114 protein-coding genes and 4 tRNA genes (1 of these 118 only partly in view) are annotated in these 111,304 nt (G+C 61.9%); 85 read left to right on the top strand and 33 right to left on the bottom strand.

The features are described from left to right. Positions 1 to 166: the start of a M48 family metalloprotease gene (locus FJ943_RS07640; protein WP_015318035.1), read on the bottom strand. It extends 1,229 nt beyond the left edge of the window; 166 of the gene's 1,395 nt are visible here — the first part of the coding sequence; the start codon lies at positions 164 to 166; the stop codon falls past the left edge of the window. Between the two features lie 147 nt (positions 167 to 313). Here FJ943_RS07640 and FJ943_RS07635 point away from each other — a divergent pair, with 147 nt between their 5' ends. Together FJ943_RS07635 and FJ943_RS07630 are read left to right on the top strand one after the other, a co-directional pair. After that, positions 314 to 1,462, top strand: a complete 1,149-nt coding sequence (locus FJ943_RS07635; RefSeq protein WP_140720561.1) for an aminotransferase class I/II-fold pyridoxal phosphate-dependent enzyme — start codon at positions 314 to 316, stop codon at positions 1,460 to 1,462. 4 nt (positions 1,463 to 1,466) lie between these two features. Continuing rightward, a complete protein-coding gene (locus FJ943_RS07630; protein ID WP_015318033.1) occupies positions 1,467 to 2,414 on the top strand; it encodes a glutaminase in 948 nt (315 codons plus the stop codon). 93 nt (positions 2,415 to 2,507) lie between these two features. On the opposite strand, the gene FJ943_RS07625 is transcribed toward FJ943_RS07630, so the two are convergent. Next, positions 2,508 to 5,462: a ribonuclease E/G gene (locus FJ943_RS07625; RefSeq protein ID WP_140720559.1), complete on the bottom strand. Its 2,955-nt coding sequence runs from the start codon at positions 5,460 to 5,462 to the stop codon at positions 2,508 to 2,510. A gap of 650 nt (positions 5,463 to 6,112) precedes the next feature. On the opposite strand from FJ943_RS07625, the gene FJ943_RS07620 reads away from it, so the two are divergent. From FJ943_RS07620 to FJ943_RS07590, 7 genes are all read left to right on the top strand, one after another. Next, complete coding sequence (locus tag FJ943_RS07620; RefSeq protein WP_140720557.1) at positions 6,113 to 7,390, top strand: N-acetylmuramoyl-L-alanine amidase; 1,278 nt, start codon at positions 6,113 to 6,115, stop codon at positions 7,388 to 7,390. Positions 7,391 to 7,604: 214 nt separating this feature from the next. After that, positions 7,605 to 10,049 (top strand): penicillin-binding protein 1A, encoded by a 2,445-nt coding sequence (locus FJ943_RS07615; RefSeq protein WP_140720555.1) that lies wholly within the window; start codon positions 7,605 to 7,607, stop codon positions 10,047 to 10,049. A 124-nt stretch (positions 10,050 to 10,173) separates the two neighbouring features. Further along, positions 10,174 to 11,305, top strand: a protein-coding gene (prfB, locus tag FJ943_RS07610) for a peptide chain release factor 2 (RefSeq protein ID WP_015318029.1) whose coding sequence is annotated in 2 segments (ribosomal slippage) — positions 10,174 to 10,239 and positions 10,241 to 11,305 — 1,131 coding nt in all. Because the reading frame shifts where the segments join, the coding sequence is not laid out codon by codon here. A 585-nt stretch (positions 11,306 to 11,890) separates the two neighbouring features. Further along, on the top strand, positions 11,891 to 12,259 hold the full coding sequence (locus FJ943_RS07605; RefSeq protein WP_015318027.1) for a hypothetical protein: 369 nt from the start codon (positions 11,891 to 11,893) through the stop codon (positions 12,257 to 12,259). Positions 12,260 to 12,373: 114 nt separating this feature from the next. Beyond that, positions 12,374 to 12,742: a GFA family protein gene (locus FJ943_RS07600; RefSeq protein ID WP_140720553.1), complete on the top strand. Its 369-nt coding sequence runs from the start codon at positions 12,374 to 12,376 to the stop codon at positions 12,740 to 12,742. 133 nt (positions 12,743 to 12,875) lie between these two features. Next, positions 12,876 to 13,526 carry an OmpA family protein gene (locus FJ943_RS07595; protein WP_015318025.1) on the top strand — a complete coding sequence of 217 codons (651 nt, stop codon included), beginning with the start codon at positions 12,876 to 12,878 and terminating at the stop codon, positions 13,524 to 13,526. Positions 13,527 to 13,779: 253 nt separating this feature from the next. Beyond that, positions 13,780 to 14,385 carry a hypothetical protein gene (locus tag FJ943_RS07590; RefSeq protein ID WP_015318024.1) on the top strand — a complete coding sequence of 202 codons (606 nt, stop codon included), beginning with the start codon at positions 13,780 to 13,782 and terminating at the stop codon, positions 14,383 to 14,385. A gap of 153 nt (positions 14,386 to 14,538) precedes the next feature. Here the strand turns inward: FJ943_RS07590 and FJ943_RS07585 are convergent, their stop codons facing one another. The 5 genes from FJ943_RS07585 to FJ943_RS07565 form a co-directional block, all read right to left on the bottom strand. After that, positions 14,539 to 16,122 carry a DEAD/DEAH box helicase gene (locus FJ943_RS07585; RefSeq protein WP_181173048.1) on the bottom strand — a complete coding sequence of 528 codons (1,584 nt, stop codon included), beginning with the start codon at positions 16,120 to 16,122 and terminating at the stop codon, positions 14,539 to 14,541. A gap of 192 nt (positions 16,123 to 16,314) precedes the next feature. Then, positions 16,315 to 17,088, bottom strand: coding sequence for an NAD kinase (locus tag FJ943_RS07580; RefSeq protein ID WP_041163462.1), 774 nt, complete (start codon positions 17,086 to 17,088; stop codon positions 16,315 to 16,317). A 257-nt stretch (positions 17,089 to 17,345) separates the two neighbouring features. After that, entirely contained in the window at positions 17,346 to 17,636 is a 291-nt protein-coding gene (locus FJ943_RS29560) for a hypothetical protein (RefSeq protein WP_181173047.1), read from the bottom strand. 108 nt (positions 17,637 to 17,744) lie between these two features. After that, positions 17,745 to 18,929 carry a UDP-galactopyranose mutase gene (glf, locus tag FJ943_RS07570; protein WP_181174513.1) on the bottom strand — a complete coding sequence of 395 codons (1,185 nt, stop codon included), beginning with the start codon at positions 18,927 to 18,929 and terminating at the stop codon, positions 17,745 to 17,747. Between the two features lie 15 nt (positions 18,930 to 18,944). After that, a complete protein-coding gene (locus FJ943_RS07565) occupies positions 18,945 to 19,829 on the bottom strand; it encodes a hypothetical protein (protein WP_140720551.1) in 885 nt (294 codons plus the stop codon). 284 nt (positions 19,830 to 20,113) lie between these two features. On the opposite strand from FJ943_RS07565, the gene FJ943_RS07560 reads away from it, so the two are divergent. Further along, on the top strand, positions 20,114 to 21,037 hold the full coding sequence (locus tag FJ943_RS07560; RefSeq protein WP_140717315.1) for a hypothetical protein: 924 nt from the start codon (positions 20,114 to 20,116) through the stop codon (positions 21,035 to 21,037). 135 nt (positions 21,038 to 21,172) lie between these two features. Here the strand turns inward: FJ943_RS07560 and FJ943_RS07555 are convergent, their stop codons facing one another. From FJ943_RS07555 to FJ943_RS07535, 5 genes are read right to left on the bottom strand one after another with little or no spacing between them, the layout of a single operon-like run. Further along, a complete protein-coding gene (locus tag FJ943_RS07555) occupies positions 21,173 to 21,934 on the bottom strand; it encodes an MBL fold metallo-hydrolase (protein ID WP_140720550.1) in 762 nt (253 codons plus the stop codon). Between the two features lie 2 nt (positions 21,935 to 21,936). Continuing rightward, positions 21,937 to 23,001 (bottom strand): ABC transporter ATP-binding protein, encoded by a 1,065-nt coding sequence (locus FJ943_RS07550; RefSeq protein WP_140720548.1) that lies wholly within the window; start codon positions 22,999 to 23,001, stop codon positions 21,937 to 21,939. Then, positions 22,998 to 23,780 (bottom strand): ABC transporter permease, encoded by a 783-nt coding sequence (locus FJ943_RS07545; protein ID WP_015318015.1) that lies wholly within the window; start codon positions 23,778 to 23,780, stop codon positions 22,998 to 23,000. The genes FJ943_RS07550 and FJ943_RS07545 overlap by 4 nt, the downstream gene beginning before the upstream one ends. Positions 23,781 to 23,782: 2 nt before the next feature. Continuing rightward, positions 23,783 to 24,643 (bottom strand): ABC transporter permease, encoded by an 861-nt coding sequence (locus tag FJ943_RS07540; RefSeq protein ID WP_140616913.1) that lies wholly within the window; start codon positions 24,641 to 24,643, stop codon positions 23,783 to 23,785. A 12-nt stretch (positions 24,644 to 24,655) separates the two neighbouring features. After that, the gene (locus FJ943_RS07535; RefSeq protein WP_140720546.1) at positions 24,656 to 25,741 is read right to left on the bottom strand and encodes a spermidine/putrescine ABC transporter substrate-binding protein; all 1,086 of its coding nucleotides are present in this window, start codon (positions 25,739 to 25,741) and stop codon (positions 24,656 to 24,658) included. Positions 25,742 to 25,832: 91 nt separating this feature from the next. Here FJ943_RS07535 and FJ943_RS07530 point away from each other — a divergent pair, with 91 nt between their 5' ends. Both FJ943_RS07530 and FJ943_RS07525 read left to right on the top strand, forming a co-directional pair. Then, positions 25,833 to 26,447 carry a TetR/AcrR family transcriptional regulator gene (locus tag FJ943_RS07530; RefSeq protein WP_140616911.1) on the top strand — a complete coding sequence of 205 codons (615 nt, stop codon included), beginning with the start codon at positions 25,833 to 25,835 and terminating at the stop codon, positions 26,445 to 26,447. Positions 26,448 to 26,574: 127 nt separating this feature from the next. Further along, a complete protein-coding gene (locus FJ943_RS07525; protein WP_015318011.1) occupies positions 26,575 to 27,144 on the top strand; it encodes a DUF2569 family protein in 570 nt (189 codons plus the stop codon). Between the two features lie 100 nt (positions 27,145 to 27,244). Here FJ943_RS07525 and FJ943_RS07520 read toward each other — a convergent pair. Next, positions 27,245 to 27,320, bottom strand: a tRNA-Thr gene (locus FJ943_RS07520). Between the two features lie 156 nt (positions 27,321 to 27,476). Between FJ943_RS07520 and FJ943_RS07515 the strand changes: the two genes are divergently transcribed. The 3 genes from FJ943_RS07515 (at position 27,477) to FJ943_RS07505 (ending at position 28,658) form a co-directional block, all read left to right on the top strand. Then, positions 27,477 to 27,644 (top strand): hypothetical protein, encoded by a 168-nt coding sequence (locus FJ943_RS07515; protein WP_015318010.1) that lies wholly within the window; start codon positions 27,477 to 27,479, stop codon positions 27,642 to 27,644. A gap of 193 nt (positions 27,645 to 27,837) precedes the next feature. Then, positions 27,838 to 28,062 (top strand): hypothetical protein, encoded by a 225-nt coding sequence (locus tag FJ943_RS07510; protein WP_015318009.1) that lies wholly within the window; start codon positions 27,838 to 27,840, stop codon positions 28,060 to 28,062. Positions 28,063 to 28,352: 290 nt separating this feature from the next. Continuing rightward, positions 28,353 to 28,658 (top strand): BA14K family protein, encoded by a 306-nt coding sequence (locus FJ943_RS07505; RefSeq protein ID WP_140720544.1) that lies wholly within the window; start codon positions 28,353 to 28,355, stop codon positions 28,656 to 28,658. A 67-nt stretch (positions 28,659 to 28,725) separates the two neighbouring features. Here the strand turns inward: FJ943_RS07505 and FJ943_RS07500 are convergent, their stop codons facing one another. Further along, on the bottom strand, positions 28,726 to 29,148 hold the full coding sequence (locus FJ943_RS07500; RefSeq protein WP_140720542.1) for a hypothetical protein: 423 nt from the start codon (positions 29,146 to 29,148) through the stop codon (positions 28,726 to 28,728). A gap of 101 nt (positions 29,149 to 29,249) precedes the next feature. Further along, entirely contained in the window at positions 29,250 to 30,071 is an 822-nt protein-coding gene (bhcR, locus tag FJ943_RS07495; RefSeq protein ID WP_023773060.1) for an HTH-type transcriptional regulator BhcR, read from the bottom strand. Between the two features lie 208 nt (positions 30,072 to 30,279). On the opposite strand from bhcR, the gene gcl reads away from it, so the two are divergent. From gcl to FJ943_RS07480, 3 genes are all read left to right on the top strand, one after another. Then, positions 30,280 to 32,061, top strand: coding sequence for a glyoxylate carboligase (gcl, locus tag FJ943_RS07490; protein WP_140720540.1), 1,782 nt, complete (start codon positions 30,280 to 30,282; stop codon positions 32,059 to 32,061). A gap of 172 nt (positions 32,062 to 32,233) precedes the next feature. Beyond that, complete coding sequence (gene otnI / locus FJ943_RS07485; RefSeq protein ID WP_140717293.1) at positions 32,234 to 33,031, top strand: 2-oxo-tetronate isomerase; 798 nt, start codon at positions 32,234 to 32,236, stop codon at positions 33,029 to 33,031. Between the two features lie 89 nt (positions 33,032 to 33,120). Next, a complete protein-coding gene (locus FJ943_RS07480) occupies positions 33,121 to 34,032 on the top strand; it encodes a 2-hydroxy-3-oxopropionate reductase (protein WP_140616907.1) in 912 nt (303 codons plus the stop codon). A gap of 120 nt (positions 34,033 to 34,152) precedes the next feature. Here FJ943_RS07480 and FJ943_RS07475 read toward each other — a convergent pair whose 3' ends face one another. After that, positions 34,153 to 35,001, bottom strand: coding sequence for an RNA methyltransferase (locus tag FJ943_RS07475; RefSeq protein WP_140720538.1), 849 nt, complete (start codon positions 34,999 to 35,001; stop codon positions 34,153 to 34,155). A gap of 200 nt (positions 35,002 to 35,201) precedes the next feature. Here FJ943_RS07475 and FJ943_RS07470 point away from each other — a divergent pair. Continuing rightward, positions 35,202 to 35,286, top strand: a tRNA-Tyr gene (locus tag FJ943_RS07470). Positions 35,287 to 35,375: 89 nt separating this feature from the next. Then, a tRNA-Gly gene (locus tag FJ943_RS07465) sits at positions 35,376 to 35,449 on the top strand. A gap of 78 nt (positions 35,450 to 35,527) precedes the next feature. Here the strand turns inward: FJ943_RS07465 and FJ943_RS07460 are convergent. Beyond that, positions 35,528 to 35,992: a YidB family protein gene (locus FJ943_RS07460; RefSeq protein ID WP_015318001.1), complete on the bottom strand. Its 465-nt coding sequence runs from the start codon at positions 35,990 to 35,992 to the stop codon at positions 35,528 to 35,530. A gap of 131 nt (positions 35,993 to 36,123) precedes the next feature. Between FJ943_RS07460 and FJ943_RS07455 the strand changes: the two genes are divergently transcribed. After that, positions 36,124 to 36,381, top strand: coding sequence for a GlsB/YeaQ/YmgE family stress response membrane protein (locus tag FJ943_RS07455; protein ID WP_015318000.1), 258 nt, complete (start codon positions 36,124 to 36,126; stop codon positions 36,379 to 36,381). A gap of 109 nt (positions 36,382 to 36,490) precedes the next feature. Here the strand turns inward: FJ943_RS07455 and FJ943_RS07450 are convergent, their stop codons facing one another. Next, positions 36,491 to 37,378 (bottom strand): DMT family transporter, encoded by an 888-nt coding sequence (locus FJ943_RS07450; RefSeq protein WP_023773054.1) that lies wholly within the window; start codon positions 37,376 to 37,378, stop codon positions 36,491 to 36,493. A 292-nt stretch (positions 37,379 to 37,670) separates the two neighbouring features. On the opposite strand from FJ943_RS07450, the gene tuf (FJ943_RS07445) reads away from it, so the two are divergent. The 13 genes from tuf (FJ943_RS07445) to FJ943_RS07385 all read left to right on the top strand — a co-directional run bounded on the left by tuf (FJ943_RS07445) (position 37,671) and on the right by FJ943_RS07385 (position 54,786). After that, positions 37,671 to 38,846 (top strand): elongation factor Tu, encoded by a 1,176-nt coding sequence (gene tuf, locus FJ943_RS07445; RefSeq protein WP_015317986.1) that lies wholly within the window; start codon positions 37,671 to 37,673, stop codon positions 38,844 to 38,846. A 163-nt stretch (positions 38,847 to 39,009) separates the two neighbouring features. After that, positions 39,010 to 40,656 (top strand): hypothetical protein, encoded by a 1,647-nt coding sequence (locus tag FJ943_RS07440; RefSeq protein WP_140720980.1) that lies wholly within the window; start codon positions 39,010 to 39,012, stop codon positions 40,654 to 40,656. 97 nt (positions 40,657 to 40,753) lie between these two features. After that, positions 40,754 to 41,236, top strand: coding sequence for a group II truncated hemoglobin (locus FJ943_RS07435; protein WP_140720536.1), 483 nt, complete (start codon positions 40,754 to 40,756; stop codon positions 41,234 to 41,236). A 191-nt stretch (positions 41,237 to 41,427) separates the two neighbouring features. Next, positions 41,428 to 41,503 (top strand) — tRNA-Trp (locus FJ943_RS07430). A 361-nt stretch (positions 41,504 to 41,864) separates the two neighbouring features. Beyond that, positions 41,865 to 42,068 (top strand): preprotein translocase subunit SecE, encoded by a 204-nt coding sequence (gene secE, locus FJ943_RS07425; protein ID WP_013531408.1) that lies wholly within the window; start codon positions 41,865 to 41,867, stop codon positions 42,066 to 42,068. A gap of 27 nt (positions 42,069 to 42,095) precedes the next feature. Beyond that, positions 42,096 to 42,623, top strand: a complete 528-nt coding sequence (gene nusG, locus FJ943_RS07420; protein ID WP_015317996.1) for a transcription termination/antitermination protein NusG — start codon at positions 42,096 to 42,098, stop codon at positions 42,621 to 42,623. Positions 42,624 to 42,796: 173 nt separating this feature from the next. Next, on the top strand, positions 42,797 to 43,225 hold the full coding sequence (gene rplK / locus FJ943_RS07415) for a 50S ribosomal protein L11 (RefSeq protein WP_010909262.1): 429 nt from the start codon (positions 42,797 to 42,799) through the stop codon (positions 43,223 to 43,225). A gap of 4 nt (positions 43,226 to 43,229) precedes the next feature. Beyond that, positions 43,230 to 43,928, top strand: coding sequence for a 50S ribosomal protein L1 (gene rplA / locus FJ943_RS07410; RefSeq protein ID WP_140620687.1), 699 nt, complete (start codon positions 43,230 to 43,232; stop codon positions 43,926 to 43,928). A gap of 407 nt (positions 43,929 to 44,335) precedes the next feature. Then, positions 44,336 to 44,854, top strand: a complete 519-nt coding sequence (gene rplJ / locus FJ943_RS07405) for a 50S ribosomal protein L10 (RefSeq protein WP_015317994.1) — start codon at positions 44,336 to 44,338, stop codon at positions 44,852 to 44,854. Positions 44,855 to 44,908: 54 nt separating this feature from the next. Beyond that, positions 44,909 to 45,286 carry a 50S ribosomal protein L7/L12 gene (gene rplL / locus FJ943_RS07400; RefSeq protein WP_015317993.1) on the top strand — a complete coding sequence of 126 codons (378 nt, stop codon included), beginning with the start codon at positions 44,909 to 44,911 and terminating at the stop codon, positions 45,284 to 45,286. A gap of 266 nt (positions 45,287 to 45,552) precedes the next feature. Continuing rightward, positions 45,553 to 49,689 (top strand): DNA-directed RNA polymerase subunit beta, encoded by a 4,137-nt coding sequence (rpoB, locus tag FJ943_RS07395; RefSeq protein WP_140666025.1) that lies wholly within the window; start codon positions 45,553 to 45,555, stop codon positions 49,687 to 49,689. A gap of 152 nt (positions 49,690 to 49,841) precedes the next feature. Then, a complete protein-coding gene (gene rpoC / locus FJ943_RS07390) occupies positions 49,842 to 54,038 on the top strand; it encodes a DNA-directed RNA polymerase subunit beta' (RefSeq protein ID WP_140620685.1) in 4,197 nt (1,398 codons plus the stop codon). Positions 54,039 to 54,120: 82 nt separating this feature from the next. Beyond that, positions 54,121 to 54,786, top strand: coding sequence for an O-methyltransferase (locus FJ943_RS07385; protein WP_140720534.1), 666 nt, complete (start codon positions 54,121 to 54,123; stop codon positions 54,784 to 54,786). Between the two features lie 21 nt (positions 54,787 to 54,807). On the opposite strand, the gene FJ943_RS07380 is transcribed toward FJ943_RS07385, so the two are convergent. Continuing rightward, entirely contained in the window at positions 54,808 to 55,731 is a 924-nt protein-coding gene (locus tag FJ943_RS07380; RefSeq protein WP_181174528.1) for a Gfo/Idh/MocA family oxidoreductase, read from the bottom strand. Positions 55,732 to 55,885: 154 nt separating this feature from the next. Next, complete coding sequence (locus FJ943_RS07375; protein WP_015317988.1) at positions 55,886 to 56,167, bottom strand: hypothetical protein; 282 nt, start codon at positions 56,165 to 56,167, stop codon at positions 55,886 to 55,888. Between the two features lie 473 nt (positions 56,168 to 56,640). Here FJ943_RS07375 and rpsL point away from each other — a divergent pair, with 473 nt between their 5' ends. The 31 genes from rpsL (at position 56,641) to rplQ (ending at position 75,639) form a co-directional block, all read left to right on the top strand. Next, complete coding sequence (gene rpsL / locus FJ943_RS07370) at positions 56,641 to 57,012, top strand: 30S ribosomal protein S12 (RefSeq protein WP_006333356.1); 372 nt, start codon at positions 56,641 to 56,643, stop codon at positions 57,010 to 57,012. Between the two features lie 74 nt (positions 57,013 to 57,086). Further along, positions 57,087 to 57,557: a 30S ribosomal protein S7 gene (gene rpsG / locus FJ943_RS07365; protein WP_008875664.1), complete on the top strand. Its 471-nt coding sequence runs from the start codon at positions 57,087 to 57,089 to the stop codon at positions 57,555 to 57,557. A 29-nt stretch (positions 57,558 to 57,586) separates the two neighbouring features. After that, the gene (gene fusA / locus FJ943_RS07360) at positions 57,587 to 59,677 is read left to right on the top strand and encodes an elongation factor G (protein ID WP_015317987.1); all 2,091 of its coding nucleotides are present in this window, start codon (positions 57,587 to 57,589) and stop codon (positions 59,675 to 59,677) included. A gap of 66 nt (positions 59,678 to 59,743) precedes the next feature. Beyond that, positions 59,744 to 60,919 carry an elongation factor Tu gene (tuf, locus tag FJ943_RS07355; RefSeq protein WP_015317986.1) on the top strand — a complete coding sequence of 392 codons (1,176 nt, stop codon included), beginning with the start codon at positions 59,744 to 59,746 and terminating at the stop codon, positions 60,917 to 60,919. A gap of 69 nt (positions 60,920 to 60,988) precedes the next feature. Continuing rightward, positions 60,989 to 61,297, top strand: a complete 309-nt coding sequence (gene rpsJ / locus FJ943_RS07350) for a 30S ribosomal protein S10 (RefSeq protein WP_010909272.1) — start codon at positions 60,989 to 60,991, stop codon at positions 61,295 to 61,297. Positions 61,298 to 61,358: 61 nt separating this feature from the next. Further along, positions 61,359 to 62,081 carry a 50S ribosomal protein L3 gene (rplC, locus tag FJ943_RS07345; protein ID WP_015317985.1) on the top strand — a complete coding sequence of 241 codons (723 nt, stop codon included), beginning with the start codon at positions 61,359 to 61,361 and terminating at the stop codon, positions 62,079 to 62,081. After that, positions 62,081 to 62,701 carry a 50S ribosomal protein L4 gene (gene rplD, locus FJ943_RS07340; protein ID WP_015317984.1) on the top strand — a complete coding sequence of 207 codons (621 nt, stop codon included), beginning with the start codon at positions 62,081 to 62,083 and terminating at the stop codon, positions 62,699 to 62,701. The genes rplC and rplD overlap by 1 nt, the downstream gene beginning before the upstream one ends. After that, positions 62,698 to 62,991, top strand: coding sequence for a 50S ribosomal protein L23 (locus tag FJ943_RS07335; RefSeq protein WP_010909275.1), 294 nt, complete (start codon positions 62,698 to 62,700; stop codon positions 62,989 to 62,991). The genes rplD and FJ943_RS07335 overlap by 4 nt, the downstream gene beginning before the upstream one ends. A gap of 23 nt (positions 62,992 to 63,014) precedes the next feature. Continuing rightward, on the top strand, positions 63,015 to 63,848 hold the full coding sequence (gene rplB / locus FJ943_RS07330; RefSeq protein WP_015317983.1) for a 50S ribosomal protein L2: 834 nt from the start codon (positions 63,015 to 63,017) through the stop codon (positions 63,846 to 63,848). A gap of 16 nt (positions 63,849 to 63,864) precedes the next feature. After that, positions 63,865 to 64,143, top strand: coding sequence for a 30S ribosomal protein S19 (gene rpsS, locus FJ943_RS07325; protein WP_015317982.1), 279 nt, complete (start codon positions 63,865 to 63,867; stop codon positions 64,141 to 64,143). 2 nt (positions 64,144 to 64,145) lie between these two features. Then, positions 64,146 to 64,535: a 50S ribosomal protein L22 gene (rplV, locus tag FJ943_RS07320; protein WP_010909277.1), complete on the top strand. Its 390-nt coding sequence runs from the start codon at positions 64,146 to 64,148 to the stop codon at positions 64,533 to 64,535. Continuing rightward, positions 64,535 to 65,260 (top strand): 30S ribosomal protein S3, encoded by a 726-nt coding sequence (gene rpsC, locus FJ943_RS07315; RefSeq protein ID WP_013895697.1) that lies wholly within the window; start codon positions 64,535 to 64,537, stop codon positions 65,258 to 65,260. The genes rplV and rpsC overlap by 1 nt, the downstream gene beginning before the upstream one ends. A 27-nt stretch (positions 65,261 to 65,287) precedes the next feature. After that, a complete protein-coding gene (gene rplP / locus FJ943_RS07310) occupies positions 65,288 to 65,701 on the top strand; it encodes a 50S ribosomal protein L16 (protein ID WP_006205460.1) in 414 nt (137 codons plus the stop codon). 13 nt (positions 65,702 to 65,714) lie between these two features. Then, positions 65,715 to 65,915 carry a 50S ribosomal protein L29 gene (rpmC, locus tag FJ943_RS07305; protein ID WP_006205459.1) on the top strand — a complete coding sequence of 67 codons (201 nt, stop codon included), beginning with the start codon at positions 65,715 to 65,717 and terminating at the stop codon, positions 65,913 to 65,915. A gap of 11 nt (positions 65,916 to 65,926) precedes the next feature. After that, positions 65,927 to 66,166, top strand: coding sequence for a 30S ribosomal protein S17 (gene rpsQ / locus FJ943_RS07300; RefSeq protein WP_010909280.1), 240 nt, complete (start codon positions 65,927 to 65,929; stop codon positions 66,164 to 66,166). Between the two features lie 72 nt (positions 66,167 to 66,238). Next, entirely contained in the window at positions 66,239 to 66,607 is a 369-nt protein-coding gene (rplN, locus tag FJ943_RS07295) for a 50S ribosomal protein L14 (RefSeq protein WP_006205457.1), read from the top strand. A 12-nt stretch (positions 66,608 to 66,619) separates the two neighbouring features. Next, positions 66,620 to 66,934, top strand: coding sequence for a 50S ribosomal protein L24 (rplX, locus tag FJ943_RS07290; RefSeq protein ID WP_015317981.1), 315 nt, complete (start codon positions 66,620 to 66,622; stop codon positions 66,932 to 66,934). After that, a complete protein-coding gene (gene rplE / locus FJ943_RS07285) occupies positions 66,927 to 67,505 on the top strand; it encodes a 50S ribosomal protein L5 (RefSeq protein WP_023773630.1) in 579 nt (192 codons plus the stop codon). Before rplX ends, rplE begins: the two co-directional genes overlap by 8 nt. A 27-nt stretch (positions 67,506 to 67,532) precedes the next feature. Further along, entirely contained in the window at positions 67,533 to 67,838 is a 306-nt protein-coding gene (rpsN, locus tag FJ943_RS07280; RefSeq protein WP_013895695.1) for a 30S ribosomal protein S14, read from the top strand. 12 nt (positions 67,839 to 67,850) lie between these two features. Further along, positions 67,851 to 68,249 carry a 30S ribosomal protein S8 gene (gene rpsH / locus FJ943_RS07275; protein WP_006205453.1) on the top strand — a complete coding sequence of 133 codons (399 nt, stop codon included), beginning with the start codon at positions 67,851 to 67,853 and terminating at the stop codon, positions 68,247 to 68,249. 88 nt (positions 68,250 to 68,337) lie between these two features. Continuing rightward, on the top strand, positions 68,338 to 68,871 hold the full coding sequence (rplF, locus tag FJ943_RS07270) for a 50S ribosomal protein L6 (RefSeq protein ID WP_013895694.1): 534 nt from the start codon (positions 68,338 to 68,340) through the stop codon (positions 68,869 to 68,871). A gap of 137 nt (positions 68,872 to 69,008) precedes the next feature. Further along, complete coding sequence (gene rplR, locus FJ943_RS07265) at positions 69,009 to 69,368, top strand: 50S ribosomal protein L18 (RefSeq protein ID WP_015317978.1); 360 nt, start codon at positions 69,009 to 69,011, stop codon at positions 69,366 to 69,368. Between the two features lie 132 nt (positions 69,369 to 69,500). After that, a complete protein-coding gene (rpsE, locus tag FJ943_RS07260) occupies positions 69,501 to 70,064 on the top strand; it encodes a 30S ribosomal protein S5 (protein WP_006333394.1) in 564 nt (187 codons plus the stop codon). A gap of 24 nt (positions 70,065 to 70,088) precedes the next feature. Next, the gene (rpmD, locus tag FJ943_RS07255) at positions 70,089 to 70,286 is read left to right on the top strand and encodes a 50S ribosomal protein L30 (RefSeq protein WP_140720530.1); all 198 of its coding nucleotides are present in this window, start codon (positions 70,089 to 70,091) and stop codon (positions 70,284 to 70,286) included. 22 nt (positions 70,287 to 70,308) lie between these two features. Then, positions 70,309 to 70,782 (top strand): 50S ribosomal protein L15, encoded by a 474-nt coding sequence (rplO, locus tag FJ943_RS07250; RefSeq protein ID WP_140720528.1) that lies wholly within the window; start codon positions 70,309 to 70,311, stop codon positions 70,780 to 70,782. Between the two features lie 193 nt (positions 70,783 to 70,975). Continuing rightward, the gene (gene secY / locus FJ943_RS07245) at positions 70,976 to 72,316 is read left to right on the top strand and encodes a preprotein translocase subunit SecY (RefSeq protein WP_015317976.1); all 1,341 of its coding nucleotides are present in this window, start codon (positions 70,976 to 70,978) and stop codon (positions 72,314 to 72,316) included. Beyond that, positions 72,313 to 72,909 (top strand): adenylate kinase, encoded by a 597-nt coding sequence (locus tag FJ943_RS07240; protein WP_015317975.1) that lies wholly within the window; start codon positions 72,313 to 72,315, stop codon positions 72,907 to 72,909. The genes secY and FJ943_RS07240 overlap by 4 nt, the downstream gene beginning before the upstream one ends. Positions 72,910 to 73,108: 199 nt before the next feature. Beyond that, the gene (rpsM, locus tag FJ943_RS07235; RefSeq protein WP_006205445.1) at positions 73,109 to 73,477 is read left to right on the top strand and encodes a 30S ribosomal protein S13; all 369 of its coding nucleotides are present in this window, start codon (positions 73,109 to 73,111) and stop codon (positions 73,475 to 73,477) included. A gap of 122 nt (positions 73,478 to 73,599) precedes the next feature. Continuing rightward, positions 73,600 to 73,989, top strand: a complete 390-nt coding sequence (gene rpsK / locus FJ943_RS07230; protein WP_006205444.1) for a 30S ribosomal protein S11 — start codon at positions 73,600 to 73,602, stop codon at positions 73,987 to 73,989. Positions 73,990 to 74,092: 103 nt separating this feature from the next. Next, positions 74,093 to 75,103, top strand: a complete 1,011-nt coding sequence (locus FJ943_RS07225) for a DNA-directed RNA polymerase subunit alpha (RefSeq protein WP_006205443.1) — start codon at positions 74,093 to 74,095, stop codon at positions 75,101 to 75,103. A gap of 104 nt (positions 75,104 to 75,207) precedes the next feature. Continuing rightward, the gene (gene rplQ / locus FJ943_RS07220) at positions 75,208 to 75,639 is read left to right on the top strand and encodes a 50S ribosomal protein L17 (RefSeq protein WP_015317974.1); all 432 of its coding nucleotides are present in this window, start codon (positions 75,208 to 75,210) and stop codon (positions 75,637 to 75,639) included. Between the two features lie 63 nt (positions 75,640 to 75,702). Here the strand turns inward: rplQ and FJ943_RS07215 are convergent, their stop codons facing one another. Next, complete coding sequence (locus FJ943_RS07215) at positions 75,703 to 76,314, bottom strand: hypothetical protein (protein ID WP_140720527.1); 612 nt, start codon at positions 76,312 to 76,314, stop codon at positions 75,703 to 75,705. Positions 76,315 to 76,451: 137 nt separating this feature from the next. On the opposite strand from FJ943_RS07215, the gene FJ943_RS07210 reads away from it, so the two are divergent. The 9 genes from FJ943_RS07210 (at position 76,452) to FJ943_RS07170 (ending at position 86,449) form a co-directional block, all read left to right on the top strand. Further along, positions 76,452 to 77,945, top strand: a complete 1,494-nt coding sequence (locus tag FJ943_RS07210) for a DegQ family serine endoprotease (protein ID WP_140720525.1) — start codon at positions 76,452 to 76,454, stop codon at positions 77,943 to 77,945. Positions 77,946 to 78,089: 144 nt separating this feature from the next. Then, entirely contained in the window at positions 78,090 to 79,397 is a 1,308-nt protein-coding gene (locus FJ943_RS07205) for a replication-associated recombination protein A (protein ID WP_015317971.1), read from the top strand. A gap of 234 nt (positions 79,398 to 79,631) precedes the next feature. After that, positions 79,632 to 80,072, top strand: a complete 441-nt coding sequence (locus tag FJ943_RS07200; protein WP_246671840.1) for a DUF930 domain-containing protein — start codon at positions 79,632 to 79,634, stop codon at positions 80,070 to 80,072. A gap of 155 nt (positions 80,073 to 80,227) precedes the next feature. Beyond that, complete coding sequence (locus tag FJ943_RS07195) at positions 80,228 to 81,058, top strand: aspartyl/asparaginyl beta-hydroxylase domain-containing protein (protein ID WP_140619545.1); 831 nt, start codon at positions 80,228 to 80,230, stop codon at positions 81,056 to 81,058. Between the two features lie 181 nt (positions 81,059 to 81,239). Next, on the top strand, positions 81,240 to 81,614 hold the full coding sequence (gene crcB / locus FJ943_RS07190; protein ID WP_140664338.1) for a fluoride efflux transporter CrcB: 375 nt from the start codon (positions 81,240 to 81,242) through the stop codon (positions 81,612 to 81,614). Between the two features lie 63 nt (positions 81,615 to 81,677). Continuing rightward, a complete protein-coding gene (locus FJ943_RS07185; RefSeq protein ID WP_015317967.1) occupies positions 81,678 to 82,658 on the top strand; it encodes an RluA family pseudouridine synthase in 981 nt (326 codons plus the stop codon). Positions 82,659 to 82,705: 47 nt separating this feature from the next. Next, a complete protein-coding gene (locus tag FJ943_RS07180) occupies positions 82,706 to 83,578 on the top strand; it encodes a DMT family transporter (protein ID WP_051041371.1) in 873 nt (290 codons plus the stop codon). A 12-nt stretch (positions 83,579 to 83,590) separates the two neighbouring features. Further along, a complete protein-coding gene (locus tag FJ943_RS07175) occupies positions 83,591 to 84,382 on the top strand; it encodes an ATP12 family chaperone protein (RefSeq protein WP_015317965.1) in 792 nt (263 codons plus the stop codon). 177 nt (positions 84,383 to 84,559) lie between these two features. Continuing rightward, a complete protein-coding gene (locus FJ943_RS07170; RefSeq protein WP_140664349.1) occupies positions 84,560 to 86,449 on the top strand; it encodes an MFS transporter in 1,890 nt (629 codons plus the stop codon). Between the two features lie 75 nt (positions 86,450 to 86,524). Here FJ943_RS07170 and FJ943_RS07165 read toward each other — a convergent pair whose 3' ends face one another. Together FJ943_RS07165 and FJ943_RS29555 are read right to left on the bottom strand one after the other, a co-directional pair. Beyond that, entirely contained in the window at positions 86,525 to 86,719 is a 195-nt protein-coding gene (locus FJ943_RS07165) for a DUF2735 domain-containing protein (protein WP_140664352.1), read from the bottom strand. 132 nt (positions 86,720 to 86,851) lie between these two features. Then, positions 86,852 to 87,019 carry a hypothetical protein gene (locus tag FJ943_RS29555; RefSeq protein ID WP_181174512.1) on the bottom strand — a complete coding sequence of 56 codons (168 nt, stop codon included), beginning with the start codon at positions 87,017 to 87,019 and terminating at the stop codon, positions 86,852 to 86,854. A 14-nt stretch (positions 87,020 to 87,033) separates the two neighbouring features. On the opposite strand from FJ943_RS29555, the gene FJ943_RS07160 reads away from it, so the two are divergent. After that, a complete protein-coding gene (locus FJ943_RS07160; protein ID WP_015317962.1) occupies positions 87,034 to 88,074 on the top strand; it encodes a glutamine synthetase beta-grasp domain-containing protein in 1,041 nt (346 codons plus the stop codon). 662 nt (positions 88,075 to 88,736) lie between these two features. On the opposite strand, the gene glnA is transcribed toward FJ943_RS07160, so the two are convergent. Both glnA and FJ943_RS07150 read right to left on the bottom strand, forming a co-directional pair. Then, positions 88,737 to 90,146 (bottom strand): type I glutamate--ammonia ligase, encoded by a 1,410-nt coding sequence (gene glnA, locus FJ943_RS07155; RefSeq protein WP_015317961.1) that lies wholly within the window; start codon positions 90,144 to 90,146, stop codon positions 88,737 to 88,739. A gap of 67 nt (positions 90,147 to 90,213) precedes the next feature. Beyond that, the gene (locus tag FJ943_RS07150) at positions 90,214 to 90,552 is read right to left on the bottom strand and encodes a P-II family nitrogen regulator (protein ID WP_006205430.1); all 339 of its coding nucleotides are present in this window, start codon (positions 90,550 to 90,552) and stop codon (positions 90,214 to 90,216) included. Between the two features lie 357 nt (positions 90,553 to 90,909). Between FJ943_RS07150 and FJ943_RS07145 the strand changes: the two genes are divergently transcribed. Next, positions 90,910 to 92,460 (top strand): NAD(P)H-hydrate dehydratase, encoded by a 1,551-nt coding sequence (locus FJ943_RS07145; RefSeq protein ID WP_140720523.1) that lies wholly within the window; start codon positions 90,910 to 90,912, stop codon positions 92,458 to 92,460. An 11-nt stretch (positions 92,461 to 92,471) separates the two neighbouring features. Here the strand turns inward: FJ943_RS07145 and FJ943_RS07140 are convergent, their stop codons facing one another. Then, positions 92,472 to 94,004: an acyl-CoA carboxylase subunit beta gene (locus FJ943_RS07140; RefSeq protein WP_140720521.1), complete on the bottom strand. Its 1,533-nt coding sequence runs from the start codon at positions 94,002 to 94,004 to the stop codon at positions 92,472 to 92,474. A gap of 409 nt (positions 94,005 to 94,413) precedes the next feature. Between FJ943_RS07140 and FJ943_RS07135 the strand changes: the two genes are divergently transcribed. Further along, positions 94,414 to 95,835 (top strand): DEAD/DEAH box helicase, encoded by a 1,422-nt coding sequence (locus FJ943_RS07135; protein WP_015317958.1) that lies wholly within the window; start codon positions 94,414 to 94,416, stop codon positions 95,833 to 95,835. Positions 95,836 to 95,938: 103 nt separating this feature from the next. On the opposite strand, the gene FJ943_RS07130 is transcribed toward FJ943_RS07135, so the two are convergent. Further along, positions 95,939 to 96,913: an alpha/beta fold hydrolase gene (locus tag FJ943_RS07130; protein WP_140720519.1), complete on the bottom strand. Its 975-nt coding sequence runs from the start codon at positions 96,911 to 96,913 to the stop codon at positions 95,939 to 95,941. A gap of 90 nt (positions 96,914 to 97,003) precedes the next feature. Beyond that, on the bottom strand, positions 97,004 to 97,825 hold the full coding sequence (locus FJ943_RS07125; RefSeq protein WP_140720517.1) for an SDR family oxidoreductase: 822 nt from the start codon (positions 97,823 to 97,825) through the stop codon (positions 97,004 to 97,006). Positions 97,826 to 98,051: 226 nt separating this feature from the next. Between FJ943_RS07125 and FJ943_RS07120 the strand changes: the two genes are divergently transcribed. From FJ943_RS07120 to FJ943_RS07100, 5 genes are all read left to right on the top strand, one after another. Further along, positions 98,052 to 99,086 (top strand): cysteine synthase A, encoded by a 1,035-nt coding sequence (locus FJ943_RS07120; protein ID WP_140664366.1) that lies wholly within the window; start codon positions 98,052 to 98,054, stop codon positions 99,084 to 99,086. Continuing rightward, complete coding sequence (locus FJ943_RS07115) at positions 99,086 to 99,829, top strand: alanyl-tRNA editing protein (protein ID WP_140664369.1); 744 nt, start codon at positions 99,086 to 99,088, stop codon at positions 99,827 to 99,829. The genes FJ943_RS07120 and FJ943_RS07115 overlap by 1 nt, the downstream gene beginning before the upstream one ends. Positions 99,830 to 99,866: 37 nt before the next feature. Then, positions 99,867 to 100,763 carry a 3-mercaptopyruvate sulfurtransferase gene (sseA, locus tag FJ943_RS07110; protein WP_140720515.1) on the top strand — a complete coding sequence of 299 codons (897 nt, stop codon included), beginning with the start codon at positions 99,867 to 99,869 and terminating at the stop codon, positions 100,761 to 100,763. 4 nt (positions 100,764 to 100,767) lie between these two features. After that, positions 100,768 to 101,331: a GNAT family N-acetyltransferase gene (locus tag FJ943_RS07105; RefSeq protein ID WP_140720514.1), complete on the top strand. Its 564-nt coding sequence runs from the start codon at positions 100,768 to 100,770 to the stop codon at positions 101,329 to 101,331. A gap of 201 nt (positions 101,332 to 101,532) precedes the next feature. Next, on the top strand, positions 101,533 to 102,000 hold the full coding sequence (locus tag FJ943_RS07100) for a DUF1203 domain-containing protein (RefSeq protein ID WP_140664374.1): 468 nt from the start codon (positions 101,533 to 101,535) through the stop codon (positions 101,998 to 102,000). A 233-nt stretch (positions 102,001 to 102,233) separates the two neighbouring features. On the opposite strand, the gene FJ943_RS07095 is transcribed toward FJ943_RS07100, so the two are convergent. Continuing rightward, positions 102,234 to 103,508, bottom strand: coding sequence for an outer membrane beta-barrel protein (locus FJ943_RS07095; RefSeq protein WP_140720512.1), 1,275 nt, complete (start codon positions 103,506 to 103,508; stop codon positions 102,234 to 102,236). Positions 103,509 to 103,732: 224 nt separating this feature from the next. Continuing rightward, positions 103,733 to 104,848 (bottom strand): alanine dehydrogenase, encoded by a 1,116-nt coding sequence (gene ald, locus FJ943_RS07090; RefSeq protein WP_140720510.1) that lies wholly within the window; start codon positions 104,846 to 104,848, stop codon positions 103,733 to 103,735. Positions 104,849 to 105,005: 157 nt separating this feature from the next. Here ald and FJ943_RS07085 point away from each other — a divergent pair, with 157 nt between their 5' ends. After that, on the top strand, positions 105,006 to 105,479 hold the full coding sequence (locus tag FJ943_RS07085) for an Lrp/AsnC family transcriptional regulator (RefSeq protein WP_015317948.1): 474 nt from the start codon (positions 105,006 to 105,008) through the stop codon (positions 105,477 to 105,479). Between the two features lie 4 nt (positions 105,480 to 105,483). On the opposite strand, the gene FJ943_RS07080 is transcribed toward FJ943_RS07085, so the two are convergent. After that, entirely contained in the window at positions 105,484 to 106,143 is a 660-nt protein-coding gene (locus tag FJ943_RS07080; protein ID WP_140619572.1) for a 5-formyltetrahydrofolate cyclo-ligase, read from the bottom strand. Positions 106,144 to 106,307: 164 nt separating this feature from the next. Here FJ943_RS07080 and FJ943_RS07075 point away from each other — a divergent pair, with 164 nt between their 5' ends. Beyond that, complete coding sequence (locus tag FJ943_RS07075; protein WP_140619574.1) at positions 106,308 to 107,573, top strand: NAD(P)/FAD-dependent oxidoreductase; 1,266 nt, start codon at positions 106,308 to 106,310, stop codon at positions 107,571 to 107,573. Between the two features lie 150 nt (positions 107,574 to 107,723). Beyond that, positions 107,724 to 109,703, top strand: a complete 1,980-nt coding sequence (locus FJ943_RS07070; protein WP_140664381.1) for a bifunctional 2',3'-cyclic-nucleotide 2'-phosphodiesterase/3'-nucleotidase — start codon at positions 107,724 to 107,726, stop codon at positions 109,701 to 109,703. A gap of 124 nt (positions 109,704 to 109,827) precedes the next feature. Here the strand turns inward: FJ943_RS07070 and FJ943_RS07065 are convergent, their stop codons facing one another. Continuing rightward, positions 109,828 to 111,084 (bottom strand): cyclopropane-fatty-acyl-phospholipid synthase family protein, encoded by a 1,257-nt coding sequence (locus FJ943_RS07065; RefSeq protein ID WP_140664383.1) that lies wholly within the window; start codon positions 111,082 to 111,084, stop codon positions 109,828 to 109,830. Then, positions 111,081 to 111,281, bottom strand: a complete 201-nt coding sequence (locus FJ943_RS30230) for a hypothetical protein (protein WP_348642081.1) — start codon at positions 111,279 to 111,281, stop codon at positions 111,081 to 111,083. Before FJ943_RS30230 ends, FJ943_RS07065 begins: the two co-directional genes overlap by 4 nt. Positions 111,282 to 111,304 lie beyond the last annotated feature (23 nt).

The raw sequence follows: 111,304 nt of genomic DNA, 5'->3' as shown, positions 1-111,304 counted from the left end.
GCCGTGCATAATCGCGCACCAGGGCTTCGATCTCGGCGTCGCGGACCACTGGCACGCCTTGGGCGAAGGCGGTCTGCGAACCGGCAACCGCAACCGCGGCGGCAAGCGAAACCGTCGCGAAGACACGCGCTGCCCGGGCAATCGTCGATCTGGGTCGGCTCAACATAATGTGTCCACTGGTAGACGAGCGGGCGAAAGATGAAAAGTCGGCGCCTGAAAAACTTCCTCAACTTGTGATCCTCACATCAATCGGGCATTTGTGCGGCGCATGCGTCAGGACCTGGCGCGCTCAATCCTCGGGACAGGGGTAAAAATGGTCGTTTCGCTCTCCCATCGCGGCAATGTCGAGCCGTTCCACGCCATGGATGTGCTGGCCGAAGCGAACCGGCTGAAGGTCCTGGGCATACCGGTGATTTCCATGGCGGTCGGCCAGCCATCCGATCCAGCGCCCGTACGGGTTCGCGCCGCCGCCGCCAAGGCGCTGGAGGTTGGACGCATAGGCTATACCGACACCTTGGGTCTGGCCTCGCTGCGCAAGGCGATCGCCGGGCATTACGCGGATCATTATGGCCTCGATGTCGACCCCGGCCGGATCGCGGTGACCACCGGATCGTCGGCGGCCTTCAATCTCGCCTTCCTGGCGATGTTCGATCCGGGCGACCGGGTCGCCATCGCCGCGCCCGGCTACCCCGCCTATCGCAACATCATGGCAGCCCTTGGCATCGACGTGGTCGAAATCGAGCTCGGCGACGCGGCTTATCTGCACGCTGGCCATCTGGAAGCCGCGCATCGCGAGGCGCCGCTGAAGGGTGTGCTGTTTGCAAGTCCGGCCAATCCGACGGGCGCCGTCATCCCAGCCGACGAGCTGGCGACGCTGATCACCACGGCGGAATCGCTCGGCATCGCCGTCATTTCCGATGAGATCTACCATCGGCTGGCCTATGGCGCCCCCGACACCACGGCACTCGCCTTCAGCGGCAGCGTGACGGTTATCAACTCCTTCTCGAAATACTACTGCATGACCGGCTGGCGCATCGGCTGGATGGTTTTGCCGGAAGAACTCGTGCGGCCGGTCGAGCGCATCGCCCAGAGCCTCTACATCTCGCCGCCGGAGCTGTCGCAGATTGCGGCGATCGAGGCTTTTGCCGCAACCGAGGAACTGGAGGCGGTGAAGGGACGCTATGCCTGGAATCGCGAGCTCTTGATGAAGCGTTTGCCGGAGCTGGGTTTTCCCCTGGCGGCGCCCATGGATGGCGCCTTCTATGCCTTTTGCGATGTCACCCGGCACAGCAATGACAGCATGGTCTTCGCCCGCAGGATGCTGGCCGAGGCGCATGTTGCAGCGACACCCGGCCGCGATTTCGACACTAGGGCGGGGCATCGCACGATGCGGTTTTCCTATGCTGGCAGCCACGACGACATGGTCGAGGCGATGGCGCGCATCGAACGCTGGTTGAGGTAGCGTCATGCCGGAAGTCGAACAGGCCCCCAAACTTGATCAAGCATTGGCGGAAGTCGCGGCGGAAATGGCGGAACGCACCGATCGCGGCGATGTCGCGACCTATATTCCCCAACTGGGCAAGGTCGACCCGAAGAAATTCGGCATCGCGGCCGTTACCAATGATGGCCGCACGCTCGTGGCCGGCGATGCCGACCAGGCGTTTTCGATCCAGAGCATCTCGAAGGTGTTCACGCTGACGCTGGCGCTCGGCAATGTCGGCGATGCGCTGTGGAAGCGGGTGGGGCGCGAGCCCTCCGGCAACCCGTTCAACTCGATTGTCCAGCTCGAGCATGAGAACGGCATTCCGCGCAATCCGTTCATCAATGCCGGTGCCATCGTCATTTCCGACATCCTGCTTGCCGGTCACCAGCCGCGCGAGGCGATCGGCGAGATACTGCGCTTCATCCAGTTCCTCGCCGACGACGAGACGATCATCATCGATCGCGAGGTCGCGGCTTCCGAACGTGCCACTGGTTACCGCAATTTCGCGCTCGCCAACTACATGAAATCCTTCGGCAATCTCCATCATGCGCCGGAACTGGCGCTGGGCGTCTACTTCCACCATTGCGCCATTGCCATGAGCTGCCGGCAATTGGCAATGGCCGGCCGCTTCCTCGCCAATGGCGGCAAGAACCCGGCGACCGGGCATTCCGTGGTGTCGGCGGAGCGGGCGCGGCGCATCGGCGCCATGATGCTGACCTGCGGCCACTATGACGGCTCTGGCGATTTTGCTTTCCGCGTCGGCATCCCCGGCAAGAGCGGCGTCGGCGGCGGCATATTGGGCATCGTGCCGGGTGTCGCCTCGCTCGCCGTCTGGTCGCCCGGCCTCAACGCCAACGGCAATTCCAAGCTGGGGTCGATCGCGCTGGAAAAGCTCGCCAGGATGATGAACTGGTCGATCTTCGCGCCGTAGAAACGTGACCTGCCGATAAGAAAAATCCCGCGCCGTTCATTTCGATCGGCGCGGGATTTTTTGTCAAAGATTCAATTCAACGATTTGAAAAGCTTAGAAAAAGCCTTTCCGCTGCCACCAGCCGGCACGCTTCGGCTTTTCTTCGGTCTTGACTTCAGGCTCATCGGCGACGGTCGAGGAAACCACCGGTACGACAGGCGTATCAGCGGCTGCCGCCTTGCGGCGCGATGGCCGGGCCTTCGGCGTCTCCTCGGCGGCCGCTGCCTCGTCCGATGCCGTGGCTGGCGTTTCGGCGGATGCCTGCACGGCCAGTTCCGCGGTCGGCTCCTCGGCGACGGCTTCGGCGGCCGCCTTCTTCGGCTTGGCTGCGCGACGCGGCTTCTTGGGCTTCTCGGTGCTTGGCACCTCGTCGCTCACGGTAGCCGCGGGTTGTTCGACGGCGGTGGCAGCCACCGGCTCGATCGACGCAGGCTCGCTTAGCGAAGCGTCCGCTTCGGCGGGCTCGGTCGTTTCGCCGGCTTCCGCCTCGGTCTCGCCTTCACCGTCTTCGCGACGGTTGCGCTTGCCGCCGCGCTTGCCGCGCCGACGCTTCTTGCCCTGGCCATCGTCGGGCGCTTCCGCCGTTTCGACGGTCCCGGTTGCGGCGACCGCAGCCTCGTCGTCTACCTCGGCATCGCCATGGTCCGCCGCGCCTTCCGACGCGGAGAAACCGTCATCGGACGTGGCGAGGGAAGCGCCGTCGGTTGGGGCGCCATGCTCGCGGTCGCGGTCCTTGCCGCCACGCCGCCTGCGACGCTTGCGGCGTTTGCGATCGCGGCCTTCGCCGTCCTCGCCGGATTTGGGCTGCTGATGCTGCGGCTGTTGGGCGTGGCGCGGCTGTTCGGCCTGGGCCGGCGCCTCGTCTTCCTCCTCGGCGACGATGATCTCGTCCTCGGGCTCTTCCGGCTCGACATAGGCCGGCAGGCTGCGCACCTCGACGAAACCTTCCGGCTTTTCGGCCAGCGCGCCGCGGAAGATCGCGTAGTGCTGGGCACCGACCGCATCGTCTGCCTCGATGGTGATCGTCAGGCCGAAGCGGCTTTCCAGTTCCACCAGCGTGCCGCGCTTGTGGTTCAGCACGTAGAGCGCGGTCGCGGCCGGCGTGCGCACCGTGATGTGGCTTCGCGAATCCTTGAGCAGGAACTCCTCGATTGCCCGTACCACCATCAGCGCCACCGACGAATCGGACCTGACATGGCCGGTGCCGCCGCAATGCGGGCACGGCTTCATGGTCGATTCCAGCACGCTGGCGCGGATGCGCTGACGCGACATCTCCATCAGGCCGAAATGCGAGATGCGGCCGACCTGAATGCGAGCACGATCGTTCTTGAGGTGATCCTTCAGCCGCTTCTCGACGGAGCGGTTGTTGCGGTTCTCCTCCATGTCGATGAAGTCGATGACGATCAGGCCGGCAAGGTCGCGCAGCCTGAGCTGGCGGGCGACTTCCTCGGCCGCTTCCAGATTGGTGTGGAGCGCGGTGTCCTCGATCGAGTGCTCCTTGGTGGAACGGCCCGAATTGACGTCGATGGCGACCAGCGCTTCGGTCTGGTTGATGATGATGTAGCCGCCGCTCTTCAGCGTCACTTGCGGCTGCAGCATGCGGTCGAGCTGCGCTTCGATGCCGTTGCGCACGAAGATCGGCGTCGTGTCGCGGAACGGCTGAACCACCTTGGCGTGGCTCGGCATCAGCATGCGCATGAAATCCTTGGCCTCGCGATAGCCCTCTTCGCCGGAGACGAGAATCTCGTCGATGTCCTTGTTGTAGAGGTCGCGCACCGAGCGCTTGATCAGGCTTCCTTCCTCATAGACGAGAGCAGGGGCCGTGGACTGGAGCGTGAGATTGCGCACGTTCTCCCACAGCCGCATCAGATATTCGTAGTCGCGCTTGATCTCAGCCTTGGTGCGGCTCTCGCCGGCGGTGCGCAGGATGACCCCCATGCCTTGCGGCACTTCGAGATCGGCGACGACCTCCTTGAGGCGCTTGCGGTCGACCGCGCTGGTGATCTTGCGCGAAATACCGCCGCCGCGCGCAGTGTTCGGCATCAGAACGGAATAGCGGCCGGCGAGCGACAGATAGGTGGTGAGCGCCGCGCCCTTGTTGCCGCGCTCTTCCTTGACGACCTGCACCAGCAGGATCTGCCGGCGCTTGATCACTTCCTGGATCTTGTACTGGCGGCGCACCGGCTTGCGGCGATTGCGCACTTCCTCGAGCGCGTCCTCGGCGCCGACCGATTCGATCTCATGATCGTCCGGATGGGAAGAGGATACTTCCTCCAGCATGCCGCGATCATTGTCGGTGGAGGTGGCTTCGCTGCCCTGTTCGGCATGCGGGATGGGCTCGGAAATCACATCGCCTTCGACGGAGGCGGCGATCGACTTGGGAGGGCCGTCGTTGGTCTCGCCTTTATCCTGTTCGGAAGAAACCTCGTCCTGTTCGGGTGCGTCGGCGTATTCCGAGGCGTCGGATGCGTGTTCCGTGGTCCCGGAAACGTCGGCCATGTTCTCGGCGATAACGTCCGGGCCATTGTCATCCGGGCCATTGTCGTTGTTTTCGTCTGCCTCGCCGGCGGCTTCGCTTGCCTCGCCGGATTCGGCCGTGCCGGCATCGCGCCTGTTTTCACCACGGTCGCGGGGCTTGCCGCCGCGCCGGCGACCGCGCCGTCCACGATCCCGGCTCTGGCGATCGTCGCCTTCGCCGTCCTCGTTCTCTTCGTCCTCGGCCTCCTGCGCTTCCGCGCGCAGCAGTGCCTGACGGTCGGCGACCGGAATCTGGTAGTAATCGGGGTGTATTTCACTGAAGGCGAGAAAACCGTGACGGTTGCCGCCATATTCGACAAAGGCTGCCTGAAGGGAGGGTTCGACGCGCGTTACACGGGCGAGATAGATATTTCCTTTGAGCTGCTTCTTGTCCTGGGATTCAAAGTCGAATTCTTCGATACGGTTACCGCGTACGACGACTACGCGTGTTTCCTCCGGGTGGGAGGCGTCTATCAGCATTTTGTTGGGCATTATTTCGTTTCCTCCCGGCAGCCGTCAGCCGCAGCTTGCAAGGCAAAGCCCGCTGCTGCGTTTCTGGTGTGTGGGTGCCGGATGTCTGAATGTCCGCCGGACGCTGCCTGCGTGTCATGGCGGTGCCGCCCGCAGCCATATTGGCGCGGTTTGATGCGGACCTTTCCATGATTGCGCTTGAACCCATCGTCACCAGCAGAACCTTTTGAACCAAAGCCCGGAAACCGGACCAGCTTGTTTGCTCATACAGAGCCGGCGCGGGAACAAACCCGGGCCGTTTTCCTCACGCAGGCGATTCCCCCGCCACGGGAGCACACCTGCGAAATTCGTCGCAATCACCTGAAGCCTTTTCGCGTGAAGCGAAAGGAGCCGCCTTTCATCTGACCCTGTAGCAGGAAGCTGCGGAGGAGGGCGGTTCCAGGATTGCAGTGATCCACCATCGCTTTTATGATTTGGCGGGTTGGAAGGCAACCCCGATTTCCGATGCCGGCAAAAAGCAGTTCCGTAGCGTAAGCCTGGCCCCGTCCTTGCGTGAAAAGGCTTGGTTAACCTTCTCTGGATACCAATCGTTAATCGAGCTCGCGGCCTAACCGGCATGTTGACGAAACGAACCGGCGCCTGGCGCCAAACCGGGAGCGACTGGAAGAAAGATGGGACTGGCGGACTTCACAGACAAGGGATGTCGTGTTGGCGGCCAGGTTCTCCGTGCCTTCTGTCTCCTGCTGCTGGTGGCGATTTCCCAAGTCTTTTCCCCTGTAGCCCTTTCCATGGTTGCCAATGCGGCCGACGCTCCGCTCATGGCCAAGGGCTACAAAATGGCCGGCGATGCCACCAAGATGCGCATCGTCATGGATTTCGATCGCGAGCCTGACATCAAATGGTTCCTGCTGCGCGGACCCAATCGCCTTGTCATCGATCTTGCGAACACCCGATTTGCCATCGATGCCAAGGATCTGAAGCCGCGTGGCCTGGTCAAGGGCGTGCGGCTCGGCGAGCTCGGCGAGGGCGTCTCGCGTCTGATCCTCACCGGCAAGGGGCCGTTCGCCGTCGACAAGCTCGATGTGCTCAAGAACGAGGACGGAACCGGCTACCGCCTCGCCGTCGACATGTCGGCGGCCTCCGAACGTGAGTTCGACGCCGCTCTTGCCAATCAGGCGCTGACGACCGGTTCCACGGTTTCGACCGACAAGGGCGGCCGGGTCGGAACCGGGCCTGTCTCCAATCCAGGCCACCGATTCACCGTCGTCATCGACCCCGGCCACGGCGGCATAGACGGCGGTGCCGAAGGTTTGAACGGCACCATCGAGAAGAACGTCACGCTGGCCTTTGCCACGGAGCTGCGCGACAAACTCGCGGCAGCCGGCCGATACGATGTCTTCATGACCCGGGATACCGACGAATATCTGCGTCTGGACGACCGCGTCCGCATTGCCCGCCAGCATGAGGCCGATCTTCTGATTTCGATTCATGCCGACACGATCAGCGTCAAGGGCATCCGCGGCGCCACCGTCTATACCGTCTCCGACAAGGCCTCCGATCCGGAAGCGCAGGCGCTGGCCGACCGTGAAAACCTGTCCGACCAGTTCGCCGGCATGGTCATCAAGAACGACAGCAAGGAAGTGACCGACATCCTGATCGACCTGATCCGGCGCGAGACGCACACCTTCTCGATGAGTTTTGCCCACACATTGGTCGGTCAGCTGTCGACCAGCGTCGGCCTTATCAACAATCCGCAGCGTTCGGCCGGGTTCAAGGTGCTGAAGGCCCCCGACGTGCCGTCCGTGCTGGTCGAGCTCGGCTATCTCTCCAATGCCAAGGACGAGGCGCAACTGCTTGACGCCGAGTGGCGCGGCAAGGCAGCGCAAAGCATCACCAATGCCGTGGCATTGTTCGCTTCCGCGCGTGCCGGGGCTGGAACCGGAGGTTGACAATGCCCGGCGGCGCCTGCAACCAGAGGCGGCGTTGCGCGATGACAACACCCTGCGCTTTTATTTCGGGCTTGCGGCTGCGAAATCAGGCCTTGCCGTATTTTGTCCACATGGTGGCGACATGGGTTTTCGATTACGGGTTGGGACCGGCTCGAAAGCTTGCGTGAAAGGCGGCTTCGTTTAGGAAATTCCCGAACCAAGGACTGGAGCGGGTATGATTCGTCTCATTGGCTATTTCTTCGGCATAGGCACGACGCTGGCCCTCCTGGCCGCGGCGGGCGTTGCCCTCTACATCGGCCATGTAGCGAAGGATCTGCCTGACTACGAAGTGCTGGCAAAGTACGAGCCTCCGGTGACCACCCGCATCCATGCCTCGGATGGCGCGCTGATGGCCGAGTACGCGCGGGAACGGCGCCTGTATTTGCCGATCCAGGCTATCCCGGATCGCGTCAAGGCTGCCTTCCTGTCGGCTGAGGACAAGAACTTCTACAGCCACCCCGGTGTCGATATAACGGGATTGGGCAGAGCGGTTATCACTTACGTTTCGGGTGGCCCCATGCAGGGCGGCTCGACGATCACCCAGCAGGTTGCCAAGAACTTCCTGCTCACCAACGAGCGTTCCCTGGAACGCAAGGTCAAGGAGGCCATCCTCTCGTTCCGCATCGAACAGGCCTATTCCAAGGATCGAATCCTCGAGCTCTATCTCAACGAGATTTTCTTTGGCTTCAACGCCTATGGCGTTGCCGGTGCGGCACTGACCTACTTCGATAAATCGGTGAACGAGCTGACCGTGGCCGAGGCCGCCTATCTGGCATCGCTCCCGAAAGGTCCGGCCAACTACAATCCCTTCAAGCACGCCGACCGGGCAATTGAACGGCGAAACTGGGTCATCGGCCAGATGGTCGAGAACGGTTACGTGACGCCTGAAGAGGGCGCAAAGGCGAAGGCCGAGCCGCTTGGCGTTGCTCCGCGCCGCAGCGGCTCCTACCTTTTCGCCGGCGAGTATTTCACGGAAGAGGTTCGTCGGCAGATCATTGCCCGCTACGGCGAGAACGCGCTCTATGAGGGCGGGCTGTCGATTCGCACCACCCTTGACCCGAAGGTCCAGCTCATCGCCCGCAAGGCGATGCAGAATGGATTGATGAAATACGATACTTTGCGTGGCTATCGCGGGCCGTTGAAGACGATCGATGTATCCGGCGATTGGGGTGTGCCGCTGGGCGCCGTCAAGGGACTGGAAGACGTTCCCGAGTGGTCGCTGGCCGTCGTGCTCGACAGTTCGGCGTCCGGGCTGTCGATCGGCCTGCAGCCCGCACGCCAGGCGTCGGGCGATATCGTAAAGGAACGCGTCGAAGGCACCGTCAGCAAGGAAGACATGGGCTTTGCCATGCGCCATGTGGTCGAGGGCAAGACAGTCAAGGCCAAGTCGCCGGCCGACGTGCTGAAGCCGGGCGATGTCATCTTCGTCCAGAAGAACGACGGCTCCGACAATACCTACAGCTTGCGCCAGGTTCCCGAGGTGGAAGGCGGCCTGATCGCGATGGATCCGCACACCGGCCGCGTGCTGGCCATGGTCGGCGGCTTCTCCTATTCGCAGTCCGAATTCAACCGCGCCACCCAGGCGATGCGCCAGCCGGGTTCGTCATTCAAGCCCATCGTCTATTCGGCCGCACTCGACAATGGCTATACTCCGGCCTCGGTGATCATGGACGGACCGATCACCATCCAGAGCGGCAACACCACCTGGACGCCGAAGAACTATGACGGCACCGTCGCCGGGCCGGCAACGCTCCGCTCCGGCATCGAGAAGTCGCGCAACCTGATGACGGTGCGGCTTGCCAACGACATGGGCATGAAGCTGGTCGTCGAATATGCCGAGCGCTTCGGCGTCTATGATCATCTGGCGCCATATTTGCCGATGGCGCTGGGTTCGGGCGAGACGACCGTCATGCGCATGGTTTCGGCCTATTCGATCATGGCCAATGGCGGCAAGTCGATCAAGCCGTCGCTGATCGATCGTATCCAGGACCGCTACGGCAAGACCGTGTTCAAGCAGGACGAACGTGGCTGCGAAGGCTGCAACGCTCCTGAATGGAAAAACCAGCCGGAGCCGGAACTGGTCGACAATTCCGAGCAGGTGCTCGATCCGATGACCGCCTACCAGATCACCTCGATGATGGAAGGCGTCGTCCAGCGCGGCACCGGCGCCACAATCGGGGAACTTGGCCGCCACATCGCCGGCAAGACCGGCACCACCAACGATGAGAAGGACGCATGGTTCATCGGCTATACGCCGAACCTCGTGGTTGGTCTCTACATGGGCTACGACACGCCGCGCGGCCTCGGCCACGGCGCCACCGGCGGCGGTCTTGCCGCCCCGATCTTCAAGGACTTCATGCGTGTGGCGCTGGACGGCACGCCCAATGTCGACTTCAAGGTGCCTGACGGCATGAACCTGATCGCCATCAACCGCAAGACCGGCATGCGCTCCTCCTCGGGCGATGCGGGCACCATCATCGAGGCTTTCAAGCCGGGCACCGGCCCCGCTGACAGCTACTGGGTGATCGGCATGGGTGCCGATGGCTCCAACGCCTCGGGCGGCGCGCTGTCGCCGCAGGCCAACCAGGCCATCCAGGACGGCGGCGGCGGCCTTTACTGACGAATTCACGCGTCCAGTTGGGCCTGCCTCCGGCTGGCCCATTTCGCTTTACACATGGCGGCACCATCCCTATGTATCGCGCCGACCGAAGCGTCATTTCAGCAACAGGACAAAACATCAGGCCATGCGCGCGGAAACGCAGAATATCGTCGACGAGATCAGGCAGGCGATAACCCTGCTGAGGAGGCATCTTTGACTGGGATCAGGCCATAAAGCGGCTTGAATACCTGAACGTGCGGGCCGAGGACGCCAGTCTCTGGAACGAACCGCTGGAAGCGCAGAAGCTGATGCGCGAGCGCCAGGGCCTCGAGGAAGGTATCGCGGCGGTCAAGGGCCTGACCCAGGCGCTGGAAGACAATATCGGTCTCATCGAGCTCGGCGAGGAAGAGGGCGACGAAGGCGTCGTCGCCGAAGCCGAAGCCGCGATCCGTTCGATGCAGGGCGAGGCCAAGGCCCGACAGGTGGAAACGCTGCTCTCGGGCGAAGCGGACGCCAACGACACCTATCTCGAAATCCATGCCGGCGCCGGCGGCACCGAGAGCCAGGATTGGGCCTCGATGCTGTTGCGCATGTACACGCGCTGGGCCGAGCGCCGCCGCTTCAAGGTCGAGGTGCTGGAAGTGCATGACGGCGAAGAGGCGGGCATCAAGTCCGCGACCTTGCTGATCAAGGGCCACAATGCCTATGGCTGGATGAAGACCGAATCCGGCGTCCACCGCCTGGTGCGCATCTCACCCTATGACAGCAATGCGCGCCGTCATACGTCCTTCTCCAGCGTCTGGGTCTATCCTGTCGTCGACGACAGGATAGAGATCGACGTCTCCGAATCCGACGTGCGCATCGACACCTATCGTTCATCGGGTTCGGGCGGCCAGCACGTCAACACCACCGATTCGGCTGTGCGCATCACCCACATCGCCACCGGCATCGCGGTCGCCTGTCAGGCCGAACGCTCGCAGCACAAGAACAAGGCCAAGGCCTGGGAAATGCTGCGCTCGCGCCTCTACGAGGAAGAGCTGAAGAAGCGCGAAGCGGTGGCCAATGCCACCGAGGCATCGAAGAGCGACATCGGCTGGGGTCACCAGATACGTTCCTACGTGCTGCAGCCCTATCAGCTGGTGAAGGATCTGCGCACCGGTGTCGAAAGCACCAGCCCCTCGAGCGTGCTCGACGGCGACCTCGACGACTTCATGGAAGCTTCGCTATCGCAACGCATCGAGGGCGGCGCGGGCGAAGCGGTGGCGGACCTGGATTAGGCTGCTTGCGCGGGCAATGATCGCGAGCCGGTCGCAAAAGCGGACGTATTGTCGTGCGGCGCCCGGTGTTGGTCTCAAGTGTTCGCCGGTGCGGCGCGACAAGTTCGTGGTGATTGGGTCCCGACTCGGCATATCGCTCTGGTGCGGGAAGGGGCTTTTCTTCCTCCCAAAGCGAGCGCGGCGCATGTTCGCCGTTCGGCCGGCTGCTTATACCTTCTTCGGCTGCAGGGTGGCTGATTTTCCTTTGCGGACGATCGTCGGCACTGTCACCGGCAATCAAGAGCATGTGATTGGATTTGAGCGGCTGGAACCACTCCGGGCCAATCCCGTTGTTTGCATGCCCCGCCTGCCGGGAACTTACCTGGCTTGAATCTCGTCAGCGGTAGCAGTGTGTTATGGCGTGCGCCCATATCTGGCGCAGCGGCTTCTTGCGCCGACCAAGGAATCAGCCCAGCATCCGAATGCTGGGAGACAAAAAGCATTTATGGCCGGACGCGGCATATCTGCGACTGATGATCCGGCCACTGGGAAGACACGTTCCGGGAACGGGCAGGCGAAAAGCTTGACGCTCGAAAGGAACGTCCCATGTCTGCTGCCACGCCCAGATCGGCCCGAGCCGTTCAACCGGTCGGCCGACTTATGTTTTCTCTGTTTGCCGTCGCGATGTTCGCGCCAGCGGCCTTTGCTCATGATGCCAAGCCCACGGCGGCAAAGCCGCAGGGTTGGAGCTATCCGTTCGCCTGCTGCGCCAACTATGACTGTCGTGCCACGCACACCGGCGAAGTGCTGGAAAAGCCCGAAGGCTACGTGATTGCCGGTACCGGCGAAGTCGTTCCGATGACGGACAAGCGCGTCAAGGACAGCCCTGACGGCGAATTTCACTGGTGCGCGCATCAGGCCGGTCTCGATGCCGGCAAGACGATATGCCTGTTCGTGCCGCCGCGCTCATTTTGAGACGCGCCGACAGTTGAAGTGCATTGGCGCAAAGGCTGCTGACGGCCAGTTGTCAGGATCGCTTCTTTATGGTGCCTTGCCGCCTGGGCGGCGGACAATGGAGAGGTGATATTCATGGCCATCAAGGGAAGCTGCCACTGCAAGGCGACGATGTTCGAGGTGTCGGAAGCGCCGCAGACGGTGACGCAATGCACCTGTTCGTTCTGCTCGAAACGCGGCTCGCTTTGGGCCTACTATACCCCATCGCAGTTCAAGCTCGTCACGCCGCTGAAGAATGTTTCCTTTTATCAGTGGGGCTCAAAAACCGTAAAGCATGGTTTTTGCGCAACCTGCGGCTGCGGCACCTTCACCGAAACGCCGGACTGGTCGACCGGCGAGCCGGATTTCGACAATCCGAAGATCAGCGTCAACGCGCGGCTGTTCGATGATTTCGTCCTCGATAAAGTCGAAGTGGTGGTCATTGACGGCAAGAATCTCTGGTAGCCACACCGGGCGGCCAACTGGATAATCGGCAGGCGCTTTTCCCGTTCCGTTTTTCGCCGCATTTCATGCTACAAGTCGCGGCAAGGGCTGATTTGGCGCCATCGTAAGGCGTGACTTGGAGAGGGACCATCCTATGAAGAAGACCGTGCTCGTCGTTATGGCGACGGCTCTGCTCGTGACCGCGTGCACCACCACCGATCCGTATACGGGCGACCAGAAGATTTCGAACACGGCGGCGGGCGCGGGCCTTGGCGCTCTGGCCGGTGCCAGCCTTGGTCTGCTTGCCGGCGGCAATGATCGTCGCAATGCGCTGATCGGCGCCGGCATCGGCGCGCTGGCCGGCGGCGCCATTGGCGCCACTATGGACCAGAACGAGGCGGAACTGCGCCGGCAGCTCGAGGGCACCGGCGTCAGCGTCACCCGCAGCGGCGACCAGATCATCCTCAACATGCCGTCCGACATCACCTTCAACACCGACCAGGACGCGGTGAAGCCCGGCTTCTACCAGGTGCTGAATTCGGTGGCGCTGGTGCTGAAGAAGTTCAAGCAGACCACGGTCGACGTTTTCGGCCACACCGATTCGACCGGTGGCGACCAGCACAATTTCGACCTGTCGCAGCGCCGTGCCCTGGCGGTCGCCAATTATCTGTCCGGCCAGGGCGTTGACCAGCGCCGCTTCGCCGTCACCGGATTTGGCAAGACGAGGCCCGTCGCCTCCAACGCCACGGCCGAGGGCCGGGCCCAGAACCGACGCGTCGAGATTCAGCTTTCGCCGCTCACCTGAGCAGGGCCGTGTTTGTCACGCTAAACGGCCCCCAATGGGGGCCGTTTTCATCCAGGCGTATACTGGCGGTGCCAGTTTCGTGACAGCAGTCAAATAAAATTAGCAATATCTAATAAGTTCTTTTCCGCAGCCGTGGAAAGGATTAGCATTGCCGCGTTCCAAAGGGGATGGGGCGGTTTAATCGGCCGCGCAATCAACGACTTTGCCGCCGCCTCGGTCTTGCACGGCCAGATCAGAAATCTGGGAGGAATGCATGACAAGAACAGCCAGCCTTGGGCGCTGCGGCGTCCTCGCTTTGACAGGTGTTGTAGGTGCATGGTTGGGCCTCGCCACGGCTCATGCCGAGGACGCCAACAAGGCCGACATGGACGCGTTGAAAAAATCGCTCGCCAAATATCAGGACTACACCGCCGCCGTCCGCGATCTCTATCTCTCGACGGTCGGCTGCGTCTACTACAGCGGAGAAAAGATACCCGGCTCCATGGACTATCCGAAAGGCGCCATGGGCATCCACTTCGTCAACGTTCCAAGCGTCGGCCAGAAACTCGACCCGATGAAGCCCAACGTCCTGATCTACGAGCCGACCAAGAAAGGCCTGAAGTTGGTCGGCGTGGAATGGCTGGTGCCGCTAACCCCGGACATCAAGGCGCCGCCGAAGCTGTTCGGTCAAACCTTCATGGGCCCGATGGAGGGACATTATCCGCTCATCCCGAAGGAGTTCGTCCACTACGATCTTCACGCCTGGCTCGATGACAATCCGAACGGCATGTTCAGTCCGACGAACCCGAAGGTGAAATGCAACAAGGCCGAGTTTCCGATGCTGGAAAAACCGACCAAGATGATGTCCGGGCCGATGTGAACTGGAGCGGATCAGCGTTCGCCTGAATCGCCCCACCTGCTTGTTTCCACGCAATTCGCGACGGAAGAGCGCTACGCGGCTTTTCCTCGAATTGCTGTCGGCTGCAGGGCAAAAAAGAAGGCAAGCCGCCCCTAGGCGGCTTGCTCGCTGGAATCAGACCTTGGCGACGATGCGCATGAAGGCCGGCATGTCATCGCCGAAGCCGACCGTGGCGTCGTTGTCTTCCTGATGGTGGCGGGCAGGGCGGCTGTTGCTGCGCTGCGGCCTGGTGTCGCCGCGCTCAGGGGCGCGCGGCTCATTGCGGTCGGACGATTTGCGCTCGGTGTTTTCCGAGCGGATTGCATCCTTGCGGGCGCGCCGTTCGACAATATCGGCCGTCTCGGCCACATCGGGCTGCTCCTGCGGCTGAGCACCCACGGCCGAGGCATCTTCCTCGCTGTGTCTGCCGCGACGCTCGCCGCTCTTCTTGCGCCCGCCCCTGTCGTTGCGGTCCTCGTCCTTGCGGCCGGCGCGGCGTGGCGCGCCTTTGCCGCGGCGCGGAGCATCGTCCTCGCCTTCGCTGGCAACCACCGTCGACAGGTCGCCGTCATGCCACTCGATCTTGGTCCCGATCAGCCGTTCGATGGCGTCGATATACTTGGTGTCGGACTTGGTCGCGATGGTGAAGGACTTGCCGGAGCGTCCGGCGCGGCCGGTGCGGCCGATGCGGTGGACATAGTCCTCGGCATGGATCGGCACGTCGTAGTTGAAGACATGGCTGACATCGGGAATGTCGAGGCCGCGCGCGGCGACATCCGAGGCGACGAGATAGCGCAGCTTGCCGTCACGGAAATTGGCCAGCATCTGCATGCGCGCGCGCTGGTCCATGTCGCCATGCAGCGCACCGGCATCGAAATCATATTTCAGCAGCGAGCGGAACAGCTCCGAAACCTCGATCTTGCGGTTGCAGAAGATGATCGCGTTCTTCAGCTCCGCATCCTCGGCCTTGATCAGGTTGCGCAGCGTTTCACGCTTGTCCCAAGGCTTCGAGCCCGATTTGACCAACCGCTGGATGATGTTGGTGGCCGCCGAAGCGGCCTTGGAGACCTCGACGCGCACCGGCGCATGCAGGAATTTTTCCGTCAGCTTGGTGATCTCTGGCGGCATGGTCGCCGAAAAGAACAGCGTCTGCCGGGTGAACGGGATCATCTCGCAGATACGCTCGATATCGGGAATGAAACCCATGTCGAGCATACGGTCCGCCTCGTCGATGACGAGGATCTCGACGCCGTTGAGCAGCAGCTTGCCGCGCTCGCGATGGTCGAGAAGACGGCCAGGCGTAGCGATCAGCACATCGGCGCCGCGCTCCAGCTTTTTGTCCTGTTCGTCGAACGACACCCCGCCGATCAGCAGCGCGATGTTGAGCTTGTGGTTCTTGCCGTATTTGACGAAGTTTTCTTCGACCTGCGCGGCAAGCTCACGCGTCGGCTCCAGGATCAGCGTGCGCGGCATGCGGGCGCGGGCACGGCCCTTTTCCAGCCGGGTCAGCATCGGCAGCACGAAGGACGCGGTCTTGCCGGTGCCGGTCTGGGCAATGCCCAGCACGTCCTTGCCGAGCAAGGCGTGCGGGATCGCACCAGCCTGGATCGGCGTCGGCTGGAGATAGCCGGCATCGGTGACTGCGGAAAGCACCTTCGGCGACAGGCCGAGGTCTGAAAAGGTCAACGCTTCTTGAGCGATCGTCGTGTCTGAGGACAAGTGTTGCTGTCTTTGGCTGGTTCGGGGAAGCGCAACGTCATTCGTCGCGGCAAGCGCCACGCGCCTGCAAGATTGGTATTGCGATTAGGCGCAAGCCCGCGATTTGTCAACAGAAACGGGTAGGATTGGCGCGATTGTGAAGTTGTAACCTTAATCGCGATGCTTAATCCGGCCTCCTGTCACTGTGCCGGCTCAGTAACGGAACTGTTCGGCCAGGATGCGTTCGTTCCAGGAGTGGTTGGGATCGAACAGCAAAGTCGCGGTGGCCGTTGGCGATTCCCGCACCGTGACCGAGGTCACCGCCTTGACCTCCGTGTGGTCGGCGGCCGCGTTCACCGGCCGCTTTTCCGACTCCAGAATGTCGAAGCGCACGGTCGCCTTGTTGGAAAGCAATGCGCCGCGCCAGCGTCGCGGACGAAACGGGCTGACCGGCGTGAGCGCCAAAAGCGGCGCGTCGAGAGGCAGGATCGGGCCGTGCGCGGAAAGATTATACGCGGTCGATCCGGCCGGCGTCGCGATCATGACGCCGTCGCAGTTCAGTTCCTCGAGCCGTATTTGGTCATCGATGCTGATGCGGATCTTGGCCGTCTGGTAGGATTGGCGCCACAGCGCCACTTCGTTGATCGCCAGTGCCGTGACGTGTTCGCCATCCGAGGTGGTTGCCAGCATCTCCAGCGGGCGGATCGTTTCGGCGACCGCCGCCGCGATGCGCTCGGTGAGCCCCCCGGACCGGTATTCGTTCATCAGGAAGCCGATGGTGCCACGGTTCATGCCGTAGACCTTTTTTCCCGTACCCATCGTGTCGCGCAATGTTTGCAGCAGAAAGCCGTCGCCGCCCAGCGCCACCACGACGGTCGCCTCGGCGACCGAACATTGGCCATAGCGCGCCGACAGGCTATCCAGCGCCGCCTTGGCGTCTGCTGTGTCGGACGAGACGAAGGCGATGCTGTTGGTGGCTGTGCTCATGGCTCCCCGATCGCGACCGATTGGCGCCGGCAGGTTCTGGCGCCAGCGCCGGGGTAGCATGGGGCAGGCACGTCTGCAAAGAGAGCCTCTGTCAGCCCATGAGGCGAGGGTGCGGCAGGACCGGCGCACCAGCCGGTCGCGGTTGATGTCACGGCGCGAGCGAATGTGATGGTTAAGGCCGGGCTTAAGGTCTCGTAAAGCCGGATCGATCATGTTAGCCGGCATGGGTGGCGTGGGGCGCCCGCAGCACGACCTTGTCACTTCGGGACGCAAAGGACGCTGCGGCAGTTCAGATATGCGTGCATGAACCCGCGGTTCTCGATGCCAGGGGATATGCGCCAGCCAGACGAGGCCGACATATTGCCGGTAGCACGCCTGATCATCGTCTTTCTCATGTTGGGAAGTTTCGCGCTTGTCTTCGCAGAACTGGTGCGCCAGTCGGAAGAAACGAGCGCCAGGCCGATCCCCACGGCGTCACGTTGCGGCGATGCCGCCGGCATGCCTTGCCCGCAAAGGGCGCTATAGGCAAACACCGCAGCGATCCGCATCAGGGGATCGGCGTACTTTCGAATGTTCAGGCAGCGGATTGCTGCCTGTGGCAAATCGGCGGCGACGACCTGAAAACCGGAGAGTTTGCGGCTTCAGAACCCGGCCCGTCATGTCCACCGCGAAACGGAATCGAGCCGACCGGCGAAATAGGGCTCGAGCAGGGTTTCGAAGACCTTAAGGGCGGCGCCGATCGCCTGATGCATATCGAGATAGCGGTAGGTTCCCAACCGTCCCCCGAGGTGCAGGTTTTTCTCCGCACCCGCCCGGTCGAGATAGCGGCGATAGACCGCCTGATCCTTGCGCGTGTCGATCGGATAATAAGGCTCGTCGGCGCGGCCTGCGAAACGGGAATACTCGCGGCCGATGAGCGTCTTGGCGCTCCCGTGCTGGCGCTCCGGGTTGAAATGCCGGAATTCGACCACGCGGGTATAAGGCACGGCCTCGTCCGCGTAGTTCATGATCGCCGTGCCCTGATGGTCCGGCGTGTCCATGACCTCCAGATCGATATCAATGGTTCGCCAGCCGAGTTCGCCTTCGCTATAGTCGAAGTAGCGGTCGATCGGCCCGGTGTAGACGACCGGCAGGTCCTTCGGCAGCAAGGACTTGATGTCGAAGAAGTCGATGCCAAGCCGTGTTTCGATAAGCTCCTGCGCCAGCATCTTTTCGAAGATCGCCGTGTAGCCGTCCACAGGCTGGCCCTGGAACCGGTCGTTGAAATAGCCGTCCTCGAATGTGTAGCGAACCGGCAGGCGCGCGATGATCTGCGCCGGCAGTTCGCGCGGATCCGTCTGCCATTGCTTGGCGGTGTAACCCTTGATCAAGGCCTCGTAGAGAGGGCGGCCGACCAGGGAGATCGCCTTCTCCTCAAGATTGGCCGGCGGACGGTCGCCAACTTCCGTCGCCTGGTCGGCAATCATGTCGCGTGCCTCGTCCGGACTTAGCCGCCTGCCGAAGAACTGGGACATCGTGGCAAGGTTGATCGGCAGCGGATAGACCTTGTCGCGATATGTCGAGAATGCACGATGGCGATAGGCGGTAAAACCGGTGAAGGCACGCAGGTAATTCCAGACCTCCTCGTTGGATGTATGGAACAGATGCGGCCCGTAGCGATGGATCTCCACACCGGTGACAGGATCTTGTTCGGTGTAGGCATTGCCGCCGATGTGCCGGCGCCGGTCGATTACCAGCACGCGTCGCCCGAGTTGCGTGGCGATGCGCTCGGCAAGCGTTGCACCGTAAAAACCAGCGCCGACAATGAGGATTTCGGCCTTGCCCAGCAGGGTCCTGTCCATTCGCGTATCCGAACCTTAGGGCTTGAGAATTATTTGGGACAGATCGACGGACTTGGAATACTGCCTGCGCAGAAGGCGCCATAACAATTCCATCAATCGATTCGCCTGGCGAAAGGCTTTCCTGTCCAAGAGATAATCGGCCACCATACGCAGGCCGATCATCGATTTCGACCGCCAGCGCCGGCCTTTTCGATCGACGGCCTCATAGGACAATGGAAAAAGCTCGCCAAATCCATATTGCGACGCCAATTGGCGATATTCCTTGTCGGGCGTTCTTCCTGACTCGAGCATCGCTGTTTTCAGGTGAGCTCCCACCGGCCGGGTGTGGCGGACCGGCAAGGCGTCGAACACGGCAGATGTTCCACGGTTTTCTTCGGCAAGCCTGGTCCACAACAAGTCCAGACCAAAACCGCTCATGGAGTGTTTGAACAGAGGCAGCATCTTAGCCGCTACATCGGCTCTCAGGCAGGGGGCCATGATCTCGATCGTGTCTACCAGGCGAAACTCGAAGCTCCTGCAGCGGAGGAACGGGAGGTGGGAATAATAGCTGTCCAGCGTCAGTGACGGCTGGCCGATATGGAGGTCAAGCCGGCGCATGTTGGCGAACATCGCCTCGATGGTCGCCCGGTCTGCTTCCAGATCGTCGTCCGGCAGCCAGACATACTGGTAGCGGTCAAGAAGTTCGGGCTGTTGGCTCAGCAGAGCATGGATGCCATCCCATTTGCCGCCCTTGTAGTCGACTCGGTTTTCAAGCGGCAGCCGAAACGCAGATGGATCACTTCCGAAGTAGCTGACGATCAAATCAAATTCACAATTGGGATCGTCCGCCCCCCATCCACGATGGAGAGATTTGTCGCCTGCCCTGACTATCACGAGATTGCGGTGTGTGGTGTTCGTCAAAGTCCTGCTTCCGACACTCATACCCTCAATCCGGGTCCTCGGCGAGCCCTACACGAAAGCAAGTTGAATGCGAAGGGCATGAGGAAGATCTCCTGGCGTTACCTGAGCACGATGTCTTGCCGGTATAACGGGTGTATTTAAACGTCATGACGATTCGTCGTGTTTTGAGGCGAATCCAATGGGGCAGGGGCCTGTCATGTCAACAGCTATTGCCCGAACGAGCGTTCTGATAATCAAGATTCGCTGATGTACGGGACTCTGATTTTACAGGAACCAGGAATTCTATGAAACTGATCGTTGTCACCCCGGCCGGTCGTGAGAAATATCTGCGTCTGCTTGGCCATCATGTTTTGAAAAACCTCGATGTGCATGAGTGGCACCTCTGGGACAACTGTCGCAACGAGGCTGACCGGGCCTATCTACAAAGATTGGCGGCCTCCGATCCGCGTTGCAAGATCAAGCGGCTTCCACATGCCGATGGCGGGATCAACGTCATCGGCGATTTCTATCGCTTCTGCGACGATCCCGGTGCTTTCTACCTACGCCTCGACGACGATGTAGTTTTTGTCGAGGACGGCTTCTTTCGAAAATTCATGGCAAGGGTCATGGCCGAAAGGGGATCGGCCATCTGGTACGCTCCGTTGATCGTCAACAACGCAATCTGCAATTCGCTGATCAAGCAGCTTTCCAGGGTGCGGGTGGATGGCCCGCTTACCTGTCAGGCGTCATGCGAATTCTCCTGGGCGCATGCGACCTTTCCGCAGGCCCTACACCCGGTGTTCATTGAAGCTGTGCGCTCCAATCGGCTCCAGGATTTTCGCGTGCCGGACCGGGAGATCAGGCTGTCACGCTTTTCGATCAACGCAATCGGTTTTTTCGGATCGGACATTGTCGATCTCGGAGAGCACTTTCAACCGCGCGGCGACGAGGAAGAGTGGTTGTCGGCGACGCTTCCGGCCAAGCTGGACCGGCCGGGCAAGATTTTCGGTGACCTGCTCGTCGCGCATTTCAGCTTCTATACACAGGAACGCCAGTTACTGCGCACCAACATTCTCGAAGGTTATTATGAGCTCGCCGGCCTGGCTCCCCCTGTCTACGAAAAACCGCCAGTCGGCTGGAGGGAGCAGCTGAGGCAATGGAGGAGACGCCGCAGGGGATCGGCGCCACCGCGCTATACAATCTCGCTTCCGGCACCCATTCCCGAGTGACGCACTGGCTCCGGCCGTTCGTGTCGCGAGCCGGTCGCCCACTGTGTCACCATCAGCGCACTGCGAGGGGTGGTGACGGGCTCGTGCCGCCCAGGCCTTCCCACGCCATTTCGACTTGATGCCGTAACTCAGCCCTCAAGGGCGCTGCCGCAGATGGCAGCCGGCCTGACGTTTCTGTTCGAGATATTCGTCGATCAACTGGCGGTAGCGCACCTTGCCGAAGCTCGAGAAATGGCCGCCATGGACGACCGAGACGTCGAGATCGCGCATGGCGAGCAGCGTCGCCATGTAATCTGGTATGTCCGAGTGGTAGACATCATCGATCAGCGGGCCATCATAGATGATGTCGCCGGACAGCAGGATGCCGGTCTTCTTCTCGTAGAGCGCAATGCCGCCCGGCGAATGGCCTGGCGTGTGGACGACCTCGAAGGCCCGGTCGCCGAGATCGATGATGTCGCCATGCGCGAGCATACGGTCGGCCGGCGCGGGCTGGATGCGATAGCACGCCGTGTCCCAGCCCCGCGGCATGCCATCGAACATTTCTTCTGTCGCATAGGTGCCGGCAGCGGTCCATTCGTTGCGCGGATCGGCCAGGATTGCCGCTTCGGCCGAATGCACGCAGCGATCGGAAAATTCATGGTGGCAGCCGATATGGTCGAAATGCGTGTGGCTGGCAACGCAGGTCAGCTTGCGCTCGCTCACCAGGGACACATGGGTGCGCAGACTGAAATGACCGAGGCCGGTGTCGAACAGGAGATCGCGGTCGCGTCCGCGCACATGCCACATATTGCAGCGGAAGAACGGTTTTATCCATGGCTCGTGGATCAGCGTGATGCCGTCGGCCATGCGGATTGTTTCGTACCAGTCCGGTGCGTCGATGGCCGCAAGCGTGCTCATGTTCAATCCGTCAGCAAGATGATCTGGTCGGTATCACAGGAAATCGCGACCCTGTCGCCCGCATGGACGATGGAGGTCGCCGGCAGCTTGGCGATGAACCGCAAGGAAGGCTCTTCGACGGAGGTCGCCAGCACGCGCTTGAAACTGCCCTGGAAAACGACGTCGCTCACATCAGCCTCGCCGAGCTTCGTGCCAGCCGACGCAGCGGCAAGCACAAGGTGCTCAGGGCGTATCGCCAGTGCGGCAGTAGACCCCAACGGCAAGGCACTGGATAAGGAAACCGGTCCGACTGGTGTCGTGACGGTGCTCGTCCTGTCACTGGTCTCGATGACAGTGCCGGCAAGGATCGTGCTCTCGCCCATGAAGGTCGCGGAAAAACGCGTCGCCGGCCTCGCATAGACGCGCTCGGGCGGCCCCTCGTCCTCGATGCGGCCGTCATTCATCACCACGCAATGGTCGGCCAGCGCCATCGCTTCTTCCTGGTCGTGAGTGACATGGATGAAGGCGGTGCCGACCCGCTTCTGGATCGCCTTCAATTCGTCCTGCATCTGGCGGCGCAGTTTCAGGTCGAGCGCCCCGAGCGGCTCGTCGAGCAGAAGCACCGCCGGCTCGATCACCAGGGCGCGCGCCAGCGCCACGCGCTGGCGCTGGCCGCCGGAAAGCTGATGCGGCTTCTTGTCGAAGGCGGCGGCGAGACCCACCAGGGCCAGGGCATCGCGCGCTTTTGCCGCCCGCGTCGCGCCGTCGACACCTTGCATGCGCAGCCCGAAACCGACATTGCCGCCGACGCTCATATGCGGGAACAGCGCATAATCCTGGAACACCGTCGTCGTCGGGCGTTTGGCCGGCGGCACCGAGGTGCAGTCCTGGCCGCGGATGAGGACCTTGCCTTCGCTCGGATTGACGAAACCGCCGAGAATGGAGAGCAGCGTCGTCTTGCCGGAACCGGATGGCCCAAGCAGGATCGTATAGCTGCCGGCCGCTATCGTCAGCGAGACATTCTTCAGCACGGGATGCTGGCCGAAGCGGTGCGAGATGTCGCGGATATCGACCAGGGGCGCGTTCATGCCGGTTTCCTCCGCAGCAAGGTCAGTTCGAAGAACACCACCAGCACGATCGAGACGGCAAAGACCAGAGAACCGACCGCGTTGGTCTTGGGATTAAGGCCGGAGCGCAGCAGGTTCCAGATTTCCACCGGCAGCGTGGTATCGAAGCGCGTCAGCAGGAAGGAGATCACGAACTCGTCCCAGGAGAAGGTCATCGACAGGAAGAAGCCGGCGAAAATGGCCGGCGCCATGACGGGCACGGTGATCAACAGCAGCACCTTCCATTCCGGCGCGCCGAGGTCGCGCGCTGCGCGCTCGATGTTGATCTGGTGGTCGCCTAACTGGCTGTAGATGATGGCGAAGCACAGCGGCAGGTTGATCACCACATGGCCGATCCCGGCGGCAAGCAGAGATTTCGGCACGCCGGCCCAGTTGAACAGCACCAGCAGCCCCATGCCGATGATGAGATAGCTGACGGTGAGCGGCAAGGTGATCAACCCGCGCAGCAGGCCCGAGCCTGGCAGAACGAAGCGCGCGAACCCCCAGGCCGACAGGAAGCCGAGCATGACGGCTGCGGCCGAGGAAAGAACCGCGACCAGCAGCGAATTGGCCAGCGCCGAAGTCAGCCGGTTATCGGAAAGAACCGCCTCGTACCAGCGCAGCGATGGGCCTGTGAACGGGGGGATGGGGAAGGACGTCGACTGCAGCGAGAACAGCACCAGCACGACGACCGGCAGGAAGATGAAGCCGTAGACGGCAAGCGCGTAAATCCAGGAAGCGATGCGGCCAATGCTGCGCATGATCAGGTCCGCTCGATCTTTAGCCAGCGGGCGCAGGCGAGATAGGCGATGGTCACGACCGCCATCAGGATGATCGACAGCGCCGAGGCCAATGGAAAATCGCCGCGCCGGCCGATCTGCATCATCACCAGCTGCGGCATCAGAAGCTCGTTGTTCCCGCCGAGGATCTGCGGCGTGATGTAGTCGCCGATGCACAGCACGAAAGTGAGAAAAGCGCCGACCATGATGCCGGGCAAGGTCAATGGCAGGATGACATGCAGGAAGGTGCGCACCGGTCCGGCGCCGAGATCGGCGGCGGCCTTGCGGTAACTGGGGCTGAGCTGCTTCAGATTGGCGAAGATGGTCAGCGTCAAAAGCATGACGAAGAAATGCACGAAGCCTGTGACGGTGGCCAGGCGCGTATTGGCGAGCTGCAGCGGTTCGGAGACCACGCCAATGCCAGTCAGTGCCCGGTTGATGACGCCGTTCTGCGCCAGCACCAGCAGCCAGGAGTAGGAGCGCACGACATAGGAGGTCCAGAACGGCAGCACGGCCAGCATCAGCGCCAGCCGCTGCCAGCGTTCAGGAACCTGTTCGGCCAGAATCCAGGCGAAGGGATAGGCAAGCAGCACGGAAACCACGGTGACGATGGCGGTGACCTGCAGCGAGTTCACCATCGCCTGCCAGTAGGCGGGGTTGGTGAAGAATTGGCTGTAGTTGGACAGGGTGCCCCCGCCGCCCTCCTGCGCGGTGAAGCTCGAAAGCCCCATGGCGACGAAGGGCAGCACGAAGAAGAGAAGCGTCCAGCCAAGTGCCGGTGTGACCAGCGCCCAGGGAAGGGCACGGCCTGTCCGCGCGCCCTCACTGTTTCCCGCGGCGCTCATCAGCGTATCGGCTCACTTGGCCTGCAGCATTTCGGTCCACATATCCTGCATCTTCTTGTCGAGGTCGGCGCTCGGCGCCGGATAGGCCTGCGCACGGGCGAGGAAGCCGGGCTGCTCGTCGAAGCGCAGGACCTTTTTCTGGTCGTCGGTCAATGCGGCCTTGGTGTTGGACGGCATGCCCCAGTAACAGGACGAGGTGGCGAGCCGTGCCTGGCCCTCGGGGCTCAGTATGTACTGGATGAATTTCAGCGCCATGTCCTTGTTCCTGGAATCCTTGAACATGGCGAGCGACTGCGACCACAGCACCGCACCTTCTTTTGGAATGGAAAAGTCCAGCGCCGGGTTTTCCTTGGCCAGCCCTGCCGTCACCCATTCGCCGCCGCCGACCAATATGTCGACCTCGCCGGTCGCCAGCGCCGTCTGGCTGGCGGTGACTTCACCGACCAGCTTGGCATTGGCCTTCATCTTGAGCAGCTCTTCCTTGAGCGCGGGCAGGTCGGCTTCCGTGAGATCGGCCGTCTTCTTGCCGATGGCCAATGCCGCCATGCCGATGACGGGGAGATAATAATCGTAGATGGCGACCTTGCCCTTGTATTTGTCTGATGTCAGCGACGCCAAGGATTGCATGTCCGCCGGATCGACCTTTGTCTTGTTGAAGCCGATCGTGTTGTAGCCGAACTTTTCGGTGATGCCGTAGCGCTTGCCGCCGACAATGGTCGAGCCGTCCATCTTCACCTGCGGGAAGAGGTCGGCGAACGGCAGCTTGTCTTCCGGCAGCGGCTCGAACAGGCTTTTCTCGACGCCGCGCGGCACGTCGATGCTATCGATCACCATCACGTCCCAGTCGCCCGGCTGCGACTGCTCGATGATGGCCAGCCCAGCCCCGGTGCCTTCGAATTCCTTGACGTTGACCTTGACGTTGTTGGCTTCCTCGAAGGGCTGCAGCAGCGCCGGATCGGAATGGTCGCACCAGATCAGCGCGTTGAGATCGGCGGCTTCGGCGAGGCTGCCCGCCGCAAGCAGCAATGCCGTGGCGGCACATGCAGCGTGCATCTGGCGCTTCAGGACGGAAAGCGGATTGCCGGATTTGACGGACATCGAGTGTTCTCCCTTGCCTTTGTGGCTTCTTGCAAAAAATTGAACCAATTCTAAAATTGAGTCAATTCTGTTTTTGTGACAAGAGGCTGATATGAGCGGATTGCGGGCAAGGCAAAAGGCGGATCGACACCGGCGTATCATCGAGGCGGCGGCGGCGCTTTTTCGCGAGGCCGGGTATGAGGGCGCCAAGATCGAGACGATCGCCGCGCAAGCCGAAGTCTCGATCGGCACCATCTACAATTACTACCAGAACAAAGGCGATATTCTCGGCGCCATCGTCTCGATGGAAGTCGACGAGGTGCTCAATGCCGGGCGCGGCGTGGTCGCCCGGCCGCCCGCCAATGTCGGCGACGCCCTGGACACGCTGATCGGCATCTATATCGAGCACTCGCTGCACTATCTCAGCAAGGAGATGTGGCGGCAGGCGATGGCGATCTCGACGCAACTGCCCGACAGCCCGTTCGGCCAGGCTTATACTGGCCTCGACCGCTCGCTCACCGAACAGATCCGCGCGCTGATCGCCCGCCTTCAGGAGATCGGTCTGGTGCGGCAGGATATCGACGGCACGGCACTCGGCGAATTGATCTTCAACAACATGAACATGATGTTCATCGAATTCGTGAAGCGGGATGAAGCCAGGATACCGGAGTTGAGGGCCGCGATACGGCGGCAGAACCGGATATTGGTGGCGGCGATCGGAGTGTGAGGGCGTCAGGAGCAGGCAGGAGAAGTTGTCGCTTCGGCATCGGACGGCGTCTTACGCGATGATTGGCTCTTGAGTTGAGTTTGAAATCTGCTACAACTTATAGGGGTATAAAAAGGGGGAGGGGTAAATGGGGACGTTTTCCATCTGGCATTGGGCGATCGTGCTGCTGCTGATCGGCGTGCCTGTTTTCTTTGCTGTCCGGTCAGCCGCGAAGCCGTCGCAGAATCCTGAGTCACTTGTGGGCTTCGGTGGCTGGCTGATGCTGCTGGCTATCGGTCAGACATTGTCACCGCTGCGCACGCTCGCCGATTTCGGCAATTCCGCCGACGGCTACCAGCAACTCATGACCCTCCCAAACGGCTCTCTGGCTGTGTATGGCGAGGTTGCCCTCAATCTGGCATTTCTGGCGCTTCAGCTGGTGGTGCTGGTTTCAATGCTGCGGCGAAGCCGTCGATTCCCGCAATTGTTTCTCTGCCAATGGTTTGCGATTCCTGTTGTGTTTATCCTGGATACGATCTGGATTTCGTCAATCCTGGGCGTTCCGGTAAACAAGGTGCTCGCAGGCGACGCGCTGGCGGCACCCATGGCTTCGTTTGTGGTGACCAGCATCTGGGCCGCTTATGTCTACAAGTCTGTGAGGGTGAGGAATACGTTCACCAGGACGAACGTGTCGGCCCAAATCGCGAGCGCTTCGTAAATGGTGGTGGCGACGTAATCGCCCTACAAGGGGGTCGGAGGACACTCCTGCGTCTACGGGCTTGGGGTGGCCTGCCACCCGGAGCTCAAAGAGCGTAGGGTGGTGCCCCCGGACGGAATCGAACCGCCGACCTTCGGTTTACAAAACCGCTGCTCTACCAGCTGAGCTACAAGGGCACGGCGCTCCGGTTAGCATATTTGTTGCGCCAGTAAAGACAAAAGTCCATTTTTGGGCATCAGCCGTGGTGGAGGATGCCCGCGCGTCCGCATGCTGAAATCCGCGAACGCGCTTCCTACATCAGGGTAAGTGCAATGCGCTGAACGGAGTGTCGCATGATCAGGCTTGTCATCATTCTCCCTATCGTCGTCGTGGCGTGGATGCTGCTGGTGAAGCTCATCAGCGATGTGAAGAAGGCCAATGTCGACTGGACAGGCGTCACCACCTTCATCGGCTTTATCGCGCTCGCCTTCTGGCTTCGGCATATCACCGGCATGGGCTGAGTGGGGAGTGGGGAGTGGGGAGTGGTGAGTAGTGAGCAATTGCTGCCGGTCATGGCGCGAGCCGGTGCTGCCTACTCAGTTTCGCCAACAGTGCGCCAAAAAAATCTCCAGATCTGTCGAACCTTTCGCCGCGGCGCGCCGACTGATCCTCAGAGGCGAATGGTCGCCTCGATCAGAGATCCAGGAGATCATCATGTTCAAGCGCAGTTTCGTTTCCAGCATCGTCGCCATCGTCGTTGCAACCGGCGCGCTCGCCGGCACCGTTCAGTCTTCGTCGGCTCACGGCATGCATCATCATCATCGTCATTTCGACGACTACCTCTACTACCAGGATTACCCGGACTATCCGGATTACTGGTGGGTCTATGGCCATCACCATCATCGTCATCACCACCACCGCCACATCATCCTCTACTGAGCGCAGCCTGGCGGCTTGATTGAAACCTCCAGCAAAGGGCGGCTTCGGCCGCCCTTTTCTCATCGAACGCGGCGCTTCCAGTCGCCGTCACGGACGATGACCGATCGGCGCAAGGTGCCTGAAGTGCCGGAATGGATGATCAACGCCGGCGAGGGTCGCCACGCCTTTTCAGCCAGCGAATTCCTGCTCTTCGAAAAAATCAAAACCCCGTCGAACCTTTTTCCTTGCCGCAACGACAGATCATCAAGAGGCGGATGGCTCGCCTCTCCAAACGAAGCAAGGAGATCATCATGTTCAAGCGCACACTCGTTTCCGGCCTCATCGCCACCACCGTCGCCGCCACCGCTTTGGTCGGCACCGTCCAGCCCTCTGCTGCCCACTCGCATCACCACGGCCTCGGCATCGGCATCGCCGCCGGCGTCGGCGGTTTCGTTCTCGGCAGCCTGCTTGCCCAGCAGCAGCCGCGCACCGTCTATGTCGAGGAAGATGGCGGTTCCTGGCACGTCCGCCGCTGCTTCGATCGCTACTCCAGCTACGACCCGGACTCCGACACCTATATCGGCCGTGACGGCTACAGCCATTACTGCCGGCTCTGAGCGGCGGCGGGCGACTGGAAAGAGGGGTTGCGAGGCAGCCCCTCTTTGTCGTTTGAAGACCGTCTTTCTAGAGGTGCATCTTCGGGTCGAGGATCGGCAGACCGGCCGCGCGGCAGATGCCGCCAATCTGAAGCCGGGCAACCTCGGTCTCGTCGCCCATCGCGACCAGTTCGAAGCGGCTTGCGGCGTCCGGGTAGACCTTGGCGATGAATGGCTTGTCGCCGACGCCGGATGAGGTTTTGGCATTGACGGTGCCGCAAACCACGATCTCCTCGCGGCCATCAAGCTTTCGCTCGCCTGCGAGCATGGTTCCGAACCTGGCGGAGGCCGAATCCGGCAGCCGCTGGCGGATACCGGCCGTGATGATCTCCTCCAGCGCGAGCGAGATCGGGATGGGATTGACCCGCTGGTCGCCGGTATCGGGTCGTGGTGCCGCCGCCACGCATCCGCACAGCGAAACGGCAAGCAGAAGCTGAACCACTTTCCTCATGCGCGCCCTTTCGCATGCATTCGAACGCGACGGCAAGACGGTCAAATCCCATGCAGCCGGCGGCATGCAGCGATTTTCGGCGCGTCTGGTCTATCCCTTGATCAGCCTGCCTTCGAGCCGCCGATCATTTTCGTCACTTCGGCCGCCGCGTCGCGCACCAGCGGGCCGATCTCGGCCAGCCGCTCGGGCGTGACCCGCACCGTCGGCCCGGACACGGAAACGCCACCGATCGGCTCGCCATACTCGTTGAAGATGGCGGCGGCCACGCATCGCATGCCGGGATGGCGCTCCTCATCGTCGACCGACCAGCCGCGATGCTTGATGACGGCCAGATCGTGTGCGAGGGCGGAGATGTCGGAAAGGGTCTTGTCCGTATAGCGCTGCAGGCCCGCCTTGCGCAGGATGGTTCCGACGCGCTCCGGTTCGAGATGCGCCAGCACCGCCTTGCCGATTCCCGAGGCATGGAAAGGGCTGCGCGTGCCCGGCCGGAAGAAGGCGCGGATCGCCTGGTGCGTCTCGACCTGGTTGACGAAGACCACGCAATCGTCTTCCGCGACGCCGAGATTGGCGGTCTCGCCGGTCTTCTCCATCAGTTCCTGCATGACGATACGGGCGCGGTCGACCAGCTTGCGGCGGCGCAGGAACGCCGCGCCCATGCGGTAGGTCTCGACGCCGATCGACCAGAGCTGGTCCGATGTATCGAACTCGACCATGCCGTGGTTTTCGAGTGTCGTCAGCATGCGGTAGGCGGTGGAGGCGGCAAGCCCGCTCTGCGCCGATATCTCGCTCAGCGACAGGCCGCTGCCTTCCGCGACAATGGCCAGGATACGCAAGGCCCGGTCGAGCGACTGCACCGAGGCAGCTTCGGCCGGACCATTGAAGGCGCGCGGGCGGCCACGCTGACGTTTTTCGCTCGTTTCCATGGGCTGGCATTCTCGACCGTTTCTCCCAACATGCAACGAAAAAGTTTTTCATGAAATTCTCGGTGCAAATCCTGGAAAAGGGAAAAAGAAACACAATCAGATGGTAAGAGCTGTTTTTTAGAAATGAAAAAATATTCTGAAAAAATTGAAAAAGCGCTCGCCCGATGACATCCTTAGCCATCCAACAATCATCTCGTGGAGGCTGGAAATGGCCAGGATGCGCGCTGTCGATGCCGCTGTTCTCGTTCTCGAAAAGGAAGGCATGTCCTGTGCTTTCGGCGTGCCGGGTGCGGCGATCAATCCGCTGTACTCGGCATTGAAGGCGAGGGGCACGATCCGCCATGTCCTTGCCCGCCACGTCGAGGGCGCCTCGCATATGGCCGAAGGCTATACCCGAGCCAAGGCGGGCAATATCGGCCTCTGCATCGGCACATCGGGGCCGGCCGGCACCGATATGATCACCGGGCTCTATTCGGCCACGGCCGATTCCATTCCGATCCTGTGCATCACCGGCCAGGCGCCGCGCGCGCGGCTGAACAAGGAGGATTTCCAGGCTGTCGACATCGCCGCGATCGCTGCGCCCGTCGCCAAATGGGCGGTCACGGTGATGGAGCCCTATCTGGTGCCGATGGCGCTGCAAAAGGCGTTCCATTTGATGCGCTCGTCGCGGCCGGGTCCGGTGCTGATCGACCTGCCGGTCGACGTCCAACTGGCCGAGATCGAGTTCGACATCGATGCCTATCAGCCGCTGACGCCATTCAAGCCGGCGATGACGCGCGCCCAGGCTGAAAAGGCGCTGGCGATGCTCAACGCGGCCGAGAAGCCGCTGATCGTTGCCGGCGGCGGCATCATCAATGCCGACGCGTCCGACCTGTTGATCGAGTTTGCCGAGATCACGGGCGTTCCGGTCATTCCGACGCTGATGGGTTGGGGGGCGATTCCTGACGATCACCGGCTGATGGCCGGCATGTGCGGGCTGCAGACCTCGCACCGCTACGGCAACGCCACCATGCTGGAAGCCGATTTTGTCTTCGGCATCGGCAACCGCTGGGCCAACCGTCACACCGGTTCGGTGGACGTCTACACCAAGGGCAAGAAATTCATCCATGTCGACATCGAGCCCACACAGATCGGCCGTGTCTTCGCCCCCGATCTCGGCGTAGTTTCGGATGCGGGGGCGGCACTGAAGATGCTGCTCGACGTCGCCACCGAGTGGAGGACGGCGGGCAGGCTGCGCGATTGGTCGGGCTGGGCCAGGGAGTGCCAGGGCCGCAAGAAGACGATGAAGCGCAAAACCCACTTCGAACAGGTGCCGCTGAAGCCGCAGCGTGTCTACGAGGAGATGAACAAGGCGTTCGGCCGTGACGTCACCTATGTCACCACCATCGGCCTGTCGCAAATCGCCGGCGCGCAGTTCCTGCATGTCTACAAGCCGCGCAACTGGATCAATTGCGGCCAGGCCGGCCCGCTCGGTTGGACCTTGCCGGCCGCACTCGGCGTGCGCGCCGCCGATCCCGAGCGCACCATAGTGGCGCTTTCGGGCGACTACGACTTCCAGTTCATGATCGAGGAGCTGGCGGTCGGCGCGCAGCACAAGCTGCCCTATATCCACGTGGTCGTGAACAATGCCTATCTCGGCCTCATCCGCCAGGCGCAGCGCGGCTTTTCGATGGACTATGAGGTCAGCCTTGCTTTCGAGAACATCAACCGGGCCGACGATCCGGAGGCGGGCTATGGCGTCGACCATGTCGCCGTCGCCGAGGCAATGGGCTGCAAGGCGGTCAGGGTGCGCAAGCCGGAGGAATTCGCCGGCGCCTTCAAGCAAGCGCAGCGGTTGCTGAAGGAACACCAGGTTCCGGTCGTGCTCGAATTCATTCTCGAACGGGTCACCAACATCTCGATGGGGACCGAGATCGACAAGATCACCGAATTCGAAGACCTTGCCGAACATCAGGAAGACGCGCCCACCGCGATCGTGATGCTGGACTAAGCCATGCTGGTATTCAGGTGAGGCCGGCCTGCAAACGGTGGCTTCCTGCGCTTCCGGTGCTCACGTACGAAAAGTACGCTCCGCTCCGGTTCTCGGAAACCACCATTTTCGACTCGGCCTGACCTGAATCTCAACACGGCTTTGGTTCCAGGCAAGAAAAGGAGAAAAAAGAATGCCGCGTTTTTCAGCCAATCTGTCGATGCTCTTTGGCGAGCATGATTTCCTCGACCGTTTCGATGCCGCCGCCCGCGCCGGCTTCAAGGGGGTCGAATATATCGGCCCTTACGATCATGCGCCCGAGGTGGTCGCCGCCCGACTGAAGAAGAACGGCCTGACGCAGGTGCTGTTCAACCTGCCGGCGGGCGACTGGGCCAACGGCGAGCGTGGCATCGCCGTGCTGCCGGACCGCGTGCCGGAATTCCGCCAGGGCATTGCCAGGGCGATCGCCTACGCGCAGGCACTTGGCTGCGGGCAGGTCAACTGCCTGGCCGGCATCGCGCCAGCCAACGTCGACCGCAAGGTGCTGGAGGATGTCTTTGCCGAGAACCTGGCTTTCGCGGCGGAGAAACTCGACCAAGCCGGCATCAAGCTGCTGATCGAGCCGATCAACACCCGCGATATCCCGGGCTTCTTCCTCAACTACTCCGACCAGGCGCTGGCGCTGATCGACCGCGTCGGCTCGAAGAACCTGTTCCTGCAATATGACATCTACCACATGCAGATCATGGAGGGGGATCTCGCCCGCAAGATCGAGGCAAACCTCGACCGCATCGCGCATATCCAGCTTGCGGACAATCCCGGCCGTCACGAGCCGGGGACGGGCGAGATCAACTATCCCTTCCTCTACGAACATATCGACCGGATTGGTTATGCCGGCTGGATTGGCGCGGAGTACAAGCCGAAGGCAGGGACGGAGGCCGGTCTGGGGTGGTTCAGGGAACTGACCGGGCAGGGAAGTGCTGCCGCTTAGCTGTCAAGAATCTTGCAATTCAGGTCGCGTTCTGTTGCGCCCCCTCTGGGCGTGAAGGAACGCGATCTGACAAAAAACGGAGAGAAGCAATGGAAACCATCGGCTTCATCGGGCTGGGCATCATGGGCGCGCCGATGGCGGGGCATCTGCTGGCGGCCGGCTACAGCGTCATCGCCAGCGACCACCGCTCAAAACCGCCGGCCGATCTCGTCGCCAAGGGTCTGAAGTCGGTCGCCGGCCATGCCGCCGTCGCGAGGGCCGCCGAGATCATCATCCTGATGGTTCCCGACACACCGCAGGTGGCCGATGTGCTGTTCGGCGACAACGGAGTCGCGTCCGGCCTGGCCAAGGGCAAGCTGGTGATCGACATGAGTTCGATCTCGCCGATCGAGACAAAGGACTTCGCGAAAAGGATCAACGATCTCGGTTGCGACTATCTCGACGCGCCGGTTTCCGGCGGCGAGGTCGGTGCCAGGGCGGCTTCGCTTACCATCATGGTCGGTGGTGAGGAACCGGCCTTCGAGCGCGCAAAACCCGTGTTCGAGAAAATGGGCAAGAACATCACTTTGGTCGGACCCAATGGTGTCGGCCAGACCACCAAGGTCGCCAACCAGATCGTCGTCGCGCTGACCATTGAAGCGGTCGCCGAAGCGCTTGTTTTTGCCTCAAAAGCTGGGGCCGACCCAGCCAAGGTCAGGCAGGCGCTGATGGGCGGGCTGGCCGCCTCGCGCATTCTCGAAGTACATGGCGAGCGCATGGTCAAGCGCACCTTCGCGCCGGGCTTTCGCATCGAACTGCACCAGAAGGATCTCAACCTGGCGCTGGAGGGTGCGAAGGCGCTTGGTGTGTCGCTGCCCAACACCTCGACCGCCCAGCAACTGTTCAATTCCTGCGCCGCCAATGGCGGCGCGAAGGAAGATCATTCCGCGCTGGTGAGGGCGCTGGAGCGGATGGCGAATTTCGAAATCGGCAAGGAGGCAAGGGAAATCAAAGCGGCATAGGTCGGAAGAGGGCGGCGTAACGTTCCCAGGCCGTCAACTTCCGTCTTAACCCAGCAACGGGTTCCGGCAAGCATCGCCGGGACCCGTTTTGATTTCTGGCGGGAGGCTTGCCGCTTCCAGTCAGCCGCGCTTCAGAAATGCCCGCGCCGCATAAAGGCTCACCGCCGCCGCGTTCGACACATTGAGCGAGCGGATGGCGCCGGGCATGTCGAGCCTGGCCAGCGTCGTCACCGTCTCGCGCGTCTTCTGCCGCAGGCCCTTGCCCTCGGCGCCGAGCACCAAAGCGATCCTGTCGCCGGCAAAGCTGGTTTCAAGCTCAGCCGGCCCGTCCGAATCGAGCCCGATGGTCTGGAAGCCCGCTTCGTGCAACTGGCCGAGCGCATCGGCGAGGTTCTTCACCTCGACCTGGTCGATATGCTCAAGCGCACCGGAGGCGGATTTTGCCAGCACGCCTGATTCCTGCGGGCTGTGGCGCGCCGTGGTGATCAGCGCGCCAGCACCGAAAGCGACCGCCGAACGCAGGATGGCGCCGACATTGTGCGGGTCGGTGACCTGGTCGAGCACCAGCACCAGCCTTGTGTCGCCAAGTGCGTCGAGGCGCTTGGGCTTCAGCGGCTCGGCCTCGATCAGCACCCCCTGGTGCACAGCGTCCGATCCGGTAATCTTGTCGATGTCCCTGGGTTCGACCAGTTCAGCCTTGAAGGGCAGGGCGGCGAGATCGGTGATCTCGAGCCGTTCGGCCGCATTGCGCGTCGCCAGCATTTTCTTGATCCGGCGGCGCGGATTGTCGAGTGCCGCGCGCACCGTATGCAGGCCATAGAGCCGCACCAGCCCGTCGGCTGCGTTTTCGCCTGGTGGCACTGGTTGCCGTGGCTTGAACGCCGGCACGCCGCCGCTCTTCTCGTCGCGAAAGGCGCGGCGCAGCTTGGCGTAATGGGTGTCTTTGGGGGTGTTGGAATTGTTGCTCATGGCCGGCTTCTATAGCCGTCTCCTCCGGCCAAGGATATGCCCTGTCGCCGCAGCCGGCGAACAACATCGAAAAACCGTGGCCGCGCGGTTGACACCCAATGGGCTTGCCGCCATAAGGCGCTTCGCTGGTTTCGGAGAAGACATCTATCTCGGGTCCGGATCGGCAAGAATGCCTCGTTGCATGGCTCCGGCGGCAGACTGGAGAGGTGCCCGAGTGGTTAAAGGGGACGGACTGTAAATCCGTTGGCTTAGCCTACGTTGGTTCGAATCCAACCCTCTCCACCACTGCCGGCCGGAAGCCCTGAAACGTGAAAGCATCGGAGGCGAAAAGCGCATGGCGCTTTTCCGGGAAATCCGATACTTCAGTGCAAGGCGCGGGTATAGCTCAGTGGTAGAGCAGCAGCCTTCCAAGCTGAATATGCGGGTTCGATTCCCGCTACCCGCTCCAGATTTTCAGCGAAACAACCGGCAAGCCGAAACACTGCGCGGCAGGCGCGCAGCGCTTCAGGCATTGGTGTGCGCCGCGTCAGCTGTTGAAGGCGGAGGCGACCTGGTGCTGTTGCGGTACCTGGCCGTTCGGGGTCAGCTTGTCGACGATGCCGGGCAAGGCGGCCGATAGCTGCTTGAGCAGCTCCTGCTCGTCGAGCCCCGTCCTTTGGGCGATCTCGCGAATGACCTGCGGTCCGATCGCGTTGCCCAACTCATTGGCCCCGATTGACTGGTTCTGCCCGGTGCCGACCCAGGAGTCGGCGACATTGCCATGGCCGGCGTTCTTGAGCTTGTCGAGCAGCCCGCCCAGTCCGCCGAGCAGCCCACCGTCACCGGACGCGGTTCCGACAGGCGTGGGATCGGCGGGCGCCGGCGCTTGAGCCTGGTCCGGCTGTTCGGCGCTTCTGCCGCTCAGCATCTTCCCAACCAGCAGCGCACCGAGCGCGATCATCAGCGGTTTGGTGATATTGCCGCCGGGAACGGCGTTGTCAAAAAGTCCCATAATGGATCCTCCATTTCAACCAAGCCCAGCCCGTCTTCAACAATGGCGCATTCGGGCGGAATTTCAAGCTGGCTTGAGCTTTTGACAATCATATGAAAATGTCCGGTTGGCGGAGGAATGGAGAGGAAAAAATGGGTATCATCAGCTGGATCATTCTCGGCGTCATTGCCGGGTTCATTGGCAGTAAGATCGTCAACAAGACCGGTCAGGGCATGATCATGGATATCGTGCTCGGCATTGTCGGCGCCATTGTCGGCGGGCTGATCTTCAGCGCCTTCGGTGCTTCGGGTGTGACCGGCCTCAACATCTATAGCCTGATCGTCGCCGTCGTGGGTGCCGTCGTGGTGTTGTGGGCCTATCATCAGTTCGCGGGCAAGCGGACCATCTAGACGCGATCGGCGGATTATCGGCTGCCGAATCCTGAATTGCGCTAACCCGCCGTCGGTGCTGACCGCGCTCACGGTATCGGAAACTATTATGCCGGTGCGCCGCCGCGGATCAGGCGACCACGGCCAGCCGACGCTTGCGCTGGTCCAGCGACACGATGGTCAACCCGCTGGCGACAACCAACAGGATGCCGCAGACCGCCAGTGCATTGGGAAATTGCCCGAACACCAGCAGCCCCGAGATGACGGCCCAGACCGTGAAGCAGTAATAGAACGGCGCCACCGCGCCGGTCGGCCCGACGCGATAGGCCATGAAGATGAAGAAGTGGCCGAAGATCAGAAAGAAACCGGCTCCCGCCATCAGCATCAGGTGGTGCGCCTCCGGCGCCACCCAGCGCTCTGAAACCAGATGCGCGGCGCCGGCACCGATCAGGACCACGACGACCGCCGAGATCGCCACGATCATTCCTGGCACTTCGGCGGCGATCTTGCGGCCGGCCAGATCGCGCGCGGCGGCGAACGTCGCGTTGCCGAGCGCCAGCAAGGCATAGACCGAAATGCCTTGCATGGTGGGCTGCGCCACCATCAGCGCGCCGATGAAGCCCAGCCCGATCAGCGCCATGCGTTGGCCGCCGATACGCTCGCCAAACAGGATCGAGGAGCCGACCAGCATCAGCAGCGGCGTGATCTGCCCCAACGCGGTGGAATCGGCGATCTGCATGTTGGCGAGCGCGACGACGTAACAGAGGATCGCCGCCAGTTCGAGGAGGTTCCTGCGCAGCACCCGCCTGTCGAAGATCAGCGGGATCTGCTTGCCGTAGCCGAGCGCAAACAACAGCGGAAGGCCCCACAGCGTTGCCGCGGCACCACGCAGGAAGAGCACTTCGTAGGAGGGCAAACCCGACGTGGCGAGCTTCATCATCGTGTCGTTGACCAGATACGACCCGGTCGAGACGATCATGAACAGCGGGCCGCGAACGGCAGTCGGGATGAAATGCATCGGCGCAGGAAATCAGACGCGGATCGCCGCCGCAATGGGCCATGAACCGCCGATAAATCCGACAGCGACTGACGTGGAGACCTAAGCAATCCTCGCTTTGCTCCCTCGGTTTTCGCCCATTCCATTTTCTACGGCGGATCCCTATATCAGCGCCAATCCCCGCAATCGGATCATGGGTTCTGGCCGAGTGAGATGGCGCCCGGGCAAAAGACGCTTGTGTTTTTTGGCCTTTGTCGCTAATCGCCCCGCATTCGACTGAACTGAAGGTCCAGGCCGTCCAAGGAAAGAGACTATGGCAAAAGGTAAATTCGAGCGCACCAAGCCTCATGTGAACATCGGCACGATTGGTCACGTCGACCATGGCAAGACGTCGCTGACGGCGGCGATCACCAAGTATTTTGGCGAATACAAGCGCTATGACCAGATCGACGCGGCGCCTGAAGAGAAGGCGCGCGGCATCACGATCTCGACGGCTCACGTCGAATACGAGACCGCCAACCGCCACTATGCCCACGTCGACTGCCCCGGCCACGCCGACTATGTGAAGAACATGATCACCGGTGCCGCGCAGATGGACGGCGCGATCCTGGTCGTGTCGGCCGCCGACGGCCCGATGCCGCAGACCCGCGAGCATATCCTGCTGGCCCGTCAGGTCGGCGTGCCGTCGATCGTTGTGTTCCTGAACAAGGTCGACCAGGTCGACGACGCCGAGCTGCTCGAACTGGTCGAGCTCGAGGTTCGCGAACTGCTGTCGAAGAACGAATTCCCCGGCGACGACATTCCGATCGTCAAGGGTTCGGCGCTGGCTGCACTGGAAGATTCGGACAAGAAGATCGGCGAGGACGCGATCCGCGAGCTGATGGCTGCGGTCGACGCCTACATCCCGACGCCGGTTCGTCCGCTCGACAAGCCGTTCCTGATGCCGATCGAGGACGTGTTCTCGATCTCGGGCCGCGGCACGGTCGTCACCGGCCGCGTCGAGCGCGGCGTGGTCAAGGTCGGCGAGGAACTGGAGATCATCGGCATCCGTCCGACGACCAAGACGACCTGCACGGGCGTCGAAATGTTCCGCAAGCTGCTCGACCAGGGCCAGGCTGGCGACAACATCGGCGCGCTGCTGCGCGGCGTTGACCGTGAAGGTGTCGAGCGCGGCCAGGTTCTGGCCAAGCCGGGCACGGTGAAGCCGCACAAGAAGTTCGTGGCCGAAGCCTACATCCTGACCAAGGACGAAGGTGGCCGTCACACGCCGTTCTTCACCAACTACCGTCCGCAGTTCTACTTCCGCACGACCGACGTGACCGGCATCGTGTCGCTGCCGGAAGGCACCGAGATGGTGATGCCCGGCGACAACATCACGGTCGATGTCGAGCTGATCGTGCCGATCGCCATGGAAGAGAAGCTGCGCTTCGCCATCCGTGAAGGCGGCCGCACCGTCGGTGCCGGCATCGTCGTCACCATCAAAGAGTAATCGATCCGGCTGCTGCCGGTCTCGAAAACGAAAGGGCGGTCTTCGGGCCGCCTTTTTTCGTTTCAGACGCCTCGCAGCGCAAGCATTGCGCGTTTGTTTCAAAGCTGTTGCAAGCGCCATGGCTGCAACTAGTATAGGTTGCACTGAGGGAGCTTTGCCGACAGTGGTTCCAAGGCACCGTTTCGATGGGAAGGCATGGCGGTTATGGGCACTGGTTTGCCTCGCCGTCGCCATGGCTCTGCCCGTTTTGACAGCGCGAGCGGAGGACGGGCCTCTCGACATCCCGCCCATGCGCTTCGTCGTCGTGCGCAGCAACGCTCCGGGATGCGAACCCAACTGTCCTGAATGGATATCGGCGGATGGCACCATCGACGCGGGCACGCCGTCTCTCCTCAAGCGCACGCTCAAGGCGCTCAAGGGAAGGCAATTGCCGGTCGTCGTCAATTCGCCCGGCGGTAACGTCGACGCCGCGCTGGCACTCGGCCGGATGATCCGCAAGAACAAGCTCGATATCGCCGTCGGCGTGACGGTTTTTTCCGATTGCCAGCCGGAAACAAAAAACTGCGGGGACAACAAGGGCAGGAGTGCCGATTATTTCGGTACGGCCTATGACGACGGAGCCATGTGCAATTCGGCCTGTCCGCTAATGTTTTCCGGCGGTGTCCGCCGCGTGGTTGGAGATTTCGGCTATCTCGGCGTCCACCAGATCACCACCACATACCAGCGGGAGAAGCTGCTCTACCGGACCACGTACCGGATCGTGAACGGCAGGAAGAAGATCATCAGCACCAAGGTGGTCAGCCGCAAAAACGCTGGCAGCTACAAAACCTACGAGATGAGCAGGACAGTCGAGAAGACGCTTTCGGCGTACCTGAAGGAAATGGGGATAGCAGACGGCGTACTGGAAGTCATGAAGGCCACGCCGGCCAGTGAGATTCGTCAGATTCCGCTCGACGACATGGTGAGGATGAAGTTGGTCACCAGCCGGGACACAGTGGATCTGTTGACCACGGCAAGCCTCTGCGGCCTGGCCCAGCCGGCCACGAACTGCCGGCAAATAGCTGGACCCGCAGGCAAGACGACGCCATCGGCCGCAGCAAGGCCCATGGCTGCCGTTCAACCGGACACCGCGAAGGCCGGCGGGGACATGCGGTTTGTCGTCGTTCGCGGCAGCAATCCGCTGTGCGATCCCGATTGTCCGGAATGGATATCGGCCGAAGGTGCGATCACCAACCAGGCGCCGCGGAAGCTGCGGCAGTTGCTGGCCACGCTTGGCGATCGACGGCTGCCTGTCGTCATCAGCTCACGCGGAGGCGACCTGCCCAGCGCTCTCGCAATGGGGCGGCTTATCCATGAAAGAAAGCTCGACATCGCCGTTGCCCGCACCGATTTCGTCGACTGTGACCCCGGCGCGTGGAACTGCCTGGCCACGGAAGGAGCCTATGCCGGATTGAGCATCGATGCGGGGGTGGAGTGTGATTCCGCCTGTGCGTTAGTGGTCGCTGGCGGCGCCAGACGGCTAGTCGGTCCCCGGGCGCGGCTCAGCCTGTATCCGATGGGACAGAAGCTGGTGGTCAAGGCCTACCTCGACGAGATGGCGATCAGTCCCGCTCTGTTCGCAACAATCGAACGACGCCCGACCGAGAGGGAACTTGACCCAGACACCATGCTCAAGCTTGGACTGACAACGGGACCGCAATCGGTCGACGCGCTGACCGGCTCCACGATTTGCAAGGCTGTTGCCAAGCCCGACAATTGCCAGGGCCTGCCAGCCGCCAATGCACAGGCCGACGCGCCCGCCAGGCTGTAGAGCACGGGGATGTCAGGGGGAACTGCCCATCGAGGCAGGTTGAGCCATATCCGATTTCCGCTATCGTCGCGACGGCGGGGCCGGCGAAGGATCGAGAATGAGCCAGGACGTTCCGACACTCTACGAATGGGCCGGAGGCGGCGAGGCGCTGAACCGGCTGACGCAAACCTTCTACGACAAGGTGGCACGAGATCCGGTCGTTGGCCCGGTGTTCAAGCACATGTCGCCGGACCACCCCGCCCATGTCGCGGCCTTCATCGGTGAGGTCTTCGGCGGACCGAAAACCTACAGCGAAACCTTTGGCGGCCACCGCGAAATGGTCATGCATCATCTGGGCAAGCATTTGACCGAGGAGCAGCGCCGCCGCTGGATCAATCTTCTCGCCGACGCGGCGGATGAGGTCGGTCTGCCGGACGATCCGGAATTCCGTTCAGCATTCATGGGCTACGTCGAATGGGGATCGCGGCTGGCCAAGATGAATTCCAATCTCGGCGAGACCTGCGATCCCGAGACCGAACCGATGCCGGCCTGGGGCTGGGGCGTGCCTGGCGGTCCGTATCGGGTGCCGGACGCAAAATAGCTTCGGCTGCCGGCGATACCTCTATGAATCGCGCGCCAGCCACTTCAGGCGGGAGCTGGAGATCGATGCCGAGGGGCTGGTCGCCGACCATCTCGATTTCTGGCGCAGGGGTTAAGCACGTTTGCCTGCAAACCGCTCTTTACAGAGCGCGCGGAAGCTTTTAGGAAGCGCCTGCGCCGAAGCGCGCGTGTACGGGCATAGCTCAGTTGGTAGAGCGGCGGTCTCCAAAACCGCAGGTCGTAGGTTCGAGCCCTGCTGCCCGTGCCATTTCCTAAGACTGGCATCAAAACGATGTTTCGCGGGCCAGCCTTTGAAAATCGGCGAGCCGCTTGCCATATTAGCCTGATTGGGGCATAAGGGCGCCATAGCCGGGACGGAACGACTGGATGGTTCCGAGGCGGCGTTTGGTCATAAAGCGGGCACTTGCCACTTGCGTGGATCAAGAATCGGTTTTATGTAGACGAAACAGACACGCGACGCGTGGAGCTGGGAAGCCGGCTTTACGCGTCTGATTTGCATGGGCGAAATGATTGCGCTGATTCGGCGCGAGATTGGGCTCAGGCGGCACGTCCCGGCCAGCGGGATCATCCAGGGGACCCGGCCAACGGGTCTTGAAGACAGGCGGCATATGGCTTCGAAAACCACAAATCCTTTCGTCTTTCTCCAGCAGGTGCGCGCGGAGACAGCCAAGGTGACTTGGCCGTCGCGCCGCGAGACGATGATCTCGACGGTCATGGTCCTGGCCTTTGCTGTGATTGCGATGATCTTCTTCTTCACCGCCGATCAGCTCATGGGCCTCGCGGTCGAGCAGATTCTGGGCATTGGACGCTAAGTCCGGCGATTAGGAGAAGTCGAAAAAATGGCTACGCGCTGGTACATCGTCCACGCCTATTCGAACTTCGAGAAGAAGGTCGCCGAGGACATCGAGAACAAGGCCAAGCAGAAGGGCCTGTCCGCCGATATCGAGCAGATCGTGGTGCCGACCGAGAAGGTCGTCGAGGTTCGTCGCGGCCGCAAGGTCGACGCCGAGCGCAAGTTCTTCCCGGGCTACGTGCTCTTGAAGGCCAACTTGACCGACGCCGTGTTCTCGCTGGTCAAGAACACGCCGAAAGTCACAGGTTTTCTCGGCGACTCCAAGCCGGTGCCGATCACCGAGGCCGAAGCCCAGCGCATCCTGAACCAGGTACAGGAAGGCGTCGAGCGGCCGAAGCCCTCGGTCACTTTCGAGATCGGCGAGGCGATCCGCGTTTCGGATGGTCCCTTCGCGTCGTTCAACGGTTTCGTCCAGGAAGTGGACGAGGAGCGGGCGCGGCTCAAGGTGGAAGTTTCGATCTTCGGGCGCGCCGTGCCCGTCGATCTGGAATTCGGACAGGTCGAAAAGGGCTGATCCGAAATCCCTGATGCCGGTCCGGCGATCAGGGAGGCGGCGCGGCAACGCGCGGCTCGAGAACGGTGGGAGGCGAAGGCGGCTTTAGCCGGCCGCAAGAACCGCACCACCAGACTGCAACCGCCGGTGTTTCCCAGATCGTGGAGCCGGCATAGACAAAGGCAGGAAAAGAGATGGCTAAGAAAATTGCAGGCCAGCTCAAGCTCCAGGTCTCCGCGGGATCGGCCACGCCGTCTCCCCCGATCGGCCCGGCACTTGGTCAGCGTGGCATCAACATCATGGAGTTCTGCAAGGCGTTCAACGCGCAGACCCAGGAAATGGAAAAGGGATCGCCGGTTCCGGTCGTCATCACCTATTACCAGGACAAGTCGTTCACCTTCGTCATGAAGACGCCCCCGGTGAGCTACTTCCTGAAGAAGGCCGCGAACCTGAAGTCGGGCTCGAAGGAGCCGGGCAAGGTCAAGGCTGGCACGGTTTCGCGCGACAAGGTTCGCGAAATCGCGACCGCCAAGATGAAGGATCTGAACGCGAACGACGTCGAAGCGGCCATGCGCATGGTCGAGGGCTCCGCCCGCTCGATGGGTCTGGAAGTGGTGGGCTAAGATCATGGCAAAGATTGCAAAGCGTGTATCGAAGACCCGTGAAGGCATCGATCCCAACAAGGCTTACGCGCTCGGTGATGCGCTGAAGCTGCTCAAGGATCGTTCCTCGGTCAAGTTCGACGAGACCATCGAAGTGGCCATGAACCTCGGCGTAGACCCGCGTCATGCCGACCAGATGGTTCGCGGCGTGGTCAACCTGCCGAACGGCACCGGCCGCTCGGTCCGTGTCGCCGTGTTCGCCCGTGGCGACAAGGCCGAAGAGGCCAAGGCCGCCGGTGCCGACATCGTCGGTGCCGAGGATCTGGTCGACATCGTCCAGAAGGGCACGATCGATTTCGATCGCTGCATCGCCACGCCGGACATGATGCCGCTCGTCGGCCGTCTCGGTAAGGTGCTCGGCCCGCGCGGCATGATGCCGAACCCGAAGGTCGGCACCGTCACCACCGATGTCGCCGCGGCCGTCAAGGCTTCGAAGGGCGGCGCGGTCGAGTTCCGTGTCGAGAAGGCCGGCATCGTTCATGCCGGTGTCGGCAAGGTCTCTTTCGACGTCAAGGCGCTGGAAGAGAACGTCCGTGCCTTCGCCGATGCGGTGACCAAGGCAAAGCCGGCTGGCGCCAAGGGCAACTACGTCAAGAAGGTGTCTGTCACCTCGACGATGGGCCCGGGCCTCAAGCTCGACGTCGCGACGCTCGCCGCGTCCTGATTGGATTTGGATTGGCCTTTCGAAGGCTGATCCGTGACTGAATTCCGGGCCTTGGATTTATCCTGGGCCCGGTACCGGAAGCCGGAAGGCTTCCGGACATCCTGTCCGAGATTGCGGGCGGCCCGAACCTTGATTCAAGAGGAGGGCCTTAATTCATGTGGGCCTGCATGAGACGGGTGAAAACCGGACAACGGAGCAACAAGCTCCAATGAAAGGTTCGAACCGTGTTTGCCTTTTGTCTGCGCATCGCCGGCTTTGCCGTCGATGTGGCGAAAGGGGGCAGGATCCTCGAGCGTCGTTCGGGAGATCCGTTACTGGATGGCCCGGCCGGCAAAAGGCAACCCGACGCCTGTCCTCGAAATGGGAATGTTCCCATTGGCAGGACTGGGGTCAACTGGAGATAGGCAGTGGACAGAGCGGAAAAACGCGAACTCGTCACGGGCCTGAATGATGCGTTTTCGGGCGCGGGTTCAGTAGTCGTGGCCCACTATGCCGGTATCACCGTCGCGCAAATGAACGACCTTCGGTCGAAGATGCGCGCTGCCGGTGGCACCGTTAAAGTCGCGAAGAACCGTCTCGCCAAAATCGCTCTTCAGGGCACGGACTCCGCATCGATCATCGAGCTGTTCAAGGGACAGACGCTGATCGCGTATTCGGAGGATCCGATTGCGGCGCCGAAGGTCGCGTCCGATTTCGCCAAGGGGAATGACAAGCTCGTCATTCTCGGCGGCGCAATGGGCACCACCTCGCTCAACGCCGACGGTGTGAAGGCACTCGCCACACTTCCGTCGCTCGATGAGCTGCGCGCCAGGCTGGTTGGCATGATCGCCACGCCGGCAACCCGGATCGCCCAGATCGTCAATGCGCCAGCGGCCTCGGTCGCGCGCGTCATCGGCGCTTACGCCCGGAAGGACGAGGCGGCATGAGGCCGTTCCTCGCTATCAAAAACACACGTTCGAACCTAACGAAGGAACACAACAATGGCTGATCTGGCAAAGATCGTAGACGACCTTTCGAAGCTGACCGTCCTCGAGGCGGCTGAGCTGTCGAAGCTTCTGGAAGAAAAGTGGGGCGTTTCGGCTGCTGCTCCGGTGGCGGTTGCCGCTGCTGGCGGTGCTGCCGCTGCTGCTGCCCCGGTTGAGGAAAAGACGGAATTCGACGTCGTTCTCACCGAGGCCGGCGCTCAGAAGATCAACGTCATCAAGGAAGTCCGCGCCATCACCGGTCTTGGCCTCAAGGAAGCCAAGGACCTGGTCGAAGCGGCTCCGAAGCCGGTCAAGGAAGGCGTTTCCAAGGCCGACGCTGACAAGTTCAAGGCGCAGCTGGAAGCAGCCGGCGCCAAGGTCGACCTGAAGTAAGCGTAAAAAGCGGCGGGCGGCCTCGCGCCGTCCGCCACTCCCTTGGGTGACCAGGGGAGGCTGCGTGACGCGAGATGTACGAAAACCTCTTTCCTGAGGGCCGTAAACCGGCCTTCAGGAAACGGGTTTTCTCCCGTTTTAGCCGGTAACCGCCAAGCAATTGGAGAGGCGGCCGGAGAACAGACAGAGAGCCGCCGCCCAGGTGGCTCAGTATGCAAGACGAACCGCGGCGAGGTTCGTCCCGAGTTTAGAGCTAAGGAGCGACGATGGCCCAGACCCAGACTTTCAATGGCCGCAGACGCGTACGCAAGTTCTTCGGGAAGATCCCGGAAGTTGCGGAGATGCCGAACCTTATCGAGGTTCAGAAGGCATCCTATGACCAGTTCCTGATGGTGGACGAGCCCAAGGGCGGGCGTCCCGACGAAGGACTGCAGGCTGTTTTCAAGTCGGTCTTCCCGATCTCCGATTTTTCCGGCTCCTCCATGCTGGAGTTCGTGAAGTACGAGTTCGAAGGACCGAAATTCGACGTTGACGAATGCCGTCAGCGCGACCTGACCTATGCCGCGCCGCTGAAGGTGACGCTGCGCCTCATCGTGTTCGATATCGACGAGGATACCGGTGCCAAGTCGATCAAGGACATCAAGGAGCAGGACGTCTACATGGGCGACATGCCGCTCATGACCTTGAACGGCACCTTTATCGTCAACGGCACCGAGCGCGTCATCGTCTCGCAGATGCACCGCTCGCCGGGCGTCTTCTTCGACCACGACAAGGGCAAGTCGCACTCGTCGGGCAAGCTTCTGTTTGCCGCCCGTGTAATTCCCTACCGTGGCTCGTGGCTCGACATCGAGTTCGATTCCAAGGACGTCGTGCACGCCCGCATCGACCGTCGCCGCAAGATTCCGGTGACGTCGCTGCTGATGGCGCTTGGCATGGACGGCGAGGAGATCCTGTCGACCTTCTACAACAAGATCACCTACAAGCGCGCCGGCGACCATTGGCGCATTCCCTTCAACGTCGAGCGTTTCCGCGGCCTCAAGGCCGTCGGCGACCTGGTCGATGCCGACACCGGCGAGATCGTCGTCGAGGCGGGCAAGAAGATCACCGCTCGCCAGGCACGCCAGCTCGGCGAAAAGGGTCTCAAGGCGATCAAGGCGACCGACGAGGATCTGCTCGGCAACTACCTGGCCGAGGACATCGTCAACTACGCCACCGGCGAGATTTTCCTCGAGGCCGGCGACGAGATCGACGACAAGACGCTCAAGGTGCTGCTCGGCACCGGCGAGCAGGAGATCCAGGTCCTCGACATCGACCATGTCAATGTCGGCGCCTATATCCGCAACACGCTCGCCGTCGACAAGAACGAGAGCCGCCAGGACGCGCTGTTCGACATCTACCGTGTCATGCGCCCGGGCGAGCCGCCGACGCTCGAGACCGCCGAAGCCATGTTCAACTCGCTGTTCTTCGACAGCGAGCGCTACGACCTGTCCGCCGTCGGCCGCGTCAAGATGAACATGCGCCTCGAGCTCAAGGCCGAGGACACCGTGCGCGTGCTGCGCAAGGACGACATCCTGGCCGTGGTCAGGACGCTGGTCGAACTGCGTGATGGCAAGGGCGAGATCGACGACATCGACAATCTCGGCAACCGCCGCGTGCGTTCGGTCGGCGAGCTGATGGAGAACCAGTACCGCGTCGGCCTGCTGCGCATGGAGCGCGCGATCAAGGAACGCATGTCCTCGATCGAGATCGACACGGTCATGCCGCAGGACCTGATCAACGCCAAGCCGGCGGCCGCCGCCGTGCGCGAGTTCTTCGGTTCCTCGCAGCTGTCGCAGTTCATGGACCAGACCAACCCGCTGTCGGAGATCACCCACAAGCGTCGTCTCTCGGCGCTTGGACCGGGCGGTCTGACCCGCGAGCGTGCCGGCTTCGAAGTGCGCGACGTGCACCCGACGCATTACGGCCGTATCTGCCCGATCGAGACGCCGGAAGGCCCGAATATCGGTCTGATCAACTCGCTGGCGACCTTCGCGCGCGTCAACAAGTACGGCTTCATCGAAAGCCCGTACCGCAAGATCGTCGACGGCAAGCTGACCAATGACGTCGTCTATCTTTCGGCGATGGAAGAGGCCAAGCACCATGTCGCGCAGGCCAACGCCGAGCTCGACAAGAATGGCGGCTTCGTCGACGAATTCGTCATTTGCCGCAGCGCCGGCGAAGTGATGATGGCGCCGCGCGAAAACGTCGACCTGATGGACGTGTCGCCCAAGCAGATGGTGTCTGTTGCCGCGGCGCTCATCCCGTTCCTCGAGAACGACGACGCCAACCGCGCTCTGATGGGCTCGAACATGCAGCGCCAGGCCGTGCCGCTGGTGCGCGCCGAGGCGCCGTTCGTCGGCACCGGCATGGAGCCGATCGTCGCCCGTGACTCGGGCGCCGCCATCGGCGCGCGTCGTGGCGGCATCGTCGACCAGGTGGACGCCACGCGTATCGTTATCCGCGCCACCGAGGATCTCGATCCGGGCAAGTCCGGCGTCGACATCTACCGGCTGATGAAGTTCCAGCGTTCGAACCAGAACACCTGCATCAACCAGCGTCCGCTGGTGCGCATGGGTGATCGGGTCAACAAGGGCGACATCATCGCCGACGGTCCCTCGACCGAGCTTGGTGATCTGGCGCTCGGCCGCAACGTGCTGGTCGCGTTCATGCCGTGGAACGGCTACAACTACGAGGACTCGATCCTGCTCTCCGAGCGTATCGTGGCCGACGACGTCTTCACCTCGATCCACATCGAGGAGTTCGAGGTCATGGCGCGCGATACCAAGCTCGGTCCGGAGGAAATCACGCGCGATATTCCAAACGTCTCGGAAGAAGCGCTGAAGAACCTCGACGAAGCCGGCATCGTCTATATCGGTGCGGAAGTGCAGCCGGGCGACATCCTGGTCGGCAAGATCACGCCGAAGGGCGAGAGCCCGATGACGCCGGAAGAGAAGCTTCTGCGCGCCATCTTCGGTGAAAAGGCTTCCGACGTGCGCGACACTTCGATGCGCATGCCTCCGGGCACTTTCGGCACCGTCGTCGAGGTGCGCGTGTTCAATCGCCACGGTGTGGAGAAGGACGAGCGCGCCATGGCGATCGAGCGCGAGGAGATCGAACGCCTCGCCAAGGATCGTGACGACGAGCAGGCCATTCTGGACCGTAACGTCTATGCGCGTCTTTCCGACGTTCTCGTCGGCAAGGAAGCGATCGCTGGACCGAAGGGCTTCAAGAAGGGCTCGACGCTGTCCAAGGACACGCTCGACGAGTATCCGCGTTCGCAGTGGTGGCAGTTTGCGGTGGAGAACGAAAAGCTCCAGAGCGAACTGGAAGCCCTGCGTGGCCAGTACGACGATTCCAAGAAGGCGCTCGAACAGCGCTTCATGGACAAGGTCGAGAAGGTGCAGCGCGGCGACGAAATGCCTCCGGGCGTCATGAAGATGGTCAAGGTCTTCGTGGCGGTGAAGCGCAAGATGCAGCCCGGCGACAAGATGGCCGGCCGTCACGGCAACAAGGGTGTCGTGTCGCGTATCGTTCCGGTCGAGGACATGCCTTTCCTCGAGGACGGCACGCATGCCGATATCGTGCTCAACCCGCTGGGTGTGCCGAGCCGCATGAATGTCGGCCAGATCCTGGAAACGCATCTGGGCTGGGCCTGCGCTGGCATGGGCAGGAAGATCGGCGAGCTTATCGATGCGTACAAGACAGCCGGCGACATCAAGCCGCTGCGCAAGACGCTCGAGAGCTTCATGCCGGCCAACGACCGCAACGAGCCGGTTCGCGAATATGACGACGAGAGCATCGTTCGCCTCAGCGAGCAGATGCGCCGCGGCGTCTCCATCGCGACCCCGGTGTTCGACGGCGCGCATGAGGCTGACATCAACATCATGCTGGAGCAGGCGGGCCTGCACACCAGCGGTCAGTCGCAGCTCTATGACGGACGCACCGGCGAGCCGTTCGATCGCAAGGTGACGATGGGCTATATCTACATGCTCAAGCTTCACCACCTCGTGGACGACAAGATCCACGCGCGTTCGATCGGTCCGTACTCGCTCGTCACCCAGCAGCCGCTGGGCGGCAAGGCGCAGTTCGGCGGCCAGCGCTTCGGCGAGATGGAGGTCTGGGCACTGGAAGCCTACGGCGCCGCTTACACGCTGCAGGAAATGCTGACGGTGAAGTCGGACGACGTCGCCGGCCGCACCAAGGTCTACGAGGCGATCGTGCGTGGCGACGACACGTTCGAGGCAGGCATTCCCGAGAGCTTCAACGTGCTCGTCAAGGAAATGCGGTCTCTCGGCCTCAATGTCGAGCTCGAGAACACCAAGCTCGACGAAAACCCGATCCGGCTGCCCGATGCTGCCGAATAGGGGCGCGGCCGAGTAAACAAGACATCCGGGCGCGGGAGAGGGCTCTCGCGACCGGATGTACCAATTCTTCGGCCGGTGGGCCGACCACTCAGCGGGCATTCGGCCCGCGTTAGATGCAAGGGGTTTTCGAGGACCCCGAAAAGGAGAACGGCATGAACCAAGAGGTCATGAATCTCTTCAATCCGCAGGCGCCTGCGCAGGTGTTCGATTCCATCCGGATTTCGCTTGCCAGCCCTGAGAAGATTCTGTCCTGGTCGTTCGGCGAGATCAAGAAGCCGGAGACCATCAACTACCGCACCTTCAAGCCGGAGCGTGACGGTCTGTTCTGCGCGCGCATTTTTGGCCCGATCAAGGACTATGAATGCCTGTGCGGCAAGTACAAGCGCATGAAGTACAAGGGCGTCATCTGCGAGAAGTGCGGCGTCGAAGTCACGCTGTCGCGCGTCCGCCGCGAGCGCATGGGCCATATCGAGCTGGCGGCTCCCGTCGCTCACATCTGGTTCCTGAAGTCGCTGCCCTCGCGCATCGGCACCCTGCTCGACATGACGCTGAAGGATATCGAGCGCGTCCTCTACTTCGAGAACTACATCGTCACCGAGCCTGGCCTCACCGCGCTGAAGGAGCACCAGCTGCTCAGCGAGGAAGAGTACATGATCGCCGTCGACGAATATGGCGAGGACAGTTTCACCGCCATGATCGGCGCCGAGGCCATTCATGACCTTCTGGCCGGCATGGACCTGGAGAAGATCGCCGGCGACCTGCGTTCGGAACTGGCGTCGACCACGTCCGAGCTGAAGCAGAAGAAGTATCTGAAGCGGCTCAAGGTCGTCGAGAACTTCATGGAATCCGGCAACCGTCCGGAATGGATGATCATGAAGGTGGTTCCGGTGATCCCGCCGGACCTGCGCCCGCTCGTCCCGCTGGACGGCGGTCGTTTCGCGACGTCCGATCTGAACGATCTCTACCGCCGCGTCATCAACCGCAACAACCGCCTGAAGCGGCTGATCGAGCTGCGGGCGCCGGGCATCATCGTGCGCAATGAAAAGCGCATGCTGCAGGAAGCCGTCGATGCGCTGTTCGACAACGGCCGTCGCGGCCGCGTCATCACCGGCGCCAACAAGCGTCCGCTGAAGTCGCTGTCCGACATGCTCAAGGGCAAGCAGGGCCGGTTCCGTCAGAACCTGCTCGGCAAGCGCGTCGACTATTCCGGACGCTCGGTTATCGTCACCGGTCCGGAGCTCAAGCTGCACCAGTGCGGCCTGCCGAAGAAGATGGCGCTCGAACTGTTCAAGCCCTTCATCTACGCCCGTCTCGACGCCAAGGGTTACTCCTCGACCGTCAAGCAGGCCAAGAAGCTGGTCGAGAAGGAGCGTCCGGAAGTCTGGGATATCCTCGATGAGGTCATCCGCGAGCATCCGGTGCTGCTCAACCGCGCGCCGACGCTGCACCGCCTGGGCATCCAGGCGTTCGAGCCGATCCTGATCGAAGGCAAGGCGATCCAGCTTCACCCGCTGGTCTGCACGGCCTTCAACGCCGACTTCGACGGCGACCAGATGGCCGTTCACGTGCCGCTGTCGCTGGAAGCGCAGTTGGAAGCCCGCGTGCTGATGATGTCGACCAACAACATCCTGCACCCGGCTTCCGGCGCGCCGATCATCGTGCCGTCGCAGGACATGGTCCTGGGTCTCTACTACCTTTCGATCGTCAACCAGAACGAGCCGGGCGAAGGCATGGTGTTTGCCGACATGGGCGAACTCCAGCACGCGCTCGAGACCAAGGCGGTGACCCTGCACGCCAAGATCAAGGGCCGCTTCCGCACGGTCGACGCCGAAGGCAAGGTCGTGTCGAAGATCCATGACACCACGCCTGGCCGCATGATCATTGGCGAGCTTCTGCCGAAGAACGTCAACGTGCCCTATGAGACCGCCAACCAGGAGATGACCAAGAAGAACATCTCCAAGATGATCGACACCGTCTACCGCCATTGCGGTCAGAAGGAGACGGTCATTTTCTGCGACCGCATCATGGCGCTCGGCTTTGCCCATGCCTGCCGTGCCGGCATTTCGTTCGGCAAGGACGATATGCTGATCCCGGACACCAAGATCAAGCTGGTGTCGGACACCGAGGCTTTGGCCAAGGAGTACGAGCAGCAGTACAATGACGGCCTGATCACGCAGGGCGAGAAGTACAACAAGGTCGTCGACGCCTGGGCCAAGTGCTCGGAAAAGGTCGCCGACGAAATGATGGCCCGCATCAAGGCGGTCGAGTTCGAGGACAACGGCCGTCAGAAGCCGATGAACTCGATCTACATGATGTCGCACTCCGGTGCGCGCGGCTCGCCCACCCAGATGCGCCAGCTCGCTGGCATGCGCGGCCTGATGGCCAAGCCGTCGGGTGAAATCATCGAGACGCCGATCATCTCGAACTTCAAGGAAGGCCTGACCGTGCTCGAGTACTTCAACTCGACCCACGGCGCCCGCAAGGGTCTGGCCGATACCGCCTTGAAGACGGCGAACTCGGGTTACCTCACCCGTCGTCTGGTCGACGTGGCGCAGGACTGCATCGTCAACTCCGTTGATTGCGGCACCGACAAGGGCCTCACCATGCAGCCGATCGTCGATGCCGGTCAGGTCGTTGCTTCGGTCGGCCAGCGCGTACTGGGCCGTACATCGCTCGACGACATCACCCATCCGGTGTCGGGCGAGGTTCTGGTCAAGGCCGGAACGCTGATGGACGAGCGTGACGTGGAGCAGATCGAAAAGGCCGGCGTGCAGTCGGTCCGCATCCGCTCGGCCCTGACCTGCGAAGTCAGGATCGGCGTCTGCGCGGTCTGCTACGGACGCGATCTGGCCCGCGGCACCCCGGTCAACCAGGGCGAAGCCGTCGGCGTCATCGCGGCGCAGTCGATCGGCGAGCCGGGCACGCAGCTCACCATGCGTACCTTCCACATGGGCGGTACGGCGCAGGTGGTGGATAGCTCGTTCCTTGAAGCCTCCTATGAGGGCAAGGTCGAGATCCGCAACCGCAACGTGGTGCGCAACTCGGACGGCCAGCAGATGGTCATGGGCCGCAACATGGCGGTGCTGATCCTCGACGAAGCCGGCAAGGAGCGCGCCACGCACCGAGTCACCTATGGTTCGCGCATCTTCGTGGACGATGGCGACAAGGTGAAGCGCGGTCAGCGTATCGCCGAGTGGGATCCCTATACCCGTCCTGTCCTCACTGAAATCGAGGGCAAGGTGTCGTATGAGGATCTGGTCGACGGCATTTCCGTTCAGGAAACGGCCGACGAATCGACCGGCATCACCAAGCGTGAGGTCATCGACTGGCGTTCGACGCCGCGTGGCAACGACCTCAAGCCCGCGATTGCCATCCTGGACTCCAAGGGCAAGGTCGGCAAGCTGTCGAAGGGTGGCGACGCCCGCTTCCTGCTCTCGGTCGAGGCCATTCTCTCGGTCGAGCCGGGTGCTCAGGTTCGTCCCGGCGACGTGCTGGCGCGTATCCCGATGGAAAGCGCCAAGACCAAGGACATCACCGGCGGTCTGCCGCGTGTTGCCGAACTGTTCGAGGCACGTCGTCCGAAGGATCACGCCATCATCGCCGAGATCGATGGCACGATCCGCTTCGGCCGCGACTACAAGAACAAGCGCCGCATCATCATCGAGCCGCATGACTCGACGCTCGAGCCGGTCGAGTACCTGATCCCGAAGGGAAAGCCGTTCCATCTCCAGGACGGCGACGTCATCGAGAAGGGCGACTACATCCTCGACGGCAACCCGGCGCCGCACGACATCCTGGCGATCAAGGGCGTGGAGGCACTTGCTTCCTACCTCGTCAACGAGATCCAGGAAGTCTACCGCCTGCAGGGCGTCTCGATCAACGACAAGCACATCGAGGTGATCGTTCGCCAGATGCTGCAGAAGGTCGAGATCACGGTGCAGGGCGACTCGACCTATATCCCGGGCGACCACGTCGATGTGATTGAACTGGAAGAGGTCAACGAGCGCCTGGTCGAGGACGGCAAGAAGCCGGCCGAAGGCCAGCCGGTGCTCTTGGGCATCACCAAGGCATCGCTGCAGACGCCGTCCTTCATCTCGGCCGCCTCCTTCCAGGAGACGACCAGGGTGCTGACGGAAGCCGCGGTTGCCGGCAAGACCGACATGCTGCAGGGCTTGAAGGAAAACGTCATCGTCGGCCGGCTGATCCCGGCCGGTACCGGCGGCACGATGAGCCAGATCCGGCGCATCGCCACCTCGCGCGACGAACTGATCATCGACGAGCGCCGCAAGGCCTCCGGTGTGGAAGTCGCCGAGCCGATGCTGGCGGACATGACAACCGCCGCGCAGTAGGCGCGGCGGCAAAAATCTCAGGCAACAGAAGCCGTCGGGGCAACCCGGCGGCTTTTTCATTTTTGCGATCGGAGGAAAGCGGATGAACACGAAGACCTGGACGGCTGTCGATGACTACATCGTTTCTTCTCTCTTCGAGGCGGATCCCGTTCTCGACGCGGTTCTGGTGGCCAACCGCCGCCAGGGCCTGCCGGCGATCGACGTCTCGGCGGCGCAAGGAAAGCTGCTCTCGCTGCTGGTGCGCATCAGCGGCGCGAAGAAGGTGCTCGAGATCGGCACGCTGGGTGGCTATTCGACCATCTGGATGGCGCGGGGATTGCCTGCTGACGGCAAGGTCGTGACACTCGAACTCGATCCGCACCATGCCAAGGTCGCGCGCTCGAATTTCGAGCGGGCAGGGGTTGCGGACCGTGTGGAACTGCGTGTCGGTTCGGCGCTCCAGTCGCTCACAGAACTGGGCGGCGAGAATGCCGGCCCGTTCGATCTCGTCTTCATCGACGCGGACAAGCCGAACAACCCGAACTATCTGGCCTGGGCCTTGCGGCTGTCGCGGTCAGGAACGGTCATCGTCTGCGACAACGTCATCCGCGATGGTGCCGTTCTGGATGAAGATGGACGCGATGCCAATGTCGAGGGCGCCCGCGCGGCATTTTCATTCATCGGTGGCGACAGACGGCTGGACGGCACCGCCATCCAGACGGTGGGCGCCAAGGGCTATGACGGGTTTGCGATTGCGGTTGTCGACTGACGCCAGGGCGGCCTGGCGACCTCAGTCGAAAAACGCCTCGACCACGCTGCGCTTGCCCAGCATGAAGGCGTCGGCAACGTGCTGGAGCGGCGCAAGGTCCACATCCGACGTCCCGGCGTGCACGATTTCGGCGAAGCGCCGGTAGAGCATCGGATATTCCGCTTCCGGCTCCTCGTGTACGATATTGCCATCGACGGCGAGCTTCGAGCCGCCACCCGAGAGCACCATCTGTCCGGCATCCGTATCGGCCAGGATGTCCCAACTCTGCGGTCCGGTCTGCAACCAGTCGAGATCCATCGTCACATCCGATCCGTTCGCTGCCCGGAACGCGACCTGGGCCGCGATCGGCGCGTCACGGTTCACCGGAAAGTCGAGCACGGCCGAAGTGATGTACATGGCCGGCAGGATGTAGGTTGCGATCGACAGCGCGTTGATGCCGGGATCGAAGACGCCGAAGCCGCCAGGCTGCCAGATCCAGTCCTGGTTTGGGTGCCAGCGGCGTACATCTTCCTTCCAGACGATCGCCGCCGATTTGATTTTGGTCGAAGCGAGGAATATCCGCGCCGCTTCGACCGCCGGCGCGTAGCGCGAATGCCAGCTTGCGAACAGTGAGACGCCTTGTTTCGCCGCGAGCGCCTTCAGGTCCTCGACCTCGCTGACCGTGGCACCGGGCGGCTTTTCCAGGAAAACGTGCTTTCCAGCCTCGAGCGCCTTGCGCGCGGCTTCATAGCGGAACTGCGGCGGCATGCACAGCGACACTGCATCGAGTTCGGGGACCACGCCAAGCATCGTCTCGATGTCGGGGAAATTCACAATGCCATCGACCTTGCCGTGCCGGCTGGCCGCCGCGATCAGCTGGTAATCCCGATCCTTGGCCAGGGCGGGAAGGTGTTGGTCGCGGACGATCTTACCGACGCCGACAATGCCGATTCTGATGGGCGAGATGGATGAGGACATGAGGCTCCGCCGGGTTTGGACGACTGCGCGTCTCTTAGCAGATCGGCCATGACGGGCAAGCGTCGGCCGTGCCGGCTATCCGAACGAATCGCGTCACGGCAAGGAGGGCAAGGAAGGACACCGCGCCCATGACACGCCATGATCAGATCGGCGCGTCGAAGGTGACGATCGACACTTCGCCTTCGAGCGCGCCCTGGTAGGCCGACAGATGCGGCTCGTCGTCGGGCACCCCGTCCATATCGCCGATCTGGTCGAGCTCGGCTTCGGCATAGCCTTCCGCCGCCAGCGATTCGAGGGCGCGTCGCACCGCCGAATCGTCATCAGGAGCGACCAGCATGACATGCACGCCTTCCACCTTGCCGCCTTTGCGCTTCCACACCCGGCCGGTGATGATGGTGACCGGGCGTTCTTCGTTGTCGTTCACGGCTGATTCCTCCTGGCAAGCGCGGGCGAGGGGATGTTGAGTGCTCAGGCCGCCTTTTCGCATAGAGAAAGGGCGCGCAAAAGCCAGAAGCCGGTCACTTTCTTCCTCGGTATTGCAAAATCGCGAAAGAAAATTACATGCGGTTTTCGCATGGCTGCCAAGTCCCGGCTTCGATGCAATATTTGCCACTGCGGGCTTGACGGTTCGCGGGCTTACGAGTAGAAGCCGCCCAGTCAGAACCGATGTGAGGCTCTCCCTTCCGAAGCGACACGCTTTGGAGTTTGCCTCAAACAGGGTTCGTTTTACGAGCGAAAAGACATTTCCGGCGTGCACGAAGCGGTTTCCGCTTCCTCTGCGATTTGTTCGGGCAAGACCGCGAGGCGCGGTTTGTGGCCCGAATTTGCGTATGGAAATGACGCTTTGAGCGAGCCTTGACCGGCACGAGATACGGAATTGAGAGACAAGAGGGTTTAATGCCTACCGTCAACCAGCTGATCCGCAAGCCGCGCATTGCGCCGGTGAAGCGCAACAAGGTCCCGGCCATGCAGCAGAACCCGCAGAAGCGGGGCGTCTGCACGCGCGTCTATACAACGACGCCGAAGAAGCCGAACTCGGCGCTGCGCAAGGTGGCCAAGATCCGCCTGACCAATGGTTTTGAAGTGATCGGTTACATCCCCGGCGAAGGTCACAACCTTCAGGAGCACTCCGTGGTCATGATCCGCGGCGGCCGCGTCAAGGATCTTCCGGGCGTGCGCTACCACATCATCCGCGGCGTGCTCGACACGCAGGGTGTGAAGAACCGCAAGCAGCGCCGTTCGAAGTACGGCGCCAAGCGTCCGAAGTAAGGCGTCCGAAGTAAGATTTTTCGGCCTTGGTGCTGCTTGAATGCGCCGGGCTACGAGATTGAGAGACAAAAGCCATGTCGCGTCGTCACAGTGCAGAAAAGCGTGAGATCAACCCGGATCCCAAGTTCGGCGATCTGATCGTCACCAAGTTCATGAATGCCGTCATGTATGACGGCAAGAAGTCGGTTGCCGAGACCATCGTCTACGGCGCGCTGGACCAGGTCCAGTCGAAGACCAAGCAGGAGCCGGTCACCGTCTTCCACCAGGCGCTCGACAATGTCGCGCCGCATGTGGAAGTGCGTTCGCGTCGCGTCGGCGGCGCCACCTACCAGGTTCCGGTCGACGTGCGCCCCGAGCGCCGCCAGGCGCTGGCGATCCGTTGGCTGATCGCCGCGGCCCGCAACCGCAACGAGACCACCATGGTCGACCGCCTCTCCGGCGAGCTGATGGACGCGGCCAACAACCGCGGCACCGCCGTGAAGAAGCGTGAAGACACCCACAAGATGGCAGAAGCCAACCGCGCTTTCGCGCACTACCGCTGGTAAAGCGCGAACGAGACTGAGAGGCAGCTACGATGGCCCGCGAATACAAAATCGAAGACTACCGCAATTTCGGTATCATGGCGCATATTGACGCCGGCAAGACGACGACCACCGAGCGCGTCCTCTATTACACGGGCAAGTCGCACAAGATCGGCGAAGTGCACGACGGCGCTGCCACCATGGATTGGATGGAGCAGGAGCAGGAGCGCGGCATCACCATCACGTCCGCCGCGACCACGACCTTCTGGAAGGCTCGTGACGGCAAGATGCACCGCTTCAACATCATCGACACCCCCGGACACGTCGACTTCACCATCGAAGTCGAGCGTTCGCTGCGCGTGCTTGACGGCGCCATTGCGCTGCTCGATGCCAATGCCGGTGTCGAGCCGCAGACGGAAACCGTCTGGCGCCAGGCGGACAAGTACCGCGTTCCGCGCATGATCTTCTGCAACAAGATGGACAAGATCGGCGCCGACTTCTACCGCTCGGTCGAAATGATCGGTTCGCGCCTCGGCGCGCATGCCGTCGTCATGCAGCTGCCGATCGGCGCCGAGACCGAATTCAAGGGCGTCGTCGACCTGGTCGAGATGAACGCGCTGGTCTGGCGCGACGAGACGCTGGGCGCTGCCTGGGACGTCGTCGAGATCCCGGCCGACCTTCAGGCTCGTGCGGAAGAATATCGCGAGAAGATGATCGAAGCCGCCGTCGAAATGGACGAGACGGCGCTTGAGAATTACCTCGAAGGCAAGATGCCGTCGAATGACGAGATCCGCGCGCTGATCCGCAAGGGCACCATCGCGGTGAAGTTCTACCCGATGTTCTGCGGCTCGGCCTTCAAGAACAAGGGCGTGCAGCCGCTGCTCGACGCCGTCGTCGAATACCTGCCGTCGCCGGCCGATGTTCCGGCCATCAAGGGCGTCGATGCCAAGACCGATGCCGAGATCGAGCGTCACGCCGACGACAACGAGCCGCTTTCGATGCTCGCCTTCAAGATCATGAACGACCCGTTCGTCGGTTCGTTGACCTTTGCCCGTATCTACTCGGGCAAGCTCACCAAGGGCATCTCGGTTGACAACACCGTGAAGGGCAAGAAGGAGCGCATTGGCCGCATGCTTCAGATGCATGCGAACTCGCGCGCCGACGTCGAAGAGGCTTTTGCCGGCGACATCGTCGCCCTGGCCGGCCTCAAGGACACCACCACCGGCGATACGCTGAGCGATCCGCTGCACCCGGTCATCCTCGAGCGCATGGAATTCCCCGATCCGGTCATCCAGATCGCCATCGAGCCGAAGACCAAGAACGACCAGGAAAAGATGGGCCTGGCCCTTCATCGCCTGGCCGCCGAGGACCCCTCCTTCCGCGTCAAGACCGACGAGGAATCAGGCCAGACCATCATTTCTGGCATGGGCGAGCTTCACCTCGACATCATCGTCGACCGCATGCGCCGCGAGTTCAAGGTTGAAGCCAACGTCGGTGCGCCGCAGGTGGCTTACCGTGAAACGATCACTCGCAAGCACGAGCAGGACTACACGCACAAGAAGCAGACCGGCGGTACCGGTCAGTTCGCCCGCGTCAAGATCCTGTTCGAGCCGAACCCGGAAAGCCCCGAGTTCGAGTTCGATACCAAGATCGTCGGCGGTGCGGTTCCGAAGGAATACATCCCGGGTGTCGAAAAGGGCATCAACAGCGTCATGTCGTCGGGTCCGTTCGCGGGCTTCCCGATGATCGGTGTCAAGGCGACGCTCATCGACGGCGCATACCACGACGTCGACTCCTCGGTGCTCGCCTTCGAAATCGCCGGCCGTGCCTGCTTCCGTGAAGCCGCGCCCAAGCTCGGCGTGCAGCTGCTCGAGCCGATCATGAAGGTCGAGGTCGTCACGCCGGAAGATTACGTCGGCAGCGTCATCGGTGACCTGAACGGCCGTCGCGGCCAGATCCAGGGCCAGGAAGCACGTGGCGTCGCGGTGGTTATCAACGCGATGGTGCCGCTCGCCAACATGTTCAAGTATGTCGACAACCTGCGCTCGATGAGCCAGGGCCGCGCGGCCTACACGATGCAGTTCGATCACTACGAGCCTGTGCCGACCGCGGTCGCCCAGGAAGTCCAGAAGAAATACGCGTAACCCCGACGGGTTGCAGCAGTAACTTAAATCAAGGCCCGCACGGGCGAGCAGGATTGGAGACATCACATGGCAAAAGGTAAATTCGAGCGCACCAAGCCTCATGTGAACATCGGCACGATTGGTCACGTCGACCATGGCAAGACGTCGCTGACGGCGGCGATCACCAAGTATTTTGGCGAATACAAGCGCTACGACCAGATCGATGCGGCGCCTGAAGAGAAGGCGCGCGGCATCACGATCTCGACGGCTCACGTCGAATACGAGACCGCCAACCGCCACTATGCCCACGTCGACTGCCCCGGCCACGCCGACTATGTGAAGAACATGATCACCGGTGCCGCGCAGATGGACGGCGCGATCCTGGTCGTGTCGGCCGCCGACGGCCCGATGCCGCAGACCCGCGAGCATATCCTGCTTGCCCGTCAGGTCGGCGTGCCGTCGATCGTCGTGTTCCTGAACAAGGTCGACCAGGTCGACGACGCCGAGCTGCTCGAACTGGTCGAGCTCGAGGTTCGCGAACTGCTGTCGAAGAACGAATTCCCCGGCGACGACATTCCGATCGTCAAGGGTTCGGCGCTGGCCGCTCTGGAAGATTCGGACAAGAAGATCGGCGAGGACGCGATCCGCGAGCTGATGGCTGCGGTCGACGCCTACATCCCGACGCCGGTTCGTCCGCTCGACAAGCCGTTCCTGATGCCGATCGAGGACGTGTTCTCGATCTCGGGCCGCGGCACGGTCGTCACTGGCCGCGTCGAGCGCGGCGTGGTCAAGGTCGGCGAGGAACTGGAGATCATCGGCATCCGTCCGACGACCAAGACGACCTGCACGGGCGTCGAAATGTTCCGCAAGCTGCTCGACCAGGGCCAGGCTGGCGACAACATCGGCGCGCTGTTGCGCGGCGTTGATCGTGAGGGTGTCGAGCGCGGCCAGGTTCTGGCCAAGCCGGGCACGGTGAAGCCGCACAAGAAGTTCGTGGCCGAAGCCTACATCCTGACCAAGGACGAAGGTGGCCGTCACACGCCGTTCTTCACCAACTACCGTCCGCAGTTCTACTTCCGCACGACCGACGTGACCGGCATCGTGTCGCTGCCGGAAGGCACCGAGATGGTGATGCCCGGCGACAACATCACGGTCGATGTCGAGCTGATCGTGCCGATCGCCATGGAAGAGAAGCTGCGCTTCGCCATCCGTGAAGGCGGCCGCACCGTCGGTGCCGGCATCGTCGTCACCATCAAAGAGTAATTTGGACTTAAACCGATCTGTCGCGGGCGCCGGAGTTGCCCGCGCCGCGCCAGAACAAGGAAGTGACGCATGAACGGACAGAATATCCGCATCCGCCTGAAGGCGTTTGATCACCGCGTGCTCGACGCCTCGACGAAGGAAATCGTGTCGACGGCCAAGCGCACCGGGGCAAACGTCCGCGGCCCCATTCCGCTGCCGACGCGGATCGAAAAGTTCACGGTCAACCGATCGCCCCACGTCGACAAGAAGAGCCGCGAGCAGTTCGAGATGCGCACGCACAAGCGTCTGCTCGACATCGTCGATCCGACCCCGCAGACGGTCGATGCTTTGATGAAGCTCGATCTGGCCGCCGGCGTCGACGTCGAGATCAAGCTCTAAGGGAATGAGAGCGCGGTAAGGGGCGGTGCCCCTGGCCCGGAACTCTAAAGGAATTGAACCGATGCGTTCAGGTGTGATTGCAAAGAAGGTGGGAATGACCCGCATCTATAATGATGCCGGGGAACATGTTCCCGTCACCGTTCTCCAGATGGAGAACTGCCAGGTCGTGGCACAGCGCACGCAGGAGAAGAATGGCTACACCGCCGTTCAGCTCGGCGTTGGCCTCGCCAAGGTGAAGAACACGTCGAAGGCGATGCGCGGCCATTTCGCGACCGCCTCCGTCGAGCCGAAGGCGAAGGTCGCCGAGTTCCGCGTCTCCGCCGACAACATGATCGACGTCGGCGCCGAGATCACCGTCGACCATTTTGTCGCCGGCCAGAAGGTCGATGTGACGGGCACGACGATTGGCAAGGGTTTCCAGGGCGTCATCAAGCGCCACCACATGGGTGGTGGCCGCGCGACCCACGGTAACTCGGTCTCGCACCGTACACACGGCTCGACCGGTCAGCGCCAGGACCCGGGCAAGGTGTTCAAGGGCAAGCATATGGCTGGTCACATGGGCGACACCCGCGTGACGACACAGAATGTCGAGGTCGTTTCGACCGATGCCGACCGCGGCCTGATCCTGATCCGCGGTGCGGTTCCCGGATCGAAGGGCGCCTGGATCCTGGTCCGCGACGCGGCCAAGGTGGCACTGCCGGCCAATGCGCCGAAGCCCGCCGCGATCCGCGCCGTTGCGGCAGCTGCTAAGAACGAGGCTCCGGCCACAGAGGGAGCGGAATAATGGATCTCAAGATCACAACGCTCGGCGGCAAAGACGCCGGCAAGGTGGAACTTTCCGACGGAATTTTCGGCCTTGATCCGCGCGAGGACATCCTGCAGCGCGTCGTGCGCTGGCAGCTTGCCAAGAAGCAGCAGGGCACGCACAAGGCCAAGGGCCGCGCCGAAATCGCGCGCACCGGTGCCAAGATGTACAAGCAGAAGGGTACGGGCCGCGCCCGTCACCACTCCGCACGCGCTCCGCAGTTCCGCGGCGGCGGCAAGGCCCACGGACCGGTCGTTCGCAGCCATGAGCATGAACTGCCCAAGAAGGTTCGTGCGCTCGGCCTCAAGCATGCCCTTTCGGCCAAGGCCAAGAGCGCGTCGATCATCATCATCGACGAGCTGAAGCTGACCGAGGCCAAGACCAAGGCGCTGATCGCGAATTTCGCGACGCTGGGCCTGACCAACGCCCTGGTGATTGGCGGCGCCGAGCTTGACAAGAACTTCAAGCTGGCAGCCACCAACATCCCCAACATCGACGTGCTGCCCATCCAGGGCATCAACGTCTACGACATTCTGCGCCGCGGCACGCTGGTCCTTTCGAAGGCCGCCGTCGAGGCTCTCGAGGAGCGCTTTAAATGACCGACCTTCGTCACTACGACGTGATCGTCTCGCCGGCGATCACTGAAAAGTCGACCATGGCCTCCGAGCAGAACCAGGTCGTCTTCAACGTCGCCAAGAAGGCGTCGAAGCCCGAAATCAAGGCCGCCGTCGAAGCGCTGTTCGGCGTCAAGGTGATGGCCGTGAACACGCTTGTCCGCAAGGGCAAGATCAAGCGCTTCCGCGGCACGATCGGCCGCCAGAGCGACGTCAAGAAGGCGATCGTGACGCTGGCCGACGGCCAGTCGATCGACGTCGCGACGGGTCTCTGAGCAAGGCCGCGAGGACAACAACAATGGCACTGAAAAAATTCAACCCGGTAACGCCTAGCACCCGCCAGCTGGTCATCGTCGACCGCTCGGGCCTCTACAAGGGCAAGCCCGTGAAGGGCCTGACCGAGGGTCTGACCAAGTCGGGCGGCCGCAACAACCACGGCCGTATCACCGCCCGCTTCATCGGTGGTGGCCACAAGCGTTCGTACCGCATCATCGACTTCAAGCGTCGCAAGTTCGACGTTGTCGGCACGGTCGAGCGCATTGAATACGATCCGAACCGCACGGCCTTCATCGCACTGATCAAGTATGATGATGGTGAGCTGTCCTACATCATCGCTCCGCAGCGTCTGGCTCCCGGCGACAAGATCGTGGCTGGCGAAGCGGTCGACGTGAAGCCGGGCAATGCGATGCCGCTGGCCTCGATGCCGGTCGGCACCATCGTCCACAACATCGAGCTGAAGCCGGGCAAGGGCGCCCAGGTCGCCCGGTCGGCAGGTGGTTACGGCCAGTTGGTCGGCCGTGACCAGGGCATGGCGATCCTGCGCCTCAACTCGGGCGAGCAGCGTGTCGTTCACGGCTCCTGCATGGCCACCGTCGGTGCCGTGTCCAATCCGGACCACGGCAACATCAACGACGGCAAGGCCGGCCGCACGGTTTGGCGTGGCAAGCGTCCGCACAATCGCGGCGTGACCATGAACCCGGTCGACCACCCGCATGGCGGTGGTGAAGGCCGCACCTCCGGTGGCCGTCATCCGGTCAGCCCGTGGGGCAAGCCGACCAAGGGCAAGAAGACGCGGTCCAACAAGGCGACCGACAAGTTCATCCTGCGCTCGCGCCATCAGCGCAAGAGCTAAGAAGAGGTAACGCCAAGTGACTCGTTCTATTTGGAAAGGCCCCTTCATCGACGGCTACCTTCTCAAGAAGGTAGACAAGGTTCGTGAAGGCGGTCGCAATGAGGTGATCAAGATGTGGAGCCGTCGCTCCACCATCCTGCCGCAGTTCGTCGGCCTCACCTTCGGTGTCTACAACGGCCAGAAGCATGTTCCCGTTTCGGTGAACGAGGACATGGTCGGTCACAAGTTCGGTGAATTCGCTCCGACCCGGACCTATTACGGTCACGGCGCGGATAAGAAGGCGAAGAGGAAATAATCATGGGCAAGGCCAAAGCTCCGCGCAGGCTTGCTGACAACGAAGCGCGCGCCGTGTTGCGCACGATCCGTATCAGCCCGCAGAAGCTGAACCTGGTTGCCGCGCTGATCCGCGGCAAGAAGGTCGCGACAGCGCTTTCCGATCTCGAATTCTCGGCCAAGCGGATTTCCGGCACGGTCAAGAAGACGCTGGAATCGGCAATCGCCAACGCGGAAAACAACCACGACCTCGATGTCGATGCGCTGGTGGTGGCGGAAGCCTATGTCGGCAAGTCGATCGTCATGAAGCGGTTCCACGCTCGTGGCCGTGGTCGCGCCAGCCGTATCGAGAAGCCGTTCTCGCACCTCACGATCGTCGTTCGTGAAGTCGAAGAAAAAGGGGAGGCCGCATAATGGGCCAGAAAGTCAATCCGATCGGTCTTCGCCTCGGCATCAACCGCACCTGGGATTCGCGCTGGTTCGCGAACACCGGCGAGTACGGCAAGCTGCTGCATGAGGACATCAAGATCCGCAAGTATCTTGAGAAGGAACTCAAGCAGGCCGCGATCTCGAAGGTCGTGATCGAGCGTCCGCACAAGAAGTGCCGCGTCACCATCCATGCCGCGCGCCCGGGTCTGATCATCGGCAAGAAGGGCGCCGACATCGAGAAGCTTCGCAAGAAGCTGATGGAGATGACGAAGTCCGAGACGCACCTCAACATCGTTGAAGTGCGCAAGCCGGAAATCGACGCGACCCTGGTCGCCCAGTCGATCGCCCAGCAGCTCGAGCGCCGTATCGCGTTCCGCCGCGCCATGAAGCGTGCCGTGCAGTCGGCCATGCGCCTCGGTGCCGAAGGCATCCGCATCAACTGCGCCGGCCGTCTTGGCGGCGCCGAGATCGCGCGTATGGAATGGTACCGTGAAGGTCGCGTGCCGCTGCATACGCTGCGCGCCGATGTCGATTACGGTACGGCCGAGGCGAACACGGCGTATGGCATCTGCGGCGTCAAGGTCTGGGTATTCAAGGGCGAGATCCTCGAGCACGATCCGATGGCTTCGGAACGTCGCGCGACCGAGGGTGATGCCGCGCATGGCGGTGGTGGTGATCGCGAACGCGGTCGTCGTCGCGAAAACGCCTGAGACATTTAGGAATTTGGAGTTAGAACGATGCTGCAGCCAAAGCGCACAAAGTTCCGCAAGCAGTTCAAGGGCCGTATCCATGGTACCGCAAAGGGCGGCACCAACCTGGATTTCGGTGGTTTCGGGCTGAAGGCGCTTGAGCCGAACCGCGTCACCGCGCGTGAGATCGAGGCGGCCCGCCGCGCGATCACTCGCGAAATGAAGCGTGCCGGCCGCGTCTGGATCCGCATTTTCCCGGACGTGCCGGTCACTTCGAAGCCGACCGAAGTCCGCATGGGCAAGGGCAAGGGCGCGGTCGATTACTGGGCGGCGCGCGTCAAGCCGGGCCGCATCATGTTCGAGATCGACGGCGTCAATGAAGAAACCGCCCGTGAGGCGCTGCGTCTCGGCGCGGCCAAGCTCTCGGTCAGGACGCGCTTCGTACAGCGCATCGCAGAATAAGGACGGGCTGATCATGAAAGCCGAAGACATCCGGACCAAGACCCAGGACCAGCTGACCGACGACCTGGCCAGCCTGAAGAAGGAGCAGTTCAACCTGCGCTTCCAGAAGGCCACCGGCCAGCTCGAGAAGACCGCGCGCGTGAGGCAGGTTCGCAAGGACATTGCGCGTATCAAGACCATCGCTGCGGAAAAGTCCGCGGCCAAGAAGGCTTAAGGACGAAAACCATGCCAAAGCGCATTCTGCAGGGCACCGTCGTCAGCGACAAGAACGAGAAGACGGTTGTCGTCAAGGTCGAACGGCGCTTCACGCATCCCGTGATGAAGAAGACCGTGCGCATGACCAAGAAGTACAAGGCGCACGACGAGAACAACGCCCACAAGGTCGGCGATCAGGTGTTCATCCAGGAATCGAAGCCGATTTCCAAGGATAAGCGCTGGATCGTCGTATCCTCGGATCAGGCGTAAACAAACGAATTTTGGACAGACCGGGGAGGGGCTTCGAGCCCATCCCGTTAGAAAAGAAGAAGGCGGCCAGTCATGATTCAGATGCAAACAAACCTCGACGTGGCGGATAATTCCGGCGCGCGTCGTGTCATGTGCATCAAGGTGCTGGGCGGCTCGAAGCGGAAATACGCTTCCGTGGGCGACATCATCGTGGTGTCGATCAAGGAAGCCATTCCGCGCGGCCGCGTTAAGAAGGGCGATGTGATGAAGGCGGTCGTGGTTCGCACGGCCAAGGACATCCGCCGCCCGGACGGCAGCGTGATCCGTTTCGACAAGAACGCGGCCGTTCTCGTCGACAACAAGAAAGAGCCGATCGGCACGCGTATCTTCGGACCGGTTCCGCGCGAACTTCGCGCCAAGAACCATATGAAGATCATCTCGCTCGCGCCTGAAGTGCTGTAAGGAGCCGGACCAATGCAAAAGATTAGAAAAGGCGACAAGGTCGTCGTGCTGGCTGGCAAGGACAAGGGCCGTTCGGGCGAAGTCCTCTCGGTTCAGCCGAAGGATGACACCGCGCTGGTGCGCGGCGTCAACATGATCCGTCGTCACCAGAAGCAGTCCCAGTCCCAAGAGGGCGGGATCATCACCAAGGAAGCGCCGATCCAGCTGTCGAACATCGCGCTGGCCGACCCGAAGGATGGCAAGCCGACCCGCGTCGGTTTCGTCTTCCAGAAGGACGGCAAGAAGGTGCGCGTCGCCAAGCGCTCGGGAGAAGTCATCAATGGCTAAGGCTCAAACCAAGCAGGCGACTGCCAACAACACGCCGCGCCTCAAGCAGGTCTACAACGAGACCATCCGCAAGGCGCTGCAGGAGCAGTTCGGCTACGACAACGAGATGCAGGTTCCGCGCCTCGACAAGATCGTGCTGAACATGGGTGTGGGCGAAGCGACCGCCGATTCGAAGAAGCCTTCGGTCGCGGCCGAGGACCTGGCGATGATCGCCGGCCAGAAGGCCGTCGTCACCCGCGCCCGCAATTCGATCGCGGGCTTCAAGGTTCGCGAGAAGATGCCGATCGGCGCCAAGGTCACGCTGCGCAAGGAACGCATGTACGAGTTCCTCGACCGCCTCGTGAACATCGCGCTGCCGCGCGTCCGCGACTTCCGCGGACTGAACCCCAAGAGCTTCGATGGCCGTGGCAACTATGCCATGGGCATCAAGGAGCACATCGTGTTCCCGGAGATCAACTACGACAAGGTTGATCAGATCTGGGGCATGGACGTCATCGTTTGTACGACTGCGAAGACGGACGACGAAGCCAGGGCTTTGCTCAAGGCTTTCAACTTCCCCTTCCGCCAGTAACGGCAGCGAGAAAAGGAAAAATCTGAAATGGCAAAGACCAGCTCAGTCGAGAAGAACAACAGGCGCCGCAAGCTTGCCGACCAGTACGGTCCCAAGCGCGCTGCGCTCAAGGCGATCATCATGGATCAATCCAAGCCGATGGAAGAGCGCTTCCGCGCTCAGCTCAAGCTTGCCGCCATGCCGCGCAACTCGGCCAAAATCCGCATCCGCAACCGCTGCGAAGTCACCGGCCGCCCGCGTGCCTACTATCGCAAGCTCAAAGTATCGCGCATCGCGCTTCGGGACCTCGGCAATAACGGCCAGATCCCGGGCCTGGTCAAGTCGAGCTGGTAAGGAGGACATAACATGTCATTGAGCGATCCTCTCGGCGATATGCTGACCCGCATCCGCAACGCCTATGGCCGCAAGAAGTCGAGTGTCTCGACGCCGGCCTCGCGTCTGCGCACCCGCGTCCTCGACGTGCTGAAGGCTGAAGGCTATATCCGCGATTACAGCCAGACCGATTTCGACAACGGCAAGTCCGAGATCGAAATCGAGCTGAAGTATTTCGACGGTGCCCCGGTCGTGCGCGAAATCGCCCGCGTTTCGAAGCCCGGCCGCCGCGTTTACGTCTCGGCCAAGTCGATTCCGCACGTTGCCAACGGCCTCGGCATTGCCATCCTTTCGACACCGAAGGGCGTGATGGCCGACCATGAAGCACGCGAACAGAACGTCGGCGGCGAGATCCTCTGCCAGATCTTCTGATCCGGCAGCTTACCGCACGTGGAATTCGGTCTTCGGATCGTTCCCGAAGACAGAGACCTGAAACAAGAGAAGTGACGAGGACAACCTGATGTCTCGTATTGGAAAGAAACCCGTTTCGCTGCCGCAGGGCGTGACCGCGACCGTCAATGGCCAGACCGTGACGGCGAAGGGCCCCAAGGGCGAGCTGAAGTTCGTGGTGAACGACGAAGTCCTGGTCAAGATGGAAGGCAGCGAAATCGCTGTCCAGCCTCGCGACCAGACCAAGACCGCCCGCTCCAAGTGGGGCATGTCGCGCACGCAGATCGTCAACATCCTGCAGGGCGTGAAGGACGGTTTCGAGAAGAAGCTCGAGATCACCGGCGTCGGCTATCGCGCCGCCTTGCAGGGCAAGAACCTGCAACTGGCCCTTGGCTTCAGCCATGATGTCGTCTACGAGACGCCGGCCGGCATCACGATCACCGTGCCGAAGCCGACCGAAATCACCGTGGCCGGCATCGACAAGCAGCAGGTCGGCCAGGTCGCAGCGGAAATCCGCGAATACCGCGGTCCCGAGCCCTACAAGGGCAAGGGCGTCCGCTACGCTGGCGAGAAGATCGTCCGCAAGGAAGGCAAGAAGAAGTAGTCGGCTTGGTCCTGAAAAGTTGCAGACTTTTCGGACAGGGACCAAGCCACGGAAGTTAACGCCGCGGGGAGCGGTCGCGGGAGGCGCTTCGCCTACCGCATATGGCGGCCCCTGTTTTTTGAAGGCAAGGAACTATCATGGCTATCAAGGAATCCATCCAGCGCCGCGCGCAGCGCGTGCGCCGTCAGATCAAGAAAGTCGCCGGCGAGCGTCCGCGTCTGTCGGTTCATCGCACGTCTAAGAACATCTACGTCCAGGTCATCGACGACGCCAAGGGCCACACCATTGCCGCCGCCTCGACGCTCGAGAAGGATCTCAAGGGTTCGCTCAAGACCGGCGCTGACACTGCTGCCGCCGCTGCGATCGGCAAGCTGATCGCCGAGCGCGCCACCAAGGCTGGCGTCAAGGAAGTCGTCTTCGATCGCGGCGCCTACATCTATCACGGCCGCGTCAAGGCGCTGGCTGAAGCGGCCCGCGAAGGCGGTCTCAGCTTCTAAGCATGACCCCGAAAAGTTGCAGACTTTTCGGATAAGATCATGCAAGGGAAGAAATGATTTTCACCGTCGGCGACCCAAAGCGGCGCCGGCAATCAGCAACCCGTGCTTCCGGAAAAGAACAAGGAACAGGATATGGCACAGGAACGTAGGGATGGCGGCCGCGGCCGCGATCGTGAAGAACGCGATGACGGCATGGTGGACAAGCTTGTCCACATCAACCGCGTCGCCAAGGTCGTCAAGGGCGGCCGTCGCTTTGGTTTTGCCGCGCTCGTCGTCGTCGGCGACCAGAAGGGCCGCGTTGGCTTTGGTCACGGCAAGGCGCGCGAAGTGCCGGAAGCTATCCGCAAGGCAACTGAATCCGCAAAGCGCGACATGATCTTCGTGCCGTTGCGCTCGGGCCGCACGCTGCACCATGACGTCGAGGGACGTTGGGGCGCTGGCCGTGTTCTGCTGCGCGCTGCCAAGCAGGGTACCGGCATCATCGCCGGCGGCCCGATGCGCGCCGTCTTCGAGACGCTCGGCATGCACGACGTGGTTGCCAAGTCGATGGGTTCGTCGAACCCGTACAACATGGTTCGCGCCACCTTCGACGCGCTGAAGAGCCAGATGCATCCCAAGGATGTGGCTGCCGCGCGTGGCATCAAGTATTCGACCCTTCAGGCCCGCCGCGGCACCGCCGTTGCGGCTGAAGAATAGTCGATCTGACCAGGGATTTTGACCATGGCCAAGAAAGCAACCAACACCATCACCGTTGAGCAGATCGGTTCGCCGATCCGCCGCCCGAAGGAACAGCGCGCAACGCTGGTCGGCCTCGGCCTCAACAAGATGCACAAGCAGCGCACGCTGGAAGATACGCCTTCCGTGCGCGGCATGATCGCTGCCGTCCAGCATCTCGTCCGCGTCGTGGACGAGGGCTGAGCAAGAGCGCAGGAGAACCCAGATGAAACTCAATGATCTGCGTGACAAGGACGGCGCGACGCACTCCAAGAAGCGTCTCGGCCGCGGCATCGGCTCCGGCTCGGGCAAGACAGCCGGTCGCGGCGTCAAGGGCCAGAAGGCGCGCTCCGGCGTCGCCGTCAACGGCTTCGAGGGTGGCCAGATGCCGCTCTACAGGCGTCTGCCGAAGCGTGGCTTCAACAACATCTTCGCCAAGAGCTTCACCGTCGTCTCGCTGGCCCGTATCCAGGAAGCCGTCGATGCCAAGAAGCTTGACGTCAAGGCGACCGTGACGGCCGAGGCGCTTGTCGCCGCCGGCGTCATCCGCCGCGTCAAGGATGGCGTGCGCGTGCTGTCCGATGGCGAACTCAAGGCCAAGCTCGCCTTCGACGTCGCCGGAGCCTCCAAGGCCGCGATCGAGAAGATCGAAAAGGCCGGCGGTTCGGTCAAGCTGCCGGAAAAGGCACCCGCCGAGTAACGGCAATTTGAAGAGCGGTCGGCAAGAGTGGTATCCGTTTTTGCTTCCGATCGCGCTTTGACCTGCTCAATTTAGCGGCCGCGTCGACGCGGCCGCTTGCATGTTTACAGCCCGGAGCTTATCTCGTGAGCTTCGGTGAAACGCACCGCCTGACCTCACGGGCCATCAAGCGTTACCAAGCGGAGAATCAGGCATGGCTTCGGCTGCTGAACAACTAGCCTCGAATCTGAATTTCTCGGCCTTCGCCAAGGCGGAGGACCTTAAGAAACGCATCTGGTTCACCATCGGCGCGTTGCTCGTCTATCGCCTCGGCACCTACATCCCGCTTCCCGGCATCAATCCCGACGCTTTCGCCCAGGCCTTCTCCTCGCAGAGCAAGGGCGTGCTCGGCATGTTCAACATGTTCGCCGGCGGTGCCGTGCAGCGCATGGCGATCTTTGCACTCGGCATCATGCCCTACATCTCCGCTTCCATCATCATGCAGCTGATGACCTCGGTCATTCCCTCGCTGGAAGCGCTGAAGAAGGAAGGCGAGCAGGGCCGCAAGGTCATCAACCAGTACACGCGCTACGGCACCGTGCTCCTGGCGCTGGTACAGGCCTATGGCATTTCGGTGGGACTGGAGAACGGCAACGGCATCGTCAGCGATCCCGGCATGTTCTTCCGCATCTCCACCGTCGTCACGCTGGTCGGCGGCACCATGTTCCTGATGTGGCTGGGCGAGCAGATCACAGCGCGCGGCATCGGCAACGGCATTTCGCTGATCATCTTCTCCGGCATCGTCGCCGGCTTGCCGCATGCCATTTCCGGCACACTGGAACTCGGCCGTACCGGCGCCCTGTCGACCGGCCTGATCCTGGCGATCATCGTGCTGGCCATCGTCGTCATAGCGCTTATCGTGTTCTTCGAGCGCGCCCAGCGCCGCCTGCTGATCCAGTATCCGAAGCGCCAGGTCGGCAACCGCATGTTCCAGGGCGATACCTCGCATCTGCCGCTCAAGCTCAACACCTCGGGCGTCATCCCGCCGATCTTCGCGTCGTCGCTGCTTCTGCTGCCGGCCACCGTCGCCGGCTTCTCGCAGACGACCAACATGCCGGCCTGGGCCAGCACCATCCTGGCCTCGCTTGGCCACGGCCAGCCGCTCTACATGGCATTCTATGCGGCGATGATCGTGTTCTTCGCCTTCTTCTACACAGCGATCGTGTTCAACCCGAAGGACACCGCCGACCAGCTCAAGAAGCATTCGGGCTTCATCCCTGGCTATCGTCCGGGCGAGCGCACCGCCGACTATATTGATTACGTCCTTACCCGCATCACCGTCGTCGGCGCCATCTACCTGGTGCTGGTGTGCCTGCTGCCGGAGTTCCTGATCTCGGCGACTGGCGTACCATTCTACCTCGGTGGCACATCGCTTCTGATCGTGGTCAGTGTCACGCTCGATACGGTTGCGCAGATTCAGGGTCACCTGATCGCGCACCAGTATGAAGGCCTGATCAAGAAGTCGAAGCTGCGCGGGGGGAAGAAAGCCAGATGAGGTTGATTTTGCTTGGGCCGCCAGGAGCGGGCAAGGGGACACAAGCACAAAGACTGGTAGAAAAACACGGCATACCCCAGCTCTCGACGGGTGATATGCTGCGTGCCGCCGTTCAGGCCGGTACCGAGGTCGGCAAGCGTGCCAAGGCGGTGATGGATGCCGGCGAGCTGGTGTCCGACGCCATCGTCAACGCCATCGTCGCCGAGCGTATCGATCAGGCTGACTGCGCCAAGGGTTTTATCCTCGACGGCTATCCGCGCACGCTGGTGCAGGCGGATGCGGTTGAATCGATGCTTTCAGAGCGCGGCATTGGTCTCGACACCGTCATCGAACTGGTCGTCGACGACAGGGCCCTGGTTGGTCGAATCGTCAAGCGCGCCGATGATGCAAAGGCCGCCGGCCAGCCGGTGCGCAAGGACGACAATCCCGCCGTGTTCGAAGAGCGGCTGCGGGAGTACTACAAGAAGACCGCTCCGCTGACCGGCTACTATTACGCCAAGGGCAAGCTCAAGACTGTGGACGGCATGGCCAGTATCGACGCGGTAACCGCCGAGATTGAAGCCGTTCTCGCGGCGGCCGAGAAGGCGCGGTAGGGGAATTTAAAGATTAAGCTTGACGGAGACGACTTGCTGCGGTATGGCGGCCCGTCTTCCTATCAGATGCGCGCTTTGCCTGTCCGCAAGGGCAGGGCAGTCGCTTTGAACTGGAAACTCCCGCAAGGGCCGGCCTCCACCGGACGCGGGGCAATCTGAATAATGCCGGCTTGTCCGGCCCACATGGAGAAGAGAAGATATGGCTCGTATAGCCGGCGTCAACATTCCGACCAACAAGCGCGTTGTCATCGCGCTTCAGTACATTCACGGCATTGGCAAGAAGTTCGCCCAGGAGATCGTCGACAAGGTCGGCATCCCGGCCGAGCGCCGCGTCAACCAGCTGACCGATGCGGAGGTGCTGCAGATCCGCGAGACCATCGACCGCGACTATCAGGTCGAAGGCGACCTGCGCCGCGAAGTGTCGATGAACATCAAGCGGCTCATGGACCTTGGCTGCTACCGCGGCCTGCGTCACCGCCGCTCGCTGCCGGTTCGCGGCCAGCGCACGCACACCAATGCACGTACCCGCAAGGGCCCGGCCAAGTCGATCGCCGGCAAGAAGAAGTAATAAGAGTGAGTGGCTGGTAGTGGGTGGTGAGGACGTCATCGCTACTCACTAATTCACTATTCACTTTTCCAGGTGGAGCCGCTGGCATTACGGCGGTGTAGAGATCAACTGAAAGGACTATCATGGCCAAGGAAGCCGCTCGTGTTCGCCGTCGCGAACGCAAGAACATTTCGTCGGGCGTTGCCCACGTCAATTCGACCTTCAACAACACGATGATCACCATCACCGACGCGCAGGGCAATTCGATTGCCTGGTCGTCGGCCGGTGCCCAGGGCTTCAAGGGTTCGCGCAAGTCGACCCCGTTCGCCGCCCAGATGGCTGCCGAGGACGTTGCCAAGAAGGCCCAGGAACACGGCATGCGCATGCTCGAAGTCGAGGTCTGCGGACCGGGCTCCGGTCGTGAATCGGCGCTGCGCGCCCTGCAGGCGGCCGGCTTCACCATCACCTCGATCCGTGATGTGACGCCGATCCCGCACAATGGCTGCCGCCCGCGCAAGAAGCGCCGCGTCTAAGCAATTTATCGAACGCCGCGTGAGCGCCCAAGGGCGTTCCTCCACGGTATTCCAGGTCGCCCGCCACGATTGGATGGTGGCGGGTCAACGGAAGGAAAGCATCATGATCCAGAAAAATTGGCAGGAACTGATCAAGCCGAACAAGATCGAGTTCTCGTCGAAGAAGAAGACGCTGACCACGCTGGTCGCCGAGCCGCTCGAGCGTGGCTTTGGTCTGACGCTTGGCAACGCGCTCCGCCGCGTGCTTCTGTCTTCGCTGCGCGGGGCGGCCGTCACCGCCGTGCAGATCGACGGTGTTCTGCATGAATTCTCGTCCATCGCCGGCGTGCGCGAGGACGTGACCGACATCGTCCTGAACATCAAGGAAATCGCAATCCGCATGGAAGGCGATGGCCCCAAGCGCATGGTCGTTCGCAAGCAGGGCCCGGGTGCGGTTCTTGCCGGCGACATCCAGACGGTTGGCGACGTCGAGATCCTCAACCCCGACCACGTCATCTGCACGCTGGACGAAGGCGCTGAAATCCGCATGGAATTCACCGTCGACACCGGCAAGGGCTACGTGCCTGCCGAGCGCAACCGCGCCGAGGACGCGCCGATCGGCCTGATCCCGGTGGACAGCCTCTATTCGCCGGTGAAGAAGGTCTCCTACAAGGTCGAGAACACCCGCGAGGGCCAGGTTCTCGACTATGACAAGCTGACCATGACCATCGAGACCGACGGTTCGATCTCGGGCGAGGACGCGGTGGCTTTCGCCGCCCGCATCCTGCAGGACCAGCTTGGCCTGTTCGTCAACTTCGACGAGCCGCAGAAGGAAGTCGCCGCCGAAGCCGTCACCGAGCTCGCCTTCAACCCGGCGCTGCTCAAGAAGGTCGACGAACTCGAGCTTTCGGTGCGTTCGGCCAACTGCCTGAAGAACGACAACATCGTCTATATCGGCGATCTCATCCAGAAGACCGAAGCCGAGATGCTGCGCACCCCGAACTTCGGCCGCAAGTCGCTCAACGAGATCAAGGAAGTGTTGGCGGCGATGGGCCTGCACCTCGGCATGGAAGTGCCGGACTGGCCGCCGGAAAACATCGAAGACCTCGCCAAGCGTTACGAAGACCAATATTGAGCATGAATTCCAAGGATCGGCGGCGTGAGCCGCTCGATCCGACGGTCATGCGGAAAACCCTCGGAGGCCGTGGCCTCTTGAACAACTGAAGAAGGAAAAGAGCCATGCGCCACGGTTTCAAAGGCCGCCGCTTCGCCCGCAGCATAAGCCACCGCAAGTCGATGTTCGCCAATCTGGCGGTGTCGCTGCTCGAGCACGAGCAGATCGTCACCACCTTGCCGAAGGCGAAGGACCTGCGTCCGATCGTCGAGAAGCTGGTGACGCTCGGCAAGCGCGGCGACCTGCACGCGCGCCGCCAGGTGATCGCGCAGATCGGCAATGAGGGCGTCGTCAAGCGCCTGTTCGACACCATCGCCCCGCGCTATGCCACCCGCAACGGCGGCTATCTGCGCATCATGAAGGCCGGCTTCCGTCACGGCGACAATGCCGCGATGGCGGTCATCGAGTTCGTCGATCGCGACACCTCGGCCAAGGGCGCCGGCGATCGCGCCCGCATCGAAGCCGAAGCCACCGACGCGGATGCCGCGGCCGCATAAGGCTCGGTCTTTCCGAATTGAATTGAAGGGGCCTGCGGGCCCCTTTTTACGTCTGCCGATGTTTTACCGTCCGCTGGCAAGCGCCAGATACTGGCTTCCACTCAACAGCTTCCAATTGAATGCGCCCGGTACCTCTTCAGTCTTCGGGCTGGGGTAAGAATAGATACTGTCGAGGACGGCCCGAGAATCGATCTCCCTCATCGATTGCGACGTGGAGGACGCGCCCAAATACGCTTCGGTGTCCTGATCGCCGATGAAGTCAGTAGCCACATGAAAATGAATCTGAATCAGTCCGGCGCAGATATTCATCCCGATGTCATGGCCAGACGTAGCGTAGAAAACTTTAGCCTGATCTGGAAGCCAAAGGCCGGCCCCCAGGAACTCTGATGGCTTTGTCTTTCCGCTGAGCCCATCTAGAGCAAGCGCAAAGCAATCGGTGACAGTCTCCGACTTGCCTTTGAGATAACCGGCCTCTTCGATTTGAAACCAGTTCATCTGGTGCGGTGGCTCGATATCAAAGGAAATTTCGAGCTTTCCGAACGTCCAAAAGTCCGGGTCAGCATGCTCAGGCGTGCCGAGCACCTCGACAATCTCGGCCATTGTCATGTCGGGGCGGATCGGCCCCAAGCTGCCGGTCTTCAAAAAGTCACGGAATGACAGGAGTTGTTTTTTCATGTGAGCTGACGAGGTTTTCGGCTTCAGGTTCAGCTTTAGCTGCTTTTACTGCTTAAAAAATCGGATTTCAGCGGCTTAGCCTTTCATTTTGCACATTCGTCGGGACAATGCGCCCGAACTCGCTTGGAGGATTCGCAATGCGCGCCAAAAGACTGTCCCTTGTTCTGCTCTGCGCCTTCATGGTGTTCGCAGCCGCACCGGCAGTTCGGCAGGCGCAGGCCGAAGACGCCGCCAAGCCCGCCGATCCAGGCCTCTCCGATGTGTTGACGGACTTGCTGCATGGCGTCGAAGGCGAGAATGCCACTTCAGGTCCGGACAAGCGCGTGCCTTTCGGCCGCGAGGAGGTCCAGCTTTCATTCGCGCCGCTGGTCAAGCAAACGGCACCCGCGGTGGTCAACGTCTATGCCTCGCAGACCGCCAAGGTGACATCGCCTTTCGAAGGCGATCCATTCTTCGAGGAATTCTTCGGCCGTGCCCAGCCGCGTGCGCAGTCTTCGCTCGGCTCGGGCGTGCTCGTCGATCCGAGCGGTGTCATCGTCACCAATTTCCACGTCATCAAGGATGCCGACGAGGTCAAGGTGGCGACCGCCGACGGCCGCGAATTCACCAGCAAGGTGATGCTGAAGGACGAAACGCTCGATCTCGCCGTGCTCAAGATCGAGTCCGACAAGCCGTTCCCGGTCATCGCCATCGGGGATTCCGACGCGCTTGAGGTCGGCGACCTGGTGCTGGCCATCGGCAACCCGTTCGGTGTTGGCCAGACCACCACCAGCGGCATCGTTTCCGCGCTTGCCCGCAGCCATATCGGCGTTTCGGATTCGGGTTATTTCATCCAGACAGACGCCGCCATCAATCCCGGCAATTCCGGCGGCGCGCTGATCAACATGGGCGGCCAGCTGGTCGGCATCAACACCGCCATCTACAGCCGCAGCGGCGGCTCGATCGGCATCGGGTTCGCCATCCCCGCCAACATGGTGCGGGCTTTCGCCGATGCCGCCAAGGCCGGTCTCGATTTCTTCGAACGGCCCTATATCGGCGCCGAATTCGAAGCGGTGACGCCGCAGATCGCTGAATCGCTCGGCATGGAAAAGCCGACCGGGGCGCTGGTCTCCTCGGTCGACGCGACCGGTCCCGCCGGCAAGGCAGGGCTGAAGCCGGGCGATGTCGTGCTGCAGATCAATGGCAAGCCGGTCGAGAGCATCGAGGCGCTCGACTACCGCATGGCGACACTGTCGATCGGCACCAAGGCGAATTTCGCGATCCTGACCAAGGGTCAGCAAGCGGCGATGGACATTGCGCTGGAGCGCGCGCCGGAGGGGGCAAAAGCCTCGGAAGTGACGCTGCATGGCCGCAGCCCGTTCTCGGGCGCGAAGGTCTCGGAACTGTCGCCGCGGCTTGCCCAGAAGCTTGGCTTGCGTACCGACCTCAAGGGTGTGACGGTGATCGATATCAATCGCGATTCGCCGGCCGCCGATTTCGGCTTTCAGCCAGGCGACATCGTGCGCGAGGTCAACGGCACCACCATCGACACCGCCGCAGTGCTGGCGCAGGTAGCCCAGCAGGATACGCGCTGGTGGCGCTTTACCGTCGAGCGCGGCGGGCAGATACTGCGCCAGGTTTTGCGTTACTGAGTTCGACCCTGAAGGGATCGCGCTCCAAACTTGGAGCAGGTCGGCGTTTCACCAAAACGCCGACCTGCTCTATATCCTTGTTTTGACGCAATCCCGGACGGAAAACCGCTTCACACTTTTCCTGGAATTGCTCTGAGGAAGTGCATGGCCGATCTGTTCAGCGTTGACGAACCGGAAAAGGTGCCGCCCGGACGGCCGCTGGCCGACAGGCTGCGTCCGAAGAATCTTGGGGAGGTCGTTGGCCAGGAACATCTGACGGGACCCGATGGCGCGCTGACCCGGTTGATCGGCTCCGGTTCGCTGGGATCGATGATCTTCTGGGGGCCGCCAGGCACCGGCAAGACCACGGTGGCGAGGCTGCTTGCCGGCGAGACCAGCCTTGCCTTCGAGCAGATATCGGCGGTCTTTTCCGGCGTCGCCGACCTGAAGAAAGTGTTCGAGGCGGCCAAGCTGCGCCGTGCCAACGGCCGCCAGACTTTGCTCTTCGTCGACGAGATTCATCGTTTCAACCGCGCCCAGCAGGATTCATTCCTCCCCGTCATGGAGGATGGGACGGTCGTGCTGGTGGGCGCCACCACCGAAAACCCGTCCTTCGAACTCAACGCGGCCTTGTTGTCGCGCGCGCGGGTCATGGTCTTTCATTCGCTGGGTGAGGACAGCATCGCCAAGCTGATGACGCGGGCGGAGGAGGCGGAGGGCAGGGCGCTGCCGCTTGATGATGAAGCACGCACGATGCTCATTCGTATGAGCGATGGCGACGGACGCGCATCGCTGACCCTGGCAGAAGAGGTCTGGCGCGCGGCCAAGCCGGGCGAGATATTCGATCCCGAAGGGCTTCAGCGCATCGTCCAGCGCCGTGCGCCGATCTACGACAAGGGCCAGGACGGCCATTACAACCTGATCTCGGCCCTGCACAAGTCGGTGCGCGGCTCGGATCCCGATGCCGCCCTCTACTATCTCGCGCGCATGTTCGATGCCGGGGAGGATCCGCTCTATCTCGGCCGCCGGCTGGTTCGCATGGCGATGGAGGACATTGGTCTGGCCGATCCGCAGGCCCTGGTCGTCGCCAACGCGGCCAAGGATGCCTATGACTATCTCGGCTCTCCGGAGGGCGAACTCGCCTTTGCCGAGGCCACCGTCTATCTCGCCACCGCGCCCAAATCCAATGCCGTTTACACTGCCTTCAAGGCTGCCACGCGGGCCGCCAAGGAACATGGCTCGCTGCTGCCGCCGAAGCACATTCTCAACGCGCCGACCAAGCTGATGAAGGAAGAGGATTACGGCGCCGGCTACCGCTACGACCATGATGAGCCAGATGCCTTTTCAGGCCAGGATTATTTTCCGGAAAAGATGGGCCGCCAGACCTTCTACGATCCGCCCGAGCGTGGTTTCGAGCGCGACATCAGGAAGCGGCTCGACTACTGGGCAAAGCTGCGCAAAGAGCGGGAATAGCCGGCTTGCGGAGCCCGGTGGCCTTGTCAGTGCGAAACGAGGCCTCGCCCTGGGGGATTTCCACTTCGGTTCTCCTGCATGGGCTGCTCGCCGCCAGCGTTATGTTGTTACCATCGCCGAAGCGCTCGAGCGGGCCAGAGGAGGAGCGCGTGTCGGTCGCCATCCTGACGCCACAGCAATTCGAGGTTGACAAGGCCGCCCGCACCTCCCATCGAGGAGGCACCCCGCGTACCCATGCCCGAGGCACCGGCGCCTGCTCCAAGCGCTCCTCGATTTCCCGCCACGCCCGCCATGATCCGCCCAACGCGGATGCTGTCGGCCAAGACCCTTGCCGATCCGCGCAGCAAGCAGGCCCGCGCCGATCTCAAGACCTTCGCATCCGATGAGCGCATGGTGCAGCTTTGCAATCTGGAGGCCATGGACCAAATCCGCCAATGGCATGCGGATTTCCAGCCGGAGCGGGTGGTGCCCTACGCGACCGCGGAGGAGAAGATCACCGGCACGACGATCGCCGCTAATGGTGCGGCCTTTCGCAGCCGTAAAAACTGGTACAGTCTGAAGTTCAAATGCCAGCTCGCCAAGGACGGCGAAAGCGTCATTGGCTTTGAATTTCTAGTCGGCGATCCCGTGGCCAGGGACAAATGGGACGAGCTTGGCTTGCCGGCAGTGCATTGACGCCCGGCAAACTCCACCAGGCAACCAGCCGGGCCAGACACCATGGCCGTTGTGCGGTGACCCAAAAAACCTTATCAAGGCGCACGGTCGGGCGGTGGCCGTTGCCATGATTGGGCACCTCATTCGCAACAGGATCGCGCTTCGCGCGTGGAAAAATGACAAAAACCCTTCGCAAATCCCTTCGCAAATTCGCCATTGCCATCCCGCTTCTCGCCCTTGGTTTCTATTTCATCCCCATCCTGACGACGATCTTCATCGTCTGTGGTCTGATCGACGTGTTGCGCAACGACAGGAAGGATTTGGCGCTGTTCAGTGGCTACTTCCTTGGCAACGGGCTCTTCACCTGGTTGCTGTCGCCCTTCAACCTGCTGGTCGATCTCCTGTGCTACAGAAATCCGGGCGTGTGGAAGCTGGAGCAGTTTCCCGCCGACTACCAGCGTGAGGTCAATGAGGTCCTTGATATCTTCAAGGCGCGCAAAGATGAGATCATCGCCGACATCGACGCCAATTTCGGCGCCGGCCGGCGCGGCATGTATGTCTACCAGTGGTACGGCAAGCACAGGATCGACAACGTCGAGGAATTCAACAAGGACTTCAAATACATCAAAACGATTGCCGTTTCCGTCTTCAGCAAGCGCGAATCGACCTCCTGGCATTTCGGACCGCTGCGGCTCAGCCTGCGTATCCTCTACAATCTGATCCCGGTGAAAGCGGAGATTTTCGTCGAATGCGGCAACGTCAAGAACTACTGGTACGACAATCCGCAGTTCATTTTCGACGACACGCTGCTGCATCGCTCGGTCAACGAGTATGATGGCCGCCGCTACTGCGTGTTCATGGATATTATCAGGCCATCCCCGGTGCCCCGCCTGATCGCTGGCATGCTTGCGGTCGTCTCGGTGAGCGTCGAGCGCATCAACTCGATGTTCTACAAGAACTGGAAGATGATTGGCTCGACAAAGCCAAAGAAGGTCGAAACCACCTAAGTTGAAGATCTGTCGATACTGCCGGCGGAGCCGGCAGTATCCTGAATGCGTCACGGCAGTGATTGCGCTACGTGAGTTGGAAGCCCGGTTCTTGATAGGTCGACTATCTCTGCCATCCCGAAGCTGCGTCACCTCGCTCAAGGGATTGACGCCGGCGTCCTCGCGGGGGCAGTAAAGTTCTATGTTCAATCTGCTTCTCGTAGCCGTCGGCGGCGGCATCGGCGCCGGCATCCGCCATCTGACCAGCATGGGCGCGCTGCGCCTCGTCGGTCCCAACTATCCCTGGGGCACGATGGCGATCAACATCGTCGGCTCGTTTGCGATGGGGCTGTTCATCGCCATCCTTGCGCGTCGCGGAGGGTCCGATGAGGTCAGGCTGTTCGTTGCTACCGGCATTCTCGGAGGCTTCACCACCTTCTCCGCCTTTTCGCTCGACTTCGCCGCCCTGTGGGAACGAGGCTCGACACTGCCGGCATTCGGATATGCGCTTGCCAGCGTCGTTGGCGCGATCATTGCCCTGTTTCTGGGACTTTGGCTCGCAAGAACCGTTTCATAATGTTATTGCCGCGCCAAGCGCAGGCCAAGAGCCCTGCTCGGGAAACGGATAAGCGAAGAAGACATGGCAGGCGTTGAACAGATCACTGTGGAGGCCGGCGAGGCGGGCATGCGGCTCGATCGCTGGTTCAAGACGCATTTCCCGGGCCTTGGCTTCGGCCATCTACAGAAGCTGCTGCGCTCCGGCCAGATCCGCGTCGATGGCGGCCGGGTCAAGGCCGACACCCGCGTCGAGCCGGGGCAGATGGTCCGCGTTCCGCCGCTCGAGGTGGACAAGAAGGGCGAGAGTGCGCTCACCGGCCACTCGATCCGCAACCAGGGCGACGCCGATGTGCTCGCCAAGATGCTGATCCACGAGGATCCCAAGGTCTTCGTCTTCAACAAGCCGGCGGGCCTCGCCGTTCAGGGCGGCTCCGGCGTTACCCGCAATGTCGACGACATGCTGGAAGCCTGGCGCAGCCAGAAAGGCGAGAAGCCGCGGCTGGTGCACCGGCTCGACCGCGACACGTCGGGCGTGCTGGTGGTGGCCCGCACCAGGCTGGCCGCGATGAAGCTTTCAGAGGCGTTCCGGGCGCGGGAAACCAAGAAGACCTACTGGGCGCTGGTCAAGGGCGTGCCGCCCAAGCGCGAGGACAAGATCTCGACCTGGCTGATCAAGGAGGCTACGCCGGACGGCGACCGGGTGCGCATTGCCGCGCACGGCGAAAAAGGCGCCGACCATGCCGTGTCCTATTATCGCATTATCGAGCAGGCGGCGCAGACCATGACCTGGCTGGAGATGGAACCTTATACCGGCCGCACACACCAGCTTCGCGTCCATGCCGCCCATATCGGCTGCCCGATCATCGGCGACCCGAAATACTTCGAGGCCGACACCAACTGGGATTTTCCTGGCGGCATTCAAAACCGCCTGCATCTGCACGCGCGCCGCATCATTATCCCGCACCCGGACAAGGGCGTCATCGACGTCACCGCTCCGATGCCGCCGCATATGCGCCAGAGCTGGAACCTGATCGGCTTCGACGACGCCAGCGCGGAGGACTAACCGTGAGCGGCGCCACCGATGCGCTCGATCGGCGCGACGCGGTCGACATGGCCGCAGCCGCCATCATGGTCGGCCTGACCTTTTCCTGGGGGCTGAACTACGTCGCCGCCAAGATCTCCTATGCAGGCTATGATCCCGTCTTCCTATCGATCGCGCGTTCGGTCATCGGTGGTTTCTGCGTCTTTCTCTGGTGCCGCTGGCGCGGCATTGCGCTGTTCAGCAGGGATGGGACATTGCCGGCGGGCATTGCGGTCGGCGTGCTTTTCGGCGTCGAGTTCCTTTGTCTCTACGTTGGCCTGGAGCATACGACCGTGGCGCGCAATACGCTGCTGGTCAACTCAATGCCGTTCTGGATGCTGATCGGCGGCCATTTCCTACTCGGCGAACAGATCACCATGCGCAAGTTCCTCGGCCTGCTGTTGGCCTTCGCCGGTCTTGCCACGGTCTTTTCCGACAAGCTCGGCGGTAGCGGAGACATGCTGTTCGGTGATCTCCTGAGCCTCGGTTCGGGGTTTTTCTGGGCCCTGACCAATATCCTTATCAAACGATCGAAACTGGTCGAGGCGAGTGCGGAAAAACTGCTGCTCTATCAACTCGCCGGCGCGGCGATCGTTGGCATGATGGTGCTGCCTCTTGCCGGCCCACCGGTGCGCGATCCCTCCCTGTTGCCGACATTGGCGCTGCTTTTCCAGGCGGTCTATATCGTCGCTTTCACCTATGTGCTCTGGTTCTGGCTGCTGCGCCGCTATCCGGCTTCAGGCTTGTCCAGCTTCACCTTCCTGTCGCCGGTCTTCGGTGTCCTGTGCGGTGCGATCATCTTGAACGAGCCGCTGACCATTCGCATTTTTCTTGCACTTGGCTTGATTGCGGCCGGCCTGATCATCGTCAACCGGCCGGCACGCAAGCTGATACCGGTGTAAGAAAGGCACTTCATGCGTGATATCCTCAACGACCTCGAAGCGGGCAAGTATCTTTCCGATCCGGATCCGGTGCGTCGCGCCCAGATCCAGATGAAGACGCCGCTGCCTAAGCGCTTCTATAAGGAGGTCTCGGTCGCGTCGGCGGAAGGTGGCTTTGCCGTCCATCTCGACGGCAAGCCAGTGCGCACGCCGGGCAAGGCAATGCTGGCGCTGCCGACCGAGGCGGCCGCGACGCTGGTTGCCGGCGAGTTCGCGGAACAGGGCGAGACGATCAATCCGATGACGATGCCGGTGATGCGGCTGGTCAACACCGCCATCGATGGCGTGGCCAGCGATCCGCAGGCGGTGCTGGAAGACATTCTGCGTTTTGCCTCGTCGGATCTGCTCTGTTATCGCGCCGATGCCCCGCAAGGGCTGGTCGAGCGGCAGAACGAGCGGTGGGATCCCGTCATCGACTGGGCTCGCGCAGCACTTGGGGCCCGTTTCAACCTTGCCGAGGGCATCATCCATGTCGAGCAGCCACGCGAAACCATTGCCGTGCTGGGCAGCCATCTGGCGCAACGCGCCGAACCGCTGCGCCTTGCCGCCATCCATGTCATGACATCGTTGACCGGCTCGGCATTGCTGGCGTTGGCGGTCGATTTCGGCGAGCTCGACGGCGAGGAGGCCTGGGCCGCCGGCCATGTCGATGAGGACTGGCAGATCGCACAGTGGGGACAGGACGCCGAAGCCGTCGCGCGCCGCGCCGCTCGCAAACGGGACATGATGGCCGCCGTCAGCTTGCTCGAAGCGCTGCGGGCCTGAGGGCTTCGCTCCGCCTTCGCACTGCACCTAATACGAAAGTCATAATCCCATCGTCGCGGTGCCCTTTCCCCGCCCTTTCTGCCATTTTTCCTGTGTTGGCTGCGTCTTTGAGTCCGCGTTCGGAGGAGAACGCGGACGTCGGCGCGCAGCATCGAGGTCTCACGGGAGGATAGCTCTATGGCAATGGCATCGACCGCCGGCGGAACGAGCCGCGGCATGACGCGGGAGGAGAAGAAAGTCATCTTCGCTTCCTCGCTCGGCACTGTTTTCGAATGGTACGATTTCTATCTCTACGGCTCACTGGCGGCTTTCATCGGCTCGACCTTTTTCAGTCCGACCATTCCCGAGGCAACGCGCAACATCTTCGCGCTGCTGGCCTTTGCCGCAGGCTTCCTGGTTCGACCGTTCGGCGCGCTGCTGTTCGGTCGCATCGGCGACCTCGTCGGCCGCAAATACACGTTCCTGGTCACAATGACGATCATGGGCCTGTCGACCTTCCTGGTCGGTCTGCTGCCCGGCTATGCAACCTTGGGCATCGCGGCTCCGGTGATCCTTATCGTCCTGCGCATGCTGCAGGGTTTGGCGCTGGGCGGCGAATATGGCGGCGCGGCGACCTATGTCGCCGAACATGCACCCGATGACCGCCGTGGCTTCTACACCTCGTGGATCCAGACGACCGCGACGCTCGGCCTGTTCCTGTCGCTGATCGTCATCCTGATCGTGCAGGGATCGCTGAGCAAGGAGACCTACGCCGCCTGGGGCTGGCGCATTCCGTTCATCGTCTCTTTCCTGCTGCTCGCCGTTTCGATCTGGATCCGGTTGTCACTCTCGGAGTCTCCGACCTTCCAGAAGATGAAGGACGAAGGCAAGGGCTCAAAGGCGCCGCTCTCGGAAGCCTTTGGTCAGTGGAAGAACGCCAAGATCGCGCTCCTGGCGCTGCTCGGCCTCACAGCCGGTCAGGCCGTGGTTTGGTACAACGGCCAGTTCTACGCGCTGTTCTTCCTGCAGAATGTGCTGAAGGTCGACGCGCAGTCGGTCAACATCATGATCGCCATCGCGCTGGCTATCGGCTCGATCTTCTTCGTCGTCTTCGGCTGGCTCTCCGACAAGATCGGCCGCAAGCCGATCATCATGGCTGGCCTTGCGCTGGCCATTGTCTGTACCTTCCCGCTGTTCAAGGCGTTGACCTGGGCCGCTAATCCGGCGCTCGCCAAGGCTCAGCAGAGCACTCGGGCAACGGTGACGGCAGCTCCCGGCGACTGCAAGTTCCAGTTCAATCCGGTCGGCACGGCGAAGTTCACGACGTCCTGCGACATCGCGACTTCGTTCCTGACCAAGAACTCGGTTCCCTATGAAGTGGTGTCGACGGCTGCGGCCGGGACGCCTGCGTCAGTCAAGATCGGTACAGAGACAGTGGCGTCCTACGATGCGGTCGCCGCCGGCGATCAGGCCAAGGCTAAGGACGCCGCCTTCGTCAAGGCAGTCAACATGTCCTTGCAGGACGGCGGCTATCCGCTGAAGCGAGCGCCGATCAAGGTCGCGGACCAGAAACTCGATGCCTTCATCGCAGCCAATCCTGAACTTAAGCTCGACGCAGCCGCCATCCGCGGCGGTGAAAAGGCAGCGGTGCCGACCGACCAGGCGGTTAAGGACAAGCTCTTGACCGCCGATGAGGCAGCGGGCGCACCCGAGGTCACCGTCTACAACATACCGGGCGGCGGTGCCTTTGCCATGTTCGCCGATCCGGCGGCGGTTAACTGGCCGATGACGATCGGCATCCTGTTCATCCTGGTCCTGTTCGTGACCATGGTCTATGGGCCGATCGCGGCCATCCTTGTCGAGATGTTCCCGACTCGCATTCGCTACACGGGCATGTCATTGCCCTACCACATCGGCAATGGCTGGTTCGGCGGCCTGCTGCCGGCGACGGTGTTCGCGCTCAGCGCCTACAAGGGCGACATCTACTACGGCCTTTGGTATCCGGTGGTCATCGCGGCGATGACGCTGATCATCGGCATGATCTTCGTCAAGGACACGCTCGGCACCGACCTGCACGCCAAGGAATAGTCGGTAGGCCAGAACGAAAAGCCCGGCGCGAGCGATCGCGCCGGGCTTTTTTATTCAAGATCGACGTGGAAGGGTTCAGCCCTTCCGCTGCGGGTCTTCTTCCTCGACGGCGGCCTCGTGGTACCAGCCATCGAAATCGGCGTGCTCGCCGCGAAGCGCGGCAAGCTCTGCCGCGAATTTGGCCTTGGCGCCTAAATTTAAGGCAGACCTGCGCGCTGCCAGCGGGAACATCAGGATTTTCGCCGACGGACGCGATTGCGTGACTTGCATTGCCGGTCTCCCCGCTTTTTCAGGCGTTCGTTGATTCAGCTTTCACCAAAATAGGTCCTGCGATTCATTTAGGCAATATGCCTATGAAAAGATCATGATTTGCCTATGATTTAAGCAATATCGGCGCCTGGATCATCCGCAAGCATTGCTGATGCGGCTCATTAAAATAATCGCCTGGGCACGATCATTTTGCCGCACCCTGCGAGAGCCGAGTGGCACACGAATTGCTTTTTTATCCATCGGCAGGCCGGCCTGTTTCGGCCATGCATCGACATCCGCCTGCTTGCGGTGTCCAAGCAACGAGAGGCTCTAGAATGACCAAATACAAGCTCGAGTATATCTGGCTCGATGGATACACCCCGGTCCCGAATCTTCGCGGCAAGACGCAGATCAAGGAATTCGCTGAGTTCCCGACGCTCGAGCAGCTGCCGCTGTGGGGTTTCGACGGATCCTCGACGCAGCAGGCCGAGGGCCACAGCTCCGATTGCGTGCTGAAGCCGGTCGCGGTCTATCCCGATCCGGCCCGCACCAACGGCGTGCTCGTCATGTGCGAAGTCATGATGCCCGACGGTGTTACGCCGCATGCATCCAACAAGCGCGCCACCATCCTCGACGACGAAGGCGCCTGGTTCGGCTTCGAGCAGGAATATTTCTTCTACAAGGACGGCCGTCCGCTCGGCTTCCCCGAGAGCGGCTATCCCGCACCACAGGGGCCGTACTATACCGGCGTCGGCTACTCCAATGTCGGCTCCGTTGCGCGCCAGATCGTCGAGGAACATCTTGATCTCTGCCTCGCGGCCGGCATCAACCATGAAGGCATCAACGCCGAAGTGGCGAAGGGGCAGTGGGAATTCCAGATATTCGGCAAGGGTTCCAAAAAGGCCGCCGACCAGATGTGGATGGCCCGCTATCTGATGCAGCGCTTGACCGAAAAGTACGGCATCGACATCGAATACCACTGCAAGCCCCTCGGCGACACCGACTGGAACGGCTCGGGCATGCATGCCAATTTCTCGACCACCTATATGCGTGAAGTCGGCGGCAAGGCCTATTTCGAAGCGCTGATGGCGGCTTTCGACAAGAACCTGATGGACCACATCGCCGTCTACGGCCCGGACAACGACAAACGTCTGACCGGCAAGCACGAGACCGCGCCGTGGAACAGGTTCAGCTATGGCATCGCCGATCGCGGCGCCTCGATCCGCGTCCCGCATTCGTTCGTCAAGAACGATTACAAGGGCTATCTGGAGGACCGCCGTCCGAACTCGCAGGGCGACCCCTACCAGATCGCCTCGCAGATCCTGAAGACGATCGCTTCGGTGCCGGCGAGCGCAGAGATTTCGGCCGCCGCCTGATCCGTTTTGCGGGCGCTTCAATGCGCGGCAGATGGATGTTCTTGCATACAGGCCTGGGCGGAAGCGCCCGGGCCTTTCTTTTTACCGACCCGACATGACGCCACGCGCGGTCAGCGTCGTCACCGACTGCCCCGGAGCGGCGAATTCCCCCAAAAAAGTCAGGTTGAAAAACAAAGAGCGGTTTCACCGAAACGAGCGGCTTTGGCTGACGCTCCTTGCCGCTACTCGTCTCGTGCGGTTCCAAGTTTTCATTGAAAAAGCCCGGAAAACAGCCTGTTTCAGCTCGGTTCGTACGCGGCGGTCCTTTATATAAGCCACTGTTCATACATTGAAATCGGCGATTTATGCCTCCGTGTGGCGGCGTTGACAGGCTACGCCGCGGCATGCGTATTCGTGGCCTTGGGGTTACGCCAAGCGATGCTGTTCGAACGGGGCGGGGGTTTCGTGAACGACGGCATTGGCGGGGGCGCCGGACGAGCGGGCATTGCAGCCTGAGGCAGTGTGCCGCTCGCTCCTGGCGATTGATTGCGTCCCCCAAAAAAGCAAGTTGACCATCGTTGCGTGGCTGGCCGCACGCAATCCATAGATGAGCCTTTGGATCAGCAAAAAGCCCTTGAAGGGGAAAACCTTCAAGGGCCTTGAAACATTATTCGAGCGGAATCCTAGACCGAATAGTACATGTCGTACTCGACCGGATGCGGGGTCATTTCGAAGCGCATCACTTCGGCCATCTTGAGCTCGATATAGCTGTCGATCTGGTCGTCGTCGAAGACGCCGCCGGCCTTCAGGAAGCCGCGGTCCTTGTCGAGGCTCTGGAGCGCTTCGCGCAGCGAACCGCAGACGGTCGGGATCTTCTTCAGTTCCTTCGGCGGCAGGTCGTAGAGATCCTTGTCCATCGGCTGTCCCGGATGGATCTTGTTCTTGATGCCGTCGAGACCTGCCATCAGCATGGCGGCGAAAGCGAGGTAGGGGTTCGCGCCCGGATCGGGGAAGCGGACTTCGACGCGCTTGGCCTTTGGTGAGCTGCCGAACGGGATGCGGCAGGAAGCCGAACGGTTGCGCGCCGAATAGGCGAGCAGCACCGGCGCCTCGTAGCCCGGCACCAGGCGCTTGTAGGAGTTGGTCAGCGGGTTGGTGAAGGCGTTGATCGCCTTGGCATGCTTGATGATGCCGCCGATGTAGAACAGGCAGCTCTCCGAAAGACCGGCATATTCATTGCCGGCGAAAGTCGGCTTGCCGCCTTTCCAGATCGACTGGTGAACGTGCATGCCCGAGCCGTTGTCGCCGAAGATCGGCTTCGGCATGAAGGTGGCCGTCTTGCCATAGGCATTGGCGACCTGGTGCACGACGTACTTGTAGATCAGCATCTTGTCGGCGTTGCGGACAAGCGTGTCGAACTTGATGCCGAGCTCGTGCTGGGCGGCTGCCACCTCGTGGTGGTGCTTTTCGACGCGAACCCCCATTTCAGCGAGCACCGTCAGCATCTCGGAGCGCATGTCCTGCGCCGAATCGATCGGCGGCACCGGGAAATAGCCACCCTTGATGCGCGGGCGGTGGCCGAGGTTGCCGGTCTCGTAATCGGTGTCGTCGTTCGACGGCAGTTCCGTCGAATCGAGCTTGAAGCCGGTGTTATAGGGATCGGCCTTGTATTTCACGTCATCGAACACGAAGAACTCGGCTTCCGGGCCGACATAGATGGTGTCGCCGATGCCTTCCGACTTCATGTAGGCCTCGGCCTTCTTGGCGGTACCGCGCGGGTCGCGGTTGTAGGATTCGCCCGAGACCGGATCGAGAATGTCGCACAGGATGACCATGGTCGACTGCGCGAAGAACGGGTCCATGTGGACGGTGTCCGGATCGGGCATCAGCACCATGTCGGACTCGTTGATGGCCTTCCAGCCGGCGATCGAGGAGCCGTCGAACATGACACCGTCGGCGAACATGTCTTCCTCGACCTCGACGACATCCATGGTGACGTGCTGCAGCTTGCCCTTCGGGTCGGTGAAGCGCAGGTCGACGAATTTCACGTCGTTGTCCTTGATCTGCTTCATGATGTCTTTGGCTGTCGTCATGTCATGTAATCCCTGTGTGCTGACGTTTTTTGATGGATGACGTTTTTTAGAGGATGACCGGTTCGGATCAAACCGCGTCCATTCCGGTTTCGCCGGTGCGGATGCGCACCACTTCCTCGATGTTGGAGACGAAGATCTTGCCGTCGCCGATCCGGCCGGTCTGGGCCGCCTTGCGGATAGCCTCGATCGCGCCTTCCACGGCATCGTCGCCGAGCACGACCTCGATCTTCACCTTGGGCAGGAAGTCGACGACATATTCGGCGCCGCGGTAGAGTTCGGTGTGACCCTTCTGGCGCCCGAACCCCTTGGCCTCGGTCACGGTAATGCCTTGCAGTCCGGCCTCCTGAAGCGCTTCCTTCACTTCGTCCAGCTTGAATGGCTTGATGATCGCTTCGATCTTTTTCATGTAAAAAGTGGCCTCCACTGCCAAAAAAACGGGTTGTGAGCCCCCGCTTGCGCCTCAATCAAGCACGAACTGTGCCAGTCGGAGGGAACAGAAGCGGTGTCATACGATTTCAAAGTCATGTCACCCCCAGATGCAAATTCGCGTCATGCGCTGCATTGGAAGCGGCATGAATGGCTGTAGCCTATCCGGCACTCCTGTGCATGTCTGCCCAATATCTGGGCAAATTGCTCATCTGGTGCGCAGATCGGTGCCTGCAATCCTCGCGCCGATCGACGTGCTCATGACAGCGCCAACTCCTCCCCGTTTGCGTCGCGCCGAAAACTGGACAATGCTTGATCGAATGCGGATCGGCAATCCATGAGCCACGAACTTCTTACCTCCGCCGAGATGGGCGAGGCGGATCGGCTGACAATTGCAGCAGGTCCAACCGACGGCGTTGGATTGATGCGCCGTGCCGGGCAGGCCGTCGCGACCGAAGTGCTCAGCCGCTATCCCTCGGCAGCGCATGTCCATGTGTTATGCGGCCCGGGCAACAATGGCGGCGACGGTTATGTCGTCGCTCGCATTCTGGCCGGCAGCGGTGTCGCCACCACGATCTGGACGTCTGGCCCGCCGAGGCTGGGTAGCGACGCGGCACTCGCCGCCGCGGAATGCCCCATCAAGCCCCGGCCGCTATCGGACTTTGATCCCGGTCCCCGCTCGATCGTGGTCGATGCGCTTTATGGGGCAGGGCTGTCCAAGCCGCTGTCCGGCGACGCCGCCAGGGCGGTCGATCTGGCCGCCAAGCTGCATTTGCGGGTTGTCGCCGTCGACCTGCCTTCCGGCATTTCCGGTGACAGCGGCAAAGTGCTCGGCACATCGTTTTCAGCAGAGCTCACCGTGACCTTCGCGCGCAAGAAGCCCGGCCATCTGCTGCTGCCGGGCCGGGAAAGATGCGGCGAGATCGTGCTTGCCGATATCGGCATCGGGGCGGAGATCATCGCAACGCTGCAGCCCCGCACGTTCGAGAACGGACCAGCGCTTTGGCAGCGCGAATTGCCGGTGCCGGCCATCGATGCCCACAAATACAAGCGCGGTCATGTCGGCGTCTTTTCCGGCGGGCCGAGCGCCACAGGCGCCGCGCGGCTCTCAGCGCTAGCCGCTGCCCGAAGCGGGGCAGGGGCGGTGACGGTTCTGTCGCCGGGCAACGCCATGCAGGTCAATGCCGCGCACCTGACCTCGATCATGCTGCGCAAGGCCGACGATGCTGCCGACATTGAAGCATTCGTCAGGGAGCGCCGGCCATCGGCGTTTGTGCTCGGACCCGGCTTTGGCATCGGTGAGAAAACCCGGGCGTTCGCACTTGCGCTACTCGCGTCGGGCAAGCCGGCGGCCGCGTCCGCCGGAATTGACGGCCTTGTCTTCGACGCCGACGCGATCACCTCGTTTCGTGAGGCGCCGGATGTCTTGTTCGAAGCCGCCCGCAGGCCGGACGCGCCCGCGCTGGTGATGACACCGCACGAAGGCGAATTCGCCAGGCTGTTCGCGGACATCGCCGATGACGACGTCTCGTCCAAGCTGGACAAGGCACGCGCGGCGGCAGCGCGCGCCAATGCCGTCATCGTCTACAAGGGCGCCGACACGGTGATCGCCGCTCCCGACGGCCGGGCAGCGATCAATGCCAACGGCGCGGCCTGGCTTGCCACCGCAGGATCGGGCGATGTGTTGTCCGGCGTCACGGCCGGATTGCTTGCCCAAGGCATGCCGGCTTTCGAAGCGGCCTGCGCGGCGGTCTGGATCCATGCCGAGGCCGGCAGCAGGTTCGGACCAGGATTGATCGCCGAGGATTTGCCGTTGGCGACGGTGCCGGTGCTGCGCGAATTGGTGGCTGCCGGAGGAGGGCGCTGTTCAACCGCACTTGAGCGATGACCTCGATGCGTTCACAGCGGGATGTTGTCGTGCTTCTTCCAGGGGTTCTGGATATCCTTGTTGCGCAGCATGCGAAGCGCCCGGGCCATGCGGCGGCGGGTCGAATGCGGCATGATCACCTCGTCGACATAGCCGCGCTCGGCGGCCACGAAAGGCGACAGGAAGCGGTCCTCGTAAGCCTTTGTATGAGCCGCGATCTTTTCGGCATCGCCGATGTCCTTGCGGTAGATGATCTCGACCGCGCCTCTCGCCCCCATGACGGCGATCTGCGCCGTCGGCCAGGCATAATTTATGTCGCCGCGCAGATGTTTTGACGCCATCACATCATAGGCGCCGCCATAGGCTTTGCGGGTGATGACGGTGATCTTCGGCACGGTCGCCTCGGCATAGGCGAAAAGCAGCTTGGCGCCGTGCTTGATCAGCCCGCCATATTCCTGCGCCGTGCCCGGCAAAAAGCCTGGAACATCGACAAAGGTAACGATGGGAATAGAAAAACAGTCGCAGAAGCGCACGAAGCGCGCCGCCTTGCGGCTGGCGTCGGAATCGAGCACGCCGGCCAGCACCATCGGCTGGTTGGCGACAAAGCCGACGGTACGGCCTTCGACCCGGCCGAAACCGGTGACGATGTTCTTGGCAAAACTCTGCTGGATCTCGAAGAAGTCACCTTCGTCGGCGACCTTCAGGATCAATTCCTTGATGTCGTAGGGCTTGTTGGCGTTGTCGGGGATCAGCCGGTCGAGCGACATGTCATGGTCGGTGACCGACTGGTAGCATTCGATCTCAGGGATCTCCGACGTGTTGGAAGCTGGCAACAGGTCGATCAGCCGCCGCATCTGCAAGAGCGCCTCGACGTCATTGTCATAGGCGCCGTCGGCGATCGAGGACTTCGTCGTGTGCACCGATGCGCCGCCGAGGCTCTCGGCGGTCACCGTCTCATTGGTCACGGTCTTCACCACGTCCGGTCCGGTGACGAACATGTAGGAGGTGTCGCGCACCATGAAGATGAAGTCGGTCATGGCGGGCGAATAGACGTCACCGCCGGCGCATGGGCCCATGATGACCGAAATCTGCGGAATGACGCCGGACGCAAGCACGTTGCGCTGAAAGATCTCGGCATAGCCGCCGAGGGCTGCCACGCCCTCCTGGATACGCGCCCCGCCGGCATCGTAGAGGCCGATGATTGGCGCATGGTTGCGCAGCGCCATCTCCTGCACCTTGATGACCTTCTCGGCATGGGCTTCCGACAGCGAACCGCCGAAGACGGTGAAATCCTTGGCGAAGAGGTAAACGGGACGGCCATTGACCGTGCCCCAGCCCGTGACGACGCCATCGCCGGCGATCTTTGTCTTCTCCATGCCGAAATCGGTCGAGCGGTGCTCGACATACATGTCGAATTCCTCGAATGAGCCTTCGTCGAGAAACACTTCGATGCGTTCGCGCGCGGTGAGCTTGCCCTTCTTGTGCTGCGCATCGATACGGGCCTGGCCACCACCCATGCGGGCGATGTCGCGCCGCCGCTCGAGTTCCTTCAGCACGTCCTTCATCGTTCGATCCCCAAAATCGGAAGCTGCGTTTGTGGTAATGATGCCGGTCGGGGAGTGCAAGCGTCGGCTTTTTGGCTGGTTTTTGCTGCACCGCAACATTGCGCCCCTTGCATTCCAGGCCGAACTCAGCCATATGCAGCCCATAGGCGCTTGGGCCGGGAGATTCCGGCCTTCTCGACAAATGAGACTGGTTGCGTCTGTTTTCCCTCTTTCCGGTATATCGGCCCTCTTCCGATACATCACGAAGTGGCGAAAAAGCCCCGTGGCATGATGCCTGCGGGCACGACAGCGCAGCCGAGTGGACGCACGCGTCCGCCCGCCTTGTCGTTTCATATAAAATTTTCGACGGCAGGTTGCGCCCTGCCGCCATTGACGTTTGCGGCCAGAGGCCGCGTGAAAGAAGATTATTTTGACCAACGAAAACACATTGCCCGGCAACGACACCGCGGAACTCTCCGGTTTCGCGGCGCTGGGAATTACCGGTGCGCTGCTCAAGGCCACCCACAATGCCGGCTTCGCCGAACCGAAGCCGATCCAGATGCAGGCTATCCCGCCGCAGCTGGAAGGCCGTGATATTTTCGGCATCGCCCAGACCGGCTCCGGCAAGACCGCTGCCTTCGCGCTGCCGATCCTGTCGAAGATCATCGCACTCGGCACCAAGCGGCGCGCCAAGACGACCCGCGCGCTCATCCTGGCGCCGACCCGCGAACTCGCGGTGCAGATCGAGGACACCATCAAGATCCTCGCCAAGGGCGCGCATGTCTCGACGGCACTCGTGCTGGGCGGTGTATCGCGCTTCAGCCAGGTGAAGAAGGTTGCTCCCGGCGTCGATATCCTCATCGCCACGCCCGGCCGGTTGACCGACCTGGTGCGCGAGGGCGACCTCATCCTCTCCGACACCAAATGGCTGGTGCTGGACGAGGGCGACCGCATGCTCGACATGGGCTTCATCAACGATGTCAAGCGCATCGCCAAGGCGACCGCGCCCGATCGTCAGACGGCGCTGTTCTCGGCCACCATGCCGGACGAGATCGCCGAACTCGCCAAGGGCCTCCTGAAGAACCCGGTCCGCATCGAGGTCTCGCCGCAAAGCACCGCGGCGGCCGAGATCGTCCAGGGCGTCGTCTTCGCCCGCACCAAGCAGAAGCGCCAGGTGCTGTCGACGATGCTCGCCGACGAAGCGATGAAGTCCGTCATCATCTTTTCGCGCACCAAGCATGGCGCGGACCGGGTGACCAAGGACCTGGAACGCGACGGCTTCAAGGCCGCCGTCATTCACGGCAACAAGTCGCAGAATGCCCGTCAGAAGGCACTGAACGATTTCCGTGATGGATCGGTGCGCATTCTGGTCGCGACCGACATCGCCGCGCGCGGCATCGACGTGCCCGGCATCAGCCATGTCGTGAATTTCGACCTGCCGGACGAAGCCGAAAGCTATGTCCACCGTATCGGCCGCACCGGCCGCAACGGTATGGATGGCATCGCGATCACGCTCTGCGATCCTTCGGAGAACAGCAAGCTGCGTCAGGTCGAGCGCATCATCCGCACGAAGCTGCCAATCGTTGCCGACCATCTCGGCAGCCCCGATCCCGCACGCAATCCTGCGGAAAAGAACGAGCGCTTCGAACCTGCCAACGATCGCGACCGCAATGGCCGTCGCGACGGCAGGCGGCCGGGCGGCGAGAAGAAGCCGAACAACGGCTTCGGCAAGAAGCGTTTCGGCGACAAGCCGGCCTTTGCCGGTGAGCGCAAGCCGGAAGGTGCAAAACCCTTCAAGGGCAACAACAAGCGCCGCTTCGGCGGCAAGCGTCCGGCCGCACGGGCTGCCTAACGAAACCTCGCGGCAACCGGCCAGTTCCTAACGGTTGCCTGGTGCCGACTACGAATGAAACGGTGGCTGAACATTGCTTCAGCCGCCGTTTTGTCTTCGAACCTCACTTCGCCACCGCTTCGATCCAGACGGCAATTCGTTGCGCCAGGAATGCGGTGGTGGATGGCGATAGCGCGTCGCCGGCAATGACATGGTTGTCTGGATCGCCAGTGCTTTCGATGGGCACCAGCTCATGCGCGGCACCCCAGCGCGCGGCGATCTCACGCGTGCGGTCGGGTCGCACGACCTTGTCTATATCCGAGAAGATGAACAGGGCGGGAATGGTCGCCTTCTCCACCGGCGCGCCATAGGCAAGGTCGGTCAGCGCCTGCATAGGCATCGTCGCGGCGATTGGATATCTGGTGGTCCAGAATTTCTCATGCAGCGCGTTGCGCGGCGCGAAGCTGCGTTCCTTGCCGGCGACGAGTTCGGCGATCTGCTTGCCCCAGGGCATGGTCAGGATCTCGGCGCCGGATGCTTTCACGCCGAAATTGGGCGAGATGAATGCAATGGCCGCCACACCCTCGGATGCCCCGGGCTGCGTCACTGCCCAGGCCGCCAGCGCGCCGCCGGTCGACGTCGAGATGACGATCACCTTGTCGCCGATTGCCCGGCCGATGGCGAGCGCCTCCTCATAGTCGTTGATCCAGGCGTTGACGCTGCCTTGCGTCATCGCCGCGCCGTCCTGCCCGTGGCCGGTGAGGCGGGTGTAGAACAGGTTGGCGTCGAGCTGGTCGGCCACGTCGTCGGGCAAGGGTCGGATCTCGCCCTTCGATGCGGAAAAGCCGTGGATGTAGACGATCGACAGCGGTGTCTTTGCGTGCACCATTGGGTTGGCCCAGACGATCTCCTTCTCCAGCCCGTCGCGGATACCGGGTACGGCAGCCTCCGCTTTTGCCACATAGGCCTGTGGGTCGTCGCCGATGGCGGAAGGATCGAAACGGATCGTGGTGTCGACGGGTACGCGCGGACCCAATAGGAAGCTCAGTGCGAGGACGGCGATCAGGCCCAGCACAGCAAGCACGATCCGTCGCCCCATCGCAGACTCCACGAACAACATTCAAACTATGGTGGTGACCATGAACAGGCAACGGCCGTTCAGGCGGCCAAGCCACCAATCCTGTGGGCATTATTTGTTGGGCGGTTTGCGCTCATAATGCAGCGGGCGCGCTTTCCAGCTGGTCGTCAGGCTGATCACCCATCGGCATAGCGGCCTTGGCAGCATGCCGAGAATTTTCAACGGCCAGCTCGTTCTGTACGGGAACGTCACTTCGAAGCCGCCGGATTTGATTCCCCGCACCATGCGGCGCGTCGCGCGGCCGACCGGCATCAGGCCAGGCATCGGCAGCATGTTCTTTTCCGTCAATGGCGTGTCGACAAAACCGGGGTTGATCACCTGGACGCGGATGTTCATCTTGTCGAAATCATATTTCAGCGACTCGGCCAGAATGTTGATAGCCGCCTTGGTACCGCCATAGGCCGCCGTGGTCGGCCAGCCGAAATAGGCGGTCACCGAGCCGACCAGAACGACATGCCCACGCGCGCGCACCCGCATATGCTCGACGACAGGCACCAGCCCATTGATGATGCCGAAATAGTTGACTTCGAAGGAGCGGCGGAAATCCTTGACGATGAGGGACTCTCCGGGTGTCGAGATGTAATTTCCGGCATTGAAGATGGCGAGCACGATCGGCCCGAGGTCGTTCTCGATCGCCGCCACCGTTCTTGCCATGCGCGGCTCGTCGGTGACGTCGCAGGGAAAGGACACGACTTTGCCCGGCATCTGCGCGGTCTCGACGATGAGCGTGTCGATCGGATCGTCGTCCAGCGCTGTCACAGCCACCGCATAGCCTTGTGACGCCAGATCCCTGGCCAGCGAGCGGCCAATGCCGCTGCTGCCGCCGGTGACCCAGGCTACGCCGTGTTTCGGATCGGCCCGATAGAGTGTCATGCTGCGCCCTGCCGAGTTGTTGATGTCTTGCTCTAGCGGTGGAGAAATCGAATGAAAAGAGTGCTTCTCGACGCCGGGTGCAAATGAACTGTCAGGGGTCCACCCGGACCCCGGCGACATCCATACACCGCAGCGCCGGAAATGCGACTGGACCAGACGAATTCTTGCCTTGAAACCGAAGCATTGGGTTTCTAGGGTTTCGGCGCACGCATACAAGGAATCCCGAATGCCCCGTTCAGTGATCGACGCGATCGGCAACACGCCCCTGATCCGCCTCAACAAGGCTTCCGAAGAAACCGGCTGCGAGATCCTGGGCAAGGCCGAGTTCATGAATCCGGGGCAGTCGGTTAAGGATCGCGCCGGCCTGTTCATCATCCGTGATGCCGAACAGCGCGGCCTGTTGCAGCCGGGCGGTGTCATCGTCGAGGGAACCGCCGGCAACACCGGCATTGGGCTGACGCTCGTCGCCAAGGCGCTGGGCTATCGCACTGTCATCGTCATCCCGGATACGCAGAGCCAGGAAAAGAAGGACACGATCAGGCTGCTCGGCGCCGAGCTGATCGAAGTGCCGGCCGTGCCTTACAAGAACCCCAACAACTACGTGAAACTGTCGGGACGGCTGGCGGAGCAGATGGCCAGGAGCGAACCGAACGGCGCGATCTGGGCCAACCAGTTCGACAATGTCGCCAACCGCGATGGCCATATCCGCACCACGGCCGAGGAAATCTGGGCCCAGACCGGCGGCAAGGTCGACGGTTTTGTCTCGGCGGTGGGGTCGGGCGGAACGCTGGCCGGTGTCGGGCTCGGATTGAAGGCCAAGAGCAAGAACGTCAAGATCGCGCTCGCCGACCCTCTCGGCGCCGCGCTCTACAGTTTCTACACCAGCGGCGAGCTGAAGTCAGAAGGCAGTTCGATTACCGAAGGCATCGGGCAGGGGCGCATCACCGCCAACCTCGAAGGCTTCACGCCTGACTTCTCCTACCAGATCAGGGATGAGGACGCGCTGCCAATCGTCTTTGACCTGATCCAGGAGGAAGGCCTGTGCGTCGGCGGCTCGACCGGCATCAACATCGCCGGCGCGATGCGGCTGGCTGCGGAATTGGGTCCGGGCCACACCATCGTGACGATCCTTTGCGACTACGGGACGCGCTACCAGTCGAAGCTATTCAACCCCGAATTCCTGCGCGAAAAGCAACTGCCGGTACCAGGCTGGATGGAATTGCAGAGCAAGATTTCAGTGCCCTTCGAGAGGGTCACGTGATGGCGCACCGGACCGAAGCGCTGTTTCGCGACGACGCCTATCTCCGCACGGCGGATGCCACGGTCGTCGCCATCAATGAGCGCGGCGGCATCATCCTCGACCGGACGATCTTCTATGCCACTTCCGGCGGCCAGCCGGGCGATAGCGGCACGTTGGAGCGTGCCGACGGCAGTCGCGTCGCAATTGCCGCCACGATCACTGGCGAGACCAAGGACGAGATCATCCATGTGCCGTCACCGGAGCAGGCCTTGCCGGAGGTGGGCGAGACGGTGAAGCTCGCCATCGACTGGGAGCGCCGGCATCTGCTGATGCGCATGCACGCGGCTTGCCACCTGCTCACCGTTGTCTGCCCGTTCCCGATCACCGGGGCGGCGGTTTCCGAGGACGACAGCCGTGTCGATTTTGACATTCCAGACGCCAGCTTCACCAAGGAAGAGGTGACCGCCGGCATGATGGATCTGGTGCGGGCCGATCATCCCATCTTCACCAGACTGATCAGCGACGAGGAATTGGCCGCGAATCCTGGCTTGGTGAAGTCCAAGAACGTCCGACCGCCCGTTGGCACCGGCAAGATCCGTCTGGTCTGCATCGGTGACAATGCCTCGGTGGACAGCCAGCCCTGCGGCGGCACCCATGTGAGGAGCACCGGCGAAATCGGCGAAATCCACATCGGCAAGATCGAAAAGAAGGGCCGGGAGAACAGGCGCTTCCGCATCCGCTTCGGCCCGATGCCGGCGAACTGAACAGACAGACACCATCAAAAGGCGGCAGGAGAAAAGAATGGCCGAAGACAGTCCTTTTACCGTCGATGCGGACTGGCTGCAGGAACGCCTCGGCCAGCCGGGCCTGACGATCATTGACGTCTCCTGGTATCTGCCTGCACAAAAGCGCGACGCGCGCGCCGAGTATGATGCGGCTCACATTCCTGGCGCCCGTTTCCTGGACCAGGACGCGGTTTCGGATCCTGACGCTGCCTTGCCGCATACACTGCCATCCCCGCAGCATTTCGCCCAATATGTCGGCGCGATGGGCCTTTCGGCCGATGACACCATCGTCGTCTATGATGGCCCGGGCTTTTTCTCCGCACCGCGGGCATGGTGGATGTTCCGGATCATGGGTGTCTTCCAGACCTATATTCTGGACGGCGGCTTTGATGGCTGGAAGGCGACCGGCCGGCCGGCAACGGCCGAGCCGACGAAGATCGCGCCAAGCGTCTTTCATGCCGATTTCGACGCCGGTCGCGTCGTCGGTCTGGCCGATATGCGCCGGATTGTCGATACAAAGACAGCACAGATCGCCGATGCCCGTGGGCCGGGCCGCTTCACCGGTAGCGAACCCGAGCCCCGCGCTGGCATCCGCTCCGGCCACATGCCGGGCGCGCGCAATGTGCCGTACTCCGCACTGTCGGAAAACGGCAGGCTGCTGCCGAAGGACCGTTTGCGCAAGGTGATAGAGGACGCCGGTATCGACCTATCGAAACCCGTGGTCACATCCTGCGGCTCCGGCGTCACCGCCGCGGTGGTCACGCTGGCGCTGGAGACGCTTGGCCATACCGACAACAGGCTTTATGACGGCTCATGGACCGAGTGGGGCGGATTGTCCGATACACCAGTCGTGACCGGCCCAGCGACCACCGGCCCTGCAACGACCGGCCCAGCAACGACCGGCAAGGAATGAATTGATGGAAAACGGCGTGCTGCAGGACATTGAGGTCACGGTGACTTTTCTCGAAATGCATGCCCCACCGCCCGTCTCGCCACCGGTACCCTACAACCGCCAGGTCGCGCTGCTGAAAACCAGGGACATTCCCTTGCATTTCTATCGCTACCTGATGGACCGGGTGGGACGCAAATGGCACTGGGTGAATGTTCTGAGGCTGAATGACGATGAGCTGTCAGCCGGAATCCACCGCGAGGATCGCGACATCAGGGTGCTCTATCTCGACGGTGCGCCGGCCGGCTTCTTCGATCTCAAGCCGCATCTGCCCGAGGAAGTCGAACTCGCCTATTTCGGCATGATGGAACATGCCACCGGTCAAGGCATCGGTCGCTGGTTCCTTGGTTCGGCGATTGCCGCGGCATGGTCGTATGGGCCGAAAAGGGTGACGGTGCAGACCTGCACGCTCGACCACCCGGCCGCGCTACCGCTCTACCAGAAGCTCGGTTTCACGCCGGTGGCGCAGAAGAAGGAAGTCGTGCATCCCCTGCCTTTCGCCGAGCGCTCGGCCAGCGTCATGCGGCCGTAAGTTCAGCCGGAATCCGCCGCCGCTTCGATGATTCATCAACGGATTGTCGAACTGATTAGCCGATTAACGATTTCGGTATCCCTCCCGGAGCTCGAAGGGAGGATCCGACATCGGATCGGCTCATGCACGCTTGGCAGGAATCGGGTGGGAAGCACGGCGGCGAGCGCATAGTTTCCGGTCGCCAGTACCGGAGATCTTACGATGACCATCCAATTCACAGCTCTGCCGACCGAAAATGTCAGGGCGCTGCAGCGCGGCGGCCCCGATGCCTATGGCCGTACGCCCGAGCGGAAAATCTCTGACGGCGACGGGATGCCTTGCCGTCATTGTCTCAGGAATATCGCCGCCGGCGATGTCTATCTCATCCTCGCCTACCGGCCATTTCCAGACCCTCAGCCCTATGCAGAAACCGGGCCGATCTTCCTGCATGCCCAGGAATGCGAGCGTGCCGTCGGGACAAGGGAGCCGCCGGAGATCCTCGACAGCCCGGACTATATCGTGCGCGGCTATGGCGGCGATGATCGCATCGTCTACGGCAGCGGTGGCATTATCCCGACCGGAGCAATTGCCGCACGAGCCGAGACTTTGTTGGAGCGTGAGGACATTGCCTATGTGCATGTCCGCTCGGCGCGCAACAATTGCTATCAGTGCCGCATCGAGCGCGCATAAGATCAAGGGATTGGCGGCAGAAAGTCTCTGTCGCACTGCTGTCGCATAGACGCGCTAGAAAGCCAGTGTCGATCGATTGGCCGACCGCGGATGAACCGGCGGCAATCTCGATATCGAGGAAGCGGGGCTTTGGCTCCGCTTTTTTGTTGCCCGCGTTCGGCCCTAACTTCTTTCGCCGCAAAAAAGCCCGCCGGCATGGCCGACGGGCTTCGACTGTTTGCCTGGAGGGCTACTTAGTTGAACTTGTACTTCGCGCCGACACGCACGGTCTGGAACGAGGGGGTATCTTCCAAGAAGCCGCCCGAGCCGAAATCTTCCTTCTGATACTGCGAATAGCGGTATTCGAGGCCGACGGTCATGTTGTTGGAAACGGCTGTTTCCAGGCCGCCGCCGATGGAGAAGCCGCTGGAACCCCAGTCGTAGATGTCGCCGCTCGGGCCCCCGGGCGCAGAGGCATGCAGGTTGAAGTGCTGCCAGCTATAGCCGCCGATCACATAGGCGAGGGTGGCGTCGTTGACCTTGGCACCAACCCGGGCGAGGGCATCGAAGCCATAGTCTGCGTCACCCTTGATCGTTCCACCAAAAATGTCGAGCTTGGATCGGATGCCCGAGTAGCGCCCGTCGAGCTGAACACCTGCCACCCAGCTGCCGAAATCGTGGTCATAGCCAACACTGGCTTCGCCAAACACGCCTTCGCCGCCGATGCCGTTTAACTCGAGGGCACCAAGGAGCGTCAGATCATGCACCATCGTGCCCGCACCGAGTGCGCCGCCGACATAGAAACCTGTCCAGTTGTAGGTTGGGCCTTCAAATGACGCGCCGACACCATTCTGGGCACCGAAGCGATAGTTGGCGGCGATGTGGAAGGTGTGCGTCGAAGGCTGTACGTTCAACGACCCGCTTCCGAAATCGAGAACCGACTTGTCGCCGTAATCAGCGTAACGATATTCGGTTTTCAAGGTCCAGTTGCCACGCAGCACGGTTTCCATGCCGACCCCGAGCATATAGCCGCCACGGTTCTGCGTGAAATCAATGTCGGCAAAGCCCGATCCATCGAGCTTGAAATGCTGCCAGCTATAGCCGCCGAGCACGTAGCCGAGCGTGCTAGGGTTCAGAAGATAGCCAGCGCGCAGGCCAACGTCGAAACCGTATGAATTCGTGAGATCGATGTAGGCGCCCGGAGCGCTGATCGATGGACCGATATTGCCGATATTTGCGTCGATGAAGCCGCCGAGCAGGAAGCGTTCGTTGACCATATAGTCATAGCCGGCGGTCAGTTCGCCGAAGACGCCGTTACCACCGATGCCGTTGAAATCGACGATTGGAGCCACGCTGAACTTGTGCACGCTGGCGCCGAAGCCGCCGCCGATGCCGACATAAGCTCCGCTCCAGTTAAAACCGGACGCTTCCACCGGCTGCACGACGTCGGCGGCATGGGCCGCCGAAATCAAGGCCACAGCAGAAACAGCACCAAGAAGAATAGATTTCGCTGAAACGCGAAGAAACATAGCCCGTACCCCTAATCAATAAGCCCAAGATGTACCTAGCAGGGAGTCGGCCAAGAGGGTATGACAAAAATGCAACAATAGGGCGTAAAGTGCCCTTACGGCACACGCTTCGATGGTCCTCTGGGAAGCGGGTTGGCGCATCATTGCCCAAAGCAAAAAGCCCGCCGGAGCGAACCGGCGGGCAAGGGTTTGAGTTGACTTTTTCTGGGTATATTCCGGGTATATTAAGCCGCCAGCACTGCTTTCGGCTCGACCAGTTCGTAGCCGAGCGCTTCGGCGACCGCGCGGTTGGTGATCTTGCCCTTGTGGACATTGAGGCCGTTGCGCAGGTGATGGTCATCGACCAGAGCCTTCAGGCCCTTGTCCGCGAGTTGCAGACCATAGTGCAGTGTCGCGTTGTTGAGCGCGTGGGCCGAAGTGACCGGCACGGCACCCGGCATGTTGGCGACGCAGTAGTGGATGACACCGTCGACTTCGTAGGTCGGCTCGGCGTGGGTGGTGGCATGCGAGGTCTCGAAGCAGCCGCCCTGGTCGATCGCGACATCGACAAGTACCGAGCCTTTCTTCATGCCGGACAGCATTTCGCGGCTGACGAGCTTCGGTGCGGCGGCGCCCGGGATGAGCACGGCGCCGACGACGATGTCGGCCGAGAAGCATTCTTCCTCGAGCGCCTCGACGGTCGAGTAACGGGTGTGGACCCGGCCGGCGAAGAGGTCGTCAAGCTGGCGCAGGCGCGGGATCGAGCGGTCGATGATGGTGACATCGGCGCCGAGGCCGGCTGCCATGCGGGCCGCATGCAGGCCGACGACGCCGCCGCCAAGGACCGTAACCTTGCCGGGCAGCACGCCAGGTACGCCGCCGAGCAGCACGCCGCGGCCGCCATTGGCCTTCTGTAGCGCCGTGGCGCCGGCCTGGATCGACAAACGGCCGGCGACTTCCGACATCGGCGCCAGCAGCGGCAGGCCGCCACGATCGTCGGTCACGGTTTCGTAGGCGATCGCCGTCACGCCCGAAGCGAGCAGGCCCTTGGTCTGCTCCGGATCCGGAGCCAAATGGAGATAGGTGTACAGGATCTGGCCTTCGCGCAGCTGTGCCCATTCATTGGGCTGCGGCTCCTTGACCTTGGCGATCATGTCCGACTTGGCGAACACGTCGGCGGCCGTCTTGGCGATGACGGCGCCGGCGGCGCGGTAGGCGTTGTCATCGGCACCGATGCCGGCGCCCGCGCCGGTCTCGACCAGCACTTCGTGGCCATGGGCGACATATTCGCGGACCGAGCCCGGCGTCAGGCCGACACGGTATTCGTGGTTCTTGATTTCCTTGGGGCAGCCGATGCGCATTTTCTTCTCCTGATCCGGGCCCTTTTGGGCTCACTCCCTGTAGTGCTGGAGTGAACCATGAATCGGCGTGCAGGTGTTTGCGAATGCGCTTGCGTGGAGAGGCCGGTTTCGATAATCGTTGCAAAAAATAAACGAATTTTCGCAGGAATCACGAAAAATGCCGCTCGACAGGATTGATATCGCCATTCTTGAGACTTTGCAGAAGGACGGGCGGATGCCGAACGCGGCCCTTGCCGAGAAGGTTGGCCTGTCGCAGTCGGCCTGCTCGCGGCGGCTCGACAATTTGGAGAAGTCCGGAACCATCCGCGGCTATCACGCCCGGCTGTCCAACGCGGCCCTTGGCCATCAGATGACGGCGATCGTCCACATATCGCTCTCCGGCCAGTTCGAAAAGACGCTGTCGGATTTCGAGGCGGCGATCAAACGCTGCCCCAACGTGCTGTCGTGCCACCTGATGTCGGGCGAGTACGACTATATCCTGAGGATCGCGGCCAAGGATCTCGTCGACTACGAGCGCATCCACAAGGAATGGCTGTCGGCGATGCCGCATGTGACGAAGATCAATTCGTCCTTCGCCCTGCGCGAAATCGTCGACCGGACGGCAATGGGTCTGAAGCCGGAGATGGCCTAGAGCCCTATACTGTGGCCGTCTCCGTCACGATCCGATCCATCGGGATGTCGTGCGGCTGCGGATAAATGGTGGCGATGCGTTGCAATTCGTAGCCGACACCGATGACCAGCGGCTTGAACGGCATGGCGGCCAGCGTACGGTCGAAGAAGCCGCCGCCATAGCCCAGGCGATAGCTTGCCGGATCAATGCCGACAATGGGCGAGATGACGATGTCCGGCAGCACCGGATCACCCTCTGCCGGAATCGGGATGTTCCAGACGCCCTTTTCCAACCGGTCGCCCGGTTTGTAGGCGCGGAATATCAGCGGTTGCCCTTTCTCGACCACGATGGGCAGCGCGGTGCGGCCGCCACGCTCATTGACGGACGCCATCCAGGGCCGCAGATCCGGCTCGCCGCGAAACGGCCAGTAAAGGCTGACCATACGGCCCGCGATCTCGCCGACAAGTGCATCCAGGCCGCCGGCGATGCGTTGCGACATTGCTGTTCGGGCGTCGGCGGAAACTTCAAGCCGGGCGGCGATTAGCCTTTCGCGCTCGGCTTTGCGCCAACGCCGCACGTCGGTCCAGTCGCTGAGTGGTGCCTGGAACGCAGGGTCGAGCTCGTGCATGAAGCAGGGCGGCGAAGAGTATTGCGCCGGGCCCTGGTTGTCATGATCGTTAGCCATGCCTCACCTCATCTCATGTTCGATGACGCTATACCTCGCGATACGATAGAACATGTGCATTCACGACATGGAACGACGAGTCTCAAGCACTGTCCTGCCATTGTTGCATTGCACAAGATACCTACATCTAGGGCAGGCAATCTTGCCCATCAGGGGTGAATCAAATGAGCGATGCCAGACATCATGTCGTCGTCGTCGGTGCCGGGTTCGGCGGTCTCGAATTCACCCGCGCACTGGCCGGTGCACCGGTGCGCATTACCATGATCGACAAGCGCAACCATCATCTGTTCCAGCCGCTGCTCTATCAGGTGGCAACCACGGCGCTGGCAACCTCGGAGGTTGCCTGGCCGATCCGCCATCTCCTGCGCAAGCGCAAGGATGTGACGACACTGCTCGCCAATGTCACGGGTGTCGACCGGTCCGGCAAACGCGTTCTGCTCGACGACGGCAGCGCCGTCGCCTACGACACGCTGGTGCTCGCCACCGGCGCGCGCCATGCCTATTTCGGCCATGACGAATGGGAGCCTTTCGCGCCGGGCCTGAAGACTTTGGAGGATGCCACCACCATTCGGCGCCGCATTCTTCTGGCCTTCGAGCAGGCGGAGCGGGAATCTGACCCTGCCAGGCGCCAAGCGCTGCTGACCATTGTCATCGTCGGCGGCGGGCCGACCGGGGTCGAACTCGCCGGAACCATTGCCGAACTGGCACATGACACGCTGCGCGGCGAATTCCGCAACATCGATACGCGCCAGACGCGGGTGGTGCTGATCGAGGCCGGCGACCGCATTCTGGCCAATTTCGCGCCAAAGCTCTCCGACTACGCTCGGAAGGCGCTGGAACGGCTTGGCGTTTCGGTCGAGCTCGGCCGGGCCGTTACGCGCTGCGATGCCGACGGCGTGGTTTTTGGCGACACGATTCTGCCGGCCCGCACGATCCTGTGGGCAGCCGGCGTTGCCGCTTCGCCAGCCGCCGAATGGCTGGAAGCGAAGGCGGATCGGGCGGGCAGGGTGTTGGTCGAGCCTGATCTCAGCGTGCCCGGCAGCCCGGAGATTTTTGTCATCGGCGACGCCGCCCACGTGCTGCGGCCCGACGGGCGGCCCGTGCCCGGCGTCGCGCCTTCCGCCAAGCAGGAGGGACGGCATGTTGCCGCGACCGTCAAGGCCAGGCTTGCCGGCGACACCAGCCCGCGGCCTTTCCACTACAAGCACGCCGGCGATCTGGCGACGATCGGCAAGCGCGCCGCCGCCATTGATTTCGGCTGGATCAAGCTCACCGGTTGGCTTGCGTGGTGGCTTTGGGGCATTGCACATATCTATTTCCTGATCGGTTTTCGCAATCGGCTTGCGGTTTCGCTGAGCTGGCTATGGATCTACGTCACAGGCCAGCGCAGCGCCCGGCTGATCACCCAGGGCGACGACGACAAGACCTGACTTTCTTCACCGCGCCTTTCATCCGGCCGTCATCTGTTGCTGATGGATTGGCGTGCCAATGCGCGCGACTTCTTGAGTGGACTTGAGCTGATTTCAGCGCGAAGTTCGCTTCGGGGCAGGACTCGTCAGGTCGTTGAAGAAGGAGAAAACATGTCGCAACTGCTCCATCCCGTCTCTCGCCGTGGTCTCCTAGCCGGGGCCGCCGCCACAGGGGCGCTGATCGTGCTTCATCCCTTCTCCGCCCGGGCGCAGGCCAACCAGGCGCATCTAAGGATCATGGAAACCACCGATATCCATGTGAACGTGCTGCCTTATGACTACTACGCCGACAAAGCCAATGACACGATGGGCCTGTCGCGCACGGCCTCCCTCATCGACGCGGTGCGCAAGGAAGCCGCCAATTCGATGCTGATCGACAATGGCGACCTTTTGCAGGGCAACCCGATGGGCGACTACATCGCCTATGAGAAGGGCCTGAAGGAGGGCGATCTCCATCCGATCATGAAAGGCATGAACCTGCTCGGCTACGAGTGTTCGACACTGGGCAATCACGAATTCAACTATGGCCTGTCCTTTTTGGACAAGGTGCTGGCCGGCGCCAATTTCCCGTTCGTCTGCGCCAACCTGATCCGGGGTACCGAGCTTGCCGCCAACCCGCGCGACGACAAGCTCTACCTCAAGCCTTACGTAATCCTGGACAAGAAGATCAAGGACGGGTCAGGCTCGGAACAGCCGATCAGGGTCGGCATCATCGGTTTCGTGCCGCCGCAGATCATGGTCTGGGACCTCAAGAACCTCGAAGGCAACGTCAAGACACGCGACATTGTCGAAGCGGCGAGGGCGTGGGTGCCGCGGATGAAGGAGGAGGGCGCCGACATCGTCATCGCGCTCTCGCATTCCGGCATCGACGTCAAGCAGGGTGACATGATGGAGAATGCCTCGTTCTTCGTCGCCGGCGTCGAAGGCATCGACGCGGTCTTCACCGGCCACCAGCATCTGGTCTTCCCCGGCAAGAAAGATTTCCAGGCGCTCGAGGGCGTCGACGCACAGAAGGGGACGCTGCAAGGCAAGCCCGCCGTCATGGGCGGGTTCTGGGGCTCACATATGGGCCTGATCGACCTGATGCTGGAGCGCGACGGGTCGAAGTGGAAAGTGGTCTCGGCGACATCGGAGGCACGGCCGATCTTCGAGCGTGTCGACAACAAGAACAAGCCGACCGTCCCGGACGACAAGCGCATCATCGCCGCTCTCGAGCAGGACCACCAGGCGACGCTCGCCTATGTGCGCCGCCCTGTCGGCAAGACGTCCGCGCCGCTCTATTCCTATTTCGCGCTGGTCGCTGACGACCCGTCGGTGCAGGTCGTCAGCCAGGCGCAAACCTGGTACCTGAAGGACATATTGAAAAGCACACAGTGGAAGGACGTGCCGTTGCTGTCGGCGGCGGCCCCGTTCAAAGCCGGTGGACGCAACGGCGCCGATTACTATACCGATGTGCCGGCGGGCGACATCGCCATCAAGAACGTCGCCGACCTCTACCTCTATCCCAACACGGTGCGCGCCGTGGAAATCACCGGGGCTCAGGTCAAGGAATGGCTGGAAATGTCGGCCGGCATCTTCAACAAGATCGAGGCCGGGAAGGCCGACCAGGTCCTGATCAACACTGATTTTCCGTCCTACAATTTCGACGTCATCGACGGCGTCACCTACAGGATAGATCTGTCGCAGCCGCCGAAATACGATGCCAAGGGCGGCGTCGCCAATGCCGGTTCCAATCGCATTGTTGAGCTTATGTTCGACGGAAAACCGATTGATCCGGCAGCGAAATTCGTTGTCGCGACCAACAATTACCGGGCTGGCGGCGGTGGCAATTTCCCCGACATCAATGCCGCGAAGATCATCTACGAGGCGCCGGACACCAACCGCGACGTCATCGTCCGCTACATCGTCAGCCAGGGCACCATCAACCCGTCGGCCGACGACAACTGGTCGTTCGCGCCGTTGCCGGGAACCAGCGTCGTCTTCGACACCGGCGTCAAGGCAAAGGACGTCATCGCCGATGTGAAGTCGCTGAAGATCGAACCTGCCGGCGAGGGCGAAGCTGGCTTTGCCCGATATCGCATCCTTCTCTGATCAGCCGTCAAAGCTGGATGCGGTCAGCCTTGGAGGGGCCGGCGGCACGAATCGCCTGGCATGACAAGATCCAGCGCATCGATGGAAATGCCGCCCGCAAAAGGAAGTCGACGTGCGTACCCAGCTACGCCTTGTAGACCACCTGGCGCACATCGATGTAGCTGGCTCGGAAGCCGGCTTCGCAATAGTGCAGGTAGAACTCCCAGAGTTTCTTGAAACGATCGTCGAAACCGAGCGGTACGATTTTCTCCCAGGACCCTCGGAAACGCTGGCGCCATTCGGCAAGCGTACGGGCATAGTCCTCGGGGAAAACGCGTTCGCGCAGATGGGCAAGGCCGTGCGCGGCGCCAAGTGATTTCAAGATGGACGGCGTCGGCAGCATGCCGCCCGGGAAGACGTAGCGCTGGATGAAATCCGGCCTGGCGCGATAGGTGTCGTAGGCGGCTTCGTTGATGGTGATGATCTGCAGCCCAGCCATGCCGCCGGGCTTTAGGCAGTCCTTCATCTTGGAGAAGAACACCGGCCAGTATTTCTCGCCGACCGCCTCGAACATCTCGATCGAGGCGATGCGATCGTAGGTGCCCGTTTCGTCGCGGTAATCCTGCAACTTGATGTCGACCTTTTCGGCAAGGCCGGCCTTGGCGATGCGCGCCTTGGCGAAGTCGTGCTGCTCGCGGCTGATGGTCAATCCGGTAACCCGGCAACCGATTTCGCGTGCCGCGAATTCGGCAAAGCCGCCCCAGCCGCAGCCAATCTCCAGCACATGATCTTTCCCGCCTATGCCGGTGTCCCTGGCCAGCGCCCGGTATTTGGCGGCCTGGGCGCTCTCGAGATCGTTGACGCCATTGGCGTAAAGCGCCGAGGAATAGGTCATGCTCGGGTCAAGCCATTCCTTGTAGAAGGCGTTGCCGAGATCGTAGTGCGCCGAGATATTACGCTTCGATCCGGTGCGTGTGTTCTCGTTGAACCAGTGACGGATGCGCTGGACTGTGTTGATGAGCCAGCTGGCGCCGCCGGCAACCCTTTCACCGAAGGCGGAGTTGACCACGAATAATTCCAGGAAGCTGGTGACGTCAGGGCTTTCCCAATCGCCGTCCATATAGGATTCGGCAACACCAATTGTGCCGCCGGAAAAGGCGCGGCCCGGCAGGCGCCAGTTCTTGAGCACCAGTTCGGCATCGGGCCCCGGCGCCTTTCCGCCGACGAGAACGGCGCGGCCGTCCGGCATCCAGACTTTCAGCGAACCGCGCGGCAGGTTCATCGCCGCCGACAGCACCATGCGCGCCTTGGCCGGCAGGCCCTTGACGATCTCGGCGAAATTGAACTCGTCGAGCCTGACCGCGTCGCCCGGCGCTATGCCATGATGTTCCCCGTGTGTCATTCCAAGCCCCTGGATCTCCGTGGTGCCGGCGCGATCGCCGAGCCGCGGTTCTCTTGGTTCATCCGCCGGTTCGACCGCCATTGCCTGGTCCCGGTAGTTTGCGGATCCGGCGACAGGCGGGCTCGAACGAAGCGCGCGCCCCTTAGCCAGAGCTTCAGCGCTTCCCGATGAATGCCTGCGCCAATCTTCCACGCCATGAGGCGGAACTTCAAGAGGCATG

Source organism: Mesorhizobium sp. B2-3-10, from assembly GCF_006442275.1.
In the GTDB taxonomy this organism is placed as follows: domain Bacteria; phylum Pseudomonadota; class Alphaproteobacteria; order Rhizobiales; family Rhizobiaceae; genus Mesorhizobium; species Mesorhizobium australicum.
The sequence above is the reverse complement of the archived record's forward strand: the minus strand, read 5'-3'. Positions and strand labels throughout refer to the sequence as shown.

Excerpts from the sequence above, each read along its gene's own strand:
- FJ943_RS07635 (WP_140720561.1), top strand. The coding sequence starts at position 314 with ATGGTCGTTTCGCTCTCCCATCGCGGCAATGTCGAGCCGTTCCACGCC.
- FJ943_RS07630 (WP_015318033.1), top strand. The coding sequence starts at position 1,467 with ATGCCGGAAGTCGAACAGGCCCCCAAACTTGATCAAGCATTGGCGGAA.
- FJ943_RS07625 (WP_140720559.1), bottom strand. The coding sequence starts at position 5,462 with ATGCCCAACAAAATGCTGATAGACGCCTCCCACCCGGAGGAAACACGC.
- FJ943_RS07620 (WP_140720557.1), top strand. The coding sequence starts at position 6,113 with ATGGGACTGGCGGACTTCACAGACAAGGGATGTCGTGTTGGCGGCCAG.
- FJ943_RS07615 (WP_140720555.1), top strand. The coding sequence starts at position 7,605 with ATGATTCGTCTCATTGGCTATTTCTTCGGCATAGGCACGACGCTGGCC.
- FJ943_RS07605 (WP_015318027.1), top strand. The coding sequence starts at position 11,891 with ATGTCTGCTGCCACGCCCAGATCGGCCCGAGCCGTTCAACCGGTCGGC.
- FJ943_RS07600 (WP_140720553.1), top strand. The coding sequence starts at position 12,374 with ATGGCCATCAAGGGAAGCTGCCACTGCAAGGCGACGATGTTCGAGGTG.
- FJ943_RS07595 (WP_015318025.1), top strand. The coding sequence starts at position 12,876 with ATGAAGAAGACCGTGCTCGTCGTTATGGCGACGGCTCTGCTCGTGACC.
- FJ943_RS07590 (WP_015318024.1), top strand. The coding sequence starts at position 13,780 with ATGACAAGAACAGCCAGCCTTGGGCGCTGCGGCGTCCTCGCTTTGACA.
- FJ943_RS07580 (WP_041163462.1), bottom strand. The coding sequence starts at position 17,088 with ATGAGCACAGCCACCAACAGCATCGCCTTCGTCTCGTCCGACACAGCA.
- FJ943_RS29560 (WP_181173047.1), bottom strand. The coding sequence starts at position 17,636 with ATGCGGATCGCTGCGGTGTTTGCCTATAGCGCCCTTTGCGGGCAAGGC.
- glf (WP_181174513.1), bottom strand. The coding sequence starts at position 18,929 with ATGGACAGGACCCTGCTGGGCAAGGCCGAAATCCTCATTGTCGGCGCT.
- FJ943_RS07560 (WP_140717315.1), top strand. The coding sequence starts at position 20,114 with ATGAAACTGATCGTTGTCACCCCGGCCGGTCGTGAGAAATATCTGCGT.
- FJ943_RS07555 (WP_140720550.1), bottom strand. The coding sequence starts at position 21,934 with ATGAGCACGCTTGCGGCCATCGACGCACCGGACTGGTACGAAACAATC.
- FJ943_RS07550 (WP_140720548.1), bottom strand. The coding sequence starts at position 23,001 with ATGAACGCGCCCCTGGTCGATATCCGCGACATCTCGCACCGCTTCGGC.
- FJ943_RS07545 (WP_015318015.1), bottom strand. The coding sequence starts at position 23,780 with ATGCGCAGCATTGGCCGCATCGCTTCCTGGATTTACGCGCTTGCCGTC.
- FJ943_RS07540 (WP_140616913.1), bottom strand. The coding sequence starts at position 24,643 with ATGAGCGCCGCGGGAAACAGTGAGGGCGCGCGGACAGGCCGTGCCCTT.
- FJ943_RS07535 (WP_140720546.1), bottom strand. The coding sequence starts at position 25,741 with ATGTCCGTCAAATCCGGCAATCCGCTTTCCGTCCTGAAGCGCCAGATG.
- FJ943_RS07530 (WP_140616911.1), top strand. The coding sequence starts at position 25,833 with ATGAGCGGATTGCGGGCAAGGCAAAAGGCGGATCGACACCGGCGTATC.
- FJ943_RS07525 (WP_015318011.1), top strand. The coding sequence starts at position 26,575 with ATGGGGACGTTTTCCATCTGGCATTGGGCGATCGTGCTGCTGCTGATC.
- FJ943_RS07515 (WP_015318010.1), top strand. The coding sequence starts at position 27,477 with ATGATCAGGCTTGTCATCATTCTCCCTATCGTCGTCGTGGCGTGGATG.
- FJ943_RS07510 (WP_015318009.1), top strand. The coding sequence starts at position 27,838 with ATGTTCAAGCGCAGTTTCGTTTCCAGCATCGTCGCCATCGTCGTTGCA.
- FJ943_RS07505 (WP_140720544.1), top strand. The coding sequence starts at position 28,353 with ATGTTCAAGCGCACACTCGTTTCCGGCCTCATCGCCACCACCGTCGCC.
- FJ943_RS07500 (WP_140720542.1), bottom strand. The coding sequence starts at position 29,148 with ATGAGGAAAGTGGTTCAGCTTCTGCTTGCCGTTTCGCTGTGCGGATGC.
- bhcR (WP_023773060.1), bottom strand. The coding sequence starts at position 30,071 with ATGGAAACGAGCGAAAAACGTCAGCGTGGCCGCCCGCGCGCCTTCAAT.
- gcl (WP_140720540.1), top strand. The coding sequence starts at position 30,280 with ATGGCCAGGATGCGCGCTGTCGATGCCGCTGTTCTCGTTCTCGAAAAG.
- otnI (WP_140717293.1), top strand. The coding sequence starts at position 32,234 with ATGCCGCGTTTTTCAGCCAATCTGTCGATGCTCTTTGGCGAGCATGAT.
- FJ943_RS07480 (WP_140616907.1), top strand. The coding sequence starts at position 33,121 with ATGGAAACCATCGGCTTCATCGGGCTGGGCATCATGGGCGCGCCGATG.
- FJ943_RS07475 (WP_140720538.1), bottom strand. The coding sequence starts at position 35,001 with ATGAGCAACAATTCCAACACCCCCAAAGACACCCATTACGCCAAGCTG.
- FJ943_RS07460 (WP_015318001.1), bottom strand. The coding sequence starts at position 35,992 with ATGGGACTTTTTGACAACGCCGTTCCCGGCGGCAATATCACCAAACCG.
- FJ943_RS07455 (WP_015318000.1), top strand. The coding sequence starts at position 36,124 with ATGGGTATCATCAGCTGGATCATTCTCGGCGTCATTGCCGGGTTCATT.
- FJ943_RS07450 (WP_023773054.1), bottom strand. The coding sequence starts at position 37,378 with ATGCATTTCATCCCGACTGCCGTTCGCGGCCCGCTGTTCATGATCGTC.
- tuf (WP_015317986.1), top strand. The coding sequence starts at position 37,671 with ATGGCAAAAGGTAAATTCGAGCGCACCAAGCCTCATGTGAACATCGGC.
- FJ943_RS07435 (WP_140720536.1), top strand. The coding sequence starts at position 40,754 with ATGAGCCAGGACGTTCCGACACTCTACGAATGGGCCGGAGGCGGCGAG.
- secE (WP_013531408.1), top strand. The coding sequence starts at position 41,865 with ATGGCTTCGAAAACCACAAATCCTTTCGTCTTTCTCCAGCAGGTGCGC.
- nusG (WP_015317996.1), top strand. The coding sequence starts at position 42,096 with ATGGCTACGCGCTGGTACATCGTCCACGCCTATTCGAACTTCGAGAAG.
- rplK (WP_010909262.1), top strand. The coding sequence starts at position 42,797 with ATGGCTAAGAAAATTGCAGGCCAGCTCAAGCTCCAGGTCTCCGCGGGA.
- rplA (WP_140620687.1), top strand. The coding sequence starts at position 43,230 with ATGGCAAAGATTGCAAAGCGTGTATCGAAGACCCGTGAAGGCATCGAT.
- rplL (WP_015317993.1), top strand. The coding sequence starts at position 44,909 with ATGGCTGATCTGGCAAAGATCGTAGACGACCTTTCGAAGCTGACCGTC.
- rpoB (WP_140666025.1), top strand. The coding sequence starts at position 45,553 with ATGGCCCAGACCCAGACTTTCAATGGCCGCAGACGCGTACGCAAGTTC.
- rpoC (WP_140620685.1), top strand. The coding sequence starts at position 49,842 with ATGAACCAAGAGGTCATGAATCTCTTCAATCCGCAGGCGCCTGCGCAG.
- FJ943_RS07385 (WP_140720534.1), top strand. The coding sequence starts at position 54,121 with ATGAACACGAAGACCTGGACGGCTGTCGATGACTACATCGTTTCTTCT.
- rpsL (WP_006333356.1), top strand. The coding sequence starts at position 56,641 with ATGCCTACCGTCAACCAGCTGATCCGCAAGCCGCGCATTGCGCCGGTG.
- rpsG (WP_008875664.1), top strand. The coding sequence starts at position 57,087 with ATGTCGCGTCGTCACAGTGCAGAAAAGCGTGAGATCAACCCGGATCCC.
- fusA (WP_015317987.1), top strand. The coding sequence starts at position 57,587 with ATGGCCCGCGAATACAAAATCGAAGACTACCGCAATTTCGGTATCATG.
- tuf (WP_015317986.1), top strand. The coding sequence starts at position 59,744 with ATGGCAAAAGGTAAATTCGAGCGCACCAAGCCTCATGTGAACATCGGC.
- rpsJ (WP_010909272.1), top strand. The coding sequence starts at position 60,989 with ATGAACGGACAGAATATCCGCATCCGCCTGAAGGCGTTTGATCACCGC.
- rplC (WP_015317985.1), top strand. The coding sequence starts at position 61,359 with ATGCGTTCAGGTGTGATTGCAAAGAAGGTGGGAATGACCCGCATCTAT.
- rplD (WP_015317984.1), top strand. The coding sequence starts at position 62,081 with ATGGATCTCAAGATCACAACGCTCGGCGGCAAAGACGCCGGCAAGGTG.
- FJ943_RS07335 (WP_010909275.1), top strand. The coding sequence starts at position 62,698 with ATGACCGACCTTCGTCACTACGACGTGATCGTCTCGCCGGCGATCACT.
- rplB (WP_015317983.1), top strand. The coding sequence starts at position 63,015 with ATGGCACTGAAAAAATTCAACCCGGTAACGCCTAGCACCCGCCAGCTG.
- rplV (WP_010909277.1), top strand. The coding sequence starts at position 64,146 with ATGGGCAAGGCCAAAGCTCCGCGCAGGCTTGCTGACAACGAAGCGCGC.
- rpsC (WP_013895697.1), top strand. The coding sequence starts at position 64,535 with ATGGGCCAGAAAGTCAATCCGATCGGTCTTCGCCTCGGCATCAACCGC.
- rplP (WP_006205460.1), top strand. The coding sequence starts at position 65,288 with ATGCTGCAGCCAAAGCGCACAAAGTTCCGCAAGCAGTTCAAGGGCCGT.
- rpmC (WP_006205459.1), top strand. The coding sequence starts at position 65,715 with ATGAAAGCCGAAGACATCCGGACCAAGACCCAGGACCAGCTGACCGAC.
- rpsQ (WP_010909280.1), top strand. The coding sequence starts at position 65,927 with ATGCCAAAGCGCATTCTGCAGGGCACCGTCGTCAGCGACAAGAACGAG.
- rplN (WP_006205457.1), top strand. The coding sequence starts at position 66,239 with ATGATTCAGATGCAAACAAACCTCGACGTGGCGGATAATTCCGGCGCG.
- rplX (WP_015317981.1), top strand. The coding sequence starts at position 66,620 with ATGCAAAAGATTAGAAAAGGCGACAAGGTCGTCGTGCTGGCTGGCAAG.
- rplE (WP_023773630.1), top strand. The coding sequence starts at position 66,927 with ATGGCTAAGGCTCAAACCAAGCAGGCGACTGCCAACAACACGCCGCGC.
- rpsN (WP_013895695.1), top strand. The coding sequence starts at position 67,533 with ATGGCAAAGACCAGCTCAGTCGAGAAGAACAACAGGCGCCGCAAGCTT.
- rpsH (WP_006205453.1), top strand. The coding sequence starts at position 67,851 with ATGTCATTGAGCGATCCTCTCGGCGATATGCTGACCCGCATCCGCAAC.
- rplF (WP_013895694.1), top strand. The coding sequence starts at position 68,338 with ATGTCTCGTATTGGAAAGAAACCCGTTTCGCTGCCGCAGGGCGTGACC.
- rplR (WP_015317978.1), top strand. The coding sequence starts at position 69,009 with ATGGCTATCAAGGAATCCATCCAGCGCCGCGCGCAGCGCGTGCGCCGT.
- rpsE (WP_006333394.1), top strand. The coding sequence starts at position 69,501 with ATGGCACAGGAACGTAGGGATGGCGGCCGCGGCCGCGATCGTGAAGAA.
- rpmD (WP_140720530.1), top strand. The coding sequence starts at position 70,089 with ATGGCCAAGAAAGCAACCAACACCATCACCGTTGAGCAGATCGGTTCG.
- rplO (WP_140720528.1), top strand. The coding sequence starts at position 70,309 with ATGAAACTCAATGATCTGCGTGACAAGGACGGCGCGACGCACTCCAAG.
- secY (WP_015317976.1), top strand. The coding sequence starts at position 70,976 with ATGGCTTCGGCTGCTGAACAACTAGCCTCGAATCTGAATTTCTCGGCC.
- FJ943_RS07240 (WP_015317975.1), top strand. The coding sequence starts at position 72,313 with ATGAGGTTGATTTTGCTTGGGCCGCCAGGAGCGGGCAAGGGGACACAA.
- rpsM (WP_006205445.1), top strand. The coding sequence starts at position 73,109 with ATGGCTCGTATAGCCGGCGTCAACATTCCGACCAACAAGCGCGTTGTC.
- rpsK (WP_006205444.1), top strand. The coding sequence starts at position 73,600 with ATGGCCAAGGAAGCCGCTCGTGTTCGCCGTCGCGAACGCAAGAACATT.
- FJ943_RS07225 (WP_006205443.1), top strand. The coding sequence starts at position 74,093 with ATGATCCAGAAAAATTGGCAGGAACTGATCAAGCCGAACAAGATCGAG.
- rplQ (WP_015317974.1), top strand. The coding sequence starts at position 75,208 with ATGCGCCACGGTTTCAAAGGCCGCCGCTTCGCCCGCAGCATAAGCCAC.
- FJ943_RS07215 (WP_140720527.1), bottom strand. The coding sequence starts at position 76,314 with ATGAAAAAACAACTCCTGTCATTCCGTGACTTTTTGAAGACCGGCAGC.
- FJ943_RS07210 (WP_140720525.1), top strand. The coding sequence starts at position 76,452 with ATGCGCGCCAAAAGACTGTCCCTTGTTCTGCTCTGCGCCTTCATGGTG.
- FJ943_RS07205 (WP_015317971.1), top strand. The coding sequence starts at position 78,090 with ATGGCCGATCTGTTCAGCGTTGACGAACCGGAAAAGGTGCCGCCCGGA.
- FJ943_RS07200 (WP_246671840.1), top strand. The coding sequence starts at position 79,632 with ATGCCCGAGGCACCGGCGCCTGCTCCAAGCGCTCCTCGATTTCCCGCC.
- FJ943_RS07195 (WP_140619545.1), top strand. The coding sequence starts at position 80,228 with ATGACAAAAACCCTTCGCAAATCCCTTCGCAAATTCGCCATTGCCATC.
- crcB (WP_140664338.1), top strand. The coding sequence starts at position 81,240 with ATGTTCAATCTGCTTCTCGTAGCCGTCGGCGGCGGCATCGGCGCCGGC.
- FJ943_RS07185 (WP_015317967.1), top strand. The coding sequence starts at position 81,678 with ATGGCAGGCGTTGAACAGATCACTGTGGAGGCCGGCGAGGCGGGCATG.
- FJ943_RS07180 (WP_051041371.1), top strand. The coding sequence starts at position 82,706 with ATGGCCGCAGCCGCCATCATGGTCGGCCTGACCTTTTCCTGGGGGCTG.
- FJ943_RS07175 (WP_015317965.1), top strand. The coding sequence starts at position 83,591 with ATGCGTGATATCCTCAACGACCTCGAAGCGGGCAAGTATCTTTCCGAT.
- FJ943_RS07170 (WP_140664349.1), top strand. The coding sequence starts at position 84,560 with ATGGCAATGGCATCGACCGCCGGCGGAACGAGCCGCGGCATGACGCGG.
- FJ943_RS07165 (WP_140664352.1), bottom strand. The coding sequence starts at position 86,719 with ATGCAAGTCACGCAATCGCGTCCGTCGGCGAAAATCCTGATGTTCCCG.
- FJ943_RS07160 (WP_015317962.1), top strand. The coding sequence starts at position 87,034 with ATGACCAAATACAAGCTCGAGTATATCTGGCTCGATGGATACACCCCG.
- glnA (WP_015317961.1), bottom strand. The coding sequence starts at position 90,146 with ATGACGACAGCCAAAGACATCATGAAGCAGATCAAGGACAACGACGTG.
- FJ943_RS07150 (WP_006205430.1), bottom strand. The coding sequence starts at position 90,552 with ATGAAAAAGATCGAAGCGATCATCAAGCCATTCAAGCTGGACGAAGTG.
- FJ943_RS07145 (WP_140720523.1), top strand. The coding sequence starts at position 90,910 with ATGAGCCACGAACTTCTTACCTCCGCCGAGATGGGCGAGGCGGATCGG.
- FJ943_RS07140 (WP_140720521.1), bottom strand. The coding sequence starts at position 94,004 with ATGAAGGACGTGCTGAAGGAACTCGAGCGGCGGCGCGACATCGCCCGC.
- FJ943_RS07130 (WP_140720519.1), bottom strand. The coding sequence starts at position 96,913 with ATGGGGCGACGGATCGTGCTTGCTGTGCTGGGCCTGATCGCCGTCCTC.
- FJ943_RS07125 (WP_140720517.1), bottom strand. The coding sequence starts at position 97,825 with ATGACACTCTATCGGGCCGATCCGAAACACGGCGTAGCCTGGGTCACC.
- FJ943_RS07120 (WP_140664366.1), top strand. The coding sequence starts at position 98,052 with ATGCCCCGTTCAGTGATCGACGCGATCGGCAACACGCCCCTGATCCGC.
- FJ943_RS07115 (WP_140664369.1), top strand. The coding sequence starts at position 99,086 with ATGGCGCACCGGACCGAAGCGCTGTTTCGCGACGACGCCTATCTCCGC.
- sseA (WP_140720515.1), top strand. The coding sequence starts at position 99,867 with ATGGCCGAAGACAGTCCTTTTACCGTCGATGCGGACTGGCTGCAGGAA.
- FJ943_RS07105 (WP_140720514.1), top strand. The coding sequence starts at position 100,768 with ATGGAAAACGGCGTGCTGCAGGACATTGAGGTCACGGTGACTTTTCTC.
- FJ943_RS07100 (WP_140664374.1), top strand. The coding sequence starts at position 101,533 with ATGACCATCCAATTCACAGCTCTGCCGACCGAAAATGTCAGGGCGCTG.
- FJ943_RS07095 (WP_140720512.1), bottom strand. The coding sequence starts at position 103,508 with ATGTTTCTTCGCGTTTCAGCGAAATCTATTCTTCTTGGTGCTGTTTCT.
- ald (WP_140720510.1), bottom strand. The coding sequence starts at position 104,848 with ATGCGCATCGGCTGCCCCAAGGAAATCAAGAACCACGAATACCGTGTC.
- FJ943_RS07085 (WP_015317948.1), top strand. The coding sequence starts at position 105,006 with ATGCCGCTCGACAGGATTGATATCGCCATTCTTGAGACTTTGCAGAAG.
- FJ943_RS07080 (WP_140619572.1), bottom strand. The coding sequence starts at position 106,143 with ATGGCTAACGATCATGACAACCAGGGCCCGGCGCAATACTCTTCGCCG.
- FJ943_RS07075 (WP_140619574.1), top strand. The coding sequence starts at position 106,308 with ATGAGCGATGCCAGACATCATGTCGTCGTCGTCGGTGCCGGGTTCGGC.
- FJ943_RS07070 (WP_140664381.1), top strand. The coding sequence starts at position 107,724 with ATGTCGCAACTGCTCCATCCCGTCTCTCGCCGTGGTCTCCTAGCCGGG.
- FJ943_RS07065 (WP_140664383.1), bottom strand. The coding sequence starts at position 111,084 with ATGACACACGGGGAACATCATGGCATAGCGCCGGGCGACGCGGTCAGG.
- FJ943_RS30230 (WP_348642081.1), bottom strand. The coding sequence starts at position 111,281 with ATGGCGTGGAAGATTGGCGCAGGCATTCATCGGGAAGCGCTGAAGCTC.